The sequence below is a fragment of the Variovorax glucosi genome, from assembly GCF_051216695.1.
In the GTDB taxonomy this organism is placed as follows: Bacteria; Pseudomonadota; Gammaproteobacteria; order Burkholderiales; family Burkholderiaceae_C; genus Variovorax.
Genome location: NZ_JBPJZE010000003.1, coordinates 55,235 through 168,377, shown reverse-complemented (window position 1 = coordinate 168,377; position 113,143 = coordinate 55,235). Strand labels below are relative to the sequence as shown.

The following is a 113,143-nucleotide window of genomic DNA, read 5'->3' as shown; positions in this document are numbered from 1 at the left end:
CGGCCCTGGCTTTCTTCGACGGCGACCGGGCAGGGGCCGCCGGAGAGCGGACGACGCACCGACCTCGCGTGATGGTCGTCAGCCACCGCGACGGAGAGTTCGAGATCCGCCATGCGCTCAGCCTGGGCGTGAATGGCTACCTGCTGTTGGACTGTGGCCTGGACGACATGATCAGCGGCGTGCGCGCATTGCATCGCGGGCAACGTCACCTCGACCGCACCGCGGCGCAGCGCGTCCTCGAAAGCCTGCATCATGAAAGCCTCACGGCACGCGAAGGCGACGTCCTGCGCCTGATTGCCGAAGGTCTCCTGAACAAGACCATCGCCGGCAAGCTGAACATCTCGCTCGGCACGGTGAAGGCGCACGTCAAGGCCATCCTGGCGAAGCTGGGTGCCAAGACGCGGACCGAGGCCGCTGCAGTTGCGCAGCGGCGGGGGCTGCTCAACGGCGCACGGCTCGCCGTCAGCTCCTGAAGAACGCGAGGAGGTCAGGGTTGATCACGTCGGCATTTGTCGCGCACATGCCGTGCGGGTAGCCGGGATAGACCTTCAGCCTCGCATTCCTGACCAGCTTCGCCGTCAGTTCGCTCGAGATGGCCAGCGGTACGACCTGGTCGTCGTCGCCATGCAGCACCAGTGTCGGTACATCGATCTTCCGGAGGTCCGCCGTGAAGTCGGTCTCGGAGAAGGCCTTGATGCCTTCGTAATGGGCCTGGATGGAACCCATCATTCCCTGTTGCCACCAGTGGTCGCGAATGCCTTCCGACACCTTCGCGCCGGGGCGGTTGAAGCCGTAGAACGGCATCGAGAAGTCCTTGAAGAACTGCGGCCGGTTCGCCGCCACTGCTGCACGGATGCCGTCCAGCACTTCCATCGGCACACCGCTCGGGTTCGCAGCCGTCTTCGCCATGAGCGGCGGCACGGAACTGATGAGGACCACCTTGGCTACCCGCTTGCTGCCGTGCCGGCCGATGTAGCGGGCGATCTCGCCGCCGCCCGTGGAATGACCCACGTGAATCGCCTTCTGCAGGTTCAAATGCGCCGTCAGCGCGGCCAGGTCGTCGGCATAGTGGTCCATGTCGTGGCCGGTCGAGCCCTGGCTCGAGCGTCCGTGGCCGCGGCGGTCGTGGGCGATCACGCGGAAGCCCTGCTGCACGAAGAACAGCATCTGCCCGTCCCAGTCGTCCGCACTCAGCGGCCAGCCGTGCGAGAACACGATCGGCTGGCCCTTTCCCCAGTCCTTGTAGAAGATCTGCGTGCCGTCCCTGGTGGTGATGGTGTTCATGGAGCGCGTTTCTTTCGGGAGGTTCGGCCCGGCAGCCATCGCAGCGAAGGGCAGGCCGGCAGCTGCGGCGATGCCGGCGCCGCCAGCCAGCAGTTTTCGTCGACTCGCACGGGTCGCGTCGGATGGATCGGATGGGTCGGGGGATTTCGAAGTTGTCATGGAATGGTTCCTGGATGGGTGGATCGGCATGCATCCATTGTTGGAATCCATCCTTTTCCTGCCCTCTCCCCATGAGCGAAGGCGGCTATCGCCCATAGGAGGGTGAACGACGAGCGCCGATGCGCGCGACCGCGACGCTCAGGCCGCCGCGACCGGCAGAAGAAAGGTCATTTCAGTTCCGCGCGGCAGTTGCGGCCGGGCCCACAGGCGACCGTGATGCGCCTCCACGATCGACCGGCAGATGGCAAGTCCCATGCCCATGCCGTGGGGCTTGGTCGTGAAGAATGCATCGAACAACCGGTCGAGATGCTGGGCTGCCACGCCATCGCCAGAGTCGGTCACGCTGATCGCAACTTCGCCTTCCGGCGTGGATGCGGTCCGGACCACGACCAGCCGGGTCGGGTCCGCGCTTTCCCTGATCGCCTCGATGCCGTTCTTCAGGAGGTTGGCGAGGACCTGCTGGATCTGGATCTTGTCGCCGAGCACGAACGCCGGGGCGTTGAAAGGGCCGGCCTGTACGCGGACACCGTAGCGCTGTGCCTCCGCCCGCATCAGCGTCACCACCTCGTGGATGGTTCCCTGGATGTCGAGCCTCGTCAGTTCGATGCCCGATTTGCGCGCCAGCGCCTGCAAGCCCTTGATGACGCCGGCCGCACGCGTACCGTCCGCCAGCATCCGCGTGAGTACCTGCTCGAGCTCCCCGAAGTCGGGCGCCGGGCGACGCAGCCAGTTCAGTCCGGCGCTGGCGTTGGTCACGATGGCCGCGAGCGGCTGGTTGATCTCGTGAGCGATCGAAGCTGCAAGCTCGCCCATGGTGGTCAGCCCGGACACCCGGACCAGCTCGGCCTGTGCGTCGCGCAGCTTCTTGTCGACCTCCCGCCGCAACGCGAGATCGCGGAAGACCAGGACCGTGCCGGTAATGTTTCCGCGGTCGTCGATGATGGGCGAGGCCGATTGCTCGATCGGGATCGGCGAGGTGCCGTCACGGGCCAGCAGGAGCACCTGGCTGTTCGCCTGCCGTGCATGAGCCTCGATCTGTGCCTCGATCTGTACCTCGATCCGCAATCCGGTTTCCTCGTCCACGGTGCGATAGACCTCCCCGAGCTGCAGGCCCAGCGCTTCGGCCGAGCGGAACATGGTCAGGCGTTCCGCGACCGGATTGAGGTAGGTGATCAGACCGGCGTCGTCCGCGGAAATGACGGCATCCCCGATGCTCGAAAGCGTCGCCGCATAACGCCGCTCGCTGTCTCTGAGCTTGCGGTCGGCGGCATGCTTGTAAAGCGCCATCTCGACCGCCGTGCGCAGCTGCGAGTCTTCGAACGGCTTCAGCAGGTAGCCGAACGGCTCCGTCACCCTGGCGCGCCGGATGGTCTCGTCGTCGGCGTAGGCGGTCAGGAACACCACCGGAATGTCGCAGGTCAGGCGCATCTCCTGCGCTGCATCGATGCCGTCCATCGCGCCTTCGAGGCGGATGTCGGTCAGCGCCAGGTCGGCGGATGTCGCCATGGCGAGTGCGCTGGCTTCCTCGCCGTGCGAGGTGATGCCGACCACCTCGTAGCCGAGTCGCGTCAGCTGCTGCTTCAGGTCGCGGGCCACCACCCGGTCGTCTTCCACCACGAGGATCCGGGCGCTTCTCATGGCGCGGTCCGTGTCTGCGCTTCCGCATCGAACGTCACCGTGAAGCGGGTTCCGCGATGGCGATCGACGACGAGCTCGCCGTGGATCTGCTGTGTCAGGTCGTCCACGAGCTGCAGGCCCAGCGAGTCGGCCTGGGACACGTCGATGTCCGACGGAAGACCGACACCGTCGTCCGCGACGGACAGGACGTGGCGCCCGGCCGCTGTCGTGTGCAGTGCGATGCGTATCTCGCCGGACCGCTCTCCCGGAAATGCGTGCTTCAGCGCATTGGAGACCAGCTCGTTGACGATCAGTCCGCAGGACACGGCCCGGCTAAGGCCGAGCTGGATGTCCTGGACCGTGGATGTCAGCTGCACCTTGCGCTCGTCGGTGCCGTAGGCCCGGGCAAGCTGTGTGCAGAGGTTCCCGATGTGCGCAGCCATCGGCACACGGGCGAAGTTGCCCGCCCGGTAGAGATTTTCATGAACGAGGGCCATCGAGCGGACGCGGTTGCGGCTGTCGGCAAAAAGCTCGGCGACGGCGGGATCGGCGATGCGCGACGCCTGCAGGTTCAGCAGGCTGCTGATCAGCTGCAGGTTGTTCTTGACCCGGTGGTGCACCTCTTGCAGCAACGACTCCTTTTCTCCCAGGGAAGCGTTCTCCATGGACGTGGCCGCCGTCGATGCGAGCAGCGTGAGGATGGCCACCCGTTCCGGCGTGAAGATGCGTTCCGCGAGCGTGTTCTCGAGGTAGAGCAGCCCGATCAGTTCGCCCTGTTTCACCAGCGGCAGGCAGAGAACGGACCGGGCCCGGGACTTCGAGAAATAGGGATCGCCGGAGAACGGCCCCGGCTTTCGCGCATCGTCGATCAGGACATGCGCCTTGCTGCGAATCGCGTAGTGCAGAAGCGAAAGCGGCAGCTCGTCCGCGGTCGCCGGCTCGCTTCTCACGATGACCCCGACGCCGCGTTGGCCGGTACACGCGCTCGCCTCTATGCGCAGCCGATCGCCTTGCGGAAGCACCAGCAATCCGCGATCGGCGCCTGCGTGCTCGAGCGCGATGGTCATCAGGGTGCGCATGAGATTGTCCAGGCCCTTCTCGGATGCGACCGCCTGCGATGTGCGCAGCAGCGTCTCGACATCGACCGTGCTCGCCACGCGGTCGATGCCGGCCTTGCCGTTTGGGCGATCGGGGCCGAACTCGTCCCGGAGACAGTCGTGATCGCGGTCGAGCGCCGCCACCTTGCCGGTCGCGCCCCATCGTTCGTAGGCCTGCCGCGCCGACCTGAGCAGCGCGTTCGAGATCGAATGCATTCCCTGCGAAAAATGGAACTTTGCAGACAGCTCCAGCGCCATGGCTTCGACGTGCGGAAAAGCCGACGCGCGTGCGGACGCGACCGCGATCTCGTACTGGCGCATGGCCTGGGCCGAGTCGCCCTGCAGGCGCGCATCCTCGGCTCTGAGCAGCGAGGATCGGCAGAGAAAATTCTCGGGGCAGTGGCGTGCCCAGATATCGATCTGTTTCCGATGGAAGCGCAGCGATGCCGATTGCCCGCGGGCGGCGCCGATCAGGCCGCTGTAGAAATGGTATTCGGCAAGTTCGAAGTGTCCCTTCGATGTCCATGTCAGCGGCGCCGCATTGGAAATGGCGTGATGCGCCTCGGCGATCTCACCGGCAAGGAACCGGGCCTGCGCCTTCCTGATCCAGTACCAGCAGGCGGCGATGTCGAGACTTCGATTGCTCGCGAAGTGCTGCTCGAAGCCGAACTCGTCGAAGGTCGCGTCGTCGAAGGAGCCCAGGCGGCATGTCGTCCCCTGCAGCGAGGCGACCAGTTGCTGCTGCGCCGTGATGATGTCGACGATCAGCCCGAACTTCGCGTCGACCACGAAGTCGAGCCGTTCCCGCGCTTCGAGCCGAACCCTGTCGAGCGGCTCGCCGGCGCCGAGCAGGCTCGTGACTAGGCAGCATGAGCTGAAACCCGCGTAGGTCACGTCGCCCGTTTCGCAAGACACCTGGAACGCCCGGCGAAGCAGGGGGTGGCCGGAGCGGATGTCTTTCGCCCAGGGAATCACGTGGTGACTGAAGCACATGTAGACGCGAGCCCTGTAGCGCGTGAACGGCGTCTTCTCCACAAGGTCGAGGCCGAGCTTTCCCAGGCGGAAAGCGGTCGCGTAGTCGCCGAAGTACGGACCGACCATCATCCCGAGATAGGCGTACGCAAGCGGCGAGGCGTCCGTGTTGCCGTATTCGAGGCTGAGGTTCGCCATCCGGCACAGCACCAGACATACGAGGTTCTCGTCGCTGAAGAATGCCGGCGGCAGCACTGCGGCAAGGACATCGACGATCGCGCGTCGCAGCGGGTCCACCATCGTCGGCAGGTCGAGCAGCGATTCGACCGGGCGCCCCGCGAGACGCTCGACCAGCAGCGCATGTTCCCGAGCCACTTCCTCGCGGCTGGGATGCACCGGCCATGGCGTGTCGACCTCCTGGAGAAACGACAGGCAGACGTCGATCGCCTGCGCACTCCGGTCGAGCGCGAGGCAGACCGTCACCAGCAGCCATGTCACGCTGGCCTTGTCGACCAGGTTCGCGGCACGCGCTCCCAGCAGGCACAGCCTCGTGGCGGCGTCCTGTGGCGAGCCGGTCAGGAACTCGCACTCCGCACGCACGCGATCGATGTCGAAGGACAGCCGGTATTCGGTCCGCCACGCATCGGACGGAAGCAGCCGTGCCGCGCCGATCGCGTACGAAAGGGCAGCTGCATACGCCACCTCCGTCATCGCCCGCCGAGCCGCAGCGAGATACAGGGCCGCTACGCGCAATCGCTCTTCGGGCAGCAACAGGTCGATGCAGCGTGCGAACTGGTTGACCGCCTCGAAGATCTGCGCCTCGTCTGCGCATCCCGCCGTGCCGGGGTACATCGACCGACCGATGCGCAGATGCATCGACGCTCTCTCCGGAGCCGGAAGCAGGTCGTAGGCGGCCTCCTGAATCCTGTCGTGCATGAAGCGGTAGCTGCCGGCGCCGTGGGTGACCAGTCCGGCCTGTCGTGCAGAGGAAAACTGCGCATGGATCTCGGGCGCCGCAGCCCCCGACACGCGCGACAGCATCTGCACGGTGGCGCTTGCGCCGATGCCGGCGAGCAGCATCAATATGTTCCGGTCCGCGACCGACAGGCGCGACAGCTTCTGCGCCATCAGGTCCGCGACGTTGTCGCTGTAGTTCAGGCGGCCGATGCGGACGAGGTCCCACTGCCACCGCAGCGAAGCCCGGTCGAACCAGACCAGCCGCTCATCTCCCAGCGCTGTGAGGAACTGGTTGGCGAAGAAAGGGTTGCCCCGCGTCTTGTCCCAGACCAGTGCTGCGAGTGCCGCACTTTCCGCCGTCTCGCCGCGCAATGTTTTCGCTACCAGCGCTTCGAGGTCGCTGCCGCTCAGGGGCTGCAATACGAGTTCGTGCATGGGCATGCCCGTCTTCCGGAGCATGGCGAGCGTTGCGGTCAACGGATGTTGTGCGTCTACTTCGTTGGAGCGGTAGGCACCTACCAGCAGCAGATGACGTGAATCGGGTCCGGTTGCCAATGCCGCCAGGAGTTCGAGCGTGGCCGTGTCCAGCCACTGGAGGTCGTCGATGAAAAGGACCAGCGGACGGTCGGCGCTGCCGAAGACCGCGAAAGTGCGCTGGATCGTCTGCAGGAAACGCAGACTGCTTTCCGTCGCGGATGCGTCCGCCAGTGCCGGTTGTCTGCCGATCACGTGCTCGATCTCGGGCACGAGGCCGACGACGATCTGCCCGTGCTGGCGCACGGCTTCGAGCAGGCGGATTCGCCATGAGGCGATCGCTTCCCGGTCCAGGCCCAGCAGATTGGCGATCAGGCTTCGCAAGGCCTGCGCGATGGTTGCATACGGGATGTCGCGCTTGTGCTGCTCGAGCTTGCCGGCGGCGAAAGGGGCATGCTGCGCAACCAGCACCTTTCGAAGCTCGTTGACCACGGCGCTCTTGCCAATTCCCGAGTAGCCGGAAACCAGCACCATCTCCGTCCTGCCGGTGGTAGCCACATTGCGATAGGCCGCAAGCAGTTCGGAAATCTCGGCTTCGCGTCCGTAGAGCTGCTCGACGACCAGCAACCGGTCCGGCACATCCGTCGATCCGAGCGCGAAGTTCCCGATGGTGGTGCCGTCGCTCGCCAGGCCGTCCAGGCAACGACGCAAGTCGGCTTCGAGTCCGGCAGCCGTCTGGTAGCGATCGTCGGCAGGCTTGCGCAGCAGGCGCATGACGATGTCGGAGACGACCGGCGGCAGGCCCGGAACCATCGCCGCCGGCGCGACCGCCTCCTGTGCAATATGGCAGTGCACCCATCCCATCGGGTCGGATGCCTGAAAAGGCAGCTTGCCGGTTGCCATTTCATAGAGGGTCACGCCCAGCGAGTAAAGATCGCTGCGCGTATCGAGTGACCGGTTCATCCTTCCCGTCTGCTCCGGCGACATGTAGGCCAGCGAATCCGTCATTTCAAAGACGGTCTCCGCATGCAGCTGCTCGCGCGAGATCAGCGATGCGCCGCCGAAACCCGTCAGGAAAACGCGTTCGCTCTCGTCGACCAGCAGATTGCAGGGCCTCAGATCCTTGTGCACGATGCCGCGAAGGTGCATGTCCCCGAGCGCCCTGGCGATTCCTATCGCGATGCCCAGCAGGGAAACGAGGGGGAACGGCTGGCCGATCGACTCGTGCAGCGGTGTACCGCCGGGGTCCGTCAGCAGCATCGCCGGCTGCCCGCCGTGCCGGATCAGTTCCAGCGGAACCGTCGCGACTTCGGGATCGAGGCGGTTGCGAAACGAATAGGCGTGGTTGAGGCGCCGTTGCGAAATCGACTGGAATCGCCCTCCCGCACAGACGGCCAGGAGCATGGGCGGACCGTCCTGATGCGTGACCCGGTAAAGGGTTGTTCCATCGGCCTGCCGCAGTACGGTGAGCAAGGCCGAAGACATCAGCCGATCCGCGACGGGCGACATTCGACCGTTCGACCGGGCGATGTCCGACGGCGTCATGCCGTAGGCGAATCCAGCGCTCGCTGCACGCATCGAAGAAGCGCGCCTTCGTCGAAAGGCTTTGACAGGAAATCGAGGCAACCGGCGTCCATGGCGCGCCGACGCGCTTCTTCGTCGCCGTGGGCAGAAATGAAGATGACGGGAACGGTGCTGCCCGCTTCGTTGAGGAGCCGCTGCAGTTCCAGTCCCGACATGCCCTTCATGCGCAAATCCACGATCAGGCAGTCGATGCTTGCGGCCATGCCCGAATCCAGGAACGCCTGCCCGGAGGCATACGACTGGTTGTCGAATCCGACGGATCTCAGCAGGGCGCCGACCGCCATGCGGACTGAATCGTCATCGTCGACTATGCAAATATTCGGCTTGTCGCGCACGCAGATACCTTCTATTACCGCCGACTTGGTCGTCTGGCGATCATAGGAAGCGCGGTGAATTCCGCCATTACACCTTTGTATAGTGCAACTGCGGAATTCAAGATGGATGTGCATTTGAAATCCGCACTGCCATGCGAACGAGATCCGGCAGCGAATCGGCCTGCATTTTGGTCATGACCTGCCGTCTCTGGACTTTGACCGTGATCTCGCTCGTGCCCAATTTGGCGGCGACCAGTTTATTCAGCATTCCCGACACGACCAGCGCCATGACCTGACGCTCGCGAGGCGTGAGCTGTTCATAGCGCGTCCTAAGGTCGTTGAGCGCTTCGCGGTGGTCGCCCGCAGCACGATCCCTTTCCAGCGCACGGTGAATGGCGTCCAGCAGCTCGTCTTCGGCGAAAGGCTTGGTCAGAAACTCCACCGCACCCGCCTTCATCGCCCTGACGGACATGGGAATGGTTCCGTGCCCGGTGATGAAGATGATCGGCAGGTCCCTGCCGCGTTCGATCATTGCCTTCTGGACGTCGAAGCCACTCGCACTCGGGAGTCTGATGTCGAGCACCAGGCAGGCCGGTCCTTCCGGATCGGACTCGAGCAGGAAATCCTGTGCCGAGTCGAAAGTCTTGCACCCGAGCGAGACCGATCGAAACAGGTTCAGGAGAGCCGTTCGCATCGATTCGTCGTCATCGACCACGAAGACGACGGGCATCAACTCTTGTTTCACTGGCATCGGCAAGGTCGATATAAATCGCAATGTTAACGTGTTGTTAACAATTTTGGAAAAGCGTTTTATCTACTCCTTCAGGCGATTTCCATGCAATTGCCGATATCACCCAGGCCGCCTCACGCATAGCTCCTTGGAGATAGAAAGAGGTCGCCCGAAATAATTCCGGGGAAAACCATTCCGTGAATACGATGAGTTGCCTTATTCCTTGGCAACAACCTGAAAGAACATAGTGAAATACAAGCACATTGCAATTATTGTTTTTGTCGGCGTTTTCGCCTCGGGCATCGCATCTGCGCAAACCGGTAAAAAGGTCGACGACGTGAATGCCCAGACCGGTGTGTCGGACAGCATGCAGAGCCAGCGTCCCAGCGGCACGATGCCGGAGTCGCGTGCAAACGTGAAGGCGAGCGCAAAACAGAACGCCAACAGCATGACGAATTCGGATATTCCGATGGGTGAGGCGTCGACTCGCTCCAAGGGACAGATCAATGCAGTGCCGAAGATCGCGAGCACGACAACCCGTGCCGAAGTTCGCAAGGAAGCGCGGTCGGCCAAGCCGAAGGATGGCCAGAACTTCACTCCTGCCAAGTGACTTCCCGTACGCGCACTTTCAGATCTTTTCCGGCCTTCCGATTCTTCAGGACGGCGCGTCCAGGGGGTCGCGGCGATCAGATCGTCGCGGTTTGCGTCTGCATCTTCCGTTCACGCGCCACGAGCCATTCCGTCGCCTGCGCCGCCGGCATCGGCCGCGAGAACAGATAGCCCTGCCCCTTGTCGCACTGCAGCCGGGCGAGTTCGACCGACTGCGCTTCGGTCTCGATCCCTTCTGCGACGGTGCCCATGCCCAGGCTGCGCGCCACCAGGATGGTGGCCTCGATCAGCACGCGGTGATGATTGCTCGAATCCACCTGGCTCACGAAAGACCGGTCGATCTTCACCACGTGGACAGGAAGCTGGTGCAGGCAGGCCAGAGACGAATAGCCCGTGCCGAAATCGTCCAGCGCGAGCCGGATCCCGAGCGCATTGAGCTCCTGCAGCCGCTGCGTGATCTCCTGGTCCTGCGCTGCGAAGCTTTCGGTGACTTCCAGCTGCAGATCGCCAGCGGCCATGCCGGTGTCGCGCAGTATCTCGACGACATGAGCGGCCAGGGTCGGATCCGTGAGCTGCACGCGCGACACGTTCACCGACATGTGCTGCGGCGCGTTTGCGCCCAGTTGACGCTTCCAGGACACGCTCTGCGCGCAGGCGCTTCGCAGCACGAAGCTGCCGAGCGCGCCTACGAGCCCGGTTTCCTCGGCGATCTCGATGAACTCGAACGGCGGCACGATGCCGCGCACCGGATGTTTCCAGCGCACCAGCGCTTCCATGCCGGCGCAGGCGCCATCGCCCATGCGGACGATCGGCTGGTAGACGACGAAAAGTTCGTCCTGTTCCAGCGCGCGGCGCAGATCGCTCTCGATGGCGCTGCGCCGCGCCACCTTCTCTTTCATCGCGGGTTCGAACACGCAGAAACGCGCACCGCCGGCCTGCTTGGCAAAGCGCATCGCGATACTGGCGTCCTGCAGCACCGAATCCGCATCGCCGCCCGACCGGTCCGCAAAAGCGATGCCGAGGCTGGAGCTCAGGTGGACCGGTCCGCCGGCCAGCCGATACGGCGCGTCCAGCGCGCCGAGCAGTTGCTGCGCGACGACCGAGACCTGTTCGACGTTCCCGCAGTCTTCGACCAGTACCGCAAACTCGTCGCCGCCCAGCCGCGCAACCATGGCGCGAGCGGTCCGGTCGGCGCTGTCGTCCAGCGCAAAGCGGACCAGACGCTCGGCCATGCGCTGCAGCAACAGGTCGCCGGCGGCATGGCCCAGGGAAACGTTGAACTGGTTGAAGCGGTCGCCGTTGATGAAGATGACGGCCAGCGGAGCTTCGCCGGCGGTCGCGGTGGCGCGCGCGATGCGCTCCAGCACCACGGTGCGATTCGGTATGGCCGTCAGGCTGTCGGTGCGCGAGATGTCGCGCAGCCGGGTGTCGATGCGGTGCTGCTCCTGCTGGCCGGCGAAGGTCGCGTCGGTGATGGTGAACATCAGCGTCTCGAGGTCCAGCTTGACCAGGCTGATGTCCAGCGTCTGCACGGTCGAGGCCGAGCCGAGCGGAATGCGCAACGCTTCGCAGACGATCTCGCCCGGCAGCGCATCGGCCGCTGCGCGTGCGCGCAACCCCGGCGTCTTCGGCTCCAGCACGTCGAGCAGATTGAGCAGATCGCCACCGGGTGCGAGCGGCATCAGCAGCGTGATCGCCATCGGATTGATCATCCGGATGTCACCGCCCATGTCCGTTTGCACCAGGCCGATGGGCGCCTGATGGAGAAACTGCATCAGCGATTCGTAGGCCGATGCATCGGTGCTCAAGTCGTGGTCTCCGCCAGCCAGCGGACCACCCGATTGCGCCCGTCTGTCTTGGCCATGTACATGGCTGCATCGGCGCGTTTGAGCAGCTCGTCGATGCTGCCGATCTCCGGCACCAGGCCGGCCACGCCAGCGCTCACGGTGTAGCTGATGGCCACGCCGTCGACGGTCGGCGCGTTGGCTGAGACGTGCTGGCACATGCGCTGCGCCATCGTCAGCGCATCGTCCTCGGACGCACCCGGCATCAGCACGATGAACTCTTCTCCACCGAAGCGCGACACGATGTCGGTGCTGCGGAAGTTGGCTGAGAGCCCAGCGGCCAGATGGCGCAGCACCGCGTCGCCGGCTGCATGGCCGTAGGTGTCGTTCACGATCTTGAAGTGGTCCGCATCGAACACGATCACCGACAGCGGCATGTTGCCCTGCATGCAGCGTTCCATCGCAACCGCCGCAGCCTCGTAGAACGCACGGCGGTTCACGAGTCCGGTGAGGTGGTCTGAGAACACCGATCGGCGCAGGGCCTCGTTGGCTTCGCGGTGGTCGCTGATGTCGCGCACGATCAGGCTGTAGGCCCGGTCGTCGTCGTGGTCTGCAACTGCCGCTCGTCGAGCATCCCCTGCGACGTTCTCGGGCGGATGCAGCGGCGCGATCAGGCAGCTGCCCCAGTATTTCTCGCCGTTGGCCCGCCGCAACCAGCCTTCCTCCAGATTCCAGCCGCTCAGGTCGGCTTCGCGCAGCCGGTCGGCAGTCCGGTGGCGCAGGCGGTCGTCGTCGGGGAAGATGATCGAATAGGGCTTTCCGACCGTGTCTTCCGCCTCGAAGCCGGTGACTTGCCGGATGCCGGGATTCCACTGCTGTATGGCGCCGTCGCGGTCGAGCGAAAGCAGCGCGTAGTCGGTGATGCCGGTGACGATGGTATGGATCCAGGCCTGGCTCATGCGCAGTTCGCGCTCGCGCTTGACCGAGACGGACACATCGTCCATCACGGCCATCAGCCGTTCGGCATCGAGCTTCAGCAGCGTGAGCGACAGCACCTGCGGATCGCGACGTCCCGGCAGACCTGAGTCGATCTGCAGATGCATCGCGTCGCAGATCTTGCCGTGCAGCGGCTCGAAGGCGCGGACGCGGTGCGGCAGGTCCGGCGCGATATCGGCCAGTACATCGAACAGGTTGGAAAGGCCGCCGTCTTGCGACAGCGGCATCAGCAGCGCACCGCATAGCGGGTTGATCATGGCGATCTCGCCGTCGATGCGCATCTGCGCAAGGCCGATCGGCGCCATGTAGAGAAACTGCAGCAGCGCCTCGTATTCTTCTTCCGGGCCTGTCGGCCCACCGAGGCCCGCCGGAACCGGTGCGGTGCTCACGCCGGACGCTTGATGAGGACGTAACGCAGGCCGGAAGCGGTTCCGGCGAGCAGGCGCAACTTGACCTTGATCGGACGCATGCGCAACGTCAGCACGTAATCCAGGACCTCGTCGAGCCCCGTACCGGATGCCGCGGCATCCTCGAAGCGCTGTGCAACAAGGAAATTGTTCATGCAGGGCGCCACGATGGTGAAGAGCGGGTAACCGACTACCTTCGAGACCGACAGGCCCGACATTTTCGATTCGAAGGCGCTGTAACGACGAACGACGGTTTCGGCGTCGAAGCCGATCACGCCGAACTGGAAAGTATCGACTTCCGAATCGGGAGCACGTTCAAGCTCTGCAAGAAGGTCTTCGTGTTCAAACGGAATGGTAGGGATGTCAGTCATGGCGAAATGGAAACTTCTGCTGTAGATGATCCATCGGCGGGTTTGCCATGAACTTGAATTGTTTTACGTAAGATTTTTTCCTTTCGTTACTACTGCCCATGGTTCTCCCGGCATGACGACCGCGTCGCCGGACGGCATCGTTTTGAAGAGAAATGACGATGGCGCCTCGCAAGGCACCGTGCTAAGAAATGAACTCTCTCTCCCCACGAGGAAGTTCATGACGATCACCATCAACGGATCCCAGGCGGAATTGCCCGGCGACCCGCGTACCTCATTGCTCGATTTCCTGCGAGAAGACCTCCATCTGTTCGGCGCCAAGAAAGGTTGCAATCAGGGCGCTTGTGGCGCTTGCACCGTGCTTGTCGATGGCGAGCGCGTGCTGGCCTGCCTGTCGCTGGCGGTGCAATGCGAGGGTCGCTCGGTCACCACCGTCGAAGGGCTGGCGCCAAAAGGCGAACTGCATCCGCTGCAACAGGCTTTCATGGCGCACGACGGCTTCCAGTGTGGCTATTGCACGCCGGGCCAGATCTGCTCGGCGCTGGGTATGGCCGAAGAGCTGCGACGCGGCGTTCCGAGCCACGTGAGCGCCGATCTGTCGATCGACACCTTCGTGCTGAGCCACGACGAACTGCGCGAGCGCATGAGCGGCAACCTCTGCCGCTGCGGCGCCTACAACGGCATCGTCGCGGCCATCGCCGAGACATCGACGTGACGCCGTTCACCTATGCGCGAGCCCGCGATGCGGGTGACGCACTTCGACTCGGTGGTGCCGCGGGTGCCAGGTACCTCGGCGGCGGCACCAATCTGGTCGACCTGATGCGCGAAATCATCGAGCGTCCCGGCACGCTGGTGGATGTGACGGGTCTCTCGTCCGAGATCCAGGAGCGCGACGACGGCAGCCTGCTGATCGGCGGCGCGACCCGCAACACCGCGCTGGCCGCGCACCGCGCCGTGCGCACGCGCTATCCGGTGCTTTCGCGGGCCATCATTGCCGGCGCATCGGCGCAGATCCGGAACATGGCGACGGTCGGCGGCAACATCCTGCAGCGAACGCGCTGCACCTATTTCTACGACGACGAGGGTTCGCGCTGCAACAAGCGCAACCCCGGCCAGGGCTGCGACGCGGTCGACGGCTTCAATCGCATCCACGCGATCCTAGGCGCGTCGCAAAGCTGCGTCGCGACCCATCCTTCCGACATGTGCGTGGCACTCGCTTCGCTGGGTGCGGTGGTGCATTTGCGCAGTGAACAGGGCGAACGCAAGGTCGACCTCACGGAACTGCATCGCCTGCCTGAAAGTCATCCCGAGGTAGAGACGCTGCTTGCGCCGGGTGAGCTGATCACGGCGATCGAACTGCCCGCGCTGGCTTTTTCAGCGCGCTCGACCTATCGCAAGGTCCGGGACCGTTCCAGCTACGCTTTCGCGCTTATTTCCATAGCGGGCGCCATCGAGCTGGATGGCGACATGGTGAAAGACGTGCGCATCGCGTTGGGTGGCGTCGCGCACAAGCCGTGGCGTGCCTGGAAAGCGGAGGCGGCACTCAAGGGGCGTCCAGCAACCGCAGAGAACTTTCGCGCCGCGGCCGAAACCGAGCTGGCCGATGCTCGCGCCCTGCGCGACAACGGATTCAAGATAGAGCTGGCCAAGCGGACCATGGTTGCCACGCTGACCGAACTGACGGAGATGAAGTCATGAACATCATCCACGAGACCGTTCAGGCGGTCGTCAAGAAAGCCATAGCGATCGCGCCTGACGCATGGATGCCCGGTGGACAACCAGACCCGATGATCGCGCGCACCCGCGGACTGATCGGCGCGCCCATCTCGCGGATCGACGGTCCGCAGAAGGTGCGGGGTCAGGCGCGTTTCGCGGCCGAGTTCCCGATGGAGGGCATGGTCTACGCCGCGCTCGTCTACAGCACGATTCCGAAAGGGCGCATCGCGGCGATCGATACGGGTACGGCGCAGTCGGCACCCGGCGTGGTCCTGGTGATGACTCATGAGAACGCGCCGAAGATGAAGCCGATGCCGCTGTTTCTATCGAAGGCAAAGGCCTCCGGAGGGGACGATCTGCCGGTGATGCAGGACAACGAGATTCACTGGAACGGCCAGCCCATCGCGATCGTCCTGGCGGAGACGCAGGATCAGGCCGATCATGCGGTGGCGCTCGTCCACGTCACCTACGAGGCCGAACCGGCGACGACGTCCTTTGCCGAGGCCAAGGCGAAGGGCACCAGGCCGGGCACCTTCCAGGGCGAGCCGCTCAAGATGGAGATCGGCGATGCAGAAGCGGCGCTGGCTGCCGCGCCGCATCGGGTCGACATCAGCTACACGACGCCGCGCCACAACCACAACGCGATCGAACTTCACGCCGCGACGCTGGCCTGGAAAGACGAGGAGCTGACCATCCACGACGCATCGCAGGGCGTTGCACACATGGCCTGGTCGATGGCCCAGGTGTTCTGCCTCGACGAGAAGCAGGTGCATGTCACTTCGCCATTCGTCGGCGGCGGATTCGGTGGAAAGACGCTGTGGCGCCACCAGGTGCTCGCCGCAGCGGCTTCGAAACTTGCCGGCCGGCCGGTGCGCATCATGCTGACGCGCGAGGGTGTGTACCGCGTGGTCGGCGGGCGCACGCTGACCGAGCAGCGCGTCGCCATCGGCGCGCAGGCCGACGGGCGTTTCGATGCGTTGATCCATACCGGCGTGGTCGCGATGACCGAGCACAACAATCTGCCCGAACCGTTCGTGCTGCCGGCGCGTTCGGCCTACGCAGTCGACAACATCAAGCTGGATGTCGAAACCGCGACGGTCGACATGCTGGCGAACACCTTCATGCGCGCACCCGGAGAGGCCGTGGGCACTTTTGCCCTGGAAAGCGCCATCGACGAATTGGCCCACGAGATGCAGATGGACCCGATCGAGCTTCGCCTCCGCAACGAACCCGACAAGGACCCGACCACCGGCGCGCCGTTTTCTTCGCGACATATCGTCGAGGCTTACCGGGCCGGTGCCGATCGTTTCGGCTGGAGCGAGCGAAACGCGACACCCGGATCGCGGCGCGAAGGCGAATGGCTGATCGGTATCGGCTGCGCGACGGCGACCTATCCCTACTACCGGATGCCGGGCGGCGCGGCGCGAATCACGCTCTCGCAGGACGGGCATGTGAAGGTCGAGGTGGCGGCGCACGAAATGGGCATGGGGACTGCAACGGCGCAGACGCAAGTGACGGCCGAGCGCCTCGGACTGTCGATGGAAAACGTGCAGTTCTGTCACGGAGACTCGCGATTTCCGGGCGTCGTGCTTGCCGGAGGCTCGCAGCAGTCGGCCTCCATCGGCAGTGCCGTCATGGCCGCACAGCACGAACTCATCGCCGAACTCCTGAAGCTTGTCGGAAAGGAATCGCCGCTGCATGGCCTGAAGTCGGACGAGGTCGAGGGGCGCGACGGCGGGCTCTGCAAGCTCGACGAGCCTGACCGGTTCGAAAGCTATATCGGTATCCTCGCAGACGCCGAGTGCGACGAACTGGTCGTCGAAGCCAAGGCGCCTCCGCCGCTGGAAACGCAGCACTGGTCGATGCATTCGCACGGCGCCATGTTCTGCGAGGTGCGCGTGAACGAAGTCACCGGCGAGACGCGCGTCAGCCGCTTCCTCGGCTCGTTCGATTGCGGCCGCATCCTGAACGCGAAGACGGCGAGCAGCCAGTTCCGCGGCGGCATCGTCATGGGCCTGGGCCTTGCGCTGATGGAAGAAACGCAATTCGACGAGCGCAACGGTCGCATCATGAATCCGAGCCTTGCCGAATATCACGTGCCGGTGCACATGGACGTACCGGAAATCGACGTGATGTGGACCGATATCCCTGATCCGCACTCGCCGATGGGCGCACATGGCGTGGGCGAGATCGGGATCACGGGTGTGGGCGCGGCGGTCGCGAATGCGGTGTTCAACGCGTGCGGGAAGCGGGTGCGCGATTTGCCGATCACGCTGGACAAGCTGATGTAGCCGGCAATTCGCGGCAATAACGAAAAAAGGCCGGCAACACCGTGTTGCCGGCCTTTCTCGTTCGTGCGGCAACGACCGGATCAGAACGGAATATCGTCGTCCATATCGTCGAAACCCGACGAAGACTTCGCCGGCGCAGGTGCCGGACGCGCTGCCGGTGCGCGAGGCGCAGCCGCGGCGGGACGCGAATATCCCCCGCCCTGCCCGCCGCCACCGCCCTGCCCATACCCGTCGTCATCCTGACCACCGCTCTGCGGTCCGCCCATGCCTTGCCGGCTGCCCAGCATCTGCATCTGGTCGACGCGGATGTCGGTCGCGTACTTCTCGACGCCGTCCTTGTCCTGGAATTTCCGTGTGCGGATCTGTCCCTCGACATAGATCTGCGAACCCTTGCGCAGGTATTGCGCGGCGATCTCGGCGAGCCGGCCGTTGAACACCAGACGGTGCCATTCGGTGGCTTCCTTCATTTCGCCGCTCTGCTTGTCTTTCCACTTGTCGGTGGTAGCGAGCGTCGCGTTGCAAATCTGGTCCCCGCTGGGAAATGTGCGTGTTTCCGGGTCGCGGCCGAGATTGCCGACGAGGATGACTTTATTGACCGATGCCATGAGCGGTGCCCCTGATGTGTGTACGTCGAATATTCTGCCGAGCAGCCCGGTTTTCGCCCGATGGAGGCAAAAAAGAATGGTCTTCCGCGGGGCTGTAGCGAAGCGCGGAACCAGTCTGGAGGGCGGCAAACCTGATGACCGATGTTATCGCGACTTCCAAGGTCGTCGCGCCGTGCAAACTTGCCCTTGTCGACAGAAGCTCAGACCTGGATCAGGCCCCATCGAAGGGCAACCAGCGTCAGTTCGGCCTGGTTGTTCGCGTTGAGCTTCTGCTTGATCCGGTACAGGTGCGAGCCGACCGTGCTCAAGGACAGGTTCAGCGTCGCGGCGATCTGTGCCACCGACATGCCCTGGGCGAGCTGAAGGAACACGGAGAACTCGCGCGTGCTGAGTGTCTCGGCCGGAGGGGCCGCGCCGTCGAACCGGGCGACAGCCAGCGCCTGGGCCGTGGCGGCGTCGATATAGCGCTCGCCGCGCGCCACCGCGCGCAGCGCAGCGATCAGTGCTTCGGGCGCGCTGCGCTTGGTCAGGTAGCCGAGGGCTCCGGCCTGCAGCACGCGGTGCGGGTGCACCGTGTCTTCATGCGCTGACAGCGCCAGTATTCGTGCCCCGATATCGTGCGCGAGGATGCGCCGGATCGCCTCCAGTCCACCCATGCCGGGCATGGCGAGGTCCATGACCACCACGTCCGGACGCACCTGCGGATAGCTCTGGCAGGCCTGCTCGCCTGTGTCCGCCTCTGCCGCGACCTCGATGAGGGCGTTGGTCAGCAGCATGCGAAAACCCATGCGCACCAGCGCGTGGTCGTCGACCAGCATCACGCGGATCGGTCGGCTGTCGGAAGTCATGCGTTCTCCATCGAACTCGGCAGGGGTAGCCTGACGGTCAAGCGCGCGCCACGCGGTGCGGCGGGTTCCAGGCGCAGTGTGCCGCCCAGGCTGTCGATGCGCTCGGTCAGCCAGCGCAGGCCATAGTGACCGGTGCCGGCGGCGCCGGCCTCGGCACCCGCCGGTCCGCGACCGTCGTCGCACAGGGTCATCGTCAGGAAACTCGTGTCGCAGTGCAGGCTCAGCACAAGGTGACCTGCTTCGCCGTGGCGCAGCGCATTGGTCATGCCCTCCTGGGCGGCGCGATAGAGCACAAGGGCGGTGTCGTTGTCGAGCTGCAGGCCGTCGGGCGGCGTTTCCAGGTGCCAGTCGAGCTGCAGGCCGGCATGGTTGGTGCGCGTGCGTTCGACAAGGTCCTGCAGCGCGGCCACCAGGCCGAACTCGTCCAGCACCAGCGGCGTCAGCCGCGGGATCAGCCCGTGCATGGCCGTGTAGAGCCGAGCCGACTCCTCGGCGATCAGCATGGCGGCTTGCCCGGACTGCGGGTCCGATGCCTGCACGCGCTGCGTGATCGACAGGGCCATGCTGCGCATGGCGGTGACCGACTGGCCGAGTTCGTCGTGCAGTTCGCGCGCGATGAGCCGGCGTTCCTGTTCGATCTTCCGGTCGACCCAGCGGCCCAACGCACGGCTCTCGGACAGCCGATGCTCGGCCCGCACTGCGCGCTTTTCGGTCTCGATATGCTGGCGCAGCATGCCGACCATGCGATTGAACGCGGTGCCGATGGCGCCGGCCTCGGTGCCGGGCAGTGCCGGCAGCGACACGTCGAAGCGGCCGGCTTCCAGCTGATTGAGCGCATCGACGATGTCGGCGAACGGACGCGTCACGCGGCCCACGACCCAGTACGCGCCGGCGTTGATGAGCAGCAGCAGGCCGAGCACGCTCAGCAGCAGTGGAATGGCGTCGTCCCAGGCGTCCAGCACCGCGCGCGAGGCATTGGCTCGCACGATGAGCCGGCCGTCCGGGAAGTCGATGGACCTCTGCGCGGGCTCCGGCGAAACGATGCGGGCGAACCACGCCGGCGCGTCGCGTCCGGCCTTGTAGACAGGGGCGGGCGAGCGGTACAGCGCCTTTCCGTCGGCATCGAGCAGCGTGATGTCGTTGGAGCGCAGGCGCCCCATGCTCTGAAGGAAATCCTGCATGGCTTGTGCACCTTGCGTTTCGTGGAGCAGCGTCGTGCGATAGAGCAGTTGCGACACGACACGGTTGGCGGCCACGACTTCCTCGTGAACGGATTCGCGCATGGACCGCAGCGTCAGCGCCAGCGTGGCGCCGACGAAAGCCAGCGTGAGCAGGCTCACGATGATGTTGATTCTGAGCCGCAGCGTCATGGCGTCTCGCCGTCCTCGAAACGCCCGGTGCGCGCGTAGGCGTCCAGCGCGGTCTTCATCGCCAACGCCATCGACGGCGCCGCCGGATCGTGACCTCCGGTGTCGGCCCATCGCAGACGGCTGTGCGCGATGCGCTCGTGCACCGCCTGAGCTGCCTGCGGCGGACAGACCCGGTCGTCGCGGGCGTGCAGCAGCAGCGTCGGTACGCGAGGCAGGGCGCCGAGCCTTTCCAGCAACGGCGGTCGGTCCAGCCAGCAGCCATGCCGCAGATAGTGGCTCTGCACCCGGTAGCGGTCGACCAGCATGTCGCCGGGTGGCGCTTCCGCGGTGCCAGTGCCGCCGCCGAGCGCCTGCTCCCAGTGCCACCAGGCCAGCGCGAGCCGGCGTTGTACTGCACCATCGTCCGCCGGGGCGGCGTTCAGCGCGCGCGCCAGAAAGCCCAGCATGTCCGCGCGCTCGCATTCCGGCGCCAGCTCGGCGAAGCGCGCCCAGGCTTCGGGTGCGTGGCCGGCGCCGTCCTGGAAGAACGCGGCGATGTCCTCAGCGCGCGGCAGGAACACCGCGCGCAGCAGCAGCGCCGATACCGCCTGCGGTTCGTGCAGGGCATGGGCCAGCGCGAGCGTGGCACCCCAGGAGCCGCCAACCACGAGCCAGCGGGCGATGCCCAGGTGTTCGCGCACGCGTCGCAGGTCGTCCAGCAGGTCGGCCGTGCGGTTGTGCGTCGTGGCGCCACGCGGCCGGCTGCGGCCGGCGCCACGCTGGTCGATGGCGATGACGCGATAGCGCGCGGGATCGAAGAAGCGCCGCAGGAACGGCGAACTGCCGGAGCCGGGTCCGCCGTGCAGCACCACGGCGCAGAGGCCGTCCGGCGAACCGCAGTCGTCCACCTGCAGCACGTGCCCGTGCGTCGCTTCCAGAGCGAAGCTGCAGCGCGGTGCGGAGGCGGGATAGAGCGGACTGGGAAGCACGGCGAAATGGTAAGTGCCGGATGGCCGTTGACCACCTCATGAAAATCATGAACCTCGATTCAAGATTTCCAGCCTGTGCACGATCCGGTCCGGGCGGCACGATGCTGGTCGGAACACACGCAAAAGCAGTTCCCGCAGACACCATCCGGCACTGCGCAATGCAACAGGAGATACGACATGCAATGGCAAACACCGACGGCAACTGATCTTCGCTTCGGCTTCGAAATCACGATGTACGTCACCGCGCGCTGAGCCCTGCGCCGACGACCGGCCCGCCCCGGGCAACCAGGGCGGGCTCCGATTCCCCGATTCTTTTTTCGCCAGATCATCCATGCGCATCACGGTCCTCGGCTCGGCGGCAGGCGGCGGCTTCCCGCAATGGAACTGCAACTGCCGCAACTGTGCCGGCGTGCGCGCGGGCACGTTGCGCGCCAAGCCGCGCACGCAGTCGTCGATCTTCGTGCAGGCGGACGAGGGTGCCGACGGCGTGCTGTTCAACGCCTCGCCCGACATCCTCGAACAGATTCGCAGCCACCCTACGCTTCAACCCGCGCGCTCGCTGCGCGACAGCGCGATCGCCGGCGTGGTGCTGATCGACGGCCAGGTCGACCACGTCACCGGCCTGTTCATGCTGCGCGAACGTGGCAAGCCGCTGCCGCTTTGGTGCACCGATCCGGTGGCGCAGGATCTGGGCCAGGGAAATCCGGTGCTGCGCGTTCTGTCGCACTACTGCGGCGTGGAGCGCCACGCCATCTCTCTCGAAGGCCGCAGCTTCGAGGTGCCCGGCGTGCCCGGCCTGAGCCTGCGCGCGCTCGCGCTGGACGGGAAAGCCGCGCCTTATTCGCCGCATCGCGAGCATCCGGTGCCGGGCGACAACATCGGCGTGACCGTTGTCGACAGCCGCACCGGGCGCAGCCTGTTCTACGCGCCGGGACTGGGTGCCATCACGCCGAGCGTGTTCGACGCCATGTCGGCCGCGGACGTCGTGATGGTGGACGGCACCTTCTGGAGCGACGACGAGATGCCGCGCCTGGGCGTGAGCAGCAAACACGGGCGCGAGATCGGCCACCTGCCCCAGTCCGGCGAAGGCGGGATGCTGGAGTGGCTCGGCCGCCTCCCGGCCACGACCCGGCGACGCATGCTGATCCACATCAACAACACCAATCCCATCCTCGACGAAGACTCTGCCGAACGCGCCGCGCTGCGACGCGCCGGTGTCGAAGTCTGCGAGGACGGCATGACGATCGATCTCTGACACACCATGCTCGCCGACCGCATCCAGGACGCTCCGCCACCCGCCGCTGAAGACGCACCCGCCTGGGACCGCATGGCCTTCGAGGCACAGTTGCGCGCACGCGGCCGCAGCTATCACATCAACCATCCGTTCAACGTGATGCTCAATACCGGCAAGGCGACGCCGGAGCAGGTCCGCGGCTGGGTGGCCAACCGCTTCTATTACCAGATCGCGATACCCATCAAGGACGCAGCCGTGCTCTCCAACTGCCCCGATCCGGTCGTGCGGCGCGGTTGGGTGCAGCGCATCCTCGACCACGACGGCTTCGAGCTCGGCGGCCTGAACGACGCCGGCGGTCTGGAAGCATGGCTGCGCCTTGCCGAGGCGGTGGGCCTGACGCGCGCAGAGGTACTCGACCTGCGCCATGTGGTGCCGGCCGTGCGCTTCGCCGTCGACGCGTACGTGAACTTTGCGCGCCGCGCGCCCTGGCAGGAAGCCGTGTGCTCGTCGCTGACCGAACTCTTCGCGCCCGAGATCCACAAGCAGCGCCTGGCCACCTGGCCCGCGCACTACGGCTGGATCGACCCCTCCGGCATGGACTACTTCCGCAACCGCGTCGGCCAGGCGCGGCGCGACGTCGAACAGGGCCTCGCCATCACGCTGGACCACTTCGATACACGCGCCTTGCAGCAACGCGCGCTGGATGTGCTCCAGTTCAAGCTGGACATCCTGTGGGCCATGAACGACGCCATGGCCACGCGCTACGGAGCGGTAGCCGAATGACTCCCCCCCAACCGGATACCCGACCTCGAATCGCTCCCGGCATGCGGCTGCAGTGGGAGCCGGCGCAGGACTGCCACGTCCTGCTCTATCCCGAAGGGATGGTGCGGCTGAACATCAGTGCCGGAGAAATCATGAAACGCTGCGACGGTCAGCGCAACCTGGCCACCATCGCGGCCGAACTCGAGCAGGTCTTCGCCACGGACGGGCTCACGCCGCAGGTGATTGGATTCGTCGAGATCGCCGGCGGGCAGAACTGGCTGCGCTGGGACGCCGCATGAGCAGCGTCGTCGCCACGCCACTGCCGCGTCCCGGCCCGCCGCTGTGGCTGCTGGCCGAACTGACCTATCGTTGCCCGCTGCACTGCGTCTTCTGCTACAACCCGCTCGACTTCGCGCACCAGAAGGACGAACTGGACACCGAGGACTGGTTGCGCGTGCTGCGCGAGGGCCGCGAACTCGGTGCCGTGCAATGCGGCCTTTCCGGCGGCGAGCCGCTGCTGCGCGACGACCTGGAAATCATCGTCGCCGAGGCGGCCCGGCTGGGCTACTACACCAATCTCCTGACCTCTGGCATCGGCCTGACTGCCGAGCGGGCGGCGGCGCTGAAGGCCGCCGGCCTGGACCACGTGCAACTGTCGTTCCAGGACTCCACGCGCGAGATGAACGACTTCCTCTCGCACACGAAAACCTTCTCGCACAAGAGCCGCGTAGCGAAGATCATCAAGGACCAGGACTGGCCGATGGTGCTCAACGTGGTCATCCATCGCCTGAACATCGATCACATCGACAACATCATCGGCATGGCGCACGAGATGGGCGCCGAGTACCTGGAGCTGGCCAACACCCAGTACTACTCCTGGGCGCTGCTCAATCGAGACCAGCTGCTGCCAACGAACGAGCAACTTCGCAAGGCGGAAGCAGCTACCGATGCCTGGCGGCAACGCCTGGGCGACGCCATGCGCATCTTCTTCGTGGCTCCGGACTATCACGAGGGCAAGGCCAAGCGATGCGTCAACGGCTGGGGCAGCATGTTCCTGACCGTGGCGCCCGACGGCACCGCGCTGCCTTGCCATACGGCGCGAATGCTGCCGGGCCTTTCGTTCCCAAACGTCAGGGAGCACAGCCTGCGCGAGGTCTGGTTCGACTCCGAGGGCTTCAACCGCTATCGCGGCACGGGATGGATGAAGGAGCCCTGCGCCAGCTGCGACCAGCGCGAGCAGGACCTGGGCGGATGTCGCTGCCAGGCGTTCATGCTGGCCCAGGACCCGGCCGCCACCGATCCGGTCTGCGACAAGAGTCCCTTGCACTATCGGGTGGCCGATGCGGTGGCGCGGGCCGGACAGCCGGTCGAGCATCCCCTGGTATTTCGCACCCCGGGCAATTCGCGTTGACGTTGAAGGGCACTGGCGCAGGGGTACAGGCCCAGGGGGCTGCGCCGGAGAGCCCCGCCGTTTATCATGTTCGGTTGCCCAAAACGGACTGCCGCCCAGTGAATACGCCCAACGATGATGTCTACCTCGGCGCCGCGCTCGCGCTTGCGCAGCAGCGCATCAGCATCCGAGGCGCGCGCACGCACAACCTCAAGAACATCGATCTCGACATTCCGCGCAACAAGCTGGTGGTGATCACCGGGCTGTCGGGCTCGGGCAAGTCGAGCCTGGCGTTCGACACGCTGTATGCCGAAGGCCAGCGCCGCTATGTCGAGAGTCTCTCGGCCTATGCGCGGCAGTTCCTGCAGTTGATGGACAAGCCCGACGTCGACGTGATCGAGGGCCTGTCGCCCGCGATCAGCATTGAGCAGAAGGCGACCAGCCACAACCCGCGCTCCACCGTCGGCACCGTCACCGAGATCCACGATTACCTGCGCCTGCTGTATGCGCGCGCCGGCACGCCGTATTGCCCCGATCACCATTTGCCGCTGGCCGCGCAGACGGTCTCGCAGATGGTCGACACGGTGCTGGCGCTGCCCGACGAGCCGCGCCTGATGATCCTGGCGCCGGTGGCGCGCGAGAAGAAGGGCGAGTTTCTCGAGCTCTTCACCGAGATGCAGGCCGCCGGCTACGTGCGCTTCCGCGTCGACGGCACGATCTACGAATACAACGACCTGCCCAAGCTGAAGAAGACCGAGAAGCACGACATCGATGTCGTCATCGACCGGCTTCGCGCGCGTGCCGACATGCAGCAGCGTCTGGCCGAAAGCTTCGAAGCCGCGTTGCGGCTGGCGGACGGGCGGGCGCTGGCTATCGAGATGGATGCGCCTGCCGAGGCAAAAGAGCATCTCTTCAGCGCCAAGTTCTCCTGCCCGATCTGCCACTACTCGCTGTCCGAACTGGAGCCGCGACTGTTCTCGTTCAACTCGCCGGTCGGCGCCTGCCCGAGCTGCGACGGACTGGGACATCGTGAATTCTTCGACCCGGCGCGTGTCGTCGCTTTTCCGTCGCTGTCGCTCGCGAGCGGTGCAGTTAAGGGCTGGGATCGTCGCAATGCCTATTACTTCAGCATGCTGGAAAGCATCGGCAAGCACTACGGTTTCGAGGTCGATGCGCCTTTCGAATCGCTTGCCGCCGAGGTGCAGGCGGTGCTTTTGCACGGGTCGGGCGAGGAGGAAATCAAGTTCAACTACACGATGGAGTCGGGTGCGTCGGCGGGCAAGAAGCTGGTGAAGAAGCATGCGTTCGAAGGCATCATCCCGAACCTCGAACGCCGTTATCGCGAAACCGATTCGACGATGGTGCGCGAAGACCTGGCGCGTTACCGCAACATGCAGCCGTGTCCCGACTGCGGCGGTTCGCGCTTGCGGCGCGAGGCGCGCAACGTCTTTCTCGTGGATGAAAATCAGATCGCCGAGACCGCGCCGTTCGAACCCGCCCGCATGGCGATCTTCGAGATCAGCCATCTCACGTTGCGCGACAGCCTGGCCTATTTCCAGAAGCTGAAGCTGCGTGGTTCCAAGGCCGACATCGCCGACAAGATCGTGCGCGAGATCGGCTTGCGGCTCAAGTTCCTGAACGACGTCGGCCTCAACTACCTGAGCCTCGACCGCAGCGCCGAAACGCTGTCGGGCGGCGAGGCGCAGCGCATCCGGCTGGCTTCGCAAATCGGCTCCGGCCTGACCGGTGTGATGTACGTGCTCGACGAGCCGAGCATCGGCCTGCACCAGCGCGACAACGACCGCCTCATCGGCACGCTCAAGCATCTGCGCGACATCGGCAACAGCGTGATCGTGGTCGAGCACGACGAGGACATGATCGCCTCGGCCGACCACGTCATCGACATGGGGCCTGGCGCCGGCGTGCACGGTGGCCGCGTGATGGCCGAAGGCACGTATGCCGAGGTGCTGGCGAATCCGCAATCGCTGACAGGCCAGTACCTGTCGGGCGTGAAGAAGATCGAGGTGCCGAAACACCGCACCGCGTGGCTGCCGGTGGTCAGCAAGCCGGCTTTCAACGAAGGCAAGAAGGCATCGCGCTTTCCGCAGAGCCCGGCGGCCGAACGCCGTGCCGCACGCGAGGCAGCACATCTCGCGTCGCAGACAAACCTGCAGGAAATCCGCGTGGTTCACGCGACCGGCAACAACCTGAAGGACGTGAGCGTCGCGTTTCCGGTTGGCCTGCTGACCTGTGTGACGGGCGTGTCGGGCTCGGGCAAATCGACGCTGGTGAACGACACGCTGTATGCGGCCGTCGCGCGCACGCTCTATCGCGCGCACGAGGAGCCGGCCGCGCACGAATCGGTCGAAGGCATCGAGTACTTCGACAAGGTCATCAACGTCGATCAGAGCCCCATCGGCCGCACGCCGCGCAGCAATCCTGCGACATACACCGGCCTCTTCACGCCGATCCGCGAGCTGATGGCCGAGACCAACACCGCGCGCGAACGCGGCTACGGACCGGGCCGCTTCAGCTTCAACGTGGCCGGCGGCCGCTGCGAGGCCTGCCAGGGTGACGGCATGGTCAAGGTCGAGATGCACTTTCTGCCGGACGTGTATGTGCCGTGCGAGGTCTGCCACGGCCAGCGCTACAACCGCGAAACGCTGGAAGTCCAGTACAAGGGCAAGAACATCGCCCAGATCCTGGAAATGACGGTCGAGGCGGCCTACGAATTCCTGAAGGTGGTGCCGACCATCGAACGCAAGCTGCACACGCTGCTCGACGTCGGCCTGAGTTACATCAAGCTCGGCCAGGCCGCGACCACGCTATCGGGCGGCGAGGCGCAGCGCGTGAAGCTGGCGCTGGAACTGAGCAAGCGCGACACCGGACGCACGCTGTACATCCTCGACGAGCCGACCACCGGTCTGCACTTCGCGGACATCGAACTGCTGCTGAGGGTGCTGCACCAGCTGCGCGATGCGGGCAATACCATTGTCGTGATCGAGCACAACCTCGACGTCATCAAGACCGCCGACTGGGTGATCGACATGGGGCCGGAGGGCGGTGCCGGTGGCGGGACGGTGGTGGGGGAGGGGACGCCGGAGGACATTGCGGGGAATTCTTCAAGCTTTACGGGGAAATACCTGAAGCGGTTGTTGAAAGTGGCCGACAACTGAATCGACCATTCTCAGAAGCCCGGACTATCTCAAGTCGCTTCCGTCGTCGTATTCCTTTGGATCAAGTCCGCCGGGCGTCTTGATTTGAATATAGGAATTGTCGTCCGACGCCTGCACTGGAGAAATATTGTCACGGCACAGATTGTCGTCCGCCAGTTCAGTTGACCGGTTTGCCGAGCGCAAGGATGCGCAGGCACATGCAGAGAGCAACGCGCGCGTGTTGTTGACGACCAATCTCCTCAAGATGGGCTCGGCCGCTCCATCGACGATGGTGGCGAGGGGAAGGGGACTCTCGTTTCTGACAACTGGACGATCGACGTATGCAGGGTTGAGGCGGAGCATATTGGGAAGTTCCACCACGGTGTTGCCGTTGAGAACGAACGCATGCGCCGCCATGATGCGATTGGGGGCGATCGCTGCGGTCGCTACCCATGTCTGTTGTGCAGCCGCTCGCATGTGAGCAGCTGCAACACGCCCTGTATTTAGATTGAGATTCGCAGCGGCGTTGATGCGTTGAGCAAATGTGTGAGCGACGTCATAGTCGTTGGGCGAAGGCAGAATATCGTAGCGCCAGACAATGGGATTTGCATCCGTCTGCCTCATCACCTGCAAGCGTGCTCTTATTACGACATTTACGCCGACCCGATCATTGAGTTCGACGTAGTTCGTAAATCCGACACCAGTCCTGACGTTGTCATTGCCGCAGCTCAAGCCTTCCATATGGTGCAACAGATTTCGATTGTCCCCTGGTGCAACAAAGCCACGTTCGAATATGAAGTTCGGGCCGCGTGCGTCTGCACGATGCAAGTAATCGTAAGAGAACGCAGGGGTTGCAGCCGAACCGATGAGTGCAAATAGAAAGAAAACTCTTGCGGCGCCCATCTTGATGGCGGTTGACATTGTTTTGATCATAGAGTGATGAACCAGACAAACCGATTCAATATATTCGTGTCGTCAGTGGCTGAAAGCGTTGAGATGACAATCGGCAGCGCCTTGGGGCCTGCTGCATTGAAAGTAACGTCGAACCGTGCGTTTTCAGGCGCGCAGAACGTGCGTGAATAACCTTTGCCCGGAACACTGGAGAAACTGGATTTCGCAATCGAGAAGATCTCGTATTCGCGGCCAGGGACGTCGCCTGCAGAAGATTGGGCAGCGGCAGAGTTGTACGTCACTTCGCAACGCCTGTCTGTTGCAGTCCAGACGACAAACGCGCTTCGTGCGCCATCGGACCCGTCGGTCCGAATCAGCCGCATCACGTAATGACTTTTTCCGGGAGTGGAAGCGGCCGGCCGCAAGGTCGTGAAGAGGTTATTCGCGATGCCGACCGGTAGATTGCCCTCGAAGTAAGTCGCGCTGAATTTCTGAAAAGGAGATTCCTGCAATGCAGCGGTGTGGAATCTGATCGGAAGCGGAGAGCGGTCGTTCACCAACGATGCCGCTGCGCAAATGGACTGGGTCGCCAGCGCTAGAAATACAGCGCCAAAAAAACCTATCGTAGGGCGGGTGAATTTCCAGGAACGTGGATTCATATTTTTCAAAGTGGAATGTCTAGTTCGGCGACTGAGGAGGAGGCACTTTCTTCTGTTTGAAGCTCCAAGGGCACGAAGTCGTCTGCAATTGGATTGAATGTGAGACGTGCGACCGCGTCGGGATTGATGCAGACGATGGCCGGCATCGAAATCAGTTGTGGGCCGTTCGGTTTTCCTGCAGGTCGTCGGAGTACGGAAAAGGAAAGAGGACGTCCGGCGACTGCCGCCAATTGCATGTTGTTGGAAGTCGCGGCCATGGCAGGACACGAGCCAGGCATGAGTTCGAAACGCAAGGTGTATTGAATCGGCGTCGGCTTCGAACGATCTGACAAACGCAGCGAGTAATACCGTCGAGACTCCGCTGTTTTCTCTGCAGGCAAGGTGAGAAGATAATCGCCCGGCTGATCGACGACTATTGGATTCAGCCGGGCAGGCGAGTCTTTGTCCGAACGCGAAGTCGAGAGTGAAAGGCCGGTCAGTTCGAATCGCTCCGGGGCACTTACGACCAGTGGGCCCAGGTTGACGGTCAATGCGAGCGTGTCGTCCGGATCGCTGAGTATGGAAGCGGCATGGGCTTGCATCGAAATTGCGTTCAGAGCTGAAAATATCCACGCCGTGCATGCCAGGCTGCCGAATATCTTCGCCTGCATGCGGCGCGGCCCTGTCATGGAGAGTGACATTTTTGTCGGGTGCAGTGTCTTGGGATTCATGAATTGCCTGATGGACGTTCGATGAGAATGTCTTTTGAATACGAGCCATTCGGATTGTTGCCTTCACCAAAGGTGTTGATCTCAACCTTGAATTTGCCTCCTTCTATGCCGAGAATTACGAAGCCCAATTTGCCTCGTGAATTGGTGCAAACCTTTGTCGTGGAGGGTGCAATGACGGCAGTGTTTCTGCCCTCCTCGATTTTTAGAATTGCGATTTCCATCCATCTGCCGTTTTCATTGACGATGCTGTTTGCATCTGACGATAAGGTCGGATTCGCACATGACTCTTCAGTTGTCGACAAAATGAAGTTGTAATTGATCTTCGTCTCGTTCGAGGTGTCCGCCAGAATCAGGCGGTAATGTCCCCCGCCCGGAACATTGCCGAATCCCTGTGCGACTCCGTCGAGTTGACTGTTGAGATTGGCAAGCGCAATGGTCCGATCAGCCGGAGGCTGGCCAAGCGATTGCATTCCTGATGTGGTCATTGCCTTCATCTCGAAGGACCAATTGGACGTGATCAGTCCGGCGGCGCTTACCAAAACCTCCAGGTTGTCGGGCGTTGAAAAAGGCGTAGCTGCGAAGCTGGGCAGCGGCATGCATGCCAGGAAGGCCGACGAAATCGCGAGGCGCATCCGATTGCGCATGCTGGAGATTCTGAAGATTGATGATTCTTTTGCGTGCATTGAAATCCATTTGGGAATCAAGATATTCGTCAATTGCCTGCCGAGAGGGCCGGCAGAAGGAGTGCAAATATAAATTGCATTGCGCGGTAATGTCCATTCCATCGATAGTTCCTCTGCTTACAGGGAATTCGAACAACGGACTAATAAGTTTGCGCGTCGCGAATGCGATAAGGCTTTCGTACGATTTGCGATCGGGCCATGCGCTGATTGGAAGTATTTGCATACGTGAGACATGAGGCATCGGCAGAGAGCGGTCACGGCAGCAGCGCGGGCTTGGCACAATGCCGGTCGTCCCTCAACCAGCCGATGCAACTGCCGGAGCGCCATGACTGCCCAGACCTTCTCTTTCAAAAATGCCTGCGTGGCTGTTGCTGCATCAATTACGCTCGGCCTTGCCGCTTGCCCTGCTTCCGCCTTCGCTGCCCCCGTCAAGGTCGGCCTCGCCCTCGACATCTCCGGCCCCTTCGCCGCCCTCGGCGCCGAAGCGCGCGACGGTTTTTCGCTCGGCATCAAGCAGCTTGGCGGCAAGCTCGGCGGGCAGCCGGTGGAGTTCGTGCAGGCGGACATGGCCGGCAGTCCTGACCAGGCGCGGCAACTGGTCGACCGCATGGTGCAGCGCGACAGGATCGATCTGTTCAGCGGCCCGATCGGCTCCAACGTGGCGATCGCTGTCGGTCCGACGCTGTTCGCGGCCAAGGTGCCATACCTGTCGTCGAACGCCGGTCCGAGCCAGTTCGCCGGTGCGCAGTGCAATGCCTACTTCTTCGGCACCGCGTACCAGAACGACCAGTTCCACGAGGCGGCCGGCAAGTTCGCGCAGGAGCGCGGCTTCAGGAAGATCGCGCTGATCGCGCCCAACTATCCGGCGGGCAAGGACGCGCTGGGCGGTTTCAAGCGGCAGTTCAAGGGCCAGGTGGTCGATGAGCTCTACACGAAGCTTGGGCAGATCGACTACGCAGCCGAGCTCGCTCAGCTTCGCGCGACCAAGCCCGATTCGATCTATTTCTTCCTGCCGGGCGCGATGGGCATCAACTTCATCAAGCAGTTCGTCGGCGCCGGTCTGTCGAAGGACATCACGCTGGTGACCAGCGGTTTCTCGGCCGACGAGGACGTGATCGGCGCGGTCGGCGAGCCGATGCTCGGGCTGTTCAATACCTCGCACTGGGCGCACGACCTCGACAACGCCGCAAACAAGGCGTTTGTCGATGCGTTTCGCGAGGAATACAACGGCCGCTACCCGTCGCTTTACGCGGCGCAGGCCTACGACGTCATCCTCGCGATGGACGCCGCTGTGAAACAGGCCGGTGGCAATGCGCAGAACCGCGAAGCCGTGATCGCCGCGCTCAGGAAGGCCGACTTCGCCTCCACGCGCGGCCGCTTCAGGTACGCCAACAACCACTACCCGGTCGAAAACTTCTACCTGCGCGTGGTCGGCAAGGACGCGCAGGGCAAGGTCACGAACAAGCTGATCAGCACCGTCGTCAAGGATTACGGCGACACCTACGCCGACAAGTGCCCGCTGAAGTAGCGTGACCGGCATCCTCTTCTTCGAGCAGCTGCTCAACGGGCTCGGCTTCGGGCTGATGCTGTTCCTGCTGGCGGCAGGGCTGACGCTGGTGTTCGGCATCATGGATGTGCTGAACCTGGCGCACGGCTCGCTCTTCATGGCCGGCGCCTATGTCGCTGCGGAGGCGCATCGGCAGAGCGGATCGTTCGTGCTGGCCATCGTGCTGGCGGTGGTCGTGACGGTGGCTGTCGCCGCGTTGCTCGAGGTGCTGCTGATGCGCCGGCTCTATGCGCGCGACCATCTCGCGCAGGTGCTCGCGACCTTCGGCGTGATCCTGGTGGCCGACGATCTGGTGAAGATGATCTGGGGCCCGTCGCCGGTGATGGCGCCGACGCCGGCTGCGCTTTCGGGGCCGGTCGAGCTGATGGACGGCCTGCCGTATCCGGCCTACCGGCTGCTGATCCTCGGCGCTGGCGTTGTCGTTGCGCTGGCGCTGTATCTGTTCGTCAACCACACGCGCATCGGCATGCGGGTGCGCGCGGGCGCGTCGGACCGGCCGATGGCCGAGCTGATGGGCGTGCGCGTCGGGCGCATCTTCAACGGCGTGTTCCTGCTCGGCGCGGCGCTGGCTGCGCTGGCCGGTGCGCTGATGGGGCCGATCGTCGCGGTGCAGGTCGGCATGGGCGAGCAGATACTGATCCCGGCGCTGGTGGTGCTGGTGATCGGCGGCATCGGCTCGGTGCGCGGCGCCTTCGTGGCGGCGTTGCTGGTCGGGCTGGTCGATACGGCCGGTCGCGCTTTCCTGCCGATGGCGTTGCGGGCCACGCTGCCGCCCGCGACGGCTGCCGATCTCGGTCCGCTGTTCGCCGAAGTCGCGATGTATGCGCTGATGGTCGTCGTGCTGATCTTCAAGCCGTCCGGCCTGTTTGCGGCGCGCGCATGACCGACCGCACCGTCGCTTCGACAGGCCGTGCGGCGGTCGCCATCGTGCTGATCGCGCTCGCGGTCTTCCCGCTCGTCGCACCGATGTTCGACATGGCGTTCTACGTCGGCTTCGTGCGGCGCGTGCTGATCGTCGCGCTGGCTGCCGCGAGCCTCAACTTCATCCTCGGTTTCGGCGGCATGGTGGCGCTCGGGCATGCGGGCTTCATCGGCGTCGGCGCGTACACGGTGGTGGCGCTGGCCGATGCCGGCTACACGTCCGCATGGCTGATGTGGCCGGCTGCGGCGCTGGTGGCGGCGCTCGTCGCCGCAATGGTCGGCACGGTGGCGCTGCGCACGCGCGGCGTCTACTTCATCATGGCCACGCTGGCTTTTGCGCAGATGCTGTACTTCATCGCGGTGTCGCTGCGGATGTACGGCGGCGACGATGGCTACACGCTGCCGGCTCGGCCCGAACTTGCCGCACCGGGCATCGCCGGACTGCGCCTTGACCTCGGCAACGAATCGAACTTCTACTGGGTCGTGCTGGCGCTGGTCGCCTTGCTGCTCGGCTGGATGCACCGTGCCACGCAATCGCGCTTCGGCCATGCACTGCGCGGCATCCGCGACAACGAGACGCGGATGCGCGCGCTGGGCTATCCGGTGTTCCGTATCCGGCTGGTCGGCTTTGGCATCGCGGGCGGCATCGCCGGGCTGGCGGGTGCGCTGCTCGCGAACGGAAACGGCTTCGTGAGTCCTGCGACGATGCACTGGACGCAGTCGGCCACGCTGGTGGTGATGGTCGTCATCGGCGGGCTCGGGCGCAGCTGGGGCGGGCCGCTGGGTGCGGCGGTGTGGCTGTTGCTCGAAGAAGTGCTGAAGCAGCACACCGGGTACTGGCATCTGCCGCTCGGGTTGCTGCTGATCGCGGTGGCGCTGTGGGCGCCGCGCGGACTTTCGGCCTTGTTCAGGCGCCGCGCTACCCTCACCCCAGCCCTCTCCCCAGAGGGGCGAGGGAGCAAGCCATGAGCCTTTTCAGAATTGAAGGGCTGGTCAAGCGCTTCGGCGGCCTGCTGGCGACCGACCATGTCGATCTGTCGGTGGAGGCCGGCGAAGTGCATGCGCTGATCGGCCCGAACGGCGCGGGCAAGACCACGCTGGTCAACCTCGTCACCGGTCTGTTGAATGCCGATGCCGGTCGCATCTGGCTGGCCGACCGCGACATCACGTCGCTCAAGGACCATCGGCGTGTCGGCGCGGGGCTCTCGCGCTGCTTCCAGGTCACGCGCGTGTTCGCGAACGACTCCGTGCACGACAACCTGCTGCTGGCCGTGCAGGCGCATGCGGGTAGCAGCCTACGCTTCATGGCGCCGCGTTCGCGCGAGGCGGGGCTGGTCGATCAGGCGGCGGCGCTGGCCGATCGTGTCGGGCTGGGCAGCGAGCGCGACCGCATCGCCGGCACGCTGCCGCATGGCGCACAACGCGCGCTCGATGTCGCGCTGGCGCTCGCGGCAAGGCCGCGCCTGTTGCTGCTGGACGAGCCGATGGCCGGCATGGGGCCGGACGAATCGGCGCGCATGGTCGCGCTGATAGATTCGCTGCGGACCGAGACGGCGATCCTGCTGATCGAGCACGACATGGACGCCGTCTTTCGCCTCGCCGACCGCATCACCGTGCTGGTGCAGGGCAAGGTGCTGATGACCGGAACGGCGGACGAGGTGCGCGGCAACGCCGATGTGCAGGCGGTGTATCTCGGCACCGAGGCTGAGGGTCACGCATGACGGCGGCATCGACCACTCTGCTCGAAGCCCGCGGCATCGAAGCCGGTTACGGCGCGAGCCAGGTGCTGTTCGGCATCGACATCGACATCCGCGCCGGTGAAGTCATGGCGCTGCTGGGCCGCAACGGCATGGGCAAGAGCACATTGCTCAAGGTGCTGACCGGCGCGCTGAAGCCGTCTCGCGGCAGCTTGCGTTTCGGCGACGAAGACATCGGCGGAGCGAGGCCCGATGCGATCGCGCGACGCGGCATGGCGATCGTTCCCGAAGGGCGCCACGTGTTCCCGAACCTGAGCGTCGACGAGCATCTGCGCGCGTTCTCGCGTCCGGGAATCGGTGCGACCGGCAGGGCGCCGCGCTGGACAGCCGATGCGCTCTACGCGCTGTTCCCCCGCCTTGCCGAGCGCAAGCATCACGCCGGCAACCAGCTTTCCGGCGGCGAGCAGCAGATGCTCGCCATCGCCCGTGCGCTGTCGACGCATCCGCGCCTGCTGATCCTCGACGAAGCGACCGAAGGGTTGGCGCCAGTGATCCGCGAGGAGATCTGGCGCTGTCTCGCGATGCTCAAGAAAGAGGGCGAAGCGATCCTGGTGATCGACAAGTACGTGCAGCGCCTGCTGCCGCTGGCCGACCGCCACCTGATCCTCGAGCGGGGTCGCGTGGTGTGGCAGGGCGATTCGGCCGCGCTCGACGCCGACCGCGGGCTGTGGTCGCGCTACCTCGGCGTCTGAGCCGGAGTCCGGCTACTTCCTACTTCCGGTCGAACCAGACCGTTTGGGCGTTCATGAATTCGCGGACACCGAAGTGCGAAAGCTCGCGTCCGTAGCCGCTTTTCTTGATGCCGCCGATCGGCACGCGCGGGTCGGAAGCCGAGAAGCCGTTAATGAACATGCCGCCGGTTTCCATTCGCCGGGCAACGTCCCTGGCGAGTTCCCTGTTCTTCGTCCACAAGGCGCCGCTGAGCCCGAACTCGCTGTCGTTGGCGAGTTCGATGGCGTGTTCGACACTGTCGGCGGTGATCAGCGAGGCTGCGGGTCCGAAGGTCTCCTGGTCGAACGTCGCCATGCCGGGCTTCACATCGCCGAGGATGGTCGGCTGGTAGAAATTCCCGGCTTCCGACGACTTCCCGCCTTCCAGCAGCACCGTGGCTCCCGCATCGATGCTGCGCTGCACCTGCACGTCGAGTTCGTCCCGCAGATCGTGTCGTGCCATCGGGCCGATGTAGGTGTCTTCGTTCTTCGGATCGCCGACGCGAAGCGCCTTGACGGCCTCGACGAACCGTTCGGTGAACTCGCCCGCGATTGGCGCTTCCAGGATGATCCGCTTCGCCGCAATGCAGATCTGTCCGGTGTTCTGGAAACGACCGACGACCGCAGCCTTCACGGCGTTCTCCAGGTCGGCATCGGCAAGCACGATGAAGGGGTCCGACCCGCCGAGCTCGAGCACCGTTTTCTTGAGCGCCGCGCCGGCCTGTGCCGCGATCGCCGAACCCGCACGAACGCTTCCCGTCACTGCAACGGCGGCGATCCGCCGGTCGACGATGGCCTTGGAAACCAGTTCGTTGTTGACGTTGACGACGCTGAACGCGCCCTTGGGCAAGCCGGCCTCCAGCCATGCGGCTTCGGTGAGGTAGGCGCATCCCATGACGTTCGGCGCGTGCTTCAGCACATAGGCATTGCCGCCGAGCAGGATCGGCACCGCGCCGCGAAGGCTCTGCCAGTACGGAAAATTCCACGGCATCACCGCCAGGATGGGGCCGAGCGGAAGATAGGACACATACGCATCGGCACCGACCGTGGTGGCATCGTCCGTCACGAGTCCGCCACCGTTCTGCGCATACCAGTCGCACAGCACCGCGCATTTCTCGACTTCGGCACGGGCCTGGACGATGGGTTTTCCCATTTCCTGACAAGCCATCTGGCCGAGCTTCTCGATATCGCGGCGAAGGATGGCCGCCATCCGGCCGAGCACGTCGAGCCTCGCCTGGACCGGTGTCGCCGACCATGCCTTGAAGCCGGCCGATGCGATCTCCAGCGAGCGGTCCAGTTCCTCGGCCGATTCGTACGGATACCGGGCAAAGACTTCCCCGTTCGAGGGGTTCGTCGACAGTGCGGCGTCGGTGGATGCCATTGGCTTGCTCATGAGGTTCCCGGGTTTCCTGGAGATGAAGCTAACCCAGGATCGTAGGCAGAGGCGGCGCCGCCGAACATCTGATTTTCGGCAACCGCCAGTTCCACAACTTCGAACTCAGGGGAAACCCGAAGGGTGAGTTTTCCGACTGCGAAAGCACTCGATTCCCCGTGCCATACTCGCGCCTCTTCCTGGATCGCCCATGCTTCCCGACATCGACTCCCTGGCGCTTTTCGTGAAGGCCGCCGAGCTGCGCAGCCTGACCCGCGCGGCCGAGTCGTCGCACATGGGGCTTGCTGCGGCCAGCCGGCGGATTTCGCTGCTTGAGCACCGTCTCAAGTCCCCCTTGCTCGAACGCTCGCCGAAGGGCGTCGAGCTCACGCCGGCAGGCGCGACCTTGCTGGTCCATGCCAAGGCGATCCTGCTGCAGCTCAACCAGATGCAGGCCGACATGGACGACCATGGCACGGGTCGGCGCGGGCAGTTGCGCATCTTTGCGAATACATCGGCCATGACCCAGTTCGTCCCCGACGACCTGGCCCGTTTCGCGCAGGCCAACCCGGACGTGCGTCTGGTCCTGGAGGAGCGCTGGAGCGCACAGATCGTCGCGGCGCTGCTGGCCGGCGAGGCCGACGTCGGAATCGTGATGGAAGGCGCTTCCACCGAGGGCCTCGAAGTGTTCCCCTACCGCACCGATCGGCTGGCCGTGATCGTGCCGCAGGATCATCCGCTCGCCGCGACCGAATCGGTGGCCTTCAACGATGTGCTGGACTACGACCTGATCGCGCTCGAATGCGGCTCGTCGATGATGCGGCTGGTTGCCGAGCAGGCGGTGCGTTTCGAGAAGGGCTTGCGGTTGCGGGTGCAGGTCAGGGGTTTCGAAGTCGTGTGCCGGGTCGTGCAGTCCGGGCTCGGCGTGGGGCTGCTTCCGTTTCAGGCCGCTTGCGCGATGGGCCCGAGCATGGGCCTCGCCGTGCGCGTGATCGGGGACGAGTGGGCGACCAGGCAGATGCTCACGTGCGTCAACAAGGAGCGACCGAGGCCCGTGTCGCTCGTGCGGCTGCTCGACGTACTTTCCGCCTCCCGGTAACAACGAGCAACGAGCGGTCGCATCCCGGGATTACCCCGACCTCGAATCCCGGCAACCCCCGCTTGCCGAAATCCCGATGGTCGGGAGAACGGGTGCTGAGCAGAATCCGGCCGCATGCGCAAAGCATGCACTGGAGACTCCTACATGTATCCCTTCCTCAAAGCCGGTCTGGTCGGCATGAGCGTTCTTGCCGCACTGTCGGTCTCCGCGCAACAGAAGCCGGCCGAGCTCAAGATCGCCATGACGACCTTCCTGTCGGGACCGGCGGCGGTCTTCGGCGTGCCGGGAAGGGCGGCAGCGGAGATCGCCATCGAGGAGATCAATGCAGCTGGCGGTATCGACGGCGTCAAGCTGAAGCCGATCATCCTCGACGAAGGCGTCGGCGGCGACAAGCTGCTGTCGGAATACCGGCGCGTGGTCCAGGAGGAGGGCGTCAAGGTGTCGCTAGCGTCGATATCCAGCGGCAACTGCAATGCGCTCGCTCCCGTGGCCGAAGACCTGAAGGTGCTGAACGTCATGTGGGACTGCGGCACCGAGAAACTGCTGGAGAACCGGCGCTTCAAGTACGTGGTGCGCAGCCAGGGCAACGCGACCTCGGAGATGGTCGCATCGGTCCTGCAGCTCCTCAAAGTCAAGCCGAACTTCAAGACCATCGCCGTCATCAACCAGGACTATGCCTGGGGCCGCGATTCGTGGGACATCTTCTCCGGCACGCTGAAGGCGATGAAGCCCGACGTCCAGGTCGTCGCGGAACTGTTCCCGAAGTTCGGTGCTACCGATTTCAGTTCGGAGATCAGCCGGCTGCAGGCGCTCAATCCCGACGTGATCCTGTCCACCTCGTGGGGCGGCGAACTCGACACGCTGATCCGGCAGGCGGCGCAACGCGGCCTGCTCAAGAGCTCGACCTGGATCATTCCGCTCGGCGAGAGTTCGCTGGAGCGCGTCGGCAAGGTGGTGCCCGACGGCGTGATCGTCGGCATGCGCGGCGACCACTACTTCCTTCATCCCGAGGCCAAGACCGATCCGAAGCACAAGGCCTTCCTCGACAAGTACCGGGCCAAGACCAACCAGTACCCGATCTACCCGGCCTATCACGCCGTGGCTGCGATCCAGTCGGTGGTCGACGGCTACAACGCCGCCATCAAGGCGAACGATGGCAAGTGGCCATCTACCGAGCAGGTCGCCGACGCCATGCACAAGCTGACCTTCAAGGGGCTGACCCGGCCGGTCACGATGCGCGAAGACGGGCAGGGCCTCGAAGATCAGATGCTCGGCGTGACGAAGATGACGCCCGGCTATCCGTTCCCCGTCATCGACGCGCTGACCATCTATCCGGGCGCGATGGTGACCAGTCCGGTCGGAACCAAATCGCTCGACTGGGTCAAGACGCTGAAGCCGGCGATGCTGAAAGACGCGCAGATCAAGGCCTTCTGAGGAAGCGCAGCTGGCGGCCGTCCTTCACCCCATGAATTCCACCCTCCTGCTGCTCGGCCTGCTCGACGGCATCACGCAGGCTGCGGTCCTGTTCCTGGTCGCGCTGGGCATGACGCTGATCTTCGGCGTGATGCGCATCCTCAACGTCGCGCATGGCAGCCTGTACGCGTTCGGTGGTTATGCGGCGGCCACGGTGGGGGCGTTGATCGCCTCCGGTACCGATTCGCTCGCGCTGGCCTTGCTGGCGCTGGTGATCGGCGCTGTCGTGATGGGATTGATCCTCGGCGCGATCATCGAATTCGGACTGGTGCGCCGGATCCTCGACATGGACCCGGCCATGCAGCTGCTGGCGACCTTCGCCGTATTCCTGATCCTCGAAGACCTGCAGCGTCTGATATGGGGCTCGAGCCCGGTTTCCGTCACCACGGCCGTGGACCTGATGGGAACGGTGAAGGTCGGTGCCGTGACGTACAACGCCTATCAATTGCTGCTGCTGCCCGCGATCGCGGTGGTCGTGTATTTCGCGCTGACATGGTCGCTCGGACGGACGCGTTTCGGCCGGCAGATCCTGGCCGTGACGCACAGCCGCGAGGTGTCAATGGCGATGGGAATCAACGCCCGGCGGATCGGCTTCCTGACCTTCTGCCTGGGCGCCGTGCTCGGCACCCTGGGCGGCGCGCTGGCTTCGCCGACGACGTCGCTGGTGCCCGGCATCGGCGGCGACATGATGGTGTTGTCTTTCGCGGTGGTGGCTGTCGCCGGTCTGGGCCAGATCACCGGCACGGCGGTCGCTGCATTGCTGATCGGCCTGACGCGCGCGTTCGCGGTCTATCTCTGGCCCGAGATCGAGGTGCTGGTGCCTTACCTGATCATGGTGCTGGTGCTGCTCTGGCGTCCGGAAGGCCTGTTCGCCGTCGCGCAGGCGAGGAGGGTCTGATGACGACACGCCTTGCACCATGGGCCATCGCCGTACTTTCGCTCGTGCTCGGACTGGCGTTTCCGTGGCTCAAGACGCCGCTGATCATCGCGCTGTCCTATGGCTTCGCCGCCCTCGGGGTGTCGATCCTCATCCGCGCCGGCCAGGTCTCTTTCGGCCATGCGGGGTTTACCTGTCTGTCCGGCTACGCGGCCGTCGCCCTGACCCGCTACTGGCCCGCCACCGATGCGCTGGTCCTGCTGGCTGCGGGCGCCCTGGCCGGGCTCGTCAGCGGATTCGTCGTCGGGCTCTTCGTCGCCCGCTATCGCGCAATCTTTTTTGGGATGCTGAACCTGGCGCTTTCGATGGTGCTGTTCTCCGCGCTCGGCAAGTTCTATCACCTGACCGGCGGTACCGACGGGGTGCGGCTGGAGCGGCCGCCGCTGGCCGGGCAGCTCATGGAGCGCGCACCGTTCGAGACATCGCTGCTCGCGATCGCCGCAGTGCTGGTGGTGGTCTGCTGCTGGGCCAACCGCCGGTTCTATGCGGCGCCGATGGGTCAGGCGCTGGTCGCGATCAAGACAAACGAGGTGCGGCTCGAATACCTGGGGCTGTCGGCCCGCAGGATCTTCCTGACCGGCTATGTCATGTCGGCAACGCTCTGCGGTTTCTCCGGCGCGATGTTTGCCCTGATCCAGGGGCTGGTGACGCCGGAGATGGGCTACTGGGTGCGGTCCGGCGAATACGTGTTCATCGCGATCCTCGGCGGTTCGGCGCAACCCGTCGGCGCGTTCATCGGCGCGATCGCCTTCGAATTCCTCAAGCTGTTCGCATCGGCCGTACTGACGGGCACCTGGCAGCTCGTCATCGGCACGGTGCTGCTGATCCTCATCTTCGCGGCGCCTTCGGGTCTGTCCGCATTCCTGACGCGCATCGACAAGCGCGTCCAGAAGGCCTGAAGCGCCCATGACTGCATTGCTCCAGGTCCGCGGACTGACGCTTTCCTTCGGTGCCGTGGTCGTCGCGTCGGGCTACGACTTCGATCTGCAGGCGGACGAACGACTGGCCGTCATCGGTGCCAACGGCGCAGGGAAGACGACCTTCATCAACATGGTCACCGGCTACATCAAGCCCGCCGCCGGAACCATCGCCTTCGACGGCAGGGACATCACGGGCCTCGACCCGAGGGACATCGTCCGGCTCGGCATCGGGCGTTCGTTCCAGCTGCCGCAACTCTTCCTGGAGCATTCGGTCCGCGAAAGCATCGAGCTCGCGGTGGCGGCGCGCGGGCGCCGGCTCGGCATCTTCCGCAGGATGTCGGACAGCGTGTCGCGAGCGGAAATCGACCACACGCTGGAAGTCGTCGGCCTGAGCGCGCGTGCCGGCGACCTGTGCGGCAGCCTGCCCGAAGGGCATCGCAAGCTGCTGGACATCGCGATGGCGCTGGTGCTGCGCCCGAAGCTCCTGATCATGGACGAGCCCACCAGCGGCGTCGCGGCCGACGAGAAGCATCCGCTGATGGCGACCATCATGAATGCGCTGGCCGAACGCAAGGTCACGTCGATCTTCGTCGAGCACGACGTTGACATCGTCGAGCGGTACGCGACCCGGGTCGCCGCCTGGATCTCCGGACGCATCGCCGCGGACGGACCGCCCGGCGTCGTCATGAACAACCCCGAAGTGCGATCCGTCGTGCTCGGGCATTGAGAGAGCGACCCAGGCGCCATGCTCCGACTCGAGAACCTTTCCGTCGATATCGCCGGCATTCCGGTCCTTCGCGGCCTGTCGGTCGAATTGAAATCGGCCGCCACCTATGCGGTGGTCGGGCGAAACGGCGCGGGAAAGACCACGCTGCTGCGGACCATCATGGGATTCGCCGCGCCCCGCACCGGACGCATCCAGCTCGCGGGAACCGACCTTCTGGCGCAGCCGCCCCATGCGCGGGCCGGTCTCGGCATCGGATACGCGCCCGAGGAGCGCGTCATGTTCCCGACCATGACCGTGCTGGCCAATCTCCGGCTGCCGTGCGAGGCCATCGGCATGAAGAACGCGGACATCGACCGGCGTGTCCAGGAGGTCGTCCAGGTCGTACCGCAGATCGAGGAAATGCTGCCTCGCTCGGCGGCTGCGCTGTCTGGCGGGCAGGGAAAGATGGCTGCGCTGGCCCGTGCGCTGATGGTCGGCACCCGGCTACTGATGGTCGACGAACCGTTCCAGGGACTCGCGCCCGCGCTGGCACGGCAATACGCCGAATCGTTGAGCCGGCTGTTCACCCTGCGTCCCGAGCTCTGCGTGGTCATCACCGAGTCGAACCGCTCCCTGCTCGACCGCGTGGATTGCGAAACCCTGGTCCTCGAACGCGGCGAACTGTCGCTCGAGGTGCCGCCTTCCATGCACATTCCGATCGTCTCCATTCGTACACAGGATTCATATGACAAGACAGCTTGAAGGAAAGATCGCCATCGTCACCGGCGGCGCAGCCGGATTCGGCGAGGGCATCGTCCGGTCTTACGTCGCCGAGGGCGCGAAGGTCGTCATCGCCGATCTCGATGCAGCCAGGGGAGAGGCGCTCGCCCGGGAGCTCGGGAACGACACCTTGTTCGTTCGTTGCGACGTGTCGAGCGGGCCGGATGTGGATGCGCTGGTCGCGGCTTGCGTCGACGCCTTCGGCACGCCGGAGATCGTGGTCAACAACGCGGGCACGACGCACAAGAACAGCCCGCTGATGGAGATCGACGAAGCGACGTTCGACCGGATGTTCGCCGTCAACGTGAAGTCCATCTTCCACATGACCCGAGCGGTCGTGCCACTCATGCGCAAGCAGCGCAAGGGCGTGATGCTCAACGTCGGCTCGACCGCCGGCATCCGCCCGCGCCCGGGATTGACTTGGTACAACGGCAGCAAGGGTGCGGTCAATCTGCTGTCGAAGTCGCTGGCGGTGGAACTCGGGCCGGACAACATCCGCGTCAATGCGATCTGTCCGGTGATGGGCGAAACCGGCCTGCTGGAAAAGTTCATGGGCATGCCCGATACACCGGAGAACCGCGCCCGCTTCATCGCCACCATTCCGCTGGGCCGGCTCTGCCGCGCATCGGACGTCGCCGCCGTGGCGCTGTTCCTGGCGACCGACGCCGCCGAGTTCATCACCGGCCTCGAAATGCCGGTCGACGGCGGCCGCACGGTCTGAATTAAGGAGAACCCACCATGACCACACACGATCTGCTTTCGGGCCGCACCATCGTCGTCACCGGCGCCGCCACCGGCATCGGCCAGGCATTCGCCGTCGGATGTGCCGCACAGGGCGCCAACGTCGTCGTCGCCGACATGAACGCCGCCGACGAAACCGTCGCCCTCGTCGAGCAAGCGGGCGGCAAGGCGCTGGCCGTGCGCGTCGACGTGGCGGACGACGCATCGACGCGCGCCATGGCGCAGGCGGCGCTCGACCGCTTCGGCCGCATCGACGGCCTCGTCAACAACGCGGCCTACTTCCGCGAGGTGAAGCTGACGCCGTTCGAGGAGCTCGATCCCGCGATCTGGGACCGCATCTTTGCCGTCAACGTGAAGGGCGTGTGGCAATGCTGCAAGGCGGTGATGCCGGCGATGCGCGAACGCGGCAGCGGCTCGATCGTCAACATCGCATCGGTCGTGGCGGTCGCCGGCCAGCCGGGCTATCTGCACTACGTCGCGACCAAGGGCGCGGTGCTGTCGATGACCAAGGGACTGGCCAAGGAATGCGGCGCGAACGGCGTGCGCGTCAACGTGATCGCGCCCGGTTTCGTCATCACCGATGCCACGAAGGACCGGCCGGTCGAATGGCAGCAGAGTTTCCTGAAGGCGCGCGCGATATCGCGGGAGCAGCGCCCGGACGACCTGGTCGGCACCGCGCTGTACTTGCTGTCCGATCTCGCCGGATTCGTCTCGGGCCAGACCATCGTCGTCGACGGCGGCCACATCATGTACTGACCGCCCACCATGAGCGACCTCATCCTCCATCACTACGCCTTTTCGACGTTTTCGGAAAAGGCGCGCCTGGCGCTCGGCCTGAAGGGTCTGGCCTACCGCTCCGTCGACATCGCCGGCATGCCGCCGCGCCCGTTGCTGGAGCCGCTGACCGGCGGCTACCGGCGCGTGCCGGTGCTGCAGATCGGCGCCGACATCTATTGCGATACGAACATCATCCTTCCGACACTGGAGCGGTTGTTCCCCTCGCCGGCGCATGCCAGCCTGTATCCGGACGGCACCGAAGGCGTCGCGCGCGGGCTCGGATTTGCCTGGGAGCGCGCGCTGTGGATTCCGTCGATCGCCGTGCTGACGCACTTCATCGGCGAGCACATTCCGGCGGAGTTCCTGAAGGACCGCAAGGAGAGCTATCTCATGGTCGACATCAGCAAGGAAGCGATGGCGCCGGAGCTGCCGCTGTACCGCCAGCGGGTGGTCGCCCACTACGCGTGGCTGAAGGCGGCGCTCGCCGATGGACGCAGGTTCATCCTCGGCGAGCGGCCCGGTGCGCTCGACCTGGCCTGCTACCAGACGATTTTCCTGTTGCGCAAGAACTGTCCCGCCGATGTCGACGCAATGCTCGGCATCGACGGGCCGCTTCCCGGCTGGTACGACCGCATCGCGGCGCTCGGGCACGGTACGCCCGAATCGATGTCTGCCGAAGACGCGTTCGCGAGCGCACGGGATGCAAGCCCGGCGACGCCGACGCATCTGCAACCCGATGGCGATATCGGCGGCTTGCGGGCCGGCGACGCGGTCGTCGTGAGGCCCGACGACAACGCGCGCGTTCCGGTCGCCGGCACGCTGGTCGCCGCGAGTGCCGACGAGATCGTGATCCACCGGCGCGATCCCGACGCAGGCGATCTCCATCTGCATTTCCCACGGCTCGGCTTCGACGTGCTGCCGGCCTGAACTCCACTCTCGTCATTCCGGAGACACACGATGGACACCGAATCGAACAAGCAACTGTGCCGCGACTACTTCACCGCGTTCCTGGCGCGCGACACGGCGTGGATGACCGAACACATCGCGCCGGGTTTCGTGCGCCACGATCCCGGCCTGCCCTTCGAGGTGCGCGGCCCCGAGGGTGTGGCGCAGCTTCACGACGCCCTGCTGCCGGCCTTCCCCGACATGGCGTTGCCGCTGGAGGATTTCGTCGCCGAGGGCGACAAGGTGCTGGTGCGGCTGCGTGTGCGCGGCACGCATACCGGCGCGTTCGGCGACATGGCGCCGACCGGCCGCGAGATCGACATCGCCGTGCTGGACCTGTTCCAGATCCGCGACGGCGTCCTGGTCGAGCACTGGGCCCTGCTCGACAACCTGGGCATGCTCAAACAACTTGGCGCGCTGCCGGCGTGACATCGCGATGCATCTGTTCCTGAACACCACCTCGCCGTATGCGCGGATCGCACGCATCGCGCTGGCCGAGAAAGGTCATGCGGACACTTCGGTCGAGATCGTCGACCCGTGGAGCGACGCCGCGAGATTGCTGGACGTCAATTCGGCCGCGCGCGTGCCGGCGCTGATCGTCGACGGCGGCAGGTCGCTGACCGAGTCGCTGCTGATCGTTCTCTGGCTGGAACACCGGACGCCGTCGCCTTCGCTGCTGGGCGAAGACGCGACCGCCGTGATTTCGCGCGCCGGCATCGCGATGGGCGTGATCGACGCGGCCGTGCACACGCTGATCGGCCGGAAGATCACCGACGCGTCCTTCGATACCGCGCCGGTCGGCCTGCGGCGGCGGCGGTCCATGGCCGAAGGCCTTGCACGACTGGAAAGCGATCCGCCGACCTACACGGACGGCACGCCGACGATCGACGCCATAGCGACCGTCGTCGCCTTCGACTATCTCGACTTCCGGTTCGCCGAGGCCGACTGGCTTCCGGAGTCGCCTGCGCTCAGCGCGCTGGTTTCGCAACTGCGCGCGCGGCCGTCGTTTCTCACCAGCGCCCCGCATGCCTGAAGGATCGACGATGCGCCCGCCGCGCCTTTGCCTTTACTACAGCACGACGTCGCCCTATGCGCGCATCGCCCGTGTGGCGCTCGCGGAAAAGGGCTTCGCCGATATCGACGGTGCGCTGACCGATCCGTGGACCGACGCCCCGGGCTTGCTGGCGGCCAATCCGAGTGCGCGCGTGCCGGCAATGGTGCTCGATGGCGGGCTGCCGCTCACCGAGAGCCTGCTGATCGTGCTGTGGCTCGAAACGCAGCATCCGGCCCCGTCGTTGCTGGGGCCGGCGCCCGGTGTCGCAATCTCGAAGGCAGGCATTGCGATGGGCGCGATCGACGCGGCCGCGTCTATCATCATCGGCCGTCGTCTCGATCCTGCAGTGGACGAGTCGCCGCTCGGATTGCGTCGCAGGCGTTCGATCGTCGAGGCGCTCGAACGCCTGGAGAGCGATCCGCCGCTGCTTGCTGAAGAGACCGCCGATCTCGCGGTCATCGCAGCTGTGGTGCTGGTCGATTACATCCGCTTCCGCTTTGCCGAGGCGATCTGGGTTCCGGCCATTCCGGCGCTGGATGCGCTGGCCGCGAGCGCAGGGACTCGGGCGTCTTTCGCAAGCACGCGACCCCGCGACATGCCCAGGGCCTGAGCCCGGTAGCGGCCACGGCTGCCTGCCGGTTCAGCTGACCACCAGCCCCTTCAGCGCCGGGTCCGGCGGCGGCACGGACAGCTTCATGTCCTTGAGCGTCTGTACCAGCAGCTTTGCGATCATCAGGTTGCGATGCGTCTTGCTGTTGCCCGGAATCACATACCAGGGTGCGTGATCGGTCGAGGTTGCGTCCAGCGCCCGCGCATAGGCACGCTGGTAGCTGTCCCACTTCTTGCGCGCATCGAGATCGCCCATGCTGAATTTCCAGTGCTTGGCCGGATCGTCGATGCGTTCCTGCAACCGCTCGCGCTGCTCGTCCTTGCCGATGTGCAGCATGCACTTGAGCACGACGGTGCCGGTCTCGGTCAGCAGGCGCTCGAAGTCGTTGATCTGCGCATAGCGACGCTGCGTCGCCTTCTTGTCGATCCAGCCTTCGACCACTGGCACCAGAACGTCTTCGTAATGGCTGCGGTTCCAGACGCCGATCTCGCCGGTGCGCGGCACGACCGCGTGACAGCGCCAAAGAAAGTCGTGCGCCTGCTCGTCGAGCGACGGAGCCTTGAAGGCGGCCACGCGCACGCCGAGCGGCGAGGTGCGCGAAAACACCCAGCGCACCGTCCCGTCCTTGCCGCTGGTGTCGGTGCCCTGCAGCACCAGCAGCACCTTGCGGCGACCTTCGGCATGCAGCAGGTTCTGCAGGTCGTCGAGTTCGAGCGACAGCGCATCGAGCACGGATTGCTCCGTCGCCTTGTCGCCGGTCATGAAAGGCTTCGCGTCCGGGTCGATGTCGCCGAGAGAAACCTTGCCGCCGATGCGGTACTTCTTGAAGCTGGTCATCGCATCGTTCCTTTCAGCGGCTGCCGATGCGCGCTTCGCCGAACAGCGCCTTGGCCGTGCGCGGTTGCGAGCGCCAGTACTGCGGCGGCACCTCGACCTGCGCGCCGAGTTCCATCGCCGCGCGCCACGGCCAGTGCGGCTCGAACAGCATCGCGCGGGCCAGCGCGACGAAGTCGGCCTGGCCTGCGGCGACGATGTCCTCGGCCTGCTGCGGATCGGTGATCAGCCCGACCGCGATGACCGGCATCTCGCCTGCGACCGCCTTGATGCGCTCGGCCATCGGCACCTGGTAGCCGGGTTCGAGCGGAATCTTCTGCTGCGGAGACACGCCGCCCGACGAAACGTGGATGAAGGCGCCGCCGCGCGCCGCCAGCGCTTCTGCCAGTACGCAGCTCTGTTCGACATCCCAGCCGCCATCGACCCAGTCGGTCGCCGAAATCCGCATGCCGACCGGGATCGACTCCGGCACCGCCGCACGCACCGCGTCGTAGACCTCCAGCGGAAAGCGGATGCGGTTCTCGACCGAGCCGCCGTATTCGTCGGCGCGCTGGTTGGCGAGCGGCGACATGAATTCATGCAGCAGATAGCCGTGCGCGCCGTGCAGTTCTATGGCGTCGAAGCCGAGCGCATGGGCACGCCTGGCGGATTCTGCGAAGGCGTCCTTCACGCGCGTCAGGCCTGCAGCGTCCAGCGCCAGCGGAACCGGATCGCCGGGCGCTTGCGGCAGGGCCGACGGGCCGACCGTTTCCCAGGCGCCTTCGTTGTCCTTCAACGCCTGACCGCCGGCCCACGGCACATGGCTCGATGCCTTGCGGCCGGCATGGGCAAGCTGAATGGCGATCGGCATGCGCGAATGGGTGCGGACGGCCTTCAGCACGCGAGCCATCGCGGCCTGGTTGTCGTCCGAATAGAGCCCGACGTCCGCAGGCGTGATGCGCCCGATGGCCTCCACCGCCGAGGCTTCGATGATCAGCAGGGCCGCGCCCGAGAAAGCCAGCTGGCCGAGATGCATCAGGTGCCAGTCGGTCATGTTGCCGTCCTCGGCCGAGTACTGGCACATCGGCGCGATGACGATGCGGTTGGCGAGCGTGAGCTGGCCGAGCTTGCGGGGTGTGAAGAGTTGGGTCATGAAGTGGATGGTGAGTTGCGGACGCGAACCATGCCTTCTTGCGCTGTCGAGGCGACAAGCCGGCCGTCGCGGGTGAAGACGCTGCCGCGGCAAAGTGCGCGGGCGCCGTTGGCGTTGGGTGAATCGATGCGGTAGAGCAGCCAGTCGTCCATGCGGAAATCGCGGTGGAACCACATCGCGTGGTCGATGCTGGCGAGCCGCATGCCGGGCTGCAGATAGCTCATGCCGTGCGGGCGCAGGGCGGTGACCAGCAGTCCGTGGTCCGATGCATAGGCGAGCAGCGCGCGATGCAGCATCGGATCGTCCGGCAGCGGCGCGACGGTGCGCATCCAGATCGAACGCTCGCCAGGCTGCGGTTTCGGTGCGAGCAGATCGTCGTCGTCGACGGCGCGGAATTCCATGCCGTGCGGATGCAGGATCCGAGTGCGCAGCCGGTCGGAGAGTCGGTCGCCGATCGCAAGCCTGCGTTCGTAGTCGCTGCGCAAACCTTCGGGCGGCGCGGTTTCGGGCATGGGCTGCTGGTGCTCGATGCCGTCGTCGTGCGTCTGGAACGATGCCGACATCTCGAAGATGATGCGGTCCTGCTGGCGTGCCACCACGTGCCGCGTCGTGAAGCTGCGGCCGTCCCGCACGCGCTCGACCGAATAATCGATCGGTGCGTGTTCGCCCGGCAGCAGGAAGTAGGCGTGCATCGAATGCACCGGCCGGTCGGCGTCGACCGTGAGGTTCGCGGCCATCAGCGCCTGCCCGAGCACCTGACCGCCGAACACGACCGGCGTGCCGATGTCCTGGCTCTCTGCACGGAAGCGATCGTCACCCAGCGGCGACAGCTGCAGCAGCCCCACGAGATCGTCGACGAGGCTGGCTTCGGTGGCTGAGTTCATCTTTCGACCATAGCAAAGGTCAAAAAACAGTGCCAGCGCCTGCGGGACGCGCGGGCTGGGACAATCGACGCCCTATGAAAAAGCAGCGCATCGTGGTGGGCCTGAGCGGCGGGGTGGACTCCGCGGTCACGGCGCACCTGCTCAAACGGCAGGGCCACGAGGTGGTCGGCATCTTCATGAAGAACTGGGAAGACGACGACGACAGCGAATTCTGCTTGTCGAACATCGACTTCATCGACGCGGCCAGCGTGGCCGACGTGCTCGGCATCGAGATCGAGCACGTCAACTTCGCGGCCGACTACAAGGACCGCGTCTTCGCCGAATTCCTGCGCGAATACCAGGCCGGACGCACGCCGAACCCGGACGTGCTGTGCAACGCCGAGATCAAGTTCAAGGCCTTCCTCGACCACGCGATGCGCCTCGGTGCGGAGAAGATCGCGACCGGCCATTACGCCCGCGTACGCTTCGACGACGCGACGCAGGCGCACCAGTTGCTCAAGGGCCTCGACCCGGCCAAGGACCAGAGTTATTTCCTGCATCGCCTGAACCAGGCGCAGCTGTCCAAGACGCTGTTCCCGGTCGGCGAACTGCACAAGACGGAGGTGCGCCGCATCGCCGACGAGATCGGCCTGCCGAACGCGAAGAAGAAGGATTCGACCGGCATCTGCTTCATCGGCGAGCGGCCGTTCCGCGACTTCCTCAATCGCTACATCTCCAAGGCGCCGGGGCCGATCAAGGACGAGCGCGGCCGCACGCTGGGCGAGCATCAGGGCCTGAGCTTCTACACGCTCGGCCAGCGCCAGGGGCTCGGCATCGGCGGATTGAAGGCCAAGGGCGCGGAACTGAAGGCGATCGAGGCACGCGGAATGCGCGGTGCCGGCGAGCACGCGCCGTGGTTCGTCGCCCGCAAGGACATGGCGGCCAACACCCTGTGGGTCGTGCAGGGCCACGATCACCCGTGGCTGCTGTCGCAGGCTCTCGATGCGGACGATGCGAGCTGGGTCGCCGGCACCCCGCCGGCGCCGGGTGCGTATGCGGCGAAATCCCGCTACCGGCAGGCCGATTCGGCTTGCCGCTACGTCGCATCGGACGACGGTGCGTTCAGGCTTGACTTCGACGCTGCGCAGTGGGCGGCGACGCCGGGTCAGTCGGCGGTGGTCTACGACGGGGAGATTTGCCTCGGCGGCGGCGTGATCTCGGGCGCGATCGGCGCCGCGTGATCTAGAGGATCGACGTCACCGATGAGTCGGTGTGGATGAGCGACAACGGATAGCGCCGGCCGGCCACGTGATCCTCGATGCACTGCAGCAGCAGCGGGCTGCGATGGCGCTCGACGCTGGACCGAATCTCTTCCGGTGTCATCCACAGCGTGCGCACTATGCCTTCGTCCAGCGCACGTTGGACTTCGAAGGTGCCCAGCGTGCCGCTGAAAGCGAATCGCAGATAGGTGATGTCCTCATCGTTTCGCCGGGAGCGCGCCAGGTAGACGCCGACCAGCGCGGTCGGCGTGAAGCGGTGCGCTGTTTCTTCGAGCGCTTCTCTCGCGCAGCCGTCGGCCGGCGATTCGCCCGGATCGAGGTGCCCTGCCGGCGTGTTCAGTCGCAGGCCGTCCGAGGTGCGTTCCTCGACCAGCAGGAAGCGCCCGTCGCGCTCGATGACGGCGGCAACGGTGACGTTCGGTCTCCAGCGCGCAGACGCCATCGTTTTCATCCCTTGTCTTCCGCCATCAGCGCGTGCAACTGGGCGGCAGTCGGTTCCGGAATCAGCAGCGTGACGGTGCAGCCCGCGCCGCATGCACTGTCGATCTCGATCGTTCCGCCGTGCCGGTGCACGGCTGTTCGCACCAGCAGCAGCCCAAGCCCGACGCCCTGCACCTCGGGATGACTGTCGCGATGCAACCGGTTGAAAGGCTGGAAAAGCTGCGATTGCAAGGCGGCCGGTATGCCCGGACCGTTGTCCTGCACGCTCACGGCCCACTGGCCGTCGTGGGGGACGACGCGGCACGGTACTTCCGAGCCGACCGGTGCGTATTTGAGCGCGTTGCTCAGCACGTTGGTTAGGGCGCGCGTCAGCAGACTGCGGTCCGCCACGCAAAGGGCCTCGTCGACGTCGGTGGTCAGGTGTACGCGCAACTGCTTCTTTCGTGCAAGCGCCCAGGCGTCGTCGATGGATTGCTGCATCAGCGCGACCAGATCGAGCACCTCGGCGCGGAACGGCTGTGCTTCGGCACGTGCGAGGTTCACGAAGTCGTCGGCGAGGTCCAGTCCGGTCTGCGCATGGCGTTCGATGCGGTCGAGCAGCGCCGCGCCCGACAGCGCGTCCGGTCGGCCGCGCGAAAGTTCGATGGCCGTCAGGATCGACGCACTGGGCTCGCGGATGTCGTGGGAGATGAAGCGGAGCGCTTCGTCACGCTGGCTCTGCGCATGCCGCGTCGTCGTGATGTCGATCAGCGTCGTCATCCACCCGACGTGCTGGTTGCCGGTGTCGAAGAAAGGCACGCAACGCAGCAACACGATCCGGCCCTCTTCGTCCTCGCCTTCACCCAGGATCGGCGTCCGTTCGTGCGCCTTAAGCGCACCCGGAGGCACCATCGGCGCCCCGGTGGTGCTCCAGCGCAGATCGGCCAGGAGTTCGTGAACGTCGCGTCCGATCAGCCGCTGCGGCGCCATGCGCCAATGGCGGGCGGCCGCCTTGTTGGCGATCAGCACGAGGCCGTGGCGGTTGAGCACGAGCGTGGCGTCGGCCATGTGGTCGATGCCGTCGCGCACGAAACGCTGCAGGTCGTGCATGCGAAGTCCGGCTTCGGACGAAGCCGACATCTGACGGTCGAGAAAGTCGCCGACCGGCCGCCGCTGCGGCGCTGCGGGCAGGCCATCCATGGCCGCATTCAGCCGGTTCGTACCCCAGCGCAGATAGCGCTCGGCGGCATTCAGCCGCATCAGGCTCCATAACGGATAGACCAGCAGCAGACCGAGCAGACCTGCCGCCGGCGCGAACTGGATCCGCAGCCACGGTTGCGCATTGTTGGCGCCCATCCGCAGTGCCACCAGTGCACAGATCAGGGTGACCACGCCCAGCGGACGCAGCCAGAGCAGGCCGAGCAGCGCGATGACCACCGGAATCAGGTTGTAGGCGAGGTTCTGCCAGGGCGTCGCGATGACGATGTTGCGCTGGAACCGGATGGCCTGGAGCGTGCTGGCGAAAATTTCGACGCCCGGTCGGCTACTGACAGCCTGCGGCGCGGAGATCGGGTAGGTGTCGCCCAGGCCTGCGGCGGTGGCGCCGACCAGTACGAAGCGATCCCGGAAAGTGCCGGGCGGCGCACGTCCCTGCAGCACATCGATATAGGACAGCGTCCGAAACGGAGGCGACCCCGTCGTGAGGACGATGACCTGATGCTGGCTGCGCAACCAGGGGCCGGGCTTCTGTGGCGCGGCGACCGATGCGTCGGGCCCGGGTGGCGATACCTGGCCCGCCGCTCGAGCCGTTGCCTGCTGCATTGCCAGCGCAAAGTGCGGCCAGGACCGGCCGGCGAAGCCTTCGCGCAGGTAGAGGCTGCGTGCGACACCGTCTTCGTCGACGGCCAGATGCGCATGGCCGACACCTGCGGCGGCGCGTGCCAGGATCGGAATCGGCAACAGTTCGACTGCCGGTTGCGAGCCGGGCGATCCGGGCGCCCCGGCAGATGCCGGCTTCAGCATCATCGGCAGCACGACGCAGCCGGCTTCTTCGATGGCTGCGGCCAGCCGTGCATCGTCGCCGGGATTGTCCTTGTCGGGTTCGTTCAGAAGCAGGTCGAGACCGGTGCAACGGGCGCCATCGGCCGCGATCTGACGCAACACTTCGGCGTGCATCGCGCGCGGCCACGGCCAATTCCCGAGTGCGGCGATGCTTTTTTCGTCGATCGCCACGATCACGGTGTCGGTCGAAGGCGGCTGGCGGGTCTCTTCCCTGGCGGCGTCCTGGAGCACCCGGTCGATATGCGGCATCGGCTGCAGCAGCGAGACGGCCGAAACGAGCACGATGAGACCGAGCGCCAGAAGAAACCACGGCAGGCGATACGCGGCCTCGCGACGCAGGCGATGAAGCCATGCCACGGCGCGAAGCCGGTACCCGCGTGGCCGGCTCCGACTCATGGCCTTTGCGACTGGATCAAGTGGTCGTCTGTGACGCGGACGGATCCCGCAGCATGTCCGAGAAAGCCGTCGCGTCGATCGCTTCGAGCCGATAGCCGAGTCCGTAGATCGCCGACAGCAGAAAACCGTTTGCCGGACGCAGGTCGAGCTTCGTGCGCAACCGAGAGATGTGCGTATCGAGCGATCGCGAAGGCGTGTCGGTTCCCAGGCCCCAGACCGCCTCGCGCAGGTGCTCTCTGGAGAGCAGCCGTCCGAGGTTCTGGAAAAGGAACAGCGCAAGCTCGTACTCGCGATGCTTCAGTTCGGCAACCTCTCCCTTGACCTTCAGCGTCCGAGATTGTGGGTAGAAACAGTAGGGTCCGAATGCAAGCTCGGTTTCGTGCTTTGCCGGATAGGCGCGACGAAGCAGCGCATGCACGCGGGCCTCGAGTTCGGCAATGCGGATCGGCTTGGCCATGAAGTCGTCGGCGCCGGCCGTCAGTCCCTCGACCATGTCCGCCTCTTCCCGGCGGTTGGTGACAAAAAGGATCGGAAGTCGGCTGTTGAGGTCTTCCCTGATCCATTTGACGATAGCCGGGCCCGACATGTCCGGCAGCGTCCAGTCGAGGATCAGCAGGTCAAAGGTCTGCAGGCGCAACTCGCGCAAAAGCGCTTTCCCTTCGGAAAAACCGTGGCATTCATGGCCCAGGCCTTCCATCGTGAGCCTTATCAGGTCCCTCTGGCCTGACTCGTCGTCAAGCGCTGCGATACGCATTTCTTTTCCTTTTTGTGTGACCCCGGCAGTCTAGGTGGAAGCACTGCTAAAAATCGCGAGTCTTCGACATCAGAATGTTCAAGTAGTGTGCTGAACGCCAGCTGAAGTTTTAACAAATGTCAACAACTTCGCTCAACGTGCGACACGAAACCGGCCCGGCCTTGGAGACGCGGCATTGCAACTCACTCAACGTGCGAGCCTGGTTTGTGTTGACATTTGTTTATATTTGTAGGTTCCGCGCAAGCTTGTCGCACGACGTAACAAAAAAACGCTTCATGTAAGCTTGACCGAGACAAGCCGCAAATCGCGGCCAGAGGAGACTTCCCATGCTGATCGGCGTTCCGACCGAAACCTCGTCAGGAGAAACGCGGGTTGCCGCGACCCATGAGACCGCGAAGAAACTGGTCGCCCAGGGCCATGAAGTCCGTGTGCAGTCCGGCGCGGGGTTGTCGGCCAGCGTGACGGATGCCGCATACGAAGCGGCCGGCGCATCGATCACCGATGCGGCAAGCGCCTATGGCGCCGAGATCGTCCTGAAGGTGCGCACGCCGTCGGACGCCGAAGCGGCCCTGTTGCGCCCCGGCGCGGTCGTTGTCGGCATGCTCAATCCGTTCGATGCCGACGGCCTGGCGCGCTTGGCGAACGCCGGTGCCACAGCCTTCGCGCTGGAGGCCGCGCCCCGCACCACGCGCGCCCAGAGCATGGACGTGCTCAGTTCGCAGGCCAACATCGCTGGCTACAAGGCCGTGATGATCGCGGCCGATCTCTATCAGCGCTTCTTCCCGATGCTGATGACGGCAGCCGGCACCGTGAAGGCGGCGCGCGTCGTCGTGCTCGGCGTCGGCGTCGCCGGGCTGCAGGCGATCGCCACGGCCAAGCGGCTGGGCGCGGTCATCGAGGCGTCCGATGTGCGCCCGAGCGTCAAGGAGCAGGTCGAGTCGCTCGGCGGCAAGTTCATCGACGTGTCCTATGACACGGATGAGGAGAGGGAAGCCGCGGTCGGTGTCGGTGGCTATGCCAGGCCGATGCCTGCGAGCTGGCTTGCGCGCCAGCAGATCGAGGTCGCCAAGCGCGTGGCGCTGGCAGACATCGTCATCAGCACCGCGCTGATTCCCGGGCGCGCCGCGCCGACGCTCATCACCGAGGAGATGGTGCGTTCGATGAAGCCGGGTTCGGTGATCGTCGACATCGCGGCCGGCCGAGGCGCGAACGGCGTCGGCGGCAACTGCCCGCTGTCCGAGGCCGACCGCACGGTGGTCAAGCACGGCGTGACGATCGTCGGCGAGACCAATCTGGCGTCGCGCGTTGCAGCGGATGCGTCGTCGCTCTATGCGCGAAACGTGCTGGATTTCCTGAAGCTGATCCTGCCGAAGGACGGCGGCCTAAAGGTCGACCTCGAAGACGACATCGTTGCCGCCTGTCTGGTTGCGCGCGACGGACAAGTGACCAAGAAGTAAGACCGAAAAAGAAAAAACAAGGAGACAAGCCATGGAAATCGTCAGCCACACAGTCATCAACCTCATCATCTTCGTGCTGGCGATCTACGTCGGTTATCACGTAGTCTGGACCGTCACGCCTGCACTCCACACGCCGCTGATGGCATTGACCAACGCCGTCTCGGCCATCGTCATCGTCGGCGCGATGCTCGCTGCGGCGCTCACCACCACGCCGCTCGGCAAGACCATGGGTGTGCTGGCTGTCGCGCTGGCGGCGGTGAACGTCTTCGGCGGCTTCCTGGTCACGCGGCGAATGCTGGAGATGTTCAGGAAGAAAGAGCGCAAGACGCCGGGCGCATCTGCATCTGCATCCGCAGCCAAGGGAGACGCCTCGTGAGCATGAATGTCGTCACGCTGCTATACCTTCTGGCCAGCGTCTGCTTCATCCAGGCGTTGAAAGGACTGAGCCACCCGACCACCTCCATCCGGGGCAACATCTTCGGCATGAGCGGCATGGCGATCGCCGTGCTCACGACGATCGCGCTGATCCATGGCCAGGCTCGGACGCTGGGCGTGAGCTTCGGCAGCGGCATTGCCTGGGTGCTGGCGGCACTGGTGGTCGGCGGCGGCATCGGTGCCTTCATGGCCAACAAGGTCGAGATGACCAAGATGCCCGAGCTGGTGGCTTTCATGCACAGCATGATCGGCCTGGCGGCGGTGTTCATCGGCGTCGCGGCGGTGGCAGAGCCCTGGGCCTTCGGCATCACGCCGCCGCCGGTCCTGGCCACGATCGGCGCTGCCGTGACCGCAGAAGGCACGGTGCTGATCGACGGCTTCCTGCGCTATGCGATTCCTTACGGCAACCGGCTCGAACTGTTCCTGGGTGCGGCCATCGGCGCGCTGACGTTCAGCGGCTCGGTGATCGCTTTCGGCAAGCTGTCGGGCAAGTACAGGTTCCGGCTGTTCCAGGGAACGCCGGTGTCCTTCAGGGGCCAGCACATGCTGAACCTTGCACTGGGGCTGTTGACGGTCGCGCTGGGCCTCGTCTTCGTCGCGACGGAAAGCTGGACCGCTTTCTTCGCGATGCTGGCGCTGGCCTTTGCGATGGGCGTGCTGATCATCATTCCGATTGGCGGCGCGGACATGCCGGTGGTGGTGTCGATGCTCAACAGCTATTCGGGCTGGGCGGCGGCGGGCATCGGCTTCAGCCTGAACAACGCGATGCTGATCGTGGCGGGTTCCCTGGTGGGCAGTTCGGGCGCGATCCTGAGCTACATCATGTGCAAGGCGATGAATCGGTCGTTCTTCAACGTGATCCTGGGCGGCTTCGGAGGCGAGGCCGTGACGGCAGCCGCCGCCGGTGCCGCGGTGCAGCGCCCGGTCAAGTCCGGCAGCGCCGACGATGCGGCTTTCGTGCTGAGCAATGCCGAAACCGTGGTGATCGTGCCGGGCTACGGCCTGGCCGTGGCCCGCGCGCAACATGCGGTGAAGGAGCTCGCGGCCAAGCTCACCGAGAAGGGCATCACCGTCAAGTACGCGATCCATCCTGTCGCTGGGCGCATGCCGGGTCACATGAACGTGCTGCTGGCAGAGGCAGAAGTGCCTTACGACCAGGTGTTCGAGATGGAAGACATCAACGGCGAATTCGGACAGGTCGATGTCGCGATCATCCTGGGCGCCAACGACGTGGTGAATCCTGCCGCGCACACCAAGGGCAGTGCGATCTACGGCATGCCGATCCTGGAGGCCTACAAGGCAAAGACGGTGATCGTGAACAAGCGCAGCATGGCCGCGGGCTACGCCGGCCTGGACAACGAGCTCTTCTACATGGACAAGACCATGATGGTCTTCGGCGATGCCAAGAAGGTGGTCGAGGACATGACCAAGGCGATCGAATGAGCATCGCAGACCGACCTTGGCTAGCCAGCTATCCGGAAGGCGTTCCGGCCGATGTCGACGGTTCCAGGTACACATCGCTCGCCGCGCTGATGGACGAGAGCTTCGAGAGATTCGCGGATCGCCCTGCCTACAGCTTTCTTGGAAAAGACGTCGGCTATGCCGAAGTCGGCCGCCGGAGCCGCGAATTCGGCGCCTATCTGCAGGGGCTGGGCCTGGTCAAGGGCGACCGCGTCGCAGTGATGATGCCGAACTGTCCGCAGTACCCGATGGCGGTCGCGGCCATCCTGCGGGCCGGGCTGATCGTGGTCAACGTCAATCCGCTCTACACCCCGCGCGAACTGGAGCACCAGTTGCAGGACAGCGGCGCGAAGACCATCGTCATCATGGAGAACTTCGCCGCCACGCTGCAACACTGCCTGTCGTCGACGCCGGTGAAGCACATCGTGCTCGGCGCGATGGGCGATCGGCTGGGCGCGCTGAAGGGCGCAGTCGTCAACTACGTGGTGCGGAACGTCAAGAAACTGGTGCCAGCGTACGAGCTGCCCGGCGCGGTGCGCTTCAACGCGGCGTTGAAGCAAGGCGAGGCTTTGCTCGCGTCGAATTCTGCGAAACCGGTGCAGATCGGCCCCGACGACGTCGCCGTGCTGCAGTACACCGGCGGCACGACAGGCGTCGCCAAGGGGGCCGTGCTGCTGCACCGCAACGTCGTGGCGAACGTCTTGCAGTCCGAGGCCTGGAACGAACCCGCCATGCGGCAGATTCCTGCCGGCGAGCAACCTGCCAGCGTCTGCGCGCTGCCGCTGTATCACATCTTCGCTTTCACGGTGAACATGATGCTGTCGCTCAAGACCGGTGGCAAATCGATCCTGATCCCGAACCCGCGCGACCTCTCCGGAACGCTGAAAGAGCTGTCGAAGCACACTTTCCACAGCTTTCCGGCGGTCAATACGCTTTTCAACGGCCTGGCGAACCATCCTGATTTCGACACCGTCGACTGGAAGAATCTGAAGGTTTCGGTCGGCGGTGGCATGGCGGTACAGGCGGCGGTCGCCAAACTCTGGCTTGCGAAAACCGGTTGTCCGATCTGCGAAGGCTATGGCCTCTCGGAGACCTCGCCGTCGGTCAGCTGCAACCCGACCGACAGCAAGGCCTACACCGGCACCATCGGCCTGCCGCTGCCCGGTACCCGGATGACGCTGCTCGACGACGATGGCCAACCGGTGCCGCCCGGCCAGTCCGGAGAAATCGCCATCAAGGGGCCGCAAGTGATGGCCGGCTACTGGCAGCGCCCCGACGAGACTGCGAAAGTCATGACGGCCGACGGCTGGTTCAAGTCCGGCGACATCGGTGTGGTCGACGAGCGGGGCTACTTCAAGATCGTCGACCGCAAGAAGGACATGATCCTGGTGTCCGGCTTCAACGTGTATCCGAACGAGATCGAGGAAGTCGTCGCGCTGGTTCCGGGCGTGCTCGAATGCGCGGCGGTCGGCATGCCCGACGACAAGACGGGCGAAGCGGTCAAGGTCGTGATCGTTCGGAAAGACCCGTCTCTCACCGAGCAGCAGGTGCGCGACTTCTGCCGCGAGAACCTGACCGGCTACAAGCGGCCGAAGGTGATTGAATTCCGCAACGACATGCCCAAGACCCCGGTCGGCAAGATCCTGCGGCGCGAATTGCGCGACGCGAAGAAGTGACTCCTGCCGGCGCTGCTCCGATCGCCATCGTTTCGGCGATGCATGAAGAAATAGCCGCCGTGCTTGAGCTCATGCCCGACGAGCGCAGGGTCGTGGTTGCCGGTCGCGAGTTCTGGCAGGGGCATCTGCACGGGCATGACGTCGTAGCGGTGCTGGCGCGCATCGGCAAGGTGGCTGCCGCCACGACGGCGACCGTGCTGGCGACGCGCTTCGGCGTCGACCGCGTCGTCTTCACCGGCGTGGCTGGCGGGCTCGGTCGGGACGTACGGGTTGGCGACGTGGTGGTGGGCAGCGAATACCTGCAGCACGACATGGATGCAATGCCGCTTTTTCCTCGCCACGAAGTGCCCTTGTACGGGCGCAGCCGTTTTGCAGCCGATGCCGGCTTGGCCGCAGCGCTGGTCGACGCGGCGCGCGAGGCCATGCCGCAGGCGGGCGTGCATCGCGGATTGCTGATCAGCGGCGACCGCTTCGTCTCCACCACCGCCGAGGCCCGCGCGTTGCAGGCCGAACTGCCCGACGCACTAGCCGTGGAAATGGAAGGCGCCGCCTTCGCCCAGGTCTGCCACGACTTCGGCATTCCGTTCGCCGCCGTACGCACCATTTCCGACCGTGCCGACGACGCCGCCCACGGCGATTTCCTGGATTTCATCCGAACGGTAGCCAGCCCCAGCTCAGCCGCGATAGTCAACGCGTTACTGCGCCGCCTGCCACTGGACTGAGCGAGCCTATTTGAGCCATCCACGGCGGCGGAAATAAAGCATCGGTCCCAGCGCGCTCGCCACCATTAGCGCAATCGCACACATGTAGCCGTACTCCCATTCCAGCTCCGGCATGAACTTGAAATTCATCCCGTAGACGCTCGCGATCAGCGTCGGCGGCAGCAGCGCGACGCTGGCCACCGAGAAGATCTTGATGGTCTTGTTCTGGTTGATGTTGATGAAACCGACGGTCGCATCCATCAGGAAGTTGATCTTGTCGAACAGGAAAGCCGTGTGGTTGTCGAGCGATTCGATGTCGCGCAGGATCTGTCGCGCTTCCTCGAACTGATCGGCATTCAGCATGCGGCTGCGCATCATGAAGCTCACCGCGCGGCGCGTGTCCATCACGTTGCGGCGGATGCGGCTGTTCAGGTCTTCCTCGCGGGCGATGGCGCCGAGCACTTCGCCGGCCAGCTCGTCGCTCACATTGCCTTCGAGCACCTTCTTGCCGGCCCGCTCGAGTTCTTCGTAGATGTTCTCGAGTGTGTCGGCGGAATATTCGGCGTCGGCGTCGAAAAGCTTGAGCAGGACTTCCTTCGCATCCTCGATCAGACCCGGTGCCCGGCGCGCGCGCATGCGCAGCAGACGGAACACCGGCACGTCCTCGTCGTGGATCGAGAACAGGACGCCGCGGCTGCGCAACTCCTCGTTGTGCTGGTTCAGTATGAAAGCGACGCGCACCGAGCGCGGGTCGTCTTCGTCGTCGATCAGAAAGTCGCTGCGGATGTGCAGTTCGCCGTTGTCTTCCTCGTAAAAACGCGCGGACTCCTCAATGTCCTCGTCCATCGCGTCTTCGGGAATCGACAGGCCGTAGTACTGCTTGATCCAGCGCTTTTCCTCGACCGTCGGCGATTCGAGGTCGACCCAGATCGGCTGGAACTGCGAAAGCTCTTCGAGCGCCTCGATCTCTTCCTGGACCAGACGTCCGTTGGCGAGCGTGAAGATGTTGAGCATGTGGGCTCACTCCCGTGAAAAACTGACGCGATGGCCATGAAAATGGCAAGAGGGCGAAGGATGGTGGCGCTTTCAACACCTCCGCCGACGACGGTCAGACGGGCATTGAAAGCTGCCAAGACGGACAGGTTTCCACGCAGGAATCTCCGGTTGCAGCGACCCGCGATTATGGCACTCCACCCTGTGACAGCTCTGCGTCGGACTGGACGGATATACAGTAGAGTCGGGTCTCCATGCAGACCGTCGAACCCCTCGTTTCAAACGATCAGACCACGCGGCTGGTAGCTGCGCTCGCCGGTCTTAACGACGAGCAGCGTGCGGCGGTCGAACACGGCGTCGGTGTGGCGGCGGCGGGCGAGCCGGTCGACACGCGGCCGCTGCTGGTCATCGCCGGCGCCGGCTCCGGCAAGACCAGCACCCTTGCGCACCGCGTCGCGTACCTGATCGCGCGCGGCGCCGATCCGCAGCGCATCCTGCTGCTGACGTTTTCGCGCCGCGCCGCGCAGGAGATGGAACGCCGCGCCGGCCAGGTCGCAGCGCGCGTGCTCGATTTGCGCTCCGACGCCGCGCCGTCGCTCCCTTGGGCCGGCACTTTCCATGGCATCGGCGCACGCTTGCTGCGCGAGTACGCGGCGCAGATTGGCCTGAAAGAAAACTTCACCATCCACGACCGTGGCGACGCGGAAGACCTGATGGGCATGGTGCGGCACGACATCGGTCTGTCGGGCACCACGCGCCGCTTTCCGCAGAAAGGCACGTGTCTGTCGATCTATTCGCGCGTGGTCAATACCTGCGCGCCGCTGGCCGATGTGCTCAAGCATTCGTTTCCGTGGTGTGCCGAATGGGCGAAGGAGCTGAAGCGGCTGTTCGGCGCGTACGTCGAGGCCAAGCAGCAGCAGAACGTGCTCGACTACGACGACCTGCTGCTGTACTGGGCCGGCATGGTGGCCGAGCCGGCGCTTGCCGCGCAGGTCGGCGATCGCTTCGACCATGTGCTGGTCGACGAATACCAGGACACCAACCGGCTTCAGGCTTCGATCCTGACGGCGATGAAGCCGGATGGCCGCGGGCTGACCGTGGTCGGCGACGACGCACAGTCGATCTACTCGTTTCGCGGCGCCACGGTTCGCAACATCCTCGACTTTCCCGAGCAGTTCGTGCGGCCGACGCCCGGAGGCCCGGCGTCTGTCGGGACGCGCATCGTCACGCTGGAGCGCAATTACCGATCGACGCAACCGATCCTCGATGTGTCGAACGCGGTCATCGCCGCCGCGACCGAGCGCCATGCCAAAACGCTCTGGACCGACAAGCCGTCCGCCGGTCGGCCCCAGCTGGTGCTTGTTCCCGACGAGGCGCAACAGGCGCAATGGGTTGCGGACAAGGTGCTCGAACATCGTGAAGGCGGCCTGGCGCTGAAGTCGCAGGCGGTGTTGTTTCGCACGTCGTATCACAGCGCCGCACTGGAGCTCGAACTGGCGCGACGCAACATTCCTTTCGTGAAATACGGCGGTCTCAAATTCCTGGAAGCGGCTCACGTCAAGGATCTGCTGGCCGTGCTGCGTTTTGCCGAGAACCCCCGCGGTCGAATGGCCGGATTTCGCGTCACGCAGCTGATCCCCGGTATCGGACCGGCGACGGCCACGCGGCTGCTGGACGCGATGGACGTGGCCGCCGATCCGGCAGCCGCCGTGGCATCTTTCGTACCGCCGACATCGGCCCACGTCGAATGGGCTCGCTTCGCCGACATCTACGCTTCCCTGCGCACGCCGGGGCTGGCCTGGCCGGCAGACATGGAGCTGGCTTTGCGCTGGTATCTGCCGCATCTGGAGCGGCTGCACGACGACGCCGGTGTGCGACGCGGCGATGTCGAGCAACTCGCGCGTCTGGCGACGGGCTACGGTTCGCGGGAGCGCTTTCTGACCGAACTCACGCTCGACCCTCCCGAGGCGACCAGCGATCGCGCCGGCCCTCCGCTGCTCGACGAGGACTATCTGATCCTGTCGACCATCCATTCCTCGAAAGGCCAGGAATGGACTTCGGTGCACGTGCTCAACGTGGTCGACGGCTGCCTGCCTGCCGATGTGGCTCAGGGCGCGCAGGAGCTGGAGGAAGAGCGGCGGCTGTTGTATGTCGCGATGACCCGTGCGCGCGACCATCTGCATGTGCTGGTGCCGCAGCGCTTCTACGTCACGCAACAGGCAGCACGTGGCGACCGGCACGTTTACGCAGGCCGAAGCCGCTTCATCACGGAGGCGGACGCAGCCCGTTTCGAGCATGTCACCTGGCCGCCGCCTCCCGTGCGTGCGCCCAGCGTGCCCGCGCCAGCGGCGACCATCGATCTTCTGAGCCGGATGCGCGCCAACTGGCGTTGAAAGTACCGTGCTCGACCGGCTTCGACGGTCGTTCGTCCCTCCGATCGAGAGGGTCGAAACGTGATGTTGTTGACAGTGGTCTTTCGTATTAAAGGCCGTCGCGATCGTTGCCTCTCGTGGGGTTGCTGCTATGGAATGGATAGCTGTTTGCATCTGCAAAAAACTGAACATTCATTTCGTTTTCATTCCCTGCCCTTGTCCGGTTGCAATACGGTGACAGCTTGTGCATAGTTATTCCATCGCACCGGCAAAAGCCTTTCTATCTTTTTCTATCCGCCCTTCTATCACTTTCCCCAAGCCGACTGCGACCCCGCCCGGGGAAGCGGTCTTTTCCCAACCGTCAATTCCAGGAGGTCATTTATGAATTTGACGATCAGCGGCCATCACCTCGATGTTTCCCCCGCCCTGCGCAGTTACGTCACCACCAAGTTGGACCGGATCACACGCCACTTCGACCAGGTCGTCGATGTGAAGGTGATCCTCACGGTGGAAAAGCAAAAGGAAAAGGAAGGCCGACAAAAGGCCGAATGCAACATTCACGTCAAGGGAAGCGATCTGTTCGCGGAATCGAGCCACGCTGATCTATATGCTGCTGTCGATGATCTCGTCGACAAGCTGGACCGTCAGGTCGTCCGCCACAAGGATCGACTGCAGGATCACCACCACGCGGCGCCCAAGCGCCTGATGTGAGCAACTCGTAAACCCCATTCGGGCAAACACCCTTGCGGGCCACCTTCGTGTGGCCCTTTGCTTTTTGCCGCGCGGGTGCATAATCGCCCCCGTCCCGCCCTCACCATGAATCGCCTCGCGTCCATCCTGCCTCCCGCTCAAGTTCTCGTGAGCGTCGATGCCACGAGCAAAAAACGTGCTTTCGAAGAAGCAGGTCTGTTGTTCGAGAATCTGCACGGCCTGGGTCGGGCATTGATCACAGACAGTCTTTTCGCTCGAGAGCGCCTCGGCTCGACAGGGCTCGGTCACGGTGTCGCGATTCCTCATGGCCGCATCAAGGGCATGAAGGCACCAATGGCTGCCGTTTTTCAGCTGGCCGATCCGATCGGTTTCGATGCGCCGGACGAGCAGCCGGTCGTGTTGCTGATCTTTCTTCTGGTGCCTGAAGCGGCGACGCAGAAGCATCTCGAAATCCTCTCCGAAATCGCCGAACTGCTCAGCGACGCCGCCTTGCGCGAGCAGATCAAGTCGAGCACCGACGCCGCGGCGCTGCATGCCCTGATTGCCGGCTGGCAATCGGCGCAGGTGGCCTGAACATCCACTTTTCCCAGCGCGAATGAAGCCGACGGTGATCAGCGCCGACGCGATGTTCGAGGAATTCCGCAGTTCGCTCCGCTGGGAGTGGCTTGCGGGCTTGGGCGCGTCCGAGCGGCAGTTCGATGTCGAGGTCATCAGCCGGGCGCAGTCCGCGGCCGATCTGGTCGGCTATCTCAACTACATCCACCCGTATCGGGTGCAAATCCTCGGCGCGCGTGAAGTCGCCTACCTTTCGCGCGGCACGCCGGAAGACTGCGCCCGCCGCATCGCGCGCATCGTGACGCTGGAACCGCCGATGCTGGTGCTGGCCGATGGTCAGGCCGCGCCCGACGAATTGCTGGCGATCTGCGAGCGCGCGCAACTGCCGCTGTTCGCGACGCGCGAAGGCTCTGCCTTCGTGATCGATCTGCTGCGCGCCTACCTGTCCAAGCATTTCGCCGAGCGCACGTCGATGCACGGCGTCTTCATGGACATCCTGGGGCTGGGCGTGATGATCACCGGCGAATCGGGACTCGGAAAAAGCGAACTCGGACTGGAACTGATCTCGCGCGGCAACGGCCTGGTCGCGGACGACGCGGTCGACCTGTTCCGCATCAACCAGAACACCATCGAGGGCCGCTGTCCCGAGCTCCTGCAGAACCTGCTGGAAGTGCGCGGTATCGGCCTGCTGGACATCCGGGCGATCTTCGGCGAGACGGCGGTGCGCCGGAAGATGCGGCTCAAGCTGATCGTGCACCTGGTGCGTCGCGACAGCTTCGAGCGCGACTACGAGCGCATGCCCGCAGCGCCTCTGACGCAGGACGTACTGGGTATTCCGGTGCGCAAGGTGATCATCCAGGTGGTCGCAGGACGAAATATCGCAGTGCTGGTCGAGGCGGCGGTGCGCAACTCGATCCTCCAGCTGCGCGGAATCGACACCTATGCCGACTTCGTGGCGCGTCACCACAAGGCAATGGACAGCGGCTCGCCGGACTAGTGTCCAGACTGATGCCGGCCAGGAGAGGTTGCCGGCGCGCCCGATCAGGCGCTCAGCGCCGGCTCGCGCATTCGCCGCACAGGCCGTACAACGACATCGCGTGATCCTGCATGATCCAGCCCTTGTCCTTGGCGATCATCTGCTGGCGGCGTTCGATTTCCGCATCGTAGAACTCCTCGACCTTGCCGCACGAGGTGCAGATCAGGTGGTCGTGGTGCGTACCTTCGTTGAGCTCGTAGACCGCCTTTCCGCTTTCGAAATGGCTGCGCTCGAGGATGCCTGCCTGTTCGAACTGCGTGAGAACACGGTAGACGGTGGCCAGGCCGATGTCTGAGCGCTCGTTCAGGAGAACGCGGAAGACGTCTTCGGCGGTCATGTGGCGCTGGGTTCCGGTCTGGAAGATCTCGAGGATCTTCAGACGCGGCAATGTGGCCTTGAGGCCGGTGTTTTTGAGTTCGTCGATATTGCCCATGGGTCTTTTCCTGCGCCTGCCGTGCAGGCAGGGCCTCGGGGGGCCAGCCGCTACAATGGTTTGATCATATCGCTACCCTCTTTCCCTATGTTTGCCATACACCGAAGCCGCCTGTGGTTGCTTGTCGCCGCTGTCGGCGCCACGCTTTTCGTGGGTGGCTGCAGCAGCGTCACCGAGCGCACGCGCGGCGCCCTTGACGCCGTCACGCCCTACAAAGTCGAAATCGTCCAGGGCAATTTCGTGTCCAGGGAGCAGGTCGACATGCTCAAGGCCGGCCAGTCGAAGCAGCAGGTACGCGAGCTGCTCGGCACTTCGCTGCTGACCGATGTCTTCCACGCCGATCGCTGGGACTATGTCTTCACCATCCGCCGCCAGGGTGTCGAGCCGCAGCAGCGCCGCCTGACGTTGTTCTTCAAGGGCGAACTGCTCGAGCGTTTCCAGGGCGACGAAATGCCCAGCGAACAGGAATTCGTCGCCCGCCTCGATGCGCGCAAGCACACCGGCAAGGTGCCGCTGCTGCAGGCATCGCCGGAGCAGCTCGACAAGGTCGCGCCGGCAAAAGACGCCAAGGCCGGCGTTGCGCCCGCACCGCTCGCGCCGCTGCCGCCGAGCTATCCGCCGCTCGAATCCAAGTGATGACGACGCAACCGCTCCACCGCGTCGCCGTCGCGGGCGCCTCCGGTCGCATGGGCCGCATGCTGATCGAGGCGATCCACAACGCCGAAGACTGCACGCTGGCCGGTGCCCTGGACCGAGCCGAAAACGACGCGCTGGGGACCGATGCCGCAGCCTTTCTCGGTGCGGCGAGCGGCGTACAGATCGTTTTGGACCTGCGCGCGGGCCTGAAAGACGCGCAGGTACTGATCGACTTCACCCGTCCTGAAGGCACGATGGCGCATCTGGCGGTATGCCGAGAGCTGGGCGTGAAGGTCGTCATTGGCACCACGGGCTTCAGCGATGCGCAGAAGGCCGAAATCGCCGGATTCGCCAAGGACATCGCCATCGTCATGGCGCCGAACATGAGCGTCGGCGTCAACGTGACGTTCAAGCTGCTTGAAATGGCGGCCAAGGCGCTGTCGACCGGCTACGACATCGAAATCATCGAGGCGCATCACCGCCACAAGGTCGATGCGCCTTCCGGCACCGCGCTGAAGATGGGCGAAGTCATCGCTGACGCGCTGGGCCGCGACCTCAAGGATTGCGCCGTCTACGCGCGCGAGGGCGTCACCGGCGAGCGCGATCCGTCGTCGATCGGCTTCGCGACGATCCGTGGCGGCGACATCGTCGGCGACCACACCGTGCTTTTCGCGGGCACCGGCGAGCGCATCGAGATCACGCACAAATCGTCCAGCCGTGCCACCTACGCGCAGGGAAGCCTGCGTGCCGCGCGTTTCCTGGCGACACAGGAATCGGGGCTATTCGACATGTTCGACGTGCTGGGTTTGCAAGACCTCGCATGAGCTTCCTGCAGTTGCTGGCCCAGGGCGACGGCGTGAGTCGCGCGGTGGCGGCATTGCTGCTGGCGATGTCGGTGGCGAGCTGGGTCGTCATTCTCTGGAAAGCATGGCTTTTGCGCGGCGGCACGCGCAGCGTCCTGCGCAGCATTGCGGCGTTCTGGCAGTCGCCGACGCTGGCTGATGCGGAGCTCAGCGTTCGGGCCTTCGATCGTACGCAGCTGGTTGGTCCTGCGGTGGCAGCGCTTCAGCGGCTTGTGGCGAAATCGCATGGTGTGGGGTCTGGCGCATCGACTGCGCCGGCCACGCTCGACAGCGCCGGAGATCGCAGCCAGCAGCTGACGCGCGTGCTGCGCGATGCGTTGCACTCGGCGCTTCGACGCTTGCAGGCCGGTCAGATTCTTCTCGCCACAGTCGGCGCTACCGCTCCCTTCGTCGGCCTGCTCGGCACGGTCTGGGGCATCCACGGCGCGCTTGCCGGCATCGCCGGTGCAGGACAGATTGGCGGTTTCACGATAGACAAAGTAGCCGGCCCGGTTGGCGAGGCGCTGGTGATGACGGCGCTGGGTCTGGCGGTGGCGATTCCGGCGGTGCTCGCCTACAACGTGTTCGGTCGCGTGATCGGGCGCATCGAGGCGGAACTCGAAGGCTTCGCGCACGACCTGCTGGGCGTTTTCGGCGGCACCGGCACCGGCGACGCATCGCAAGAGTCGCGGCTGCCGCCCGCACGCGCGATGCCGGTCTAGGCCATGGCATTCGGCCGTACGTCCCTCGGTTCAGGCGCCGGCGCCACTGGCGGACGTTCGACCGGTTCCGGTGGCCAGCGTCCGATGTCGGACATCAACGTGACGCCGCTGGTCGACGTGATGCTGGTGCTGGTGGTGATCTTCATCGTCACCGCGCCGCTGATGGCGAGCGCGATCCGCCTCGACCTGCCGCGTACAGATGCCGGCAAGTCGGCTGAAATACCGAAGTTCGTGAGTCTGGCGATCGATGCCGACGGAAAGCTCTTCGTCGACGGCCAGCCGCTGTCCGAAGCCGACCTGCCATCGCGCCTCGTCGCAGTTGCCTCAGCCAGCCGCGAAACCGAAATCCAGCTCCGCGCCGACCGAACCGTACCCTACGGCAAAGTCGTCGAACTCATGGGCATCGCCAACAAGGCAGGCCTCAGCCGCATCGGCTTCGTGACCGAAGCCCCGCCCGCAGCACCCGCCAAGTAACCGACGGCCCCTTCGCGAGACACCGCGGAACGGGCTTTGCCCGGCCGCTGGTGTTGCCCCCGGGACGGGGGTTGGCGCTGCCACACGAATTGGGCAAGCCTGGGGGTCAGCTCAACATGACGGGTTTCGTTTTCCAGATCTGGTGCGCGTACTCCGCGATCGTCCGGTCCGACGAGAAAGCGCCCATGCCCGCCACGTTCAGGATCGCCTTGTGCGTCCAGGCATCGGCATCGCGGTACAGCGTGTCGACCCTGGCCTGCGTCTCGACATAGCTCGCGAAATCGGCCAGCAGCAGGTACTGGTCGCCCCAGTTCACCAGCGTGTCGAAGATTCCCTGGTAGCGCGCCGGCTCGCCTGGCGAGAACATGCCGTCGCGGATGGCGTCGAGCACGCCTTGCAATTCCGGATTCGAGTCGTAGTAGTGGCGCGGCTGGTAGCCCTTGGCTCGGATCTCCGCGACTTCGGGCGTCGTGTTGCCGAAGATGAAGATGTTGTCGTCGCCGACGTTGTCCTTCATCTCGACATTGGCGCCGTCAAGCGTGCCGATGGTGAGTGCGCCGTTGAGCGCGAACTTCATGTTGCCGGTGCCCGACGCCTCGGTGCCGGCAGTGGAGATCTGCTCTGACAGGTCGGCTGCCGGCATGATGATTTCCGCCAGGCTAACGCTGTAGTTCGGCAAAAACACGACCTTCAGCAGCTTGCCGACGCGCGGATCGGCATTGATCACGGTCGCCACGTCGTTGATGAGCCGGATCACCAGTTTTGCCGCGTGATACGCCGACGCCGCCTTGCCTGCGAACACCACCACCCGCGGCACCAGGTCGATCGGCTTGCCGGCATCGTGCGCGGCGATGATCTTCTGGTAGCGCGACACCACGTGCAGCACGTTCATCAGCTGGCGCTTGTATTCGTGGATGCGCTTGACCTGCACGTCGAACATGGCGTCGGTGTCGACGACGATGTTCATGTTCTGCTCGATCCAGTTGGCCAGCCGCAGCTTGTTCTCGCGCTTGGCATGGCGGAAAGCGCGCACGAACGGCGCCTGCGTCGCCATCGGCCGCAGCGCTTCGAGCTGCGTCAGGTCGCGCCGCCAGCCGCGCCCGATGCGGTGGTCGAGCAGCGCGGCGAGCGGTGGATTGGCCTGCGCCAGCCAGCGGCGTGGCGTGACGCCGTTGGTCTTGTTGTTGAAGCGCTCCGGGAAGATCTTGAAGAAATCCGCAAAGATCGACTGCGTCATCAGCTCCGAATGCAGGCCCGAGACGCCGTTGATCGAATGGCTCGCCAGGACTGCGACATAAGCCATGCGCACGCGACGCTCGCCGGTTTCGTCGACCAGCGACAGGCGACGCAGCAGTTCGACGTCGTTGCCGAGTTTCTCGGTCACAGAACTCAGGAAGCGCGAGTTCATGTCATAGACGATCTGCAGATGGCGCGGCAGGATGCGGCTCATCATCTCGACCGGCCAGGTTTCCAGCGCCTCGTGCATCAGCGTGTGGTTGGTGTAGCTGAACACCTTCTGCGTGTGCGCCCAGGCGGTGTCCCAGTCCAGGCCGTGCTCGTCGAGCAGCAGTCGCATCATTTCCGGCACGGCCAGGACCGGGTGCGTGTCGTTCAGGTGGATGCTGACGCGGTCGGGCAGGTTGTCGAAGGTGTCGTGCGTGCGCAGGTAGCGGCGCAGCAGATCCTGCACGCTGGCGCTGACGAAGAAGTATTCCTGGTGCAGGCGCAGTTCGCGGCCGGACGGCGTGGAGTCGTCCGGGTAGAGCACGCGCGAAACATTCTCCGAATGGTTCTTGCTCTCGACCGCCTGCATGTAGTTGCCGCGGTTGAAGGCCGACAGGTCGATTTCCTCGGTCGCGCGGGCGGACCACAGGCGCAGCGTGTTGGTCGCCTGCGTTCCGTAGCCGGGGATGATGGTGTCGTAGGCCATCGCGAGCACGTCGTGGGTGTCGACCCAGTCGGCGGCGCCGTACGGCGGCTGCTTGCCGTCGCGCGAGGTCTCGCGGCGCTGCACGTGGCCGCCGAAGCGCACGCGGTAGGTCACTTCGGGCCGCTGGAACTCCCACGGATTGCCGCGCGTGAGCCAGTAATCGGGCGTCTCGACCTGCTGGCCGTCGACGATCTTCTGGCGGAACATGCCGTACTCATAGCGGATGCCGTAGCCGAAACCCGGCACGCCGAGCGTCGCCATCGAGTCGAGAAAACAGGCCGCGAGTCGACCGAGGCCGCCGTTGCCCAGCGCCGCGTCGGGCTCGCGTTCGCCTAGCTGCGCGATGTCGACGCCGAAGTCGGCCAGCGCCTGCTTGACGGTGTCGTGCATGTCCAGCGCGAGCAGAGCGTTGGTGAAGGTCCGGCCGATGAGGAATTCCATCGACATGTAATAGACACGCTTCAGGTCCTGCTTGTAGCTGGCCCGCGTGGTCGCCATCCAGCGCTCGACCAGCTGATCGCGCACCGCCATCGAGGTGGCGTTCAGCCAGTCGTCGGGACTGGCCGCGACCGGGTCCTTGCCGACGGCGTAGATGAGCTTGTTCGCCACGGCGCGCTTGAAGGCGGCAACGTCACGGTCGGGATGGTCGTAGGCAAAGTCTTCGATCGTCATGGGCGTGATGGCTCGTTAGGGGAAGAAAATCTGATTGAAAAGAAATCTCGTCTCAGGCGCTGGCCGCGGCCAGCGCCTTTTCGTAGGTGGCGACGTACTGCAACGCAGCAGCCCGCCAGTCGGCGGACTGACGCATCGCGCCGGCCCGCACGCGACGCCAGTCGGCCGGTCGTCGGTAGAGGGCGATGGCGCGCCGAACGGCGCGCGCAAAGCCCGGTGAATCGAAACCGTCGAACACGAAGCCGTTGGCGCTGCCGTCGGCGATGTTCTCGAGGCTGCAGTCGACGACGGTATCGGCCAGGCCGCCGACGTGGTGCACCAGCGGCAGGCTACCGTACTTGAGTCCGTACATTTGTGTCAGCCCGCAGGGTTCGTACATCGACGGCACCAGCGTGACGTCGCCGGCGCCGAAGAGCCGGTGCGCGAACCGCTCGTTGTAGCCGATGGTCGCGCTGACCGATTGCGGTGCTGCGGCGGCGCGATCGCGAAATGCGTCCTCGAGCCAGCGGTCGCCGCTGCCGAGCAGCGCGATCTGACCGCCCTGGGCGACGAGCGTATCGAGGCCGTCGAGCACCAGATGCGGGCCCTTCTGCTCGGCCAGCCGGCTGACCATGACGAACAGCGGCGCGTCGGGCTCGCTGGCGAGGCCGAGTTCCTGCTGCAGCGACGCCTTGCACAGCGCCTTGCCGCCGGGGCGGCGCACGTCGTACGGATGCGGCAGCAGCGAATCGGTGCCCGGATTCCAGACGCCGCCGTCGACGCCGTTCAGGATGCCGTCGAGTACATCGGCGCGGCTGCGCAGCAGGCCGTCGAGTCCGTAGCCCTGTTCCGGCGTCTGGATCTCGCGAGCGTAGGTCGGGCTGACGGTCGTGAGGCGATCGGCGTAGTACAGGCCGGCTTTCATGAAGGAGAGCTGGCCGTAGTACTCCAGTCCCTGCATCTGGAAGGCGGCATCCGGCAGGCCGAGGCCGTCAAAGTCCTGCTGCTGGAAGACGCCCTGGTAAGCCAGGTTGTGCACCGTGAAGACGCTCGCGGCGCGTGGCGCGCCCTGCCAGTCGGCGAAAGCCATGTACGCCGGTGCCAGACCCGCATGCCAGTCGTGCGCGTGCACCACTTCGGGTCGCCATGCCGGGTCCAGGCCCTGTGCGATTCGAGTGGCGACCCAGCCGAGCATCGCAAAGCGTCGGTGGTTGTCGCCGTACGGCTGGCGCGTGGCATCCTCGTAGGGATTGCCGGGACGGTCGTAGAGCGCTGGCGCATCGATCACATAGGCGTGAAACGGCGTTTCGGTATCGGTCTCGATGCGCCCACGCATCAGCGAGGCGCGTCCACCCCAGGGCGCTTCGATCGCTGCTATTTCGACAGAATCTTTCAGGCCGGCAAGGATCGCCGGAAATCCCGGCAGCAGCACGCGTACGTCCTGCCCGACATCTTCCAGAGCCGGGGGCAGCGCACCCGCGACATCCGCCAGCCCGCCGGTTTTCAGAAGGGGGAAAAGCTCTGCACTGACCTGGAGTACGCGCATCGCAGCTGTCAGTGCGTGGCGACTTGCGACGCTTCGGGCGCGAGCCGTTGCAGCATTTCGCGGGTGATCAGCACCACGCCGGTCTCGGTGCGCTCGAAGCGCGCGGCGTCGGCTGCTGCGTCCTCGCCGACGACCAGGCCGTCCGGAATCACGCAGCCGCGATCGACCACCACTTTCGACAGCCGCGCGCCGCGACCGACCTCGACATCCGGCAGCAGCACCGCTTCGAGCACTTCGCAGAACGAATGGATCCGGACGCCTGAGAACAGCACCGAGTCTTTCACCTTGGAACCCGAGACGATGCAGCCGCCCGAGACGATGGTGTTGACCGTCATGCCGTTGTTGCCGTTGCGGTCGACCACGAACTTGGCCGGCGGCAGCTGCCGCTGGTACGTCCAGATGGGCCAGTCGGTGTCATAGATGTCGAGTTCCGGGGTGACCGACGCGAGGTCGAGGTTGGCCGCCCAGAATGCATCAATCGTGCCCACGTCGCGCCAGTAGGCGGCGGTGTCGGGGCCGCGCTGGCCGCGCGTCACGCAGGACATGCTGAACGGATGCGCCAGTGCACGGCCCTCGGCGACGGCTCGCGGAATGATGTCCTTGCCGAAATCGTGGTCCGAGTTCGGGTCGAGTGCATCGTCTTCGAGCAGCTTGTAGAGGTATTTCGAATCGAAGACGTAGATGCCCATGCTGGCCAGTGCGACGTCCGGATGGCCGGGCATCGCCGGCGGGTCGGCCGGCTTCTCCAGAAAGGCGGTGATGCGGCGGTCGTCGTCGATGGCCATCACGCCGAAGGCGGTCGCTTCCATGCGCGGCACCTCGATGCAGCCGACGGTGCAACCCATGCCGCGCTCGGCATGGTCTTTCACCATGATCGAGTAGTCCATCTTGTAGATGTGATCGCCGGCCAGCACCACGACGTAGTCGTGCTTGGTCGAGCGGGTCTGCAGGATGTCGAGGTTCTGGAATACGGCGTCGGCCGTGCCGCGATACCAGTGCTCGTCGCCCACGCGCTGCTGCGCCGGCAGAACGTCGACCATCTCGTTGAGCTCTGCGCGCAGGAAGCTCCAGCCGCGCTGCAGATGGCGCATCAGCGAATGCGACTTGTATTGCGTGACGACGGCCATGCGCCGGATGCCCGAATTGAGGCAGTTCGACAGCGCGAAATCGATGATGCGGAACTTGCCGCCGAAATACACGGCGGGCTTGGCGCGCCGGTCGGTCAGCTGCTTCAGTCGCGAACCCCGGCCGCCGGCGAGAACCAGCGCGATGGTGCGTCGGACCAGCTGGTGGGCCTGCAGGGGTTGTTGTTGTTGTTGCTGGTTGGGCGTGCTCATTTTTGTCTCCTGGTTGTCTTCGTTGGTTCTCATGCTGTTCATGCTGTTCGTCGGGCCAGCCAGAGGCTCGCAGGTTGCAGCGTCTCCACGGCACCGAGCTGTCTCGGAGCTTCCTCGCCGCTGGCGATCTCCAGTTGCCACCGACCCGGCGGCAACGTGAATTCGACAGCGCCGTCGCCGGCATGCGCATCGGCATTGATCAGCACGAGCCATGCCACCTCGCCCTGCGGGGCGTCGAAAAGAATCGCGAGTGCGGGCCGACCGCGACGCGTCCAGTCTTCCGGCTGCATGTCGATGCCGTCCGGCACCAGCCAGCGCAGCGTGGAGTCGGTCGGGCGGTCCGGCGTTGCCGGCCACCAGCGTGTGCTGCGCAGCGGCGCGGCTTCCCGGCGCAGCGCGAGCAGCCGCTCGACGTAGCGCTGCAATCCCGAATCGGCGCTGTCCCAGTCCAGCCAGGTCGTTTCATTGTCCTGGCAGTAGGCGTTGTTGTTGCCTTGCTGGCTGTGGCCGATCTCGTCGCCGGCCAGCAGCATGGGCGTACCTTGCGACAGCAGCAGCGTACCGAGCAGCACGCGCTGCAGACGCGCGCGGCGGGCCAGAACGGCTGCGTCGTCGGTCGCGCCCTCGACGCCGCAGTTGCGGCTCAGGTTGTTGCTGCTGCCGTCGCGGTTGTTTTCGCCGTTCGCTTCGTTGTGCCGGTGCTCGTGACTGACCAGGTCGCGCAGCGTGAAGCCGTCGTGCGCGCTGATGAAGTTGACGCTGGCTGTCGGCGCACGGCCGCCGTGCTGGAATTCGCCACTGGAACCGGCGAAGCGGTGCGCGAATTCGCCCGGCCCGGTGCCGTGGTCGAGCCAGAAGCCGCGCTGCGCGTCGCGGTAGCGGTCGTTCCATTCGAGCCAGCCGGCCGGAAAGCCGCCCAGCCGATAGCCGCCGGGACCGATGTCCCACGGTTCGGCGATCAGCAGGGCGCGCGACAGCACCGGATCCTGCGCGACGGCGGCGAGGAAGGGCGCGCGCGGATCGAATTCGCCGCCTTCGCGGCGCGCCAGTTCGGGCGCCAGGTCGAACCGGAAACCGTCGACGCCGAGTTCGGTGATCCAGTGGCGCAAACTGTCGGTGGCAAGCTGGACGACGCGCGGCTCGGCGAAATTCAGGCAGTTGCCGCAGCCGCTCCAGTTCTCGTAGCGGGCGCGGTCGTCGGCGCACAGGTGGTAGTAGAGCGCGTTGTCGATGCCGCGCATCGAAAGCGTCGGACCGAGTTCGTCGGTTTCGGCGCTGTGGTTGTAGACCACGTCGATCACCAGTTCCATGCCGCGCGCGTGCACGGCGTCGGCCAGCGAGCGGAACTCGCTCGCCGGCGTGGTGCCGGCGCGGTCGCTCCAGTAGCGGCGTTCGGGCGCGAACCAGCCGATGGTGGTGTAGCCCCAGTAATTCGAAAGGCCCATCTTCAGCAGGCGTTCCTCGTCGGCGCGGTGCTGAACCGGCAGCAGGCTCAGCGTGGTGATGCCCAGGCGCTGCAATCCATCGAGAACGACTGGCTCGGCCAGTCCGGCATAGGTGCCGCGCAGCGCTTCGGGAACACCGGGATGCCGTTTCGTCTGGCCGCGGACATGCGTCTCGTAGATCACGCGGTCGCTGGCGGCGATGCGCGGGCGTGCAGCGGAAAACGGCTGCGTGGAGGGTCCCGCGACCCGTGCCTTCAGCGCAACCGCTGCGTTGTCTCGCGCGTCGCGCCGTTCAGGTTGGCCGGGAACGTGGCCGAGGAAAAGATCGCTGCCGTCGTAGGTGCCGACGATCTCGCGCGCATACGGATCGAGCACGATCTTGGCCGGGTTGAAGCGCTGGCCGTCATGCGGCGCCCAGGCCCCGTGCACGCGGTATCCATACACCAGACCGGGTTTGGCGCCCGGGAACTGGCCGTGCCAGACGCCGTCCGTGCAGCGCGGCAACGCAAGACGTTGCTGTTCATGGCTGCCGCTGCCGTCGAATATGCACAGATCGACACCTGTGGCGCGAGGCGCGGCAAGGGCGAAATTGATCCCTGCCGTAGAAGCGGTGGCACCGAGTGGGAAAGGGAGGCCGTCGATCAGCATGGTGTCTTGTTTTCGCTGCAAATTCATTGTGGCATGCGAAATCCGGGCCCAATCCCAGCGCTCGTTTTGCGGATACGAATTGTTGCAGAACCTTTCGGGGAAAACCCCGACATGAACGATAAAGACTTCCTTTTATTATTTATTCAACTTGAATTAATTAATAGAACGGAAGACATCAGTGACATCCGCCGGCCCCGGAAGGGGTACCAACTCCGTCAATCTGCGCCTCTACAACGAGCGCATGTTGCTGCAGCGGCTGCGCCGCGCAGGTGAAGCGTCGAAGGCCGATCTGGCGCGCTGGGCGCAGCTCACGAATACGGCGGTGGGCAGCATCGTGCAATCGCTGGAGGAGTCGCGGCTGATCGAACTCGCCGGCAAACGCCAGGAAGGTCAGCGCGGCCAGCCGGCGGGGCTCTATCGCATCAATCCGGACGGTGCTTACGGCATCGGCGTGCGGCTCGACCGGACCCGCATCGAAACCGTCCTGATCGACCTGGGCGGCCGCATCCTGGCCCGCGAATCGCACGACCAGCTTCTCCCGCATCCCGACCAGGCGCTGGCGCTGGTGCGCAAGGACGTGATCCGCATGATGGCGACGCTCGACAGCGCGCAGCGCCGGCGTTTCATGGGCGTCGGCCTGGCGCAGCCTTACAACCTGGGCAGCTGGCTGCGCGAGCTCGACCTGAAAGCGGATTTCCGCATCTGGGACGACGTCGATTTCGGCGCGATGCTCGAACAGGCGATCGAGCAGCCCGTATTCAAGGAAAACGACGGCAATGCGGCCGCGATCGCCGAACTGTTCTTCGGCGTCGGCCGCGAAGAGAGCGATTTTCTCTACATCTTCCTCGGCTCGGCGCTCGGCGCCGGTGCGGTGATGGGCGGTGAAAGCCTGCGCGGCGCGAGCGGCAATGCGGCCGATCTCGGGCTGATGCCGGTGCCGCGCAGCACGCTGGCGTCGGCACCGACGATCGAACGCCGCTGGGACATCCTGCTGGCGCGCGCCTCTCTCAATTCGCTCGCGCGCCATCTGCGGCATCACGGCATTCCGGCACGCAATCACGCCGACCTCGAAGCCAGCGTCAGGGCCGGACGCCCCGAAGTCGACGAGTGGATGGACGACTGCGTCGACGCGCTGGTGGTGTCGGTGCGCGCGACGCTGGCGGTGCTCGACCTGCCGGCCGTCGTGATCGACAGCGACATCGACGCCGGGCTGATCGACCGGCTGATCCAGCGCATCGACGTCGGCCTGCGGCTGATCGCGCCCGAATCGCGCCAGACGCCGCGGCTGCTGCGCGGCAGTTTCCGCGCCGACGCCGGGGCCGTCGGAGCGGCCAGCCTGCCGATGTTCTTCAACTTTTCGCCGCGCGCCGATGTGCTGCGCGGCCGTTCGCATCGCCCGACGCTGGAGGACCTCCATGTCTGAACACCCGGAAATTCCGGACCTGACGCCGCCGCTGCTCGAGTTGCGCGGCATTTCAAAGACCTTTCCCGGCGTACGCGCGCTGCAGGATGTGCGCCTGAAGGCCAACGCCGGCCGGGTGCACGCGCTGATGGGCGAGAACGGCGCCGGCAAGTCGACGCTGATGAAGATCCTCTCCGGCGCGTACATGCCGGACGCCGGTGCTCAGATCCTGATCGACGGCGAGCGCGTGAACATCGACGGGCCGATCGCCGCGAAGAACCTGGGCGTGTCGGTGATCTACCAGGAGCTGAGCCTGGCGCCGAACCTCAGCGTGGCCGAGAACATCTTCATGGGCCGGGCGCTGCGCCGCAGCGGCATGGTCGATCGGGCCGGGATGACGGCTGCCTGCGCGGGCACGCTGCAGCGGCTGGGTGCGGATTTCGGTCCGACGACCGTGGTTTCGACGCTGTCGATCGCGCAGCGCCAGCTGGTGGAGATCGCGCGCGCGGTGCAGTTCGACTGCCGCATCCTGGTCATGGACGAGCCGACCACGCCGCTCTCCACGCACGAGACCGACCGGCTGTTCGTGCTGATCAAGCGGCTGCGCGACGAAGGCCTGGCGATTCTGTACATCAGCCATCGCATGGACGAGATCGACGAGCTGGCCGACGAGGTGACGGTTCTGCGCGACGGCAGCTACGTCGGCACGCTGGACCGCGCCGAACTCACGCGCGACAAGCTGGTGAAGATGATGGTGGGGCGCGACCTGTCGGGCTTCTATCGCAAGGAAGGCCTGGGCCATCGCACCGGCGAGAAGGCGCTGAGCGTCAGCAACATGGGCGATGGCCGGCGGGTGCACGACTGCAGCTTCGAGCTGCATGCGGGCGAAGTGCTGGGGCTGGCCGGGCTGGTCGGCGCGGGCCGTACCGAGCTCGCGCGCCTGATCTTCGGCGCCGATGAGCGCCTGACCGGCAACGTGCTGCTCAACGGCAAGGGCACCGAGCTCGACATCCGCAAGCCGGCGGACGCGATGCGCAGCGGCATCCTCTACCTGACCGAAGACCGCAAGGGCCAGGGCCTGTTCCTCGACCTGTCGGTGCGCGACAACATCAACGTGATGGTCTGCCCACGCGACGCCCGCGCCGGCGGCGTGATGGACGGCGGCCGGGCATTGCAGCGCGCGAAGGATGCGATCAGGCAGCTGTCGATCCGCGTCGCTTCGCCGCGCGTGAACGTCGGATCGCTTTCCGGCGGCAACCAGCAGAAGGTGCTGATTGCGCGGCTGCTCGAACTCGGCCCCCGCGTGCTGATCCTCGACGAGCCGACGCGCGGCGTGGACATCGGCGCCAAGAGCGAGATCTACCGGCTGATCGACGAACTCGCGCGCCGCGGCGTCGCGGTGCTGGTGATTTCCAGCGAGCTGGCCGAAGTGGTCGGCATCTGCGACCGCGTGATGGTGATGCGCGAAGGCCGGCTGGTCGGCGAAGTGGGCGGCGACAGCGGTCGCGCCATGACGCAGGAAAACATCGTCGCGCTGGCGACCGGAGCGACCGGCGCCATCGGCGCGGTGCCGGCGTTGCACTGAAAACCCCGAGTCCCATAAAGAGAGACCCACCATGAGCAATCCGAACCCCACCCTCCAGACGGCTCCGCTGTCGGCTGCGCCGCGCCCCACGGCCAAGGAACTGATCCGCACGCTCGGCATGCTGCCGGTGCTGGTGCTGCTGTGCATCGGCTTCAGCCTGGCGAGCGAGAACTTCTTCAGCCTGCAGAACCTGTCGATCATGACGCAGCAGGCATCGATCAACATCGTGCTGGCCACCGGCATGACCTTCGTAATTCTTACGGCCGGCATCGACCTGTCGGTCGGCTCGATCCTGGCCGCATCGGCCGTGGTCGCGATGCTGGTGTCGAAGATTCCCGAATTCGGCATGCTCGGCATCGTCGGCGGCATGGCCTGCGGCCTGCTCTTCGGGCTGATCAACGGCGTGCTGATCGCCTTCGTGAAGCTGCCGGCGTTCATCGTGACGCTCGGCTCGCTGACGGCGGTGCGCGGCATCGCGCGGTTGCTGGCGAACGACGCCACGGTGTTCAACCCCGAGCTGCCTTTCGCCTTCATCGGCAACGCCGAGGTGCTAGGCGTGCCGTGGCTGGTGATCATCGCCTTCGCGGTGGTGGCGTTCTCGTGGTTCATCCTGCGCCGGACGGTGCTGGGGCTCAACATCTACTCGGTCGGCGGCAACCCGGAAGCGGCGCGTCTGGCCGGCATCAAGGTCTGGGCGGTGCTGCTGTTCGTCTATGCGACTTCGGGCCTGCTGGCCGGGCTGGGCGGCGTGATGGCGTCGGCGCGGCTCTATGCGGCGAACGGGCTGCAGCTGGGTGCTTCGTATGAGCTCGACGCCATCGCGGCAGTGATCCTGGGCGGCACGAGCTTCGTCGGCGGTACCGGCTCGATCCTGGGCACGCTGATCGGCGCGCTGATCATTGCGGTGCTGACCAACGGGCTGATCCTGACGGGTGTTTCCGACATCTGGCAATACATCATCAAGGGCCTGGTGATCATCGGCGCCGTCGCTCTGGACCGCTATCGCCGCAAGGATTCCGCAAGAACATAGGCACACCCCCAGGCAGATTCAGTCAAGTAATTCGCTTCATTTCATCGTCAGGAGACATCCAAAATGCGCAAATCCCTCATCGCACTCGCCGTCGTCGCGGCCGCCCTCGCAACTCCCCTTGCAACGCCGATGGCGCAGGCCCAGCAGGCCCGCCAGATCAAGAGCGTCGGCATTACGCTCGGCTCGCTCGGTAATCCGTTCTTCGTGTCGCTCGCAAAAGGCGCCGAGGCCAAGGTCAAGCAGATCAATCCCGCAGCCAAGGTCACGGCGCTTTCGGCCGACTACGACCTGGGCAAGCAGTTCTCGCAGATCGACAGCTTCATCGCCTCGGGCGTCGACATGATCCTGGTGAACGCGGTCGACGCGAAAGCCATCGCGCCGGCGATAGCCAAGGCCAAGAAGGCCGGCATCGCGGTGGTCGGTGTCGACGTGGCGGCCAGCGGCGCCGATGCGGCGGTGCAGACCAACAACGTGCAGGCCGGCGAGATCGCCTGCCAGTTCATCGTCGAGAAGCTCGGCGGCAAGGGCAACGTGATCATCCAGAACGGCCCACAGGTGTCGGCCGTGATCGACCGCGTGAACGGCTGCAAGTCGGTGTTCAAGAAGAACCCGGACATCAAGGTGCTGTCGGACGACCAGGATGCCAAGGGCTCGCGCGAAGGCGGCCTGAACGTGATGCAGAACCATCTCACGCGCTTCCCGAAGATCGACGCGGTGTTCACCATCAACGACCCGCAGGCCATCGGCACCGATCTCGCCGCCCGTCAGCTGAACCGCAAGAACATCGTCATCGCCTCGGTCGACGGCGCACCCGACATCGAAGGCGCGCTCAAGTCCGACACGCAGGTGCAGGCGTCCGCGAGCCAGGATCCGTTCGCGATCGCGCAGAAGGCGGTCGAGATCGCCCAGGACGTGCTCAACGGCAAGCCGCCGGCGCAACCGATGGTGCTGCTGCCGTCGACGCTGATCACGCGCGCCAACGTCAAGGACTACAAGGGCTGGGCGGCTGCGCGCTGAAACCGGTCGTTGCGATGAGCGAGTCAAAGTCAAAAATCGGGGAGCCTTCCATGTTCGTGGTCTGCGGCGAAGCGCTGATGGATGTTTATGTGGGCGAAGCCACGCCAGTGGGGCTGCAGCTGGACGCGCGCATCGGCGGATCGCCGCTGAACGTGGCGCAGGGCCTGGCGCGCCTGGGCCAGCCGGTCGCCTTCCTGGCCGGCCTGTCGACGGATGCTTTCGGCGAGCGGCTGCTGGCATCGCTGCGGACCGAGGGCGTCGACCTGTCGCTGATCGTGCGAAGCGACGCGCCGACGACGCTGAGCGTGGTCAGCGTCGATGCGCTTGGCGTGCCGCGCTATGCCTTCCACGGCACCGGCGCGGCCGACCGGCAGATCACGGCGGACAACCTGCCTGTGCTGCCGCCGCAGGCACGTGCGCTGCAGTTCGGCTCCTATGCGATGGTGGTCGAACCCGTCGGCAGCGCGTTGCGGATGCTGGCGGCCAGCGAGCGCAGCCGTCGACTGATCGCCTACGACCTGAACGTGCGTCTCAACGTCGAGCCCGACGTGCAGCGCTGGCGGACGGTGGTCGCCGGCATGGCCGAAGTCGTCCATCTCATGAAGACCAGCGACGAAGACCTGACGCTTCTGTATCCGGAAGAAACGCCGGCGCAGGTCGCGTCGCGCTGGCTGGCGCAGGGCGCGGCGATGGTGGTCGTCACCCGCGGCGGCGAGGGCGCGACCGCGTGGACGGCGTCCGGGCAGGCCGACTCGGGCTCGCCGAAGGTGCAGGTGGTCGATACCGTCGGCGCCGGCGACACCTTCCAGGCGGCGCTGTTGTGCTGGCTGGAGGAGCATGGCTCGCTCGACGCGGCATCGCTAGGCGTGATGGATACGGCCCGCATGGCGGAGATGCTCGACTTTGCAGCGAGGGCAGCCGCGATCACCTGTTCGCGGCGCGGTGCCGACATGCCGAGGCGCAACGAGGTGGATTGAGCCGGGCCGAGCCGCGATAATCGGCTTTCCCCGGCCGATCAGCGCCGGGCCGTTGCCTACAGCCTCATGAATCCCAGTTACAAACCCGCCGACGTCGAAACCGCCGCCCAGGCCCAGTGGACCGCCGCCGATGCCTATCGCGTCACCGAGCATGCGCGTAACGCGCACGGCGACCTTAAGAAGAAGTACTACGCCTGCTCGATGCTGCCGTACCCGAGCGGCAAGCTGCACATGGGCCATGTGCGCAACTACACGATCAACGACATGCTCTCGCGCTACCTGCGCATGTCGGGCTACAACGTGCTGATGCCGATGGGCTGGGATGCCTTCGGCCTGCCGGCCGAGAACGCGGCGCTGAAGAACGGCGTTCCTCCGGCCAAGTGGACCTACGAGAACATCGACTACATGCGCGGCCAGCTGCAGGCAATGGGCCTGGCGATCGACTGGAGCCGCGAAATAGCCACCTGCGACCCGAGCTACTACAAGTGGAACCAGTGGCTGTTCCTGAAGATGCTCGAAAAAGGCATCGCCTACCGCAAGACCCAGGTCGTGAACTGGGACCCGGTCGACATGACCGTGCTGGCCAATGAGCAGGTCATCGACGGCAAGGGCTGGCGCACCGGCGCCACGGTCGAGCGCCGGGAGATTCCCGGCTATTACCTGAAGATCAGCGACTACGCGCCCGAACTGCTCGAACACACGCAGAGCAAGCTGCCGGGCTGGCCCGAGCGCGTCAAGCTGATGCAGGAGAACTGGATCGGCAAGAGCGAAGGCGTGCGCTTCGCGTTCACGCACGACATCCGCGGCGACGACGGCGAGGCGATCCAGGACGGCCGCATGTACGTCTTCACGACGCGCGCCGACACCATCATGGGCGTGACCTTCTGCGCCGTGGCGCCGGAGCATCCGCTCGCGCTGCATGCTGCCAAGTCGGACCCGAAGGTCGCCGCGTTCATCGAGGAATGCAAGGGCGGCGGCACCACCGAGGCCGAACTCGCCACGCAGGAAAAGAAGGGCGTGCCGACCGGCCTGACCGTGACGCATCCGATCACCGAGGAACAGGTGCCTGTGTGGGTCGGCAACTACGTGCTGATCGGCTACGGCGACGGCGCGGTGATGGGCGTGCCGGCGCACGACGAGCGCGATTTCGCGTTCGCCAACAAGTACGGCATCGAGATCATCCAGGTGGTGATCGTCGACGACCTGAAGCCGCCGGAAACGCATTTCGACTATCACAAGTGGCAGGACTGGTACGCCGACAAGCAGCGCGGCGTCACCATCAATTCCGACAATTTCAGCGGCATGTCCTTCAAGGAAGCCTTGGCCGCCGTCGCGCACACGCTCGAACACAAGGGCCTGGGCGAGAAGCAGACCACCTGGCGCCTGCGCGACTGGGGCGTGAGCCGCCAGCGCTACTGGGGTACGCCGATCCCGATCATCCATTGCGACGAGCACGGCGCGGTGCCGGTGCCGGAGAAGGATCTGCCGGTCGTGCTGCCGACCGATTGCGTGCCCGACGGTTCGGGCAATCCGCTGATCAGGCATGAAGGTTTCCATGCGGGCGTCGTCTGCCCTGTCTGCGGCAAGCCCGCGCGCCGAGAGACCGACACGATGGACACTTTCGTCGATTCGTCCTGGTACTTCATGCGCTACTGCGACCCGAAGAACGACCAGGCGATGGTCGGCGAGGGCGCTGCGTACTGGATGCCGATGGACCAGTACATCGGCGGCATCGAACACGCGATCCTGCATCTGCTCTACGCGCGCTTCTGGACCAAGGTGATGCGCGATCTCGGCCTGGTGAAGGTCGACGAGCCGTTCAGCAAGCTGCTGACGCAAGGGATGGTGCTCAACCAGATCTACTGGCGGCGCAACGAAAAGGGCGGCAAGGATTACTTTCCGCCGCTCGAAGTCACCGCCGTGCTCGACGCGCAGGGCCGCATCACGAGCGGCACGCTGGCCGACGGATCGGCCGTCGAATACGGCGGCGTCGGCAAGATGGGCAAGAGCGAGCGCAACGGCGTCGACCCGCAGGACCTGATCGAGAAGTACGGCGCCGACACCGCGCGGCTCTACACGATGTTCACCGCGCCACCGGAAGCCACGCTGGAGTGGAACGATGCGGCGGTCGAGGGCAGCTACCGTTTCCTGCGCCGGGTCTGGAATTTCGGTGCCGCGCAGCAGGCCGCGATCGAGGCCGGTGGCATTCCCGGCAAGTCCGCCAGCTTCGGCAAGGCCGCCCAGGCGCTTCGCCGCGAAGTGCACACGGTGCTGCGCCAGGTCGATTACGACTATCAGCGCATGCAGTACAACACCGTCGTTTCCGGCGCGATGAAGCTGCTGAATGCGCTCGAATCCTTCAAGCCGGACGGCTCGCCGGGCGACGCATTCGCTTTGCACGAGGGCTTCGGCATCCTGCTGCGCGTGCTTTATCCGGCCACGCCGCACATCGCGCACCAGCTCTGGCAGGAACTCGGCCACGACAAGGCCCACGGCGATCTGCTCGACGCACCCTGGCCGCAGGTCGACCCGGCCGCGCTGGTGCAGGACGAAGTCGAGCTGATGCTGCAGGTCAACGGCAAGTTGCGCGGCAAGCTGCTGGTACCGGCATCGGCGAGCAAGGAAGAGATCGAGGCGATGGCGCTGGCCTGCGACGACTTCGTGACTTTCGCTGCCGGCGCTGCGGTCAAGCGCGTGATCGTGGTGCCGGGGCGCCTGGTCAACGTGGTCCTCTGACCGGTTTTTGAGCTCTCATCTCGCTATGGCATCCATGACGCACAACTCCACATCGGGTCGCTCGCAAGACGCTGCGATTTCCCGTCGCCGGCTGCTTGCCGCTTCCCTGTCGGTTGCAGGCGGTACACTGACCGTGACCGGGCTGGCCGGCTGCGGCTTCGCGCTGCGGAAGGCGCCGGTCTTCGCTTTCAAGTCGATTTCCATCCCCGGCAACTCGGCCTTCATCAACTATCTGCGTCGCAACCTCGGCTCTACCGGGGCGGTGCAGGTGATTCCGGCCGATCGGCAGCGGGAAGCCGACGTGATCCTCGACATCCTCGGCGAGGAACGCACCCGCTACGTGCTGTCGACCAACGCCGCCGGCGAAGTCCGCGAGCTGGAATTGCGCTATCGCCTGCGATTCCGCTTGCGCACGCCGGGCGGCAAGGAACTGCTGCTGAGCGAAATCGCACAGAAACGCGACCTGACGTACAACGAAACCAACGCGCTCGCCAAGGAAGGCGAGTCCGAGCTGCTGTACCGCGACATGCAGAACGACATCGCCCAGCAGATGTTGCGTCGGCTGGCCGCGGTCAAGGAACTGTAGGCCGCGCATGCAGTTGAGTTCGGCGCAGCTCCCGGCGCACCTGGACAAGGGGCTGCGCCCGCTCTACACGATCCACGGCGACGAGCCGCTGCTTGCGCAGGAAGCCGCCGATGCCATTCGTGCCGCAGCCCGGGCGCAGGGCTACACCGAGCGCAGCTCGTACACCGTGGCCGGTGCGCATTTCGACTGGAGTGCAGTGCTGGCCGCCGGCGGTTCGCTGAGCCTGTTTGCCGACAGGCAGATCGTCGAGATCCGCATTCCGTCGGGCAAGCCAGGAAAGGACGGCAGCACGGCGCTGCAGCACATCGCCGAGATGGCGAAGGGCAACGACAGCACGCTCACGCTGGTGCTGCTTCCGAAGCTCGACAAGGCGACGCGCACCGGTGCCTGGTTCACCGCGCTGGAGAACAACGGCATGTCGCTGCAGGTCGATCCGGTGGAGCGCGGCGCGCTGCCGCAATGGATCGCGCAGCGACTGGCGCTGCAGGGCCAGCGCGTGAAGAGCGGCGAAGAGGGCCAGCGCACGCTGCAGTTCTTTGCCGATCGTGTCGAGGGCAATCTGCTGGCTGCGCACCAGGAAATCCAGAAGCTCGCGCTGCTGCATCCTGCTGGCGAACTGGGCTGGGAGCAGGTCGAGGGTGCGGTCAACAACGTCGCGCGCTACGACGTATTCAAGCTTTCGGAGGCGGTGCTGGCCGGCAATCCGGTTCGCGTGGCGCGCATGCTCGACGGTCTGCGCGCCGAGGGCGAGGCCGAGGTGCTGGTGCACTACACGCTGGCCGAAGACATCCGCGCGCTCAAGCGCGTGAAGGACGCGATGGCCGCCGGTCGTCCGCTGCCGATGGCGCTGCGCGAGAACCGCATCTGGGGTCCGCGCGAGCGGGCCTTCGAACGCGTGCTGCCGCGGCTGGACGACCGCGCGCTGGTCCGCCTGCTGCGCGCGGCGCATGTGGTCGACGGCATCGTGAAGGGATTGAAGCAGCCCGACTGGCCGGCCAATGGCTGGCAGGCGCTGCAGCGGCTGGCGCTGATGCTTTGTCGCAGTTGCATGACGGTAGCTGCATGATGGCGAACGCATGACGGCGTTCCGAAACGCGCTGTTTTGCTGGCGGTAACAGCCGTGTCGAACGCACGTGGGAAAATCGACCCATGAACGCGTTCACCCTCGACGAAAGCATGCAGGCGCTCGGCCTGCAGGCGAAGACAGCTTCCGCGCTGATGGCCAAGGCCAGCGCCGCCACCAAGAACACCGCCCTGAGGGCGCTCGCCGCACGCCTGCGCGCCGTCGGCCCCGAACTGGCCGCAGCGAACGCCCGCGACGTCGATCGCGCCATCGCGGCCGGCCTCTCCGCGCCGATGGTCGACCGCCTCAAGCTGACGCCCAAGGTGCTCGAGACCGTTGCGCTCGGCTGCGAACAGCTCGCAGCGATGCCCGACGCGATCGGCGAGATCACCGGCATGAAGCAGCAGCCCAGCGGCATCCGCGTCGGCCAGATGCGCGTGCCGATCGGCGTCTTCGGAATGATCTACGAGAGCCGGCCCAACGTGACGATCGAGGCGGCAAGCCTGGCGATCAAGAGCGGCAACGCGGCGATCCTGCGCGGCGGCTCGGAAGCGATCGAGTCGAACAAGGCGCTGGCGTTGCTGGTCTCCGAAGCGCTGGCCGAGGCCGGATTGCCGGTCGATGCGGTGCAACTGGTACAGACGACCGACCGGGAAGCCGTCGGCCACCTGATCGCCATGCCGCAGTACGTCGACGTCATCATTCCGCGCGGCGGCAAGGGGCTGATCGAGCGCATCAGCCGCGATGCCAGGGTGCCGGTCATCAAGCATCTGGACGGCAACTGCCACGTCTACGTCGACGACAGCGCGCCGCTGGAGATGGCGCTCAGCATCGTCGACAACGCCAAGACGCAGAAATACAGCCCGTGCAACGCAGCCGAGGGATTGCTGGTGGCGGCGTCGATCGCGGACATCTTCCTGCCCGACATCGCGGCCGTTTTCGCGGCGAAGGGCGTGGAAATGCGTTGCGATCCGGAGGCCGCGCGCATCCTGCGGGCCGAAAGCATCGAAGACGCGAAGATCGTCGACGCCGCCGAATCCGACTGGTCGGAGGAATATCTGGCTGCGGTGATCAGCATCAAGGTCGTCCAGGGACTGGACGATGCCATCGCGCACATCAACCGCTATTCGAGCCATCACACCGACGCCATAGTCACGCGCGACCACATCAACGCCCAGCGCTTCCTGCGCGAAGTCGATTCGGCCAGCGTGATGGTGAATGCGAGCACCCGGTTCGCGGACGGCTTCGAGTTCGGGCTGGGCGCGGAGATCGGCATCAGCACCGACAAGTTTCATGCGCGCGGTCCTGTTGGCATCGAAGGCCTGACTTCGCTCAAATATGTTGTGTTGGGTCAGGGCGAAATCAGGGGTTGAGCGCACGCTCCTCCCATCAGCCTGACCGAATTCAGGTTGTCATTTCGGCGTCTGACCCCAAATCCTGCTATTCCGCTCAACTTCTCCGCCGAACCCGTACAGAAGGCCGCCGCATGGTCCCCCATCTCGTCACTGCCCTGACCGGCCCGATCAACGAACTCGAACAGCGCGTGCTCGACTCGACGCCGGCCATCGAGCGCTGGTTCCGGCTCGAATGGATGGAACACACGCCGCCGTTCTACAGTTCCGTGGACATCCGCAATGCGGGCTTCAAGCTGGCGCCGGTCGACACCAACCTGTTTCCCGGCGGCTGGAACAATCTGACGCAGCAGATGCTGCCGCTCGCCGTGCAGGCCGCTCAGGCGGCGATCGAGAAGATCTGTCCGGAGGCGCGCAACCTTCTCGTCATTCCGGAAAACCATTCGAGCAACACCTTCTACATGGCGAACATCGCGCAGCTGGTGCGGATTTTCCACATGGCCGGGCTCAACGTGCGGGTCGGCTCCATCGATCCGGCGATCAAGTCGCCCAAGACGATCGAGCTGCCGAACGGCGATACGGTGACGCTGGAGCCGGTGGTGCGCACCAAGCGCCGTCTCGGGATCAAGAACTTCGATCCCTGCACCATCCTGCTGAACAACGACCTGTCAGCCGGAACGCCGGGCATCCTCGAAGACCTGCATGAGCAATACCTGCTGCCGCCGGTGCATGCGGGCTGGTCCGTGCGGCGCAAGAGCAACCACTTCCGCAGCTACGAGGAGGTCTCCAAGCGCTTCGGCAAGCTGCTGGGCATCGACCCGTGGCTGATCAACCCGATGTCGACGCGGGCCGAAGGCATCGACTTCACCGAAGGTGCGGGCATGGACGTGGTTGCCAGCCATGTCGACGCGATGCTGTCGAAGGTGCGCCGCAAGTACAAGGAGTACGGCATCAACGAAAAGCCGTTCGTGATCGTGAAGACCGACAACGGTTCGCACGAACTGAGCGCGATGACGGTGCGCGACAGCAAGGAGATCGAAGCCATGGGCCGCAAGGCGCGCGCGCAACTCGCCGCCGCAGGCAAGGACGGCCCGACGACGCACGAGATGATCTTCCAGGAAGGCGTGCTGACCAACGAGCGCGTGCAGAACGGCGTCGCCGAGCCGGTCGTCTACATGATGGACCGCTACGTCGTCGGCGGTTTCTATCGCGTGCACGCCGGTCGCAGCACCGACGAGAGCCTGGCTTCGCCGGGTGCGAGCTACGTGCCGCTGGCGTTCTCCGACGGCGGCCATCTGCCGCAGCACAGCGCAAAGCCCGGCGCCAGTGCACCGAACCGCTTCTATATGTATGGCGTGATCGGACGGTTGGCGATGGTGGCAGCCAGCTACGAGATGGAGGCGACGGATCCGGATGCCGAGGTCTACGAATAGCGCCATCGGCAAGGTCGCCGTTTAGGCCGATTCCTAAGATCCGCCGATGTCTCGGCGAAAACAATCCTGCTTCGATTCATTCAAAGCAGGATTTTTCTCATGAGCAATATCAGCGTCGATTCTTCGGTCCGGAGCCGAGCCGGTTCTGTCACTCAGGCACTCCGGTCTGAGCAGGCACGGGATCCCGGCGCTTTCACCCGCAAGGTGGCAGATGGTGTCGGTCGGCCTTTCAGGGGCCCGATGGAGGCTCGCGAACTTATATCCGAGACGCAGCCCACCACTACAGTTATCGGCTTCACCAACACACTTCTGAATACCCGCTACAACGAAGCAACTGCAGGCACGGGTTCTCGTCGCAACGAGATTGCCTTGACTCTCGACAACGGTGACACCGCCATTGTCAGGGGCGATGAGCAGAATCGGAATTTCCGGATCCGGACCCAGCGAGGCGTTGTTCTGGAAGGTAGTTTCGGTTCTGGCGGCGCACATGCCATTCGCGGTTTTCGGACGCCAATGGAACTTCGCAATGAACTTCTGCGGGTACATCGGGCAAACGGGTGGGAAAACGCCCACGCGCTGCCGGATCGCTGAGCTGAACGCAAACCGTGCAAAGTGGCGCGAACCGGGCAAAATGGCGACCCTTCAAGCCCTCGGAACCTGGGTCTGCCCGCCCGTTCCCCGATTTTGTGTCCACACCCAAAAGCTCCTCCGCCGCCTTGATCGTTGGCGCCATTGGCGTCGTCTACGGCGATATCGGCACCAGCGTGCTTTACGCGACCAAGGAGGTGTTTGGCCACGGACACGTTCCTTTCACGATCGAGAACGTCTACGGCATCCTTTCGATGTTCTTCTGGACGCTGACGATCATCGTTTCGCTCAAGTACGTCGTTCTCGTGTTGCGTGCCGACAACGAAGGTGAAGGTGGTCTGGTGGCGATGCTGGCGCTGGCTTCGCGCGCCGTTGCCGACAAGCCGAAGCTGCGCAGCGTGCTGCTGGCGGTCGGCATCTTCGGCACCTCTCTGTTCTATGGCGACGGCGTCATCACGCCGGCCATTTCGGTGCTTTCGGCGGTCGAGGGCCTGGAAGTGGTGTCGCCGCACTTCGCGCACTACGTGATTCCGATCACGCTGGTGGTGCTGTTCGGGCTGTTCGCGGTGCAGAAGCGCGGTACCGCCGGCATCGGCAAGTTCTTCGGGCCGATCACGCTGGTGTGGTTTCTCGTACTGGCCGTGCTCGGCGTGACGCAGATCCTGACGCACCCTGAAATCCTGAAGGCGGTCAATCCGTACTACGCGCTCAAGTTCATCTGGGACAACCCGATGACCAGCTTCATCGTGCTGGGCGCGACCGTGCTGTGCGTGACCGGCGCCGAAGCGCTGTACGCCGACCTGGGCCACTTCGGGAAGGGACCGATCCGGATCGCATGGTTCTCGGTCGTCATGCCGGCGCTGGTGCTCAACTATTTCGGGCAAGGCGCCTTGTTGCTCGAGAACCCCGAAGCCGTGAAGAACCCGTTCTTCATGATGGCGCCCGAATGGGCCATCGTGCCGCTGGTGCTGCTCGCCACGCTGGCCACAGTGATCGCTTCGCAGGCGCTCATCACCGGCGCGTTCAGCGTCACGCGCCAGGTGATCCAGCTCGGCTACCTGCCGCGCCTGAACATCCAGCACACCAGCGTGCGGTCGGCCGGCCAGATCTACATTCCGTTCGTCAACTGGGGGCTGTTCGTCGCCATCGTGCTGGCGGTGGTGCTGTTCCGTTCGTCGAGCAACCTGGCTGCGGCCTACGGCATCGCCGTGACGACCGACATGCTGATCACGACCGTGCTGACCTTCTTCGTGATCCGCTATGCCTGGAAGCTGCCGCTGGCGCTGTGCATCGGCGCCACGTCGATCTTCTTCGTCATCGACTTCGCCTTCTTCGCATCGAACCTGCTGAAGTTGCCCGAAGGCGGCTGGTTCCCGCTGATGATCGGCGGCGCCATCTTCATGCTGATGATCACCTGGAAGGAAGGCCGCCGGCTGATGGGCGACGTGCAGCGCGCCGATGCGCTCGACCTGCGCGGTTTCCTGGAGGCGGTCTTCATCAGCCCGCCGGCGCGCGTCGACGGTACGGCGGTGTTCCTCACGGCGGAAACCGGCAACGTGCCCAACGCGCTGTTGCACAACCTGAAGCACAACAAGGTCCTGCACGAGCAGAACCTGTTCGTGACCGTGCGCAGCCACGAGGTGCCATGGATTCCGATCGAGCAGCGCATCGAGATGGAAGCGCTCGACAACCGTTGCTGGCAGGTGATCGTGCATTACGGTTTCAAGAACGACATCGACCTGCCGCGCGCACTCGAGAGTGCACGCATGCAGGGTTGCCGGCTCGAGGCGATGTCGACCAGCTATTTCCTGTCGCGCGACGTGGTGGTCCCGACGCTCGGCAGCGGCATGGCGCCGTGGCGCGAAAAGCTGTTCGCGCAGATGCACCATAACGCGAGCGGTGCGGCGAACTTCCTCAATCTGCCGAACAACGCCGTCGTGGAGCTCGGCTCCAAGATCGAGATTTGATGTTCGTGCTGCTGCGGCAAGCTTCGTGCTTCAGGAAGGCATGACCGCCCTGCGCCACAGCTATTTCGAAGACGCCCAGGCTATCTTCGCCGGGACGCTGTTCGTGTCGCTGGCGCTGATCCTGTTCAATCAGGTCGGGCTGCTGACCGGCGGCGCGGCGGGCCTGGCATTTCTGCTGCATTACGTGACGGGCGTCAGCTTCGGCAAGCTGTTCTTCCTGATCAACATCCCGTTCTACGGCTTCGCCTGGGTGCGGATGGGGCGCGAGTTCACGCTCAAGACCTTCATCGCAATCACGATGCTGTCGGCGATGACTGAATGGTCGCCGGCGCTGTTCGCTATCGACAGGCTGCATCCGGCCTACGCCGCCGTGCTCGGCGGGCTGCTGCTTGGCGCCGGCTGCCTGTTCCTGGCACGGCACCGCGGCAGCCTGGGCGGCGCGACGATCGTGTCTCTTTATATGCAGGAGAAGCACGGCTGGCGCGCCGGCAAGGTGCAGATGTGCATCGATTGCAGCATCGTCGCGCTGGCTTTCCTGATCATCGAGCCGACGCGGGTGCTTTATTCGGTGCTGGCGGCGGTGGTGATGAGCGTGTTCCTGGCGGTGAATCACAAGCCGGGACGCTATGTGACGATGTAGTCGCGCGCTAGAGCGCCAGTTGCTGCATGTGCGAAGCGATGGCGCCCGGTGTCGTGAACCAGATTTCGCCGCGATCCCGCGCGCGCGCCAGATGCTGCAGCGCGGTCCGCAGATGCCGCAGCCGATACGGCTGGCCGACGATGTACGGATGCAGCGCCAGTCCCATGACCAGCGGCTGCGCGCGCGACTGTTCGAGCATCTCGTCGAAGTTGTCGATCACCATCGCCGTGAAATCCTTCGCATCCATCAGGCGACCCACGATCATCGGAATGTCGTTCAGCTCCTGCGGATACGGCACCGACCAGAGCGAGCCGCCCTCGCGCGTGCGCATGCGCACCGGCTGGTCGTCGTGGCACCAGTTGAGCGTGTAGCCGTAGCCGGTTTCGGCCAGCAGGTCGGGCGTCAGCACGGTTTCGGAGATCCACGGCGACAGCCAGCCCGCCGGCGTCTGCCCGCTCTCGCGCTGCATTCTTTCGCGGCAGCGCAGCAGCAGGTTGCGCTCTTCCGTTTCGTCGAGCACGCCTTGCCGCTCGGCATTGCTGTGGCCGTGACCGATGAGTTCGTCTCCGCGCGCAACGCAGGCCTGCACCAGTTCCGGGCAGTGGTCGTAGAGGGCGGTGTTGATCAGCGCGCCGGTCGGCAGGCCAAGCGCATCGAAAAGTTCCAGGCAGCGCCAGGCGCCGACGCGGTTGCCGTATTCGCGCCAGCCGTGGTTGAGCACGTCGGGTTGCGGCGAGGCTGGTCCGATGCAAGCGCCCAGGCCGTCGCCGAAAGCGAAGTGTTCGATGTTGAAACCGAGATACACGGCCAGCCGCGCGCCGTTCGGCCAGACGTAGTCGGGTCGGCGGGTGATCGGGCTGTAGTCGAAGCGGTCGTGTGTGGGGAGTAGGTCGGGCCAGCGTGTCGTCATCGAATCGGCGCCGCAAGTCCCGTGCCGGTCACGGGCAGGGGTTGGGGATCGGACGGCACAATCGCACCATGAACATCCTCTTCGTCGCCGACCCCCTCGATCAGTTCAAGATCTACAAGGACACCACCTTCGCCATGATGCGCGAGGCCCAGCGCCGCGGCCATCGCGTCGCGGCCTGCCTGGTGCAGGATCTGCAGTGGGTTTCCGGCGGCTTCGTGACCGCGCTGGTGCAGCAGATCACGCTGACCGGCGACGTGCACCGCTGGTACGAGGAAGACATCCGCGAAGTGAAGGCGCTGAAGGATTTCGATGCCGTGCTGATGCGCAAGGACCCGCCCTTCGACGCCGAATACATCTACGCGACGCACCTGCTCGAACAGGCCGAGCGCGAAGGCGCGCGCGTAGTCAACAAGCCCGGCGCGCTGCGCGACCATCCGGAAAAGCTCGCGATCATGCAGTTCCCGCAGTTCACGACGCCGACGCTGGTCACGCGCAGTGCCGAGTCTGTGAAGGCCTTCCATGCAGAGCACGGCGACATCATCCTGAAGCCGCTGGACGGCATGGGCGGCATGGGCATCTTCCGCGTGCGTCAGGACGCGCTCAACCTGGGCTCGATCATCGAGACGCTGAACAAGGACGGCGCCGAAACCATCATGGTCCAGCGCTTCGTGCCGCAGATCGTCGACGGCGACAAGCGCATCCTGATCATCGCGGGCGAGCCGGCGCCGTTCGTGCTGGCGCGCATTCCGCAGGGAACCGAGGTGCGCGGGAATCTGGCAGCGGGCGGCAAGGGCGTCGCGCAGCCGCTGACGGCGCGCAATCGCGAGATCGCGGAGACTGTCGGAAAGGCGCTGGCGCCGCGCGGGTTGCTGCTGATCGGGCTGGATGTGATCGGGGACAGCGTCACCGAGATCAATGTGACGAGTCCGACGTGTTTTCAGGAGATCACGGACCAGACCGGGTTCGATGTGCCGAAGATGTTTGTGGATGCGCTGGAGGCGCATCTGGCTGTAGCCTGATCCGGAAAAATGGCGCTGGTGCGTCAAATGCCGGCCAATTGCCGGAGCCGCTTGATGATCAATGGCACTCGTCGCTGGCTTGCCGTGTCTCCGGGCAAATGACCCGACAACTGGTCGGTGAAAGACGCATCGGCGAGCAGGCGATCGAATTCGTTTTCAAGGAACTCCTTGACCTCGGAAGGACAGCTTTGGATCTCGTCGATCAGCTCCGGCCGGCCGTCGATCACGTTGACGATGTCTTCCATGTCGGTGCTGCCCAGATAGTCGCCATTCCCTCGACCATGAAATGCCTCCAGTTTGGTCGCGAGAAAAAGAGGCGCAGAGACGACGAGGATTTCCCGACCGCTGGGCAGCGCATGCTTCTTGGCACTTGCGACAGTGATTTCATACCAGCGGTTCACGGAGTGCCCGAGGACGTTTGTGGAGGGCATCACGTCGATGATCAGGCGTCCCCGGGTCCAGCGGCACATGTGGTCTCCGTTTTCGACAAACCCACAGGCCCGCAGTCGAGGCGAGAGTCCCTCGTAGTAGTCCCCGAGCGAAAGCACCTCAGCGACCAGATCCACGTCGATCGTCTGCCGAACTGCAGGACGAGCGCGGTCCGTGATCAGAAGGCCTACAGAGCATCCGCCAACCAGAACCAGTTCGGATCGAAGTTCACCGAGTGCCTCTGCGACCAGTTCAACGATCGAAACGTTCGGGTCGGCGCTGTTCACGACAGCCGTCTTTCAAGCTCTTCCGATGCAATCTTCCGCTCTCGCGCAGCGCCTACGCGCAAAGCGTCGATCAGCGTCAGAACTTCATAGAGCGCCGCATCGTTCTTTGACGCCTGTAGCGCGCACGGATTGAGCGGTTGCAGCCCAGGTCCTCTCACCGTGCCCCCGGGATCCGGCCACACCGGGCTTTCGGACGAGTCTTCGAAGTGAGGGCGAAGCACGGGTCCGCCTATGGCTGTCGGAATCCCTCTGGTCATCGGGCCGAGTTGACCGGGGTAGGCATACCTTGCGCCATGCAGCGCAAATTCGAGAATCGCCGGGCGAAGCGGTCGCACGCTGCCTGTGGCGCGACTTAGCAGTCTTGCAAATTCTGCTCGCTTGACCGCGCCGTGGACCGACGAAAGCGCCATGCCCAATTCATCAGCCAAGTCGGCAAGAACGAAGTCTCTGTCCCGGTTGAGAGCCAGCTTGAGGGCCACGATCAGGTCTTGTGGCTTGAGCGCCAACTGTGAGCTTGCAACTGCCATTTTCAAGTTTCATGAATATCGAATTCGTAATTCGATCATACTGAAAATACATATTTTCAGGTTTCATGAATACGCTATTTATGTTGGCGGTGCTGCTCGCATTTGCAGCCAAGCGTCAGAACTCCACCGAAGCACTCAAGCTGAAAGTCCGCGGATTGCCGACCACCAGATACCCGCTGCCCGGATACCCACCGACCGACGCCCAGTAATTGCGGTCTGCGACGTTGTCGACCCGCGCCCGAAGCGTGACCAGCTTGCCGGCCATCTGCGTGATGTAGCGCGCGCCGAGGTCCAGCCGGCCCCAGCCGCCAACGCGCTGCGTGTTGGTCGCGTTCGCGTAGGTGTGACCGGTGGCGACCACGCGACCGTTGAGCGACAGGCCTCGCACGCCAGGCACGTCCCAGTCGGCGCCGATGCTGCCCTGAACGGTCGGCGTGCCGATGACCTTCTTGCCGTCGGTGGTCGCGACGCCGGTCGACTTCTGTTCGGCATCCAGGAAGGTCACGCCGCCCAGGAGGCGCAGACCTTTCATGGCTTCGCCGAAAACCGTGATCTCCGCGCCCTGGTGGCGATCCTCGCCTGCAGAGACGAAGAAGCCGTTGCTGTCGACCAGCGAACGCGGCTTGTCGGTCGAGAACAGCGCGATGCCGCCGCCGATGCGGCCGCCGTCGTACTTGATGCCGACTTCCTTCTGCTTCGACACGTACGGCTTGAGCTGTTCGCCGACATTGCGGACCGGAACATTGTTCACCTGCGCGGGGGCGCTTTCGCCCTGCGTCAGGCCTTCGATGTAGTTCGCGTATACCGACACGTCGGGACGCACCTTGAACACCAGACCGGCGACCGGGCTGATGCGGCTCTGGTCATACGACGTCTGGGCGCCGCCCGGATTGGTGACCACGCCGTTGAACACCACGCGGTACGCTGTGTTCTGCGTGGCGATGCTCTGGTCGCGCATGCCGACGGTGAGCTGTACCTGGTCGTTCAGGAACGACATCGTGTCGCCGATCGCGACGCTGTGCAGTCGCGTCTTGGCGCTCAGTGCAGGGCTGGAGAGGTCGTTGCCGAGGAAGTTGAGCGCGGGCGCTGCGTAGTAGCGCGGAGCGTAGAGGTTGGTTGCGAGCGTGGAGCCAAGGCCCGTTCCCAGCGCATAGGCGTTCTTGGTCTCGAGATCGAAGTACGAGTAGGCCGCTACCCATTCATGGCCGACCGAGCCGGTCCTGAACTTGCCGCGCAGGCCGAGTTCGGCGGTGCGGGTGTCGTCCTGGCGGGTGTTGTCGAAGCGGGATTGCGTACCCGCACCGGTCGCGGCGTCGCTCAGGTTAAATCCGGCCAGCGAGTTGGCTTCGTTGCCGCGGCGCGCGCCTGCTGCAGCCCATGCCGTCACGCTGTCGTTGATATCGTATTCGCCGCGCACCGAACCGAACGTGTCGCGCTCGTTGGAGAAGGTCCAGGGCTGAGCGAAATTGCTCTTGCTGTCGGGTGCCGACGGAATCACGGAGAGCGTCGAAGCCGGCGTGACGTTCGGGCGCGTGTTGGTCAGGCGGTGCTCCTGATGGCCAATGTCGGCGGAAATGCGTGCATCGCGGCTGCGCCAGTCGACGCCGATAGACAGCACGTCGAGCTTGACCTTCTCGTCGTCCACGCCGGTGCCGCCGTCGCGGTGCGCTGCGTTGATTCGTATGCCGGTGCTCTGGTCGGGGCCGAAGCGACGGGCGATGTCGGCGGCGATGTACGCCTGCGAACCGCTGGAAAGGCCTGCGGTCACTTGTGTCAGTGGCTCGTTCGACGCCCGCTTCGGCAGCAGATTGATGTTGCCGCCGATGCCGCCGCCGGTGGGCGCTGCGCCGTTGAGGAAGGCACTCGCGCCGCGCAGCACTTCGACACGCTCGAACAATTCCGAAGAGATGTACTGCCGCGGCAGAAGGCCGTACAGCCCGTTGTAGGCGATGTCGTCGGAATTCACTATGAAGCCGCGGATGAAATACGACTCCTGGAAGTTGCCGAAACCGCGCGCGATGCGAACCGAAGGATCGTTCTGCAGCACATCGGCGACGCTTTTCGCCTGCTGGTTCTGGACCAGCTCATTCGTGTAGCTGGTCGAGGAGAACGGCGAATTCATCATGTCCTGGGTGCCCAGGATGCCGGCCCTCGCGCCGCGCGCAACCTGTCTGCCCGCGAAAGGTTTGGCCAGACCTTCAGCCGACGCATCGGCGCTGGCTTCTACGGTGACGGTCGAAAGCGTCGACGCAGCGGTGTTGGACGTCTGGGCCAGCGAGCCGACGACATGCAGTGCCAGCACGGCAGCGATCGCCACCGGACGAAGTGGAAATGCGTAGAAGGACATGTTTTTTCGCGTCAATGAGAGCGGTAGTACAAATGAGAACCGTTATTATCTTCACCCATTCGTGAAGCGGTTCCCGATTCGTTCGGAAAGTCGCAAGCTGTTGTTTTTTGGCGCTACCTGAGCGCCAGACCACATGCGATCAGCTCGAGCGGCTGCCGTCCACGAACACCGCCAGCTCGCCCGGCGCGAACTGCGTCCAAGTCTCATCGGTCGTCAGCGGCGCGGTGACGATCACGGCGACCCGGTCTTCCGGCGTCGTGTGCTGCGCGAAATCGATCGCGACGTCTTCGTCGGCCAGCTGCGCCAGCATGAACGGATGCTGGCGCTCGATGTACCAGAGGTTCGTCGACGCATGCGCCCACAGTGCCTGGCCGTTCGACAGCATGAAGTTGAACGTGCCGTGACGTGCCGCACGCGGCGCGAGCTCGCGCAGCGTCAGCGTGAGCTCGGCGATGCTGGGCACGTCGGCATGCGACTTCGCCAGCTCCTGCATCAGCCAGCAGAACGCATGCTCGCTGTCGGTGTCGCCGACCGGGTGGAAACTTCCGTGCAGGCGCGGCCGGAAGTCCTTCAGGTCGCCGTTGTGCGCGAAGACCCAGTAGCGGCCCCAGAGTTCGCGCACGAAAGGGTGGCAGTTCTGAAGGTTGACCTGGCCCTGCGTCGCCTTCCGGATGTGCGCGACGACGTTGCGACTCTTGATCGGGTAGCGGCCGATGAGCTCGGCCACCGGCGAATCGGCCGCCGGCAGATGGTCGACGAAATGCCGCAGTCCGCGGTCTTCGAAGAACGCGATGCCCCAGCCGTCGGCATGGTGGTCGGTGCGGCCGCCGCGCTGCGCGAATCCGGCGAAGCTGAAGGTCACGTCGGTCGGCGTGTTGGCATTCATGCCGAGCAGTTGGCACATGGTCAGGACGCCTTGGTGGATGTGTGATTGGGAGAAGGCTTGTCGCGCAATTGCCAGGCCGCGAGCAGCGCGACGGCACACAGCGCGGCCAGCATCAGGAAGACTTCGTTGAAAGCAGCAAGCCGTGCCGCGCTCGTCGCCCGGTCGAGCGAATCGCCGTGCGCCGCCAGCCGCCATTCGAGCGCGATCGCGCACAGGCTCACGCCGGCCGCGCCGCCGAGCATGCGAATGAAGCTGATGGCACTCGCGCCCTGCGGAATCAGCGGCTTCGCAAGCGGGCGCATCGAACCCAGGTTGAGCGACGGCAGGATGAAGCCCAGCCCGATGCGGCCGATGGTCGCGAAAGCCACCAGCAACCACAGCGTGCCGCCGAGCGACAGCGTGAACATCAGCGAGAACGAGAGCGCCAGCAGTGCCAGGCCGATGCTCACCAGCACCCAGGTCGGCTTGCGGTCCGCGAGACGCCCGACCATCGCGATGGTGAAGGCCAGCACGATGCCCGCCGGCAGCATGATCGTGCCGACATGCGAAGCCGACAGCTTCAGCGCGACCTGCATGTAGACCGGCAGCAGGTAGGTCGAGCCGAACAGCGCCGCACCGTAGATGAAGGCGACGATGTTGCCCATCGCGAACTGCCGGTAGCCGAACAGCGCCATGTTCATCAGCGGCGCGCCGCCGATGGCGGTGAGATGGCGCTGGAACCTGATGAATGCGATCAGTGACGCCACCGCGCCAGCCAACAGCACGGCCGATTCGACGACCGAATCGCCGCGCAGAGCCACCAGCCCGTTGAGCAGGCACAGCGTGCCCACGGTCCCGATCAGCAGGCCGCGCCAGTCCAGCCCGGTGTCGCGCGCCGCTGCCACGCCGCCGGGCGCGGTGACCGGCACGAACTTGTAGGCCAGCCAGATCGACAGCAGGCAGAACGGCACCACCATGAAGAAGATCGAGCGCCATCCGAACAGGTCGACCAGCACGCCGCCGATGCTCGGGCCGATGGCCGGCGCAAGCACCACGCCCATGCCGAAGATGCCGCTGGCACGACCCTGTTCATGCGGCTCGAAGGCGCGCAGGATGATGATGGCCGGAATCGGCTGCACCACGCCTGCCGCAAGTCCTTCCGCAATGCGCGCGACCAGCACCAGCGAGAAGTCGTTCGACAGCCCGCCCGCCACGCCGCCGGCGAGAAGCAGCACCATCGTGCCGACATAGGTGCGTCGATAGCCGTAGCGCGACAGCAGCCACGGGGTCGTCAGCATCGACACTGTCATTGCCACCATGAAACCCGAACTCACCCATTGCGCGCGCTCCTGGCCGAGCCCGAAATAGTGACTCATGTCCGGTATCGCCACGTTGACGATCGTCGACGACATGATCGACGCCATTACGCCCACCATCACGGAGAGCAGTAGGAGCCAGCGGTAGCGTTCGCCGTATTTTTCTCGGAGGGAGGGCGGCGGTGTGTGGACGTTCATGTGGCGAGGGACGCTGCAGGCGATCCGGCTGCAGCAGTGGACGAGTCTCGTTTGCCTGTCCTACAAGGATATCGGTGATTGCGCTTCCGGGCCGCAGGAGGGGGCCGTCAAAATGATCGTTGCATAAGAAAGACGGATGACGCCATGGACGCCCAATACAACTACAGCGATTCCGCCACCGCGGAACAGCACCACGAGACACCTTCCCTCGCAGCCGAGCTGCGCGCGCCGACCATCAGCCGCGCCTATCAGTGCCAGTGCGGCCGACCGGTCTTCCTGGGCAACACGATGTGCCTGGCCTGCAAGACACCGCTGGGCTACGTGACCGAAAAGCTGGGTGTGGTGCCGATCGCGCCGGCCGTTTTCGACGGCGCCGAGCCGAACACGTACACCGTCTACGGCGACGGCGACGGCCATGCTTTTCACCGGTGCGCGAATTTCGACACCTCTGCTCGCTGCAACTGGATGGTCCCCGCGCCCCGTCCCGGCAACCGCGCATCGTTCAACACCGACGGACTTGCACCCGGTTTCTGCCTTTCGTGCAGCACCACCCGCACGATTCCCGACATGTCCATCGAAGGCAACGACGATCTGTGGCGGAAGCTCGAACTCGCCAAGCGTCGTCTGCTGTCGCAACTGCTCGTACTGGGCTTGCCGATCGTTACGCGTCACGTCGATTCGGGTGGCGGTCTGGCCTTCGATTTTCTCAGTAATGTGCCAGGTGGAGCGAAGGTACTGACAGGGCATCAGGACGGTGTGATCACGTTGAATGTCGAAGAAGCGGAAGACGCCGTACGCGAGCGCATTCGTGCCGAAATGCGGGAGCCGTACCGCACGCTGGTAGGGCATTTCCGCCACGAAGTCGGCCACTTCTACTGGGACCAGCTGGTTATCGGCAAACCCTGGATCGATGCCTACCGCGACCTGTTCGGCGACGAACGCGAGAGTTACGCTCTGGCTCTGCGCTCGCACTACGAGAACGGTCCGCCGCCCGACTGGGCCAGCCGTTACGTCACCAGCTACGCCAGCGCCCATCCCTGGGAAGACTGGGCTGAAACATGGGCTCACTATCTGCACATGGCCGATACGGCAGATACCGCGATGAGCTTTGGCGTCGACGCGGCGAATGTCGAAGTCTCCAACGACCTCTTCGAACCGTCCGACCTCTGGCAGCCCGACCATCCGGGCGCGACGAAATTCCTGGAGTTCCTGAACGGCTGGGTGCGACTGACGAATGTGCTGAACGAATTGTCGCGCAGCATGGGGCAGCCCGATTACTACCCGTTCGTCTTGCCGCGCGCGGCGGTTGGCAAGCTGCAGTTCATTCATCAGCTGATCACCGAGCAGCGGATGTATGTGAAGGCGGAGGTCGCGGCGGAGCTGGATGTGCCGCTGGAAGAAGTGCTTGAAGAAGGCACGACAGATTCGCTGGAAGCTTCAACGCCACCCGAGTTCGCGCCGGTGCAGTCGCAGAACCAGGGAAGCGATCAGATCGCGCTGCATGCAAACGGTCATAGCCAAACGCAGAACCAGATGCAGGACACGCTCGTTCTGCAGGCGCAGCAGAGCCAGAGCTGATTTTTTTTCTCAGCGTGGCGCGGTTGAGGCTGCTGCCGCGTTCGCCGCATCTGCGCATTGCGCGCAGATGCAGGCAAGGTCACGTGCTTCCGGCGGGACTCTGTCCAGCAGCGTTTGTTCAAAACTTTTCGACATGCACCAGCAGGATTCGAGCGGGGCGCCTGTTGCGCGCGCCACTTCCACAGCGCACATGTTTGCGCTGCTGCAGATCGGGCAGCGGGTGGGATCCAGGGCAGTGGTTGGCAAACGGGTGAACATTGCAGCATTCTCAGACCGCTATGCTAAAAATCCTGGCATTGCAGAAAGACTCAATTTGTTGGCCTTGTCTACTCCCTACCGAAGCCTCGTTGTTGGCGGGATCGTTGCCGTAATCAATAAAGCTCTTCGATGAACAAGGCCAGAATTGTCATCATTGCGGGCCCAAACGGCGCAGGCAAGACGACCTTTGCGCGAGAGTTCTTGCCCAAGGAGGCAGGTGTGCCCGTCTTCGTTAATGCTGACTTGATTGCCGCAGGGTTGTCTCCGTTTGCACCTGAACGCGCAGCAATCCAAGCAGGACGCCTTTCATTGAAAGCAATCGTTCTGCATGTTGAAAAAAACGAGAGTTTTGCATTCGAAACTACGCTCTCTGGCAAGGCGTATTCGCGACAAATTCCTGTTTGGAGGGCCCGGGGATATCGAGTCGAACTTTTCTTTTTTAGCCTTCCCTCGGCTGAGGTCGCCATTCAACGCGTGGCAGAACGAGTCCGCCAAGGAGGACATGACATTCCAGAAGCGACGATTCGCCGCCGTTTCGAAGCGGGTAGAAGACTGCTTGTTGAGCTTTATCAGCCATTGGTAGACCAATGGTCTGTTTACGACAATACCGGCAATGAGCCGAGGTTGATCAGTTGGAGTTACAAGCCATGACCATGCCACTGCATATCGACGAGCCAGCGCCTGACTGTGTTGCGAGCGTCTCGATACCTGAAGAGTTACAGGGGTCGCTTGCCGCACTGAAGCGAGCCGCGCTGAATGCAAAAAAACTTGCGGAGCAAACCGGAACAGACCTGATCGTGGTGCGTTCCGGCTTGCTGGTGCGCATGTCGCCGAGCCAACAACCTGCGCCCGACTGAACCGGTCAAGCCTCGCCCTTCACCTTCAACCGCCACGCATGCAGCAGCGGCTCCGTATACCCGCTCGGCTGTTCGACGCCCTTGAATACCAGATCCCGCGCGGCCATGTACGCATCCGACGTCTTGAAGTTCCCCGCCATCGGCTGATACAGCGCATCCCCGGCGTTCTGCCCGTCCACCACGGCAGCCATGCGCTCGAAAGTCTCCTCGACCTGCGCCGCGCTCACCACCCCGTGCAGCAGCCAGTTCGCGATGTGCTGGCTTGAAATTCGCAGCGTCGCACGGTCTTCCATCAGCCCGACGTTGTGGATGTCCGGCACCTTCGAGCAGCCGACGCCCTGGTCGATCCAGCGCACGACGTAGCCGAGGATGCCCTGCACGTTGTTGTCGAGTTCCTGCTGCTTGTCGGCGTCGCTCCAGTCGGGATTCGGCGCGACCGGCACTTGCAGCAGGCCGTTCAGGATGTCGTCGCGCACGGCGTCGATGTCGGTCTTCTCCAGTTCCTTCTGCACGTCGGCCACGCTGACCTGGTGATAGTGCAGCGCGTGCAGCGTGGCAGCGGTGGGCGAAGGCACCCAGGCGGTGTTGGCGCCGGCCTTCGGGTGGCCGATCTTCTGCTTCAGCATGTCGGCCATGAGGTCGGGCATGGCCCACATGCCCTTGCCGATCTGCGCCTTGCCGCGCAGGCCGCAGCTCAGGCCGACCAGCACGTTGTTCTTCTCGTAGGCCGCGATCCACGGCGTCGTCTTCATGTCGCCCTTGCGCAGCATCGCGCCGGCCTGCATGGCGGTGTGCATCTCGTCGCCGGTGCGGTCCAGGAAGCCGGTGTTGATGAAGGCGACGCGCGATGCCGCTTCGGCGATGCAGGCCTTGAGATTGACGCTGGTGCGGCGCTCCTCGTCCATGATGCCGAGCTTGACGGTGTCGGCAGGCAGGCCGAGCAACTGCTCGACGCGGCCGAACAGCTCGCTCGCGAAAGCGACTTCGGCCGGGCCGTGCATCTTCGGCTTCACGATGTAGACGCTGCCGGTGCGCGAATTGCCCTTGCGCTTCAGGTCGATGGTGGCGATGGTGGTCGTCACGATCGCGTCGAGGATGCCTTCCGGAATCTCCTTGCCGTCCGCATACAGGATGGCTGGATTGGTCATCAGGTGGCCGACGTTGCGCAGGAACATCAGCGAGCGGCCATGCAGCTTGAGCGGCTGGCCGTCGGCGCCGGTGTATTCGCGGTCGGGATTCAGGCCACGCGTGAAGGTCTTGCCGCCCTTGGCGACTTCCTCGGTCAGCGAGCCTTCCATGATGCCGAGCCAGTTCGAGTACGCAACCACCTTGTCGGCCGCATCGACCACGGCGACCGAGTCTTCCAGGTCGAGGATGGTCGAGAGCGCGGCTTCCATCACCACGTCGCTGATGCCGGCCGCGTCGGTCTTGCCGATGGTCGTGCTGCGGTCGATCTGGATGTCGATGTGGATGCCGTTGTGCTTCAGCAGGATCGAAGACGGCGCTGCCGCATCGCCCTGATAGCCGACGAACGCGGCCGGGTCGACCAGCGTCGTGCTGCCGCCTTCGAGCGCGATCTGCAGCTGGCCGTCCCGCACGCTGTACCCGGTCGCCAGCTTGTGCGAGGCGCCGACCAGCGGCACGGCCTGATCGAGCACTTCGCGAGCGAATTCGATCACCTTGACGCCGCGCACCGGGTTGTAGCCCTTGCCTCCCGGGCCTGCTTTCTCGGCGCCGTCGGTTTCCGGGATTGCATCGGTTCCGTAGAGCGCGTCGTACAGCGAGCCCCAGCGCGCGTTGGCTGCGTTGAGCGCATAACGCGCGTTCAGGATCGGCACCACCAGCTGCGGGCCGGCCTGCAGCGCGAGTTCGGCATCGACATTGGTCGTCGTGGCCTGCGTGCCCTTGGGCTGCGGCAGCAGATAGCCGATCTTCGTCAGGAAGTCGCGGTATGTCGGCATGTGCGCGATCGGGCCTGGATTGGCCTTGTGCCAGCCGTCGAGCTCGGTCTGCAGGCGGTCGCGTTCGGCCAGCAGCGCGATGTTCTTCGGCGCCAGATCGGACACGATGGCGTCGAAACCTTTCCAGAACGATGCACTGTCAATACCGGTGGCAGGCAGCACCTTGTCTACGAGGAATCGATGGAGTTCGCTGGCGACCTGGAGGCCGTGGACGGTGGTGCGTTCGGTCATTCGGAGTCTTTCAAGGGTGGGTGTCGGGTTGATCTGGAAACTGTATTCGATATCAACCGGATGATTTAACCTGCGGAAATGCTTTGATTCGCAACCTGAATAGAGCTAATCGACGGAGACAGCCCGGTTTTCGCCGATCTGCGCGATGCAGCCCTCGATCCATCGAGCGGCACTCGCAGCGTCCGCAGGCTCGGCGCCGAACAGCAGGCGATAGAAAAGCGGCGCGACGAATCCGTCCATCACCGTGTCCGTCGACATCGAAGGCTCGCCCCGCGCGCGGGCGCGTTGCAGCATCGACTCGACCTGGCTGGCGGTGAACACGGCGCACTGGCATGCGCCTGTGCCGCTACCGAACTGGCCGGTCGACAGCACGTCGCGCAGCATGCCGCGTCCGATGTCGGACGACATTTCCTCATGGAACTGCTCCGCCCAGGCGCGCAGGTCGCCGCTCAGCGTGCCGGTGTCCGCCGGTTCGGTATCGGGCCGGAAACGCTGGACCGAAACGTCGGCCAGCAACTCGGCCAGATCGCCCCAGCGCCGGTAGACGGTCGACGGCGTCACGCCGGCGCGCGCGGCGATCAGCGGCACCGTCAGCGCTTCGCGTCCATGCAGTTCGATCAGTTCGCTCGCGGCCGCATGCACGGCTTCCTGCACGCGGGCACTGCGGCCACCTGGCCGCAAGCGGATGGGATTGTTCATGGCGTTCATATTAAAGCAAAGGATTTGCGTTAGTTGAAGGGCTGGCGCACAATCCGCTAACGCAATTTGTTTGCGTTAAAGGTTCGAAAATGAAGCTGACCGCTCCCGCGCCGATCAAGGCCACAGTTCCACTTGCCGCGTCGGGCCGGCTTTCGCCAGTTGCGGCTTTTGCCTTGGTCGTCACACTGGTCGTCGCTTTTCTCGCCGCTTCGAGCGCGCCGTCGCCGCTGTATGCGCTGTACCGCGAAACCTGGCATTTCTCGGCGTTCACGCTCACGCTGGTCTTCGGCAGCTACGCGTTCGCGCTCCTCGCGGCACTGCTGGTGTTCGGCGCGCTGTCCGATCATCTCGGGCGCCGCACCGTCGTGCTCGCTGCGCTGGTCCTGGAGATCGGTGCGCTGGCGCTGTTCTGGAGTGCCGAATCGGTCGGCTCGCTGATCGCCGCGCGCGTGTTGCAGGGGGTGGCGACCGGCATGGCCACCAGCGTGCTGAGCGCGACGCTGCTCGATCTGCATCCGACGCGCGGTGCGCTGTTCAACGGACTTGCGCCGATGGTCGGTATGGCCCTGGGCGCGCTCGGTGCCGGTGCGCTGGTGCAGTTCGCGCCGCGACCGCTGCATCTCGTCTACGAACTGCTGCTGGTCGTCTTCCTGCTGCAGGCGGTCTTTGCGCTGCGCCTGCCCGAAACGGCGGCCCGCCGCGCCGGCGCATGGCGTTCTCTGATTCCGCGAGCGCACGTCCCGCTCGCTGCGCGGGCGTTGCTGGTGCGCGTGCTGCCACTGAACACGGCGGGCTGGGCGCTCGGCGGCTTCTACCTGTCGCTCGGGCCGACGCTCGCGCGCCTGGTCACCGGCCGCGACACGCCGCTCATCGGCGGGGCGCTGATCGCCACGCTGGTTCTGACCGGCGCCGTCGCCATCTATGCCGTTCGCCTGCAGGCGCCGCGACCCGTGCTTCGCAACAGCGCCCTGCTGCTCGGGGCCGGGCTGACGATCACGCTCGCGGGTGTGCATTTCGGCAGCGCGCTGCCGTTCTTCGGCGGCACGTTGGTCGCGGGGCTGGGCTTCGGCGCCGGCTTCAATGCCGCGGTTCGCACGATCGTGCCGGCGGCGCGGCCGGACGAACGCGCGGGGCTGCTATCGACCTTCTTCGTATGCAGCTATCTGGCATTCAGCGTGCCGTCCCTGCTGGCAGGGCTGGCGGTGGGCACGGTCGGGCTGCATGCCACCACGCTCGCTTACGGCGGGTTCCTGATCGTGCTTTGCGCAGCCGCCTGGATCGCGACGCGAGAGCGCGGCTGAAGTCCCCGAACGGAAGTACCGGCGGCGACCGGTTTAATCTCTCCGGCCATGAATCCATCCGATACGCCTACAGCCGTTCTCATCAGCGAGGTCGGCCCGCGCGATGGCCTGCAATCGGTCGCCGCGACGATGCCGACCGCCGACAAGCTCCGCTGGATCGACGCGCTCCACGCAGCCGGCGTGCGCGAGATCGAAGTCGCCTCCTTCGTCCCCGCGCGCCTGCTGCCGCAGATGGCCGACGCCGCCGAAGTCGTGCGGCATGCGATCACGTTGCCCGGCCTCGTCGTGATGGCACTGGTGCCGAACCGGCGCGGCGCGCAGGCGGCGCTGGAGGCCGGCGTGCACAAGCTCACGATGCCCGTGTCGGCAAGTGCGGCGCATTCGCTGGCGAACGTGCGCAAGACGCGCGAGGAGATGGTCGACGAGGTTCGTGCCATTTCCGATCTGCGCCGCGACTTGGCGCCGCACGTCCGGCTCGAAGCCGGCATCTCGACGGCCTTCGGCTGCACGCTGCAGGGCGATGTGCCGGAAGACGAAGTGATCCGGCTGGCTGTGCAGTGCGTGGAAGCAGGTGCCGACGAGGCCGGGCTTTCGGACACCGTCGGCTATGCGAATCCGGCACAGGTGCGACGCCTTTTCCGCCGCCTGCGGGCCGAACTCGGCGACAAGGCTGGCGCGGCGCACATGCACAACACGCGCGGCCTCGGGCTGGCCAACTGCCTGGCCGCGTATGAAGAAGGCGTGCGCACCTTCGATGCGTCGCTCGGCGGCCTCGGCGGCTGTCCGTATGCGCCGGGTGCGTCGGGCAACGTCGTCACCGAAGACCTGGTCTTCATGTTCGAGGCGATGGGTGTGCGCACCGGGATCGACCTGCCGCGGCTGATGGCTGCGCGCGCACCGCTGATCGCAGGGCTGCCCGGCGAAGCGGTCTACGGCATGACGCCCGAGGCCGGCCTGCCCAAAGGCTTCGTCCAGGGAAACTACGCGCATGTCTGAAGAAACCCAGCCGCTCCCGTACGCCGGCATCCGCGTCGTCGAATTCACCCACATGGTCATGGGGCCGACCTGCGGGATGCTGCTCGGCGACCTGGGCGCCGAGGTCATCAAGGTCGAGCCGATCGAGGGCGACAACACGCGCCGGCTGCTCGGTTCGGGCTCCGGCTTCTTTCCGGCCTTCAACCGCAACAAGAAGAGCATCGCGCTCGACCTGAAGCAGCCCGAAGGCGTCGAGGCCGCGCTGCGGCTGATCGCGACCGCCGACATCGTCAGCGAGAACTTCAAGCCCGGCACCATGAAGAAGCTGGGGCTCGACTACGAAACGCTGAAGAAGCTGAACCCGCGCCTCGTCTACGTCAGCCACAAGGGCTTCCTGCCCGGCCCCTACGACCACCGCACCGCCCTCGACGAAGTCGTGCAGATGATGGGTGGCTTGGCTTACATGACCGGGCGCACCGGCGACCCGCTGCGCGCCGGCACCAGCGTCAACGACATCATGGGCGGCATGTTCGGCGCCATCGGCGCGATGGCCGCGCTCCGCCAGCGCGACATCACCGGCAAAGGCGGCGAAGTGCAAGCGGCGCTGTTCGAGAACAATGTGTTGCTCGTGGCGCAGCACATGATGCAGTTCGCCGCCACCGGCAAGGCGGCCGACCCGATGCCGAGCCGCATTTCTGCCTGGGCCGTGTACGACGTGTTCACGGTCAAGGACGGCGAGCAGATCTTCCTGGCCGCCGTCAGCGACAAGCAGTGGGCCGTCTTCTGCAAGGCTTTCGGGCTGGAGGAAATGATGGCCGACCCGCGCCTCAAGTCCAACAACGACCGCGTGCTCGCGCGCGAATGGATGATGCCGATCCTGCGCTCGCACCTCGCCGACCGAAGCGCCGCCGAACTCAGTGCCGTGTTCGAGGCGAACGAGCTGCCCTTCGCGCCCATCACCAAGCCCCAGGCGCTGTTCGACGATCCGCACCTGAACGCGACCGGCGGACTCGCGCCTGTGCGCATGAACGACGGCAGCATGTCGAAGGTGCCGCTGCTACCGCTGACGCTCGACGGCGAGCGGCCCGGCATCCGCCTGCAGCCGCCGCTGCTCGGCGAGCATACGGACGAACTTCTCCGTGAGGTCGGCTATGGAGACGACGAGATCGCGCGTTTCAAGGCTGCGCACATCACGGCTGGGTCGGCTGCCAGCCTCCACCCAGCGCCCGGTCCAGACTGACCCGAGCCGTCAACTCGTCGGCGCGCAACTGCAGCGCCGTCTGCTGCGCGCTGAAGAGGTTGCGCTGCGCATCGAGTTCGTCGAGGTGCGAGGCATAGCCCTCGCGATAACGGTTGCTCGCCACCCGCAGCGTCTCCTGCAGCGCGACGCGTTGCGCTTCGACTTCCACGCTCTGCCGCGCCAGCTCGTCGACCGCAGACAGCTGGTCTTCCACTTCGCCGAACGCCGTCAGCACCGTCTTCTCGTAACCGGCCAGCGCCTGCTCGCGTCGCGCGTCCGATGCGCCGACCTGCGCGCGCAACCGTCCGCCTTCGAACAGCGGCGCGAGGATGCTGCCGCCGATGCTCCAGAGCCTGAACGGATCGCCGGTCAGCGCGCTCGAGCTGATGCTACCGAGCGTCGCCGAGAGCCGCAGCGACGGCAGCAGCTGCGCCCGCGCCGCGGCGAGTTGCGCATCGGTCGCGGCGAGTTGTGCCTCTGCGCCGACGATGTCCGGACGCCGCCGGAGCAAGTCCGACGGCAGGCCGATGTCGGGCAGCGGCACGAGGCGCAGTTCGGTCAGCGAAAGCCCGCGTTCGACCGGCCCGGGCGATGTGCCGGTCAGCACGCCGAGCGCGTGCTCCTGGCGGCGGATCGCGAGTTGCAGTTGCGGAATCACCGCCGCCGTCGCCCGGTATTCGGCTTCGCTCTGCTGCGTCTCCAGCGCCGATGTGTAGCCGCGCGACTGGCGCGAGCGCGCGAGGTCGAGCGCCGACGCGCGCGCCGCCAGCGTCTGCCGCGCGACATCGAGCCGCGCGTCGAGCGCGCGCAGGTTGATGTAGCCGGAAGCGACGGTGGCGGCGACGCTCAGCGCGGCGCTGTCGCGTGCCGCTTCGCTGGCCTGCAATTGCGCGGCGGCGGACTGGTTCAGCGCATCGAGCCGGCCCCACAGATCGACCTCGTACGCGGCCTGGAACTGCGGCTGCGTCACGGTCGAGAGGTAGGGCTTGCCGGTCGCGGCACTCACGCTGCGGCTGCGGCTTTCGCCGACGCCGAAATCCAGCGTCGGCAAGCCGGCTGCGCGTTGCACGTCACCCAGCGCACGCGCTTCGGCAACGCGCGCCGCGGCGCTGCGCAGGTCGGTGTTGCGCGACAGTGCCTGCGCGATGAGCCGGTCGAGTGCCGGATCGTCGAAATCGCGCCACCAGCGTGTGCCGAGCGGCCGGCGGGGCAGGGCGTCTTTTCCTGGGGTCGCAGGCTGGCCCTGCCAAGTGGTCGGGACTTCGGCTGCGAGCGACGGCGCTGTCGTCGGCGCGGTGCTGCAGGCCTGCAGCAGAAGGACCGCGGAGAGCGCGACGGCACTGAATGCGAGCGTGCGTCTCATGAGCCGCTCCCGGTCGGCGCATTCGCAACCGGCGTCACTGTGCCGCCGCGCGTGTCCACGCTCACCACCACCGACATTCCCGGCCGCAGATGCTGCGCCGCCGCCTGGTCCGGATCGACCGCGATGCGCACCGACAGTCGCTGCGGGATCTTCGTGAAATTGCCGGTTGCGTTGTCCTGCTTGATGACGCTGAATTCAGAGCCGGTGGCCGGCGAGATGCGCTCGACATGGCCTGTCAGCCGTGCGTCGGCGAGTGCGTCGACATGGAAGTGCGCGATCTGCCCCGAAGCCATGCGCGCCGTCTGCGCTTCCTTGAAGTTCGCCACCACCCAGACCTGCGCCGGCACCACGGCCATCAGTTGCGTGCCGGGCGTCACGTACTGGCCGAGCTTCACGCCGACTTCGCCCACATGCCCGTCGCGTGGCGCGCGGATCTGCGTGTTGTCGAGATCGATCTCCGCCAGCTTCACCGCCGCGCGTGCCGAATCGACGGCCGCCTCGACCGCGTTGCGATTCACGACCACCGTGCGCAGGTCCTGCGTGGCGACGGCGCGGCCGGCCTGCGTCTGCAGCGCGCTGGCTTCGGCCTGCTTCATGGCGGCCTCGGCCTGATGCAGCGCGGCTTCGGTCTGGTCGCGCTCGCGTTGCGACAGCGAGCCGTCCTGCGCCAGCGGCGTCGCGCGGCGCATGTCGGCCTGCGCGCGCGTGAGCTGGGCGCGCGCGTTCAGCACCTGTGCCTGCGCACCGGCGATCTGCGCCTGCGTGCTGCCGATGGCCGCTTCGCGCGACAGCCGCGCCTGTGCCGTGTTGGCCAGATTGGCCTCCTGCGCGGCGAGTGCGCTACGCGCCTGTTCCAGCTTCTGGCGGTAGATGCGGTCGTCCAGCTTCACGATGACGTCGCCGGCCTTGACCGCCATGTAGTCCTGCACGTCGACCTCCGCCACGTAGCCGTCGACCTTCGGCGCGACGATCGTGACCATGCCGCGCACGTAGGCGTTCTCGGTCGTTTCGGTGCCCGTGCGGAACGGCGGCAGACGCCATGCGTAGAGCACGAGGCCGACGCACAGCAACGTCGCGGCCAGCACGATCCAGGTGCCGCGGGAGCGAAGGGTCTTGGAGAAGTAGGACATGGTGAATCGATCGAAGGAAATCAGGAAAGCGTCGCGCGTCGCGACCGGTGCCAGCGGTGCGTCTTCACGCCCGCGAAGACGAAGAAGCCGAGCGTCGACACCAGCGCCACCGCGTGGAACAGATCGTTGTAGGCCATCACGTAGCTCTGCTGCGTGACCTGCTGGCTGAGCAGGGTCAGTCCCTGCGTGGCGCGCGCGGCCGAATCGTTGATGCTCGACGCATAGGCGCCGCCGAGCTGCGCCAGCCGCTGAGCGACCTGCGGATCGGACAGCTGGAGATGCTCGACCAGCTGCGAGTAGTGCAGTCGCTGGCGGTCGACCAGCAACGTCGAGAGCCACGCCTGGCCGATCAGTCCGGCCAGCGCCTGCCCGCCGCCGAAGGCCGCGATGAAGGTGATGAAGTTCTTCATGCCGCCTGCGATCACGTTGCTGAAACCCTGCAGCAGCGCCGAGGCCAGGAACATCGCGCTGG

104 protein-coding genes (2 of these 104 cut by a window edge) are annotated in these 113,143 nt (G+C 65.0%); 63 read left to right on the top strand and 41 right to left on the bottom strand.

The window, feature by feature from the left end:
* A protein-coding gene (locus ACSFA3_RS15535) for a LuxR C-terminal-related transcriptional regulator (protein ID WP_435506383.1) crosses the window boundary here: on the top strand, positions 1-473 show its 3' portion. The gene continues 172 nt to the left of window position 1, outside the view; 473 of the gene's 645 nt are visible here — the last part of the coding sequence; its start codon lies off the left edge, out of view; it ends in the stop codon at positions 471-473.
* Here the strand turns inward: ACSFA3_RS15535 and ACSFA3_RS15530 are convergent.
* The 5 genes from ACSFA3_RS15530 to ACSFA3_RS15510 form a co-directional block, all read right to left on the bottom strand.
* Entirely contained in the window at positions 463-1,284 is an 822-nt protein-coding gene (locus ACSFA3_RS15530) for an alpha/beta fold hydrolase (RefSeq protein ID WP_435506910.1), read from the bottom strand. The genes ACSFA3_RS15535 and ACSFA3_RS15530 overlap by 11 nt on opposite strands.
* A 297-nt stretch (positions 1,285-1,581) precedes the next feature.
* Complete coding sequence (locus ACSFA3_RS15525) at positions 1,582-3,081, bottom strand: ATP-binding protein (protein ID WP_435506382.1); 1,500 nt, start codon at positions 3,079-3,081, stop codon at positions 1,582-1,584.
* A complete protein-coding gene (locus tag ACSFA3_RS15520) occupies positions 3,078-8,138 on the bottom strand; it encodes an AAA family ATPase (RefSeq protein ID WP_435506381.1) in 5,061 nt (1,686 codons plus the stop codon). Before ACSFA3_RS15520 ends, ACSFA3_RS15525 begins: the two co-directional genes overlap by 4 nt.
* Entirely contained in the window at positions 8,102-8,593 is a 492-nt protein-coding gene (locus ACSFA3_RS15515) for a response regulator transcription factor (RefSeq protein ID WP_435506380.1), read from the bottom strand. The genes ACSFA3_RS15520 and ACSFA3_RS15515 overlap by 37 nt, the downstream gene beginning before the upstream one ends.
* Positions 8,577-9,188 (bottom strand): response regulator transcription factor, encoded by a 612-nt coding sequence (locus tag ACSFA3_RS15510; protein WP_435506379.1) that lies wholly within the window; start codon positions 9,186-9,188, stop codon positions 8,577-8,579. Before ACSFA3_RS15510 ends, ACSFA3_RS15515 begins: the two co-directional genes overlap by 17 nt.
* 337 nt (positions 9,189-9,525) lie before the next feature.
* Between ACSFA3_RS15510 and ACSFA3_RS15505 the strand changes: the two genes are divergently transcribed.
* Entirely contained in the window at positions 9,526-9,798 is a 273-nt protein-coding gene (locus ACSFA3_RS15505) for a hypothetical protein (RefSeq protein WP_435506378.1), read from the top strand.
* Between the two features lie 76 nt (positions 9,799-9,874).
* Here the strand turns inward: ACSFA3_RS15505 and ACSFA3_RS15500 are convergent, their stop codons facing one another.
* From ACSFA3_RS15500 to ACSFA3_RS15490, 3 genes are read right to left on the bottom strand one after another with little or no spacing between them, the layout of a single operon-like run.
* Entirely contained in the window at positions 9,875-11,605 is a 1,731-nt protein-coding gene (locus ACSFA3_RS15500) for a putative bifunctional diguanylate cyclase/phosphodiesterase (RefSeq protein WP_435506377.1), read from the bottom strand.
* Positions 11,602-12,966, bottom strand: coding sequence for a sensor domain-containing diguanylate cyclase (locus ACSFA3_RS15495; protein ID WP_435506376.1), 1,365 nt, complete (start codon positions 12,964-12,966; stop codon positions 11,602-11,604). The genes ACSFA3_RS15500 and ACSFA3_RS15495 overlap by 4 nt, the downstream gene beginning before the upstream one ends.
* Positions 12,963-13,355 (bottom strand): phosphonate transporter, encoded by a 393-nt coding sequence (locus ACSFA3_RS15490; RefSeq protein ID WP_435506375.1) that lies wholly within the window; start codon positions 13,353-13,355, stop codon positions 12,963-12,965. The genes ACSFA3_RS15495 and ACSFA3_RS15490 overlap by 4 nt, the downstream gene beginning before the upstream one ends.
* A 217-nt stretch (positions 13,356-13,572) precedes the next feature.
* Between ACSFA3_RS15490 and ACSFA3_RS15485 the strand changes: the two genes are divergently transcribed.
* The 3 genes from ACSFA3_RS15485 to ACSFA3_RS15475 are packed head-to-tail and all read left to right on the top strand — an operon-like array spanning position 13,573 to position 17,359.
* The gene (locus ACSFA3_RS15485; RefSeq protein WP_435506374.1) at positions 13,573-14,067 is read left to right on the top strand and encodes a 2Fe-2S iron-sulfur cluster-binding protein; all 495 of its coding nucleotides are present in this window, start codon (positions 13,573-13,575) and stop codon (positions 14,065-14,067) included.
* Positions 14,064-15,050 carry an FAD binding domain-containing protein gene (locus tag ACSFA3_RS15480; protein WP_435506373.1) on the top strand — a complete coding sequence of 329 codons (987 nt, stop codon included), beginning with the start codon at positions 14,064-14,066 and terminating at the stop codon, positions 15,048-15,050. The genes ACSFA3_RS15485 and ACSFA3_RS15480 overlap by 4 nt, the downstream gene beginning before the upstream one ends.
* Positions 15,047-17,359: a xanthine dehydrogenase family protein molybdopterin-binding subunit gene (locus ACSFA3_RS15475; RefSeq protein ID WP_435506372.1), complete on the top strand. Its 2,313-nt coding sequence runs from the start codon at positions 15,047-15,049 to the stop codon at positions 17,357-17,359. Before ACSFA3_RS15480 ends, ACSFA3_RS15475 begins: the two co-directional genes overlap by 4 nt.
* Before the next feature lie 80 nt (positions 17,360-17,439).
* Here the strand turns inward: ACSFA3_RS15475 and ssb are convergent, their stop codons facing one another.
* From ssb to ACSFA3_RS15455, 4 genes are all read right to left on the bottom strand, one after another.
* Positions 17,440-17,964: a single-stranded DNA-binding protein gene (gene ssb, locus ACSFA3_RS15470; protein WP_435506371.1), complete on the bottom strand. Its 525-nt coding sequence runs from the start codon at positions 17,962-17,964 to the stop codon at positions 17,440-17,442.
* 200 nt (positions 17,965-18,164) lie between these two features.
* Positions 18,165-18,812, bottom strand: a complete 648-nt coding sequence (locus ACSFA3_RS15465) for a response regulator (RefSeq protein ID WP_435506370.1) — start codon at positions 18,810-18,812, stop codon at positions 18,165-18,167.
* A complete protein-coding gene (locus ACSFA3_RS15460; protein WP_435506369.1) occupies positions 18,809-20,182 on the bottom strand; it encodes a HAMP domain-containing protein in 1,374 nt (457 codons plus the stop codon). Before ACSFA3_RS15460 ends, ACSFA3_RS15465 begins: the two co-directional genes overlap by 4 nt.
* The gene (locus ACSFA3_RS15455; protein WP_435506368.1) at positions 20,179-21,150 is read right to left on the bottom strand and encodes an alpha/beta fold hydrolase; all 972 of its coding nucleotides are present in this window, start codon (positions 21,148-21,150) and stop codon (positions 20,179-20,181) included. Before ACSFA3_RS15455 ends, ACSFA3_RS15460 begins: the two co-directional genes overlap by 4 nt.
* 177 nt (positions 21,151-21,327) lie before the next feature.
* On the opposite strand from ACSFA3_RS15455, the gene pqqA reads away from it, so the two are divergent.
* From pqqA to uvrA, 6 genes are all read left to right on the top strand, one after another.
* Positions 21,328-21,402 carry a pyrroloquinoline quinone precursor peptide PqqA gene (pqqA, locus tag ACSFA3_RS15450; RefSeq protein ID WP_435506909.1) on the top strand — a complete coding sequence of 25 codons (75 nt, stop codon included), beginning with the start codon at positions 21,328-21,330 and terminating at the stop codon, positions 21,400-21,402.
* 79 nt (positions 21,403-21,481) lie between these two features.
* Positions 21,482-22,405 (top strand): pyrroloquinoline quinone biosynthesis protein PqqB, encoded by a 924-nt coding sequence (gene pqqB / locus ACSFA3_RS15445; protein WP_435506367.1) that lies wholly within the window; start codon positions 21,482-21,484, stop codon positions 22,403-22,405.
* Positions 22,406-22,411: 6 nt separating this feature from the next.
* A complete protein-coding gene (pqqC, locus tag ACSFA3_RS15440) occupies positions 22,412-23,167 on the top strand; it encodes a pyrroloquinoline-quinone synthase PqqC (RefSeq protein WP_435506366.1) in 756 nt (251 codons plus the stop codon).
* Entirely contained in the window at positions 23,164-23,445 is a 282-nt protein-coding gene (pqqD, locus tag ACSFA3_RS15435; RefSeq protein ID WP_435506365.1) for a pyrroloquinoline quinone biosynthesis peptide chaperone PqqD, read from the top strand. Before pqqC ends, pqqD begins: the two co-directional genes overlap by 4 nt.
* Positions 23,442-24,557 carry a pyrroloquinoline quinone biosynthesis protein PqqE gene (pqqE, locus tag ACSFA3_RS15430; protein WP_435506364.1) on the top strand — a complete coding sequence of 372 codons (1,116 nt, stop codon included), beginning with the start codon at positions 23,442-23,444 and terminating at the stop codon, positions 24,555-24,557. The genes pqqD and pqqE overlap by 4 nt, the downstream gene beginning before the upstream one ends.
* Before the next feature lie 98 nt (positions 24,558-24,655).
* Complete coding sequence (gene uvrA, locus ACSFA3_RS15425) at positions 24,656-27,712, top strand: excinuclease ABC subunit UvrA (RefSeq protein ID WP_435506363.1); 3,057 nt, start codon at positions 24,656-24,658, stop codon at positions 27,710-27,712.
* A 24-nt stretch (positions 27,713-27,736) separates the two neighbouring features.
* Here the strand turns inward: uvrA and ACSFA3_RS15420 are convergent, their stop codons facing one another.
* From ACSFA3_RS15420 to ACSFA3_RS15405, 4 genes are read right to left on the bottom strand one after another with little or no spacing between them, the layout of a single operon-like run.
* Positions 27,737-28,624, bottom strand: coding sequence for a hypothetical protein (locus ACSFA3_RS15420; RefSeq protein ID WP_435506362.1), 888 nt, complete (start codon positions 28,622-28,624; stop codon positions 27,737-27,739).
* Complete coding sequence (locus tag ACSFA3_RS15415) at positions 28,621-29,241, bottom strand: hypothetical protein (RefSeq protein WP_435506361.1); 621 nt, start codon at positions 29,239-29,241, stop codon at positions 28,621-28,623. Before ACSFA3_RS15415 ends, ACSFA3_RS15420 begins: the two co-directional genes overlap by 4 nt.
* A gap of 5 nt (positions 29,242-29,246) precedes the next feature.
* Entirely contained in the window at positions 29,247-29,951 is a 705-nt protein-coding gene (locus ACSFA3_RS15410) for a hypothetical protein (RefSeq protein ID WP_435506360.1), read from the bottom strand.
* Positions 29,948-30,736 carry a hypothetical protein gene (locus ACSFA3_RS15405; protein WP_435506359.1) on the bottom strand — a complete coding sequence of 263 codons (789 nt, stop codon included), beginning with the start codon at positions 30,734-30,736 and terminating at the stop codon, positions 29,948-29,950. The genes ACSFA3_RS15410 and ACSFA3_RS15405 overlap by 4 nt, the downstream gene beginning before the upstream one ends.
* Before the next feature lie 223 nt (positions 30,737-30,959).
* On the opposite strand from ACSFA3_RS15405, the gene ACSFA3_RS15400 reads away from it, so the two are divergent.
* The 5 genes from ACSFA3_RS15400 to ACSFA3_RS15380 are packed head-to-tail and all read left to right on the top strand — an operon-like array spanning position 30,960 to position 35,571.
* Entirely contained in the window at positions 30,960-32,162 is a 1,203-nt protein-coding gene (locus tag ACSFA3_RS15400; RefSeq protein ID WP_435506358.1) for an ABC transporter substrate-binding protein, read from the top strand.
* Between the two features lies 1 nt (position 32,163).
* Positions 32,164-33,084 (top strand): branched-chain amino acid ABC transporter permease, encoded by a 921-nt coding sequence (locus ACSFA3_RS15395; protein WP_435506357.1) that lies wholly within the window; start codon positions 32,164-32,166, stop codon positions 33,082-33,084.
* The gene (locus tag ACSFA3_RS15390; RefSeq protein WP_435506356.1) at positions 33,081-34,091 is read left to right on the top strand and encodes a branched-chain amino acid ABC transporter permease; all 1,011 of its coding nucleotides are present in this window, start codon (positions 33,081-33,083) and stop codon (positions 34,089-34,091) included. The genes ACSFA3_RS15395 and ACSFA3_RS15390 overlap by 4 nt, the downstream gene beginning before the upstream one ends.
* Positions 34,088-34,843, top strand: a complete 756-nt coding sequence (locus ACSFA3_RS15385; RefSeq protein ID WP_435506355.1) for an ABC transporter ATP-binding protein — start codon at positions 34,088-34,090, stop codon at positions 34,841-34,843. The genes ACSFA3_RS15390 and ACSFA3_RS15385 overlap by 4 nt, the downstream gene beginning before the upstream one ends.
* 17 nt (positions 34,844-34,860) lie before the next feature.
* Positions 34,861-35,571: an ABC transporter ATP-binding protein gene (locus ACSFA3_RS15380; RefSeq protein ID WP_435506908.1), complete on the top strand. Its 711-nt coding sequence runs from the start codon at positions 34,861-34,863 to the stop codon at positions 35,569-35,571.
* A gap of 19 nt (positions 35,572-35,590) precedes the next feature.
* Here ACSFA3_RS15380 and ACSFA3_RS15375 read toward each other — a convergent pair whose 3' ends face one another.
* On the bottom strand, positions 35,591-36,970 hold the full coding sequence (locus ACSFA3_RS15375; protein WP_435506354.1) for an NAD-dependent succinate-semialdehyde dehydrogenase: 1,380 nt from the start codon (positions 36,968-36,970) through the stop codon (positions 35,591-35,593).
* 202 nt (positions 36,971-37,172) lie between these two features.
* Here ACSFA3_RS15375 and ACSFA3_RS15370 point away from each other — a divergent pair, with 202 nt between their 5' ends.
* The 12 genes from ACSFA3_RS15370 to ACSFA3_RS15315 all read left to right on the top strand — a co-directional run bounded on the left by ACSFA3_RS15370 (position 37,173) and on the right by ACSFA3_RS15315 (position 47,003).
* On the top strand, positions 37,173-38,060 hold the full coding sequence (locus tag ACSFA3_RS15370; protein WP_435506353.1) for a LysR substrate-binding domain-containing protein: 888 nt from the start codon (positions 37,173-37,175) through the stop codon (positions 38,058-38,060).
* A gap of 144 nt (positions 38,061-38,204) precedes the next feature.
* Complete coding sequence (locus ACSFA3_RS15365; protein WP_435506352.1) at positions 38,205-39,494, top strand: ABC transporter substrate-binding protein; 1,290 nt, start codon at positions 38,205-38,207, stop codon at positions 39,492-39,494.
* Between the two features lie 31 nt (positions 39,495-39,525).
* Positions 39,526-40,431 (top strand): branched-chain amino acid ABC transporter permease, encoded by a 906-nt coding sequence (locus tag ACSFA3_RS15360; RefSeq protein ID WP_435506351.1) that lies wholly within the window; start codon positions 39,526-39,528, stop codon positions 40,429-40,431.
* The gene (locus ACSFA3_RS15355) at positions 40,431-41,369 is read left to right on the top strand and encodes a branched-chain amino acid ABC transporter permease (RefSeq protein ID WP_435506350.1); all 939 of its coding nucleotides are present in this window, start codon (positions 40,431-40,433) and stop codon (positions 41,367-41,369) included. The genes ACSFA3_RS15360 and ACSFA3_RS15355 overlap by 1 nt, the downstream gene beginning before the upstream one ends.
* 7 nt (positions 41,370-41,376) lie before the next feature.
* Complete coding sequence (locus tag ACSFA3_RS15350; RefSeq protein ID WP_435506349.1) at positions 41,377-42,117, top strand: ABC transporter ATP-binding protein; 741 nt, start codon at positions 41,377-41,379, stop codon at positions 42,115-42,117.
* A gap of 18 nt (positions 42,118-42,135) precedes the next feature.
* Positions 42,136-42,858, top strand: coding sequence for an ATP-binding cassette domain-containing protein (locus ACSFA3_RS15345; RefSeq protein ID WP_435506348.1), 723 nt, complete (start codon positions 42,136-42,138; stop codon positions 42,856-42,858).
* On the top strand, positions 42,842-43,597 hold the full coding sequence (locus tag ACSFA3_RS15340) for an SDR family oxidoreductase (RefSeq protein WP_435506347.1): 756 nt from the start codon (positions 42,842-42,844) through the stop codon (positions 43,595-43,597). The genes ACSFA3_RS15345 and ACSFA3_RS15340 overlap by 17 nt, the downstream gene beginning before the upstream one ends.
* 17 nt (positions 43,598-43,614) lie before the next feature.
* On the top strand, positions 43,615-44,373 hold the full coding sequence (locus tag ACSFA3_RS15335) for an SDR family NAD(P)-dependent oxidoreductase (RefSeq protein WP_435506346.1): 759 nt from the start codon (positions 43,615-43,617) through the stop codon (positions 44,371-44,373).
* A 9-nt stretch (positions 44,374-44,382) separates the two neighbouring features.
* Positions 44,383-45,321, top strand: a complete 939-nt coding sequence (locus tag ACSFA3_RS15330) for a glutathione S-transferase family protein (RefSeq protein WP_435506345.1) — start codon at positions 44,383-44,385, stop codon at positions 45,319-45,321.
* A 30-nt stretch (positions 45,322-45,351) separates the two neighbouring features.
* On the top strand, positions 45,352-45,768 hold the full coding sequence (locus ACSFA3_RS15325; RefSeq protein ID WP_435506344.1) for an ester cyclase: 417 nt from the start codon (positions 45,352-45,354) through the stop codon (positions 45,766-45,768).
* 7 nt (positions 45,769-45,775) lie between these two features.
* A complete protein-coding gene (locus ACSFA3_RS15320) occupies positions 45,776-46,372 on the top strand; it encodes a glutathione S-transferase N-terminal domain-containing protein (protein ID WP_435506343.1) in 597 nt (198 codons plus the stop codon).
* 10 nt (positions 46,373-46,382) lie between these two features.
* Positions 46,383-47,003, top strand: coding sequence for a glutathione S-transferase family protein (locus tag ACSFA3_RS15315; protein ID WP_435506342.1), 621 nt, complete (start codon positions 46,383-46,385; stop codon positions 47,001-47,003).
* A 30-nt stretch (positions 47,004-47,033) separates the two neighbouring features.
* Here the strand turns inward: ACSFA3_RS15315 and ACSFA3_RS15310 are convergent, their stop codons facing one another.
* Genes ACSFA3_RS15310 through ACSFA3_RS15300 form a run of 3 tightly spaced genes read right to left on the bottom strand, consistent with a single transcriptional unit; the run spans position 47,034 to position 49,853 of the window.
* Positions 47,034-47,840 carry a polyphosphate kinase 2 family protein gene (locus tag ACSFA3_RS15310; protein ID WP_435506341.1) on the bottom strand — a complete coding sequence of 269 codons (807 nt, stop codon included), beginning with the start codon at positions 47,838-47,840 and terminating at the stop codon, positions 47,034-47,036.
* Between the two features lie 13 nt (positions 47,841-47,853).
* Positions 47,854-48,969 (bottom strand): NADH:flavin oxidoreductase/NADH oxidase, encoded by a 1,116-nt coding sequence (locus ACSFA3_RS15305; protein ID WP_435506340.1) that lies wholly within the window; start codon positions 48,967-48,969, stop codon positions 47,854-47,856.
* Positions 48,966-49,853 carry an acyl-CoA thioesterase gene (locus tag ACSFA3_RS15300; RefSeq protein WP_435506339.1) on the bottom strand — a complete coding sequence of 296 codons (888 nt, stop codon included), beginning with the start codon at positions 49,851-49,853 and terminating at the stop codon, positions 48,966-48,968. The genes ACSFA3_RS15305 and ACSFA3_RS15300 overlap by 4 nt, the downstream gene beginning before the upstream one ends.
* Positions 49,854-49,927: 74 nt before the next feature.
* Here ACSFA3_RS15300 and mnmA point away from each other — a divergent pair, with 74 nt between their 5' ends.
* Positions 49,928-51,073, top strand: a complete 1,146-nt coding sequence (mnmA, locus tag ACSFA3_RS15295; RefSeq protein ID WP_435506338.1) for a tRNA 2-thiouridine(34) synthase MnmA — start codon at positions 49,928-49,930, stop codon at positions 51,071-51,073.
* Between the two features lies 1 nt (position 51,074).
* Here mnmA and ACSFA3_RS15290 read toward each other — a convergent pair whose 3' ends face one another.
* The 3 genes from ACSFA3_RS15290 to ACSFA3_RS15280 are packed head-to-tail and all read right to left on the bottom strand — an operon-like array spanning position 51,075 to position 54,743.
* Complete coding sequence (locus tag ACSFA3_RS15290) at positions 51,075-51,554, bottom strand: NUDIX hydrolase (protein ID WP_435506337.1); 480 nt, start codon at positions 51,552-51,554, stop codon at positions 51,075-51,077.
* A 5-nt stretch (positions 51,555-51,559) separates the two neighbouring features.
* A complete protein-coding gene (locus ACSFA3_RS15285; protein ID WP_435506336.1) occupies positions 51,560-53,950 on the bottom strand; it encodes a CHASE2 domain-containing protein in 2,391 nt (796 codons plus the stop codon).
* 55 nt (positions 53,951-54,005) lie between these two features.
* Positions 54,006-54,743 (bottom strand): response regulator transcription factor, encoded by a 738-nt coding sequence (locus tag ACSFA3_RS15280; RefSeq protein ID WP_435506335.1) that lies wholly within the window; start codon positions 54,741-54,743, stop codon positions 54,006-54,008.
* Positions 54,744-55,069: 326 nt separating this feature from the next.
* Here ACSFA3_RS15280 and ACSFA3_RS15275 point away from each other — a divergent pair, with 326 nt between their 5' ends.
* Genes ACSFA3_RS15275 through ACSFA3_RS15255 form a run of 5 tightly spaced genes read left to right on the top strand, consistent with a single transcriptional unit; the run spans position 55,070 to position 60,494 of the window.
* Positions 55,070-56,200 (top strand): Re/Si-specific NAD(P)(+) transhydrogenase subunit alpha, encoded by a 1,131-nt coding sequence (locus tag ACSFA3_RS15275; protein ID WP_435506334.1) that lies wholly within the window; start codon positions 55,070-55,072, stop codon positions 56,198-56,200.
* Positions 56,201-56,231: 31 nt separating this feature from the next.
* Positions 56,232-56,576: an NAD(P) transhydrogenase subunit alpha part 2 gene (locus ACSFA3_RS15270; protein WP_435506333.1), complete on the top strand. Its 345-nt coding sequence runs from the start codon at positions 56,232-56,234 to the stop codon at positions 56,574-56,576.
* Positions 56,573-58,078 carry an NAD(P)(+) transhydrogenase (Re/Si-specific) subunit beta gene (locus ACSFA3_RS15265; RefSeq protein WP_435506332.1) on the top strand — a complete coding sequence of 502 codons (1,506 nt, stop codon included), beginning with the start codon at positions 56,573-56,575 and terminating at the stop codon, positions 58,076-58,078. The genes ACSFA3_RS15270 and ACSFA3_RS15265 overlap by 4 nt, the downstream gene beginning before the upstream one ends.
* A 2-nt stretch (positions 58,079-58,080) precedes the next feature.
* Entirely contained in the window at positions 58,081-59,772 is a 1,692-nt protein-coding gene (locus ACSFA3_RS15260) for a long-chain-fatty-acid--CoA ligase (RefSeq protein WP_435506907.1), read from the top strand.
* Positions 59,769-60,494, top strand: a complete 726-nt coding sequence (locus tag ACSFA3_RS15255; RefSeq protein ID WP_435506331.1) for a 5'-methylthioadenosine/adenosylhomocysteine nucleosidase — start codon at positions 59,769-59,771, stop codon at positions 60,492-60,494. The genes ACSFA3_RS15260 and ACSFA3_RS15255 overlap by 4 nt, the downstream gene beginning before the upstream one ends.
* A 6-nt stretch (positions 60,495-60,500) precedes the next feature.
* On the opposite strand, the gene corA is transcribed toward ACSFA3_RS15255, so the two are convergent.
* Positions 60,501-61,487: a magnesium/cobalt transporter CorA gene (gene corA, locus ACSFA3_RS15250; protein ID WP_435506330.1), complete on the bottom strand. Its 987-nt coding sequence runs from the start codon at positions 61,485-61,487 to the stop codon at positions 60,501-60,503.
* Positions 61,488-61,720: 233 nt separating this feature from the next.
* Between corA and ACSFA3_RS15245 the strand changes: the two genes are divergently transcribed.
* From ACSFA3_RS15245 to hprK, 4 genes are all read left to right on the top strand, one after another.
* On the top strand, positions 61,721-63,859 hold the full coding sequence (locus tag ACSFA3_RS15245) for an ATP-dependent helicase (RefSeq protein ID WP_435506329.1): 2,139 nt from the start codon (positions 61,721-61,723) through the stop codon (positions 63,857-63,859).
* A gap of 360 nt (positions 63,860-64,219) precedes the next feature.
* A complete protein-coding gene (hpf, locus tag ACSFA3_RS15240) occupies positions 64,220-64,549 on the top strand; it encodes a ribosome hibernation-promoting factor, HPF/YfiA family (RefSeq protein ID WP_435506328.1) in 330 nt (109 codons plus the stop codon).
* Positions 64,550-64,654: 105 nt separating this feature from the next.
* Positions 64,655-65,122 (top strand): PTS sugar transporter subunit IIA, encoded by a 468-nt coding sequence (locus ACSFA3_RS15235; RefSeq protein ID WP_435506327.1) that lies wholly within the window; start codon positions 64,655-64,657, stop codon positions 65,120-65,122.
* A 22-nt stretch (positions 65,123-65,144) separates the two neighbouring features.
* On the top strand, positions 65,145-66,101 hold the full coding sequence (gene hprK, locus ACSFA3_RS15230; protein WP_435506326.1) for an HPr(Ser) kinase/phosphatase: 957 nt from the start codon (positions 65,145-65,147) through the stop codon (positions 66,099-66,101).
* Between the two features lie 52 nt (positions 66,102-66,153).
* On the opposite strand, the gene fur is transcribed toward hprK, so the two are convergent.
* Positions 66,154-66,573, bottom strand: coding sequence for a ferric iron uptake transcriptional regulator (gene fur / locus ACSFA3_RS15225; protein WP_435506325.1), 420 nt, complete (start codon positions 66,571-66,573; stop codon positions 66,154-66,156).
* A gap of 87 nt (positions 66,574-66,660) precedes the next feature.
* Here fur and ACSFA3_RS15220 point away from each other — a divergent pair, with 87 nt between their 5' ends.
* From ACSFA3_RS15220 to ACSFA3_RS15205, 4 genes are read left to right on the top strand one after another with little or no spacing between them, the layout of a single operon-like run.
* On the top strand, positions 66,661-67,209 hold the full coding sequence (locus ACSFA3_RS15220; RefSeq protein WP_435506324.1) for an outer membrane protein assembly factor BamE: 549 nt from the start codon (positions 66,661-66,663) through the stop codon (positions 67,207-67,209).
* The gene (gene dapB, locus ACSFA3_RS15215) at positions 67,209-68,033 is read left to right on the top strand and encodes a 4-hydroxy-tetrahydrodipicolinate reductase (protein WP_435506323.1); all 825 of its coding nucleotides are present in this window, start codon (positions 67,209-67,211) and stop codon (positions 68,031-68,033) included. Before ACSFA3_RS15220 ends, dapB begins: the two co-directional genes overlap by 1 nt.
* Positions 68,030-68,773: a MotA/TolQ/ExbB proton channel family protein gene (locus tag ACSFA3_RS15210; RefSeq protein ID WP_435506322.1), complete on the top strand. Its 744-nt coding sequence runs from the start codon at positions 68,030-68,032 to the stop codon at positions 68,771-68,773. The genes dapB and ACSFA3_RS15210 overlap by 4 nt, the downstream gene beginning before the upstream one ends.
* Positions 68,774-68,776: 3 nt before the next feature.
* On the top strand, positions 68,777-69,247 hold the full coding sequence (locus ACSFA3_RS15205; protein ID WP_435506321.1) for an ExbD/TolR family protein: 471 nt from the start codon (positions 68,777-68,779) through the stop codon (positions 69,245-69,247).
* A gap of 106 nt (positions 69,248-69,353) precedes the next feature.
* Here ACSFA3_RS15205 and ACSFA3_RS15200 read toward each other — a convergent pair whose 3' ends face one another.
* From ACSFA3_RS15200 to glgX, 4 genes are read right to left on the bottom strand one after another with little or no spacing between them, the layout of a single operon-like run.
* On the bottom strand, positions 69,354-71,849 hold the full coding sequence (locus tag ACSFA3_RS15200; protein ID WP_435506320.1) for a glycogen/starch/alpha-glucan phosphorylase: 2,496 nt from the start codon (positions 71,847-71,849) through the stop codon (positions 69,354-69,356).
* A 52-nt stretch (positions 71,850-71,901) separates the two neighbouring features.
* Complete coding sequence (gene glgA / locus ACSFA3_RS15195) at positions 71,902-73,374, bottom strand: glycogen synthase GlgA (protein ID WP_435506319.1); 1,473 nt, start codon at positions 73,372-73,374, stop codon at positions 71,902-71,904.
* A gap of 8 nt (positions 73,375-73,382) precedes the next feature.
* Positions 73,383-74,711, bottom strand: coding sequence for a glucose-1-phosphate adenylyltransferase (gene glgC / locus ACSFA3_RS15190; RefSeq protein WP_435506318.1), 1,329 nt, complete (start codon positions 74,709-74,711; stop codon positions 73,383-73,385).
* 38 nt (positions 74,712-74,749) lie between these two features.
* Positions 74,750-76,804 carry a glycogen debranching protein GlgX gene (gene glgX / locus ACSFA3_RS15185; RefSeq protein ID WP_435506317.1) on the bottom strand — a complete coding sequence of 685 codons (2,055 nt, stop codon included), beginning with the start codon at positions 76,802-76,804 and terminating at the stop codon, positions 74,750-74,752.
* Positions 76,805-76,982: 178 nt separating this feature from the next.
* On the opposite strand from glgX, the gene ACSFA3_RS15180 reads away from it, so the two are divergent.
* The 13 genes from ACSFA3_RS15180 to ACSFA3_RS15120 all read left to right on the top strand — a co-directional run bounded on the left by ACSFA3_RS15180 (position 76,983) and on the right by ACSFA3_RS15120 (position 93,180).
* A complete protein-coding gene (locus ACSFA3_RS15180; protein ID WP_435506316.1) occupies positions 76,983-78,227 on the top strand; it encodes an ROK family protein in 1,245 nt (414 codons plus the stop codon).
* The gene (locus ACSFA3_RS15175) at positions 78,220-79,791 is read left to right on the top strand and encodes a sugar ABC transporter ATP-binding protein (RefSeq protein ID WP_435506315.1); all 1,572 of its coding nucleotides are present in this window, start codon (positions 78,220-78,222) and stop codon (positions 79,789-79,791) included. Before ACSFA3_RS15180 ends, ACSFA3_RS15175 begins: the two co-directional genes overlap by 8 nt.
* A gap of 31 nt (positions 79,792-79,822) precedes the next feature.
* On the top strand, positions 79,823-80,821 hold the full coding sequence (locus ACSFA3_RS15170) for an ABC transporter permease subunit (protein WP_435506314.1): 999 nt from the start codon (positions 79,823-79,825) through the stop codon (positions 80,819-80,821).
* A 63-nt stretch (positions 80,822-80,884) separates the two neighbouring features.
* On the top strand, positions 80,885-81,838 hold the full coding sequence (locus tag ACSFA3_RS15165; protein WP_435506313.1) for an ABC transporter substrate-binding protein: 954 nt from the start codon (positions 80,885-80,887) through the stop codon (positions 81,836-81,838).
* A gap of 50 nt (positions 81,839-81,888) precedes the next feature.
* A complete protein-coding gene (locus ACSFA3_RS15160) occupies positions 81,889-82,815 on the top strand; it encodes a carbohydrate kinase family protein (protein ID WP_435506312.1) in 927 nt (308 codons plus the stop codon).
* Positions 82,816-82,881: 66 nt separating this feature from the next.
* Positions 82,882-85,551, top strand: a complete 2,670-nt coding sequence (gene leuS / locus ACSFA3_RS15155; RefSeq protein ID WP_435506311.1) for a leucine--tRNA ligase — start codon at positions 82,882-82,884, stop codon at positions 85,549-85,551.
* A gap of 34 nt (positions 85,552-85,585) precedes the next feature.
* On the top strand, positions 85,586-86,137 hold the full coding sequence (locus ACSFA3_RS15150; protein WP_435506310.1) for an LPS-assembly lipoprotein LptE: 552 nt from the start codon (positions 85,586-85,588) through the stop codon (positions 86,135-86,137).
* 7 nt (positions 86,138-86,144) lie between these two features.
* Entirely contained in the window at positions 86,145-87,203 is a 1,059-nt protein-coding gene (gene holA / locus ACSFA3_RS15145; RefSeq protein ID WP_435506309.1) for a DNA polymerase III subunit delta, read from the top strand.
* A gap of 83 nt (positions 87,204-87,286) precedes the next feature.
* Complete coding sequence (locus ACSFA3_RS15140; RefSeq protein WP_435506308.1) at positions 87,287-88,573, top strand: glutamate-5-semialdehyde dehydrogenase; 1,287 nt, start codon at positions 87,287-87,289, stop codon at positions 88,571-88,573.
* A gap of 113 nt (positions 88,574-88,686) precedes the next feature.
* Positions 88,687-89,985: a glutamate--cysteine ligase gene (gshA, locus tag ACSFA3_RS15135; RefSeq protein ID WP_435506307.1), complete on the top strand. Its 1,299-nt coding sequence runs from the start codon at positions 88,687-88,689 to the stop codon at positions 89,983-89,985.
* 99 nt (positions 89,986-90,084) lie between these two features.
* The gene (locus ACSFA3_RS15130; protein ID WP_435506306.1) at positions 90,085-90,576 is read left to right on the top strand and encodes a hypothetical protein; all 492 of its coding nucleotides are present in this window, start codon (positions 90,085-90,087) and stop codon (positions 90,574-90,576) included.
* 95 nt (positions 90,577-90,671) lie between these two features.
* Positions 90,672-92,540: a potassium transporter Kup gene (locus ACSFA3_RS15125; RefSeq protein WP_435506305.1), complete on the top strand. Its 1,869-nt coding sequence runs from the start codon at positions 90,672-90,674 to the stop codon at positions 92,538-92,540.
* Positions 92,541-92,580: 40 nt separating this feature from the next.
* Positions 92,581-93,180, top strand: a complete 600-nt coding sequence (locus ACSFA3_RS15120; RefSeq protein ID WP_435506304.1) for a YitT family protein — start codon at positions 92,581-92,583, stop codon at positions 93,178-93,180.
* 7 nt (positions 93,181-93,187) lie between these two features.
* On the opposite strand, the gene ACSFA3_RS15115 is transcribed toward ACSFA3_RS15120, so the two are convergent.
* On the bottom strand, positions 93,188-94,090 hold the full coding sequence (locus ACSFA3_RS15115) for a polysaccharide deacetylase family protein (RefSeq protein WP_435506303.1): 903 nt from the start codon (positions 94,088-94,090) through the stop codon (positions 93,188-93,190).
* Between the two features lie 68 nt (positions 94,091-94,158).
* Between ACSFA3_RS15115 and gshB the strand changes: the two genes are divergently transcribed.
* Complete coding sequence (gene gshB, locus ACSFA3_RS15110; RefSeq protein ID WP_435506302.1) at positions 94,159-95,109, top strand: glutathione synthase; 951 nt, start codon at positions 94,159-94,161, stop codon at positions 95,107-95,109.
* A gap of 23 nt (positions 95,110-95,132) precedes the next feature.
* Here the strand turns inward: gshB and ACSFA3_RS15105 are convergent, their stop codons facing one another.
* The 5 genes from ACSFA3_RS15105 to ACSFA3_RS15085 form a co-directional block, all read right to left on the bottom strand.
* On the bottom strand, positions 95,133-95,825 hold the full coding sequence (locus ACSFA3_RS15105) for a hypothetical protein (RefSeq protein WP_435506301.1): 693 nt from the start codon (positions 95,823-95,825) through the stop codon (positions 95,133-95,135).
* Positions 95,822-96,352, bottom strand: a complete 531-nt coding sequence (locus ACSFA3_RS15100) for a hypothetical protein (protein ID WP_435506300.1) — start codon at positions 96,350-96,352, stop codon at positions 95,822-95,824. Before ACSFA3_RS15100 ends, ACSFA3_RS15105 begins: the two co-directional genes overlap by 4 nt.
* A 115-nt stretch (positions 96,353-96,467) precedes the next feature.
* A complete protein-coding gene (locus ACSFA3_RS15095) occupies positions 96,468-98,699 on the bottom strand; it encodes a TonB-dependent receptor (RefSeq protein ID WP_435506299.1) in 2,232 nt (743 codons plus the stop codon).
* A gap of 139 nt (positions 98,700-98,838) precedes the next feature.
* Entirely contained in the window at positions 98,839-99,603 is a 765-nt protein-coding gene (locus ACSFA3_RS15090) for a class II glutamine amidotransferase (protein ID WP_435506298.1), read from the bottom strand.
* 2 nt (positions 99,604-99,605) lie between these two features.
* Positions 99,606-101,078: an MFS transporter gene (locus ACSFA3_RS15085; protein WP_435506297.1), complete on the bottom strand. Its 1,473-nt coding sequence runs from the start codon at positions 101,076-101,078 to the stop codon at positions 99,606-99,608.
* Between the two features lie 144 nt (positions 101,079-101,222).
* Here ACSFA3_RS15085 and ACSFA3_RS15080 point away from each other — a divergent pair, with 144 nt between their 5' ends.
* The gene (locus tag ACSFA3_RS15080) at positions 101,223-102,656 is read left to right on the top strand and encodes a zinc-binding metallopeptidase family protein (protein WP_435506296.1); all 1,434 of its coding nucleotides are present in this window, start codon (positions 101,223-101,225) and stop codon (positions 102,654-102,656) included.
* A 9-nt stretch (positions 102,657-102,665) separates the two neighbouring features.
* Here ACSFA3_RS15080 and ACSFA3_RS15075 read toward each other — a convergent pair whose 3' ends face one another.
* Complete coding sequence (locus ACSFA3_RS15075; protein ID WP_435506906.1) at positions 102,666-102,848, bottom strand: cysteine-rich CWC family protein; 183 nt, start codon at positions 102,846-102,848, stop codon at positions 102,666-102,668.
* Here ACSFA3_RS15075 and ACSFA3_RS15070 point away from each other — a divergent pair.
* Genes ACSFA3_RS15070 through ACSFA3_RS15060 form a run of 3 tightly spaced genes read left to right on the top strand, consistent with a single transcriptional unit; the run spans position 102,847 to position 103,771 of the window.
* On the top strand, positions 102,847-103,047 hold the full coding sequence (locus ACSFA3_RS15070; RefSeq protein WP_435506937.1) for a hypothetical protein: 201 nt from the start codon (positions 102,847-102,849) through the stop codon (positions 103,045-103,047). The genes ACSFA3_RS15075 and ACSFA3_RS15070 overlap by 2 nt on opposite strands.
* On the top strand, positions 103,044-103,565 hold the full coding sequence (locus tag ACSFA3_RS15065) for an ATPase (RefSeq protein WP_435506295.1): 522 nt from the start codon (positions 103,044-103,046) through the stop codon (positions 103,563-103,565). The genes ACSFA3_RS15070 and ACSFA3_RS15065 overlap by 4 nt, the downstream gene beginning before the upstream one ends.
* Positions 103,562-103,771, top strand: coding sequence for a hypothetical protein (locus ACSFA3_RS15060; RefSeq protein ID WP_435506294.1), 210 nt, complete (start codon positions 103,562-103,564; stop codon positions 103,769-103,771). The genes ACSFA3_RS15065 and ACSFA3_RS15060 overlap by 4 nt, the downstream gene beginning before the upstream one ends.
* A gap of 5 nt (positions 103,772-103,776) precedes the next feature.
* Here ACSFA3_RS15060 and ACSFA3_RS15055 read toward each other — a convergent pair whose 3' ends face one another.
* Both ACSFA3_RS15055 and ACSFA3_RS15050 read right to left on the bottom strand, forming a co-directional pair.
* Positions 103,777-105,963, bottom strand: coding sequence for a malate synthase G (locus ACSFA3_RS15055; RefSeq protein ID WP_435506293.1), 2,187 nt, complete (start codon positions 105,961-105,963; stop codon positions 103,777-103,779).
* A gap of 105 nt (positions 105,964-106,068) precedes the next feature.
* Positions 106,069-106,662: a TetR/AcrR family transcriptional regulator gene (locus tag ACSFA3_RS15050; protein WP_435506292.1), complete on the bottom strand. Its 594-nt coding sequence runs from the start codon at positions 106,660-106,662 to the stop codon at positions 106,069-106,071.
* 89 nt (positions 106,663-106,751) lie between these two features.
* On the opposite strand from ACSFA3_RS15050, the gene ACSFA3_RS15045 reads away from it, so the two are divergent.
* From ACSFA3_RS15045 to ACSFA3_RS15035, 3 genes are read left to right on the top strand one after another with little or no spacing between them, the layout of a single operon-like run.
* Positions 106,752-107,963 carry an MFS transporter gene (locus tag ACSFA3_RS15045; RefSeq protein WP_435506291.1) on the top strand — a complete coding sequence of 404 codons (1,212 nt, stop codon included), beginning with the start codon at positions 106,752-106,754 and terminating at the stop codon, positions 107,961-107,963.
* 48 nt (positions 107,964-108,011) lie between these two features.
* Positions 108,012-108,959: a hydroxymethylglutaryl-CoA lyase gene (locus ACSFA3_RS15040; RefSeq protein ID WP_435506290.1), complete on the top strand. Its 948-nt coding sequence runs from the start codon at positions 108,012-108,014 to the stop codon at positions 108,957-108,959.
* Positions 108,952-110,178 carry a CaiB/BaiF CoA transferase family protein gene (locus tag ACSFA3_RS15035; protein WP_435506289.1) on the top strand — a complete coding sequence of 409 codons (1,227 nt, stop codon included), beginning with the start codon at positions 108,952-108,954 and terminating at the stop codon, positions 110,176-110,178. Before ACSFA3_RS15040 ends, ACSFA3_RS15035 begins: the two co-directional genes overlap by 8 nt.
* On the opposite strand, the gene ACSFA3_RS15030 is transcribed toward ACSFA3_RS15035, so the two are convergent.
* The 3 genes in view from ACSFA3_RS15030 to ACSFA3_RS15020 are tightly spaced (at most 20 nt apart) and all read right to left on the bottom strand, a layout consistent with a single transcriptional unit that may run on beyond the window.
* Positions 110,129-111,541 (bottom strand): efflux transporter outer membrane subunit, encoded by a 1,413-nt coding sequence (locus tag ACSFA3_RS15030; RefSeq protein WP_435506288.1) that lies wholly within the window; start codon positions 111,539-111,541, stop codon positions 110,129-110,131. The genes ACSFA3_RS15035 and ACSFA3_RS15030 overlap by 50 nt on opposite strands.
* Positions 111,538-112,671: an HlyD family secretion protein gene (locus ACSFA3_RS15025; protein ID WP_435506287.1), complete on the bottom strand. Its 1,134-nt coding sequence runs from the start codon at positions 112,669-112,671 to the stop codon at positions 111,538-111,540. The genes ACSFA3_RS15030 and ACSFA3_RS15025 overlap by 4 nt, the downstream gene beginning before the upstream one ends.
* Before the next feature lie 20 nt (positions 112,672-112,691).
* Positions 112,692-113,143 carry the 3' portion of an MFS transporter gene (locus ACSFA3_RS15020; RefSeq protein WP_435506286.1) on the bottom strand. Its footprint extends 1,180 nt past the window's final position, so the window shows 452 of its 1,632 coding nt (coding positions 1,181-1,632); the start codon falls outside the window, past its right edge; the stop codon is at positions 112,692-112,694.

Coding starts and splice junctions, on each gene's coding strand:
- ACSFA3_RS15490 (WP_435506375.1), bottom strand. CDS start 13,355: ATGACTGACATCCCTACCATTCCGTTTGAACACGAAGACCTTCTTGCA.
- ACSFA3_RS15060 (WP_435506294.1), top strand. CDS start 103,562: ATGACCATGCCACTGCATATCGACGAGCCAGCGCCTGACTGTGTTGCG.
- fur (WP_435506325.1), bottom strand. CDS start 66,573: ATGGGCAATATCGACGAACTCAAAAACACCGGCCTCAAGGCCACATTG.
- ACSFA3_RS15400 (WP_435506358.1), top strand. CDS start 30,960: ATGACTGCCCAGACCTTCTCTTTCAAAAATGCCTGCGTGGCTGTTGCT.
- gshA (WP_435506307.1), top strand. CDS start 88,687: ATGGTCCCCCATCTCGTCACTGCCCTGACCGGCCCGATCAACGAACTC.
- ACSFA3_RS15465 (WP_435506370.1), bottom strand. CDS start 18,812: ATGACTTCCGACAGCCGACCGATCCGCGTGATGCTGGTCGACGACCAC.
- ACSFA3_RS15150 (WP_435506310.1), top strand. CDS start 85,586: ATGACGCACAACTCCACATCGGGTCGCTCGCAAGACGCTGCGATTTCC.
- pqqC (WP_435506366.1), top strand. CDS start 22,412: ATGCTCGCCGACCGCATCCAGGACGCTCCGCCACCCGCCGCTGAAGAC.
- ACSFA3_RS15365 (WP_435506352.1), top strand. CDS start 38,205: ATGTATCCCTTCCTCAAAGCCGGTCTGGTCGGCATGAGCGTTCTTGCC.
- glgA (WP_435506319.1), bottom strand. CDS start 73,374: ATGCGCGTACTCCAGGTCAGTGCAGAGCTTTTCCCCCTTCTGAAAACC.
- ACSFA3_RS15050 (WP_435506292.1), bottom strand. CDS start 106,662: ATGAACAATCCCATCCGCTTGCGGCCAGGTGGCCGCAGTGCCCGCGTG.
- mnmA (WP_435506338.1), top strand. CDS start 49,928: ATGAAAAAGCAGCGCATCGTGGTGGGCCTGAGCGGCGGGGTGGACTCC.
- ACSFA3_RS15330 (WP_435506345.1), top strand. CDS start 44,383: ATGAGCGACCTCATCCTCCATCACTACGCCTTTTCGACGTTTTCGGAA.
- ACSFA3_RS15175 (WP_435506315.1), top strand. CDS start 78,220: ATGTCTGAACACCCGGAAATTCCGGACCTGACGCCGCCGCTGCTCGAG.
- ACSFA3_RS15315 (WP_435506342.1), top strand. CDS start 46,383: ATGCGCCCGCCGCGCCTTTGCCTTTACTACAGCACGACGTCGCCCTAT.
- ACSFA3_RS15270 (WP_435506333.1), top strand. CDS start 56,232: ATGGAAATCGTCAGCCACACAGTCATCAACCTCATCATCTTCGTGCTG.
- hpf (WP_435506328.1), top strand. CDS start 64,220: ATGAATTTGACGATCAGCGGCCATCACCTCGATGTTTCCCCCGCCCTG.
- ACSFA3_RS15525 (WP_435506382.1), bottom strand. CDS start 3,081: ATGAGAAGCGCCCGGATCCTCGTGGTGGAAGACGACCGGGTGGTGGCC.
- ACSFA3_RS15275 (WP_435506334.1), top strand. CDS start 55,070: ATGCTGATCGGCGTTCCGACCGAAACCTCGTCAGGAGAAACGCGGGTT.
- ACSFA3_RS15475 (WP_435506372.1), top strand. CDS start 15,047: ATGAACATCATCCACGAGACCGTTCAGGCGGTCGTCAAGAAAGCCATA.
- ACSFA3_RS15245 (WP_435506329.1), top strand. CDS start 61,721: ATGCAGACCGTCGAACCCCTCGTTTCAAACGATCAGACCACGCGGCTG.
- ACSFA3_RS15030 (WP_435506288.1), bottom strand. CDS start 111,541: ATGAGACGCACGCTCGCATTCAGTGCCGTCGCGCTCTCCGCGGTCCTT.
- ACSFA3_RS15280 (WP_435506335.1), bottom strand. CDS start 54,743: ATGCGTATCGCAGCGCTTGACGACGAGTCAGGCCAGAGGGACCTGATA.
- gshB (WP_435506302.1), top strand. CDS start 94,159: ATGAACATCCTCTTCGTCGCCGACCCCCTCGATCAGTTCAAGATCTAC.
- ACSFA3_RS15045 (WP_435506291.1), top strand. CDS start 106,752: ATGAAGCTGACCGCTCCCGCGCCGATCAAGGCCACAGTTCCACTTGCC.
- ACSFA3_RS15130 (WP_435506306.1), top strand. CDS start 90,085: ATGAGCAATATCAGCGTCGATTCTTCGGTCCGGAGCCGAGCCGGTTCT.
- ACSFA3_RS15485 (WP_435506374.1), top strand. CDS start 13,573: ATGACGATCACCATCAACGGATCCCAGGCGGAATTGCCCGGCGACCCG.
- ACSFA3_RS15210 (WP_435506322.1), top strand. CDS start 68,030: ATGAGCTTCCTGCAGTTGCTGGCCCAGGGCGACGGCGTGAGTCGCGCG.
- ACSFA3_RS15220 (WP_435506324.1), top strand. CDS start 66,661: ATGTTTGCCATACACCGAAGCCGCCTGTGGTTGCTTGTCGCCGCTGTC.
- ACSFA3_RS15120 (WP_435506304.1), top strand. CDS start 92,581: ATGACCGCCCTGCGCCACAGCTATTTCGAAGACGCCCAGGCTATCTTC.
- hprK (WP_435506326.1), top strand. CDS start 65,145: ATGAAGCCGACGGTGATCAGCGCCGACGCGATGTTCGAGGAATTCCGC.
- ACSFA3_RS15385 (WP_435506355.1), top strand. CDS start 34,088: ATGAGCCTTTTCAGAATTGAAGGGCTGGTCAAGCGCTTCGGCGGCCTG.
- ACSFA3_RS15375 (WP_435506354.1), bottom strand. CDS start 36,970: ATGGCATCCACCGACGCCGCACTGTCGACGAACCCCTCGAACGGGGAA.
- ACSFA3_RS15080 (WP_435506296.1), top strand. CDS start 101,223: ATGGACGCCCAATACAACTACAGCGATTCCGCCACCGCGGAACAGCAC.
- ACSFA3_RS15460 (WP_435506369.1), bottom strand. CDS start 20,182: ATGACGCTGCGGCTCAGAATCAACATCATCGTGAGCCTGCTCACGCTG.
- ACSFA3_RS15510 (WP_435506379.1), bottom strand. CDS start 9,188: ATGCCCGTCGTCTTCGTGGTCGATGACGACGAATCGATGCGAACGGCT.
- ACSFA3_RS15205 (WP_435506321.1), top strand. CDS start 68,777: ATGGCATTCGGCCGTACGTCCCTCGGTTCAGGCGCCGGCGCCACTGGC.
- holA (WP_435506309.1), top strand. CDS start 86,145: ATGCAGTTGAGTTCGGCGCAGCTCCCGGCGCACCTGGACAAGGGGCTG.
- glgC (WP_435506318.1), bottom strand. CDS start 74,711: ATGAGCACGCCCAACCAGCAACAACAACAACAACCCCTGCAGGCCCAC.
- ACSFA3_RS15035 (WP_435506289.1), top strand. CDS start 108,952: ATGTCTGAAGAAACCCAGCCGCTCCCGTACGCCGGCATCCGCGTCGTC.
- ACSFA3_RS15140 (WP_435506308.1), top strand. CDS start 87,287: ATGAACGCGTTCACCCTCGACGAAAGCATGCAGGCGCTCGGCCTGCAG.
- ACSFA3_RS15115 (WP_435506303.1), bottom strand. CDS start 94,090: ATGACGACACGCTGGCCCGACCTACTCCCCACACACGACCGCTTCGAC.
- glgX (WP_435506317.1), bottom strand. CDS start 76,804: ATGCTGATCGACGGCCTCCCTTTCCCACTCGGTGCCACCGCTTCTACG.
- ACSFA3_RS15085 (WP_435506297.1), bottom strand. CDS start 101,078: ATGAACGTCCACACACCGCCGCCCTCCCTCCGAGAAAAATACGGCGAA.
- ACSFA3_RS15345 (WP_435506348.1), top strand. CDS start 42,136: ATGCTCCGACTCGAGAACCTTTCCGTCGATATCGCCGGCATTCCGGTC.
- ACSFA3_RS15165 (WP_435506313.1), top strand. CDS start 80,885: ATGCGCAAATCCCTCATCGCACTCGCCGTCGTCGCGGCCGCCCTCGCA.
- ACSFA3_RS15370 (WP_435506353.1), top strand. CDS start 37,173: ATGCTTCCCGACATCGACTCCCTGGCGCTTTTCGTGAAGGCCGCCGAG.
- ACSFA3_RS15415 (WP_435506361.1), bottom strand. CDS start 29,241: ATGAATCCACGTTCCTGGAAATTCACCCGCCCTACGATAGGTTTTTTT.
- ACSFA3_RS15160 (WP_435506312.1), top strand. CDS start 81,889: ATGTTCGTGGTCTGCGGCGAAGCGCTGATGGATGTTTATGTGGGCGAA.
- ACSFA3_RS15200 (WP_435506320.1), bottom strand. CDS start 71,849: ATGACGATCGAAGACTTTGCCTACGACCATCCCGACCGTGACGTTGCC.
- ACSFA3_RS15025 (WP_435506287.1), bottom strand. CDS start 112,671: ATGTCCTACTTCTCCAAGACCCTTCGCTCCCGCGGCACCTGGATCGTG.
- ACSFA3_RS15335 (WP_435506346.1), top strand. CDS start 43,615: ATGACCACACACGATCTGCTTTCGGGCCGCACCATCGTCGTCACCGGC.
- ACSFA3_RS15360 (WP_435506351.1), top strand. CDS start 39,526: ATGAATTCCACCCTCCTGCTGCTCGGCCTGCTCGACGGCATCACGCAG.
- ACSFA3_RS15075 (WP_435506906.1), bottom strand. CDS start 102,848: ATGTGCGCTGTGGAAGTGGCGCGCGCAACAGGCGCCCCGCTCGAATCC.
- ACSFA3_RS15515 (WP_435506380.1), bottom strand. CDS start 8,593: ATGCACATCCATCTTGAATTCCGCAGTTGCACTATACAAAGGTGTAAT.
- ssb (WP_435506371.1), bottom strand. CDS start 17,964: ATGGCATCGGTCAATAAAGTCATCCTCGTCGGCAATCTCGGCCGCGAC.
- pqqE (WP_435506364.1), top strand. CDS start 23,442: ATGAGCAGCGTCGTCGCCACGCCACTGCCGCGTCCCGGCCCGCCGCTG.
- ACSFA3_RS15070 (WP_435506937.1), top strand. CDS start 102,847: ATGTTTGCGCTGCTGCAGATCGGGCAGCGGGTGGGATCCAGGGCAGTG.
- ACSFA3_RS15290 (WP_435506337.1), bottom strand. CDS start 51,554: ATGGCGTCTGCGCGCTGGAGACCGAACGTCACCGTTGCCGCCGTCATC.
- pqqD (WP_435506365.1), top strand. CDS start 23,164: ATGACTCCCCCCCAACCGGATACCCGACCTCGAATCGCTCCCGGCATG.
- ACSFA3_RS15355 (WP_435506350.1), top strand. CDS start 40,431: ATGACGACACGCCTTGCACCATGGGCCATCGCCGTACTTTCGCTCGTG.
- ACSFA3_RS15530 (WP_435506910.1), bottom strand. CDS start 1,284: ATGAACACCATCACCACCAGGGACGGCACGCAGATCTTCTACAAGGAC.
- ACSFA3_RS15170 (WP_435506314.1), top strand. CDS start 79,823: ATGAGCAATCCGAACCCCACCCTCCAGACGGCTCCGCTGTCGGCTGCG.
- ACSFA3_RS15325 (WP_435506344.1), top strand. CDS start 45,352: ATGGACACCGAATCGAACAAGCAACTGTGCCGCGACTACTTCACCGCG.
- ACSFA3_RS15320 (WP_435506343.1), top strand. CDS start 45,776: ATGCATCTGTTCCTGAACACCACCTCGCCGTATGCGCGGATCGCACGC.
- ACSFA3_RS15405 (WP_435506359.1), bottom strand. CDS start 30,736: ATGGAATGGACATTACCGCGCAATGCAATTTATATTTGCACTCCTTCT.
- ACSFA3_RS15095 (WP_435506299.1), bottom strand. CDS start 98,699: ATGTCCTTCTACGCATTTCCACTTCGTCCGGTGGCGATCGCTGCCGTG.
- dapB (WP_435506323.1), top strand. CDS start 67,209: ATGACGACGCAACCGCTCCACCGCGTCGCCGTCGCGGGCGCCTCCGGT.
- ACSFA3_RS15235 (WP_435506327.1), top strand. CDS start 64,655: ATGAATCGCCTCGCGTCCATCCTGCCTCCCGCTCAAGTTCTCGTGAGC.
- ACSFA3_RS15340 (WP_435506347.1), top strand. CDS start 42,842: ATGACAAGACAGCTTGAAGGAAAGATCGCCATCGTCACCGGCGGCGCA.
- ACSFA3_RS15310 (WP_435506341.1), bottom strand. CDS start 47,840: ATGACCAGCTTCAAGAAGTACCGCATCGGCGGCAAGGTTTCTCTCGGC.
- ACSFA3_RS15410 (WP_435506360.1), bottom strand. CDS start 29,951: ATGAATCCCAAGACACTGCACCCGACAAAAATGTCACTCTCCATGACA.
- ACSFA3_RS15090 (WP_435506298.1), bottom strand. CDS start 99,603: ATGTGCCAACTGCTCGGCATGAATGCCAACACGCCGACCGACGTGACC.
- leuS (WP_435506311.1), top strand. CDS start 82,882: ATGAATCCCAGTTACAAACCCGCCGACGTCGAAACCGCCGCCCAGGCC.
- ACSFA3_RS15100 (WP_435506300.1), bottom strand. CDS start 96,352: ATGGCAGTTGCAAGCTCACAGTTGGCGCTCAAGCCACAAGACCTGATC.
- ACSFA3_RS15420 (WP_435506362.1), bottom strand. CDS start 28,624: ATGATCAAAACAATGTCAACCGCCATCAAGATGGGCGCCGCAAGAGTT.
- corA (WP_435506330.1), bottom strand. CDS start 61,487: ATGCTCAACATCTTCACGCTCGCCAACGGACGTCTGGTCCAGGAAGAG.
- ACSFA3_RS15300 (WP_435506339.1), bottom strand. CDS start 49,853: ATGAACTCAGCCACCGAAGCCAGCCTCGTCGACGATCTCGTGGGGCTG.
- ACSFA3_RS15055 (WP_435506293.1), bottom strand. CDS start 105,963: ATGACCGAACGCACCACCGTCCACGGCCTCCAGGTCGCCAGCGAACTC.
- ACSFA3_RS15520 (WP_435506381.1), bottom strand. CDS start 8,138: ATGCGTGCAGCGAGCGCTGGATTCGCCTACGGCATGACGCCGTCGGAC.
- ACSFA3_RS15350 (WP_435506349.1), top strand. CDS start 41,377: ATGACTGCATTGCTCCAGGTCCGCGGACTGACGCTTTCCTTCGGTGCC.
- ACSFA3_RS15305 (WP_435506340.1), bottom strand. CDS start 48,969: ATGACCCAACTCTTCACACCCCGCAAGCTCGGCCAGCTCACGCTCGCC.
- ACSFA3_RS15065 (WP_435506295.1), top strand. CDS start 103,044: ATGAACAAGGCCAGAATTGTCATCATTGCGGGCCCAAACGGCGCAGGC.
- pqqB (WP_435506367.1), top strand. CDS start 21,482: ATGCGCATCACGGTCCTCGGCTCGGCGGCAGGCGGCGGCTTCCCGCAA.
- ACSFA3_RS15390 (WP_435506356.1), top strand. CDS start 33,081: ATGACCGACCGCACCGTCGCTTCGACAGGCCGTGCGGCGGTCGCCATC.
- ACSFA3_RS15040 (WP_435506290.1), top strand. CDS start 108,012: ATGAATCCATCCGATACGCCTACAGCCGTTCTCATCAGCGAGGTCGGC.